Source organism: Pedobacter sp. (genome assembly GCF_041645105.1).
In the GTDB taxonomy this organism is placed as follows: domain Bacteria; phylum Bacteroidota; class Bacteroidia; order Sphingobacteriales; family Sphingobacteriaceae; genus Pedobacter.
Map to the genome: position 1 here is coordinate 1 of NZ_JBAZQQ010000011.1, position 115,343 is coordinate 115,343.

The 115,343-nt window shown below is 37.5% G+C and carries 100 protein-coding genes (1 of these 100 running past the window's edge); 59 read left to right on the forward strand and 41 right to left on the reverse strand.

Features of this window, described 5'->3' with window-relative positions:
- Nucleotides 1-713 precede the first annotated feature (713 nt).
- Together WC623_RS23240 and WC623_RS23245 are read right to left on the reverse strand one after the other, a co-directional pair.
- Nucleotides 714-1,073 carry a CoA-binding protein gene (locus WC623_RS23240; RefSeq protein WP_372855686.1) on the reverse strand — a complete coding sequence of 120 codons (360 nt, stop codon included), beginning with the start codon at nucleotides 1,071-1,073 and terminating at the stop codon, nucleotides 714-716.
- Nucleotides 1,074-1,177: 104 nt separating this feature from the next.
- A complete protein-coding gene (locus WC623_RS23245) occupies nucleotides 1,178-2,719 on the reverse strand; it encodes an NAD(P)/FAD-dependent oxidoreductase (protein ID WP_372855688.1) in 1,542 nt (513 codons plus the stop codon).
- Between the two features lie 591 nt (nucleotides 2,720-3,310).
- Here WC623_RS23245 and WC623_RS23250 point away from each other — a divergent pair.
- The 4 genes from WC623_RS23250 to WC623_RS23265 all read left to right on the forward strand — a co-directional run bounded on the left by WC623_RS23250 (nucleotide 3,311) and on the right by WC623_RS23265 (nucleotide 5,752).
- On the forward strand, nucleotides 3,311-3,892 hold the full coding sequence (locus WC623_RS23250; RefSeq protein ID WP_372855690.1) for a LemA family protein: 582 nt from the start codon (nucleotides 3,311-3,313) through the stop codon (nucleotides 3,890-3,892).
- A gap of 81 nt (nucleotides 3,893-3,973) precedes the next feature.
- Entirely contained in the window at nucleotides 3,974-4,417 is a 444-nt protein-coding gene (locus WC623_RS23255) for a TPM domain-containing protein (RefSeq protein ID WP_372855881.1), read from the forward strand.
- A gap of 3 nt (nucleotides 4,418-4,420) precedes the next feature.
- Nucleotides 4,421-5,191 carry a YgcG family protein gene (locus tag WC623_RS23260; RefSeq protein ID WP_372855692.1) on the forward strand — a complete coding sequence of 257 codons (771 nt, stop codon included), beginning with the start codon at nucleotides 4,421-4,423 and terminating at the stop codon, nucleotides 5,189-5,191.
- A gap of 12 nt (nucleotides 5,192-5,203) precedes the next feature.
- Nucleotides 5,204-5,752, forward strand: a complete 549-nt coding sequence (locus tag WC623_RS23265; protein WP_372855694.1) for an NUDIX hydrolase — start codon at nucleotides 5,204-5,206, stop codon at nucleotides 5,750-5,752.
- Between the two features lie 72 nt (nucleotides 5,753-5,824).
- Here the strand turns inward: WC623_RS23265 and dnaA are convergent, their stop codons facing one another.
- The 3 genes from dnaA to WC623_RS23280 form a co-directional block, all read right to left on the reverse strand.
- Entirely contained in the window at nucleotides 5,825-7,255 is a 1,431-nt protein-coding gene (gene dnaA, locus WC623_RS23270; protein WP_372855696.1) for a chromosomal replication initiator protein DnaA, read from the reverse strand.
- A gap of 194 nt (nucleotides 7,256-7,449) precedes the next feature.
- Entirely contained in the window at nucleotides 7,450-8,997 is a 1,548-nt protein-coding gene (locus WC623_RS23275) for a methylmalonyl-CoA mutase (protein WP_372855698.1), read from the reverse strand.
- A 2-nt stretch (nucleotides 8,998-8,999) separates the two neighbouring features.
- Nucleotides 9,000-9,530, reverse strand: coding sequence for a hypothetical protein (locus WC623_RS23280; RefSeq protein ID WP_372855700.1), 531 nt, complete (start codon nucleotides 9,528-9,530; stop codon nucleotides 9,000-9,002).
- Between the two features lie 107 nt (nucleotides 9,531-9,637).
- Here WC623_RS23280 and WC623_RS23285 point away from each other — a divergent pair, with 107 nt between their 5' ends.
- Together WC623_RS23285 and WC623_RS23290 are read left to right on the forward strand one after the other, a co-directional pair.
- Complete coding sequence (locus WC623_RS23285; protein ID WP_372855702.1) at nucleotides 9,638-9,991, forward strand: HesB/IscA family protein; 354 nt, start codon at nucleotides 9,638-9,640, stop codon at nucleotides 9,989-9,991.
- Between the two features lie 86 nt (nucleotides 9,992-10,077).
- Complete coding sequence (locus WC623_RS23290; protein ID WP_372855704.1) at nucleotides 10,078-11,310, forward strand: ABC transporter permease; 1,233 nt, start codon at nucleotides 10,078-10,080, stop codon at nucleotides 11,308-11,310.
- Nucleotides 11,311-11,366: 56 nt separating this feature from the next.
- Here the strand turns inward: WC623_RS23290 and rfbB are convergent, their stop codons facing one another.
- Genes rfbB through WC623_RS23315 form a run of 5 tightly spaced genes read right to left on the reverse strand, consistent with a single transcriptional unit; the run spans nucleotide 11,367 to nucleotide 16,342 of the window.
- The gene (rfbB, locus tag WC623_RS23295) at nucleotides 11,367-12,416 is read right to left on the reverse strand and encodes a dTDP-glucose 4,6-dehydratase (protein ID WP_372855706.1); all 1,050 of its coding nucleotides are present in this window, start codon (nucleotides 12,414-12,416) and stop codon (nucleotides 11,367-11,369) included.
- Nucleotides 12,417-12,445: 29 nt separating this feature from the next.
- On the reverse strand, nucleotides 12,446-12,982 hold the full coding sequence (locus WC623_RS23300) for a hypothetical protein (RefSeq protein ID WP_372855708.1): 537 nt from the start codon (nucleotides 12,980-12,982) through the stop codon (nucleotides 12,446-12,448).
- Nucleotides 12,983-13,012: 30 nt separating this feature from the next.
- The gene (gene galE / locus WC623_RS23305; protein ID WP_372855710.1) at nucleotides 13,013-14,035 is read right to left on the reverse strand and encodes a UDP-glucose 4-epimerase GalE; all 1,023 of its coding nucleotides are present in this window, start codon (nucleotides 14,033-14,035) and stop codon (nucleotides 13,013-13,015) included.
- A 7-nt stretch (nucleotides 14,036-14,042) separates the two neighbouring features.
- Nucleotides 14,043-15,032: a UDP-glucuronic acid decarboxylase family protein gene (locus WC623_RS23310; RefSeq protein WP_372855712.1), complete on the reverse strand. Its 990-nt coding sequence runs from the start codon at nucleotides 15,030-15,032 to the stop codon at nucleotides 14,043-14,045.
- Nucleotides 15,032-16,342 (reverse strand): UDP-glucose/GDP-mannose dehydrogenase family protein, encoded by a 1,311-nt coding sequence (locus tag WC623_RS23315; protein WP_372855714.1) that lies wholly within the window; start codon nucleotides 16,340-16,342, stop codon nucleotides 15,032-15,034. Before WC623_RS23315 ends, WC623_RS23310 begins: the two co-directional genes overlap by 1 nt.
- Before the next feature lie 63 nt (nucleotides 16,343-16,405).
- Between WC623_RS23315 and WC623_RS23320 the strand changes: the two genes are divergently transcribed.
- Entirely contained in the window at nucleotides 16,406-17,629 is a 1,224-nt protein-coding gene (locus WC623_RS23320) for a 3-deoxy-D-manno-octulosonic acid transferase (RefSeq protein WP_372855716.1), read from the forward strand.
- On the opposite strand, the gene hemH is transcribed toward WC623_RS23320, so the two are convergent.
- The 12 genes from hemH to WC623_RS23380 form a co-directional block, all read right to left on the reverse strand.
- Nucleotides 17,616-18,632: a ferrochelatase gene (hemH, locus tag WC623_RS23325; RefSeq protein ID WP_372855718.1), complete on the reverse strand. Its 1,017-nt coding sequence runs from the start codon at nucleotides 18,630-18,632 to the stop codon at nucleotides 17,616-17,618. The two genes, WC623_RS23320 and hemH, sit on opposite strands and share 14 nt — an antisense overlap.
- 91 nt (nucleotides 18,633-18,723) lie before the next feature.
- Entirely contained in the window at nucleotides 18,724-19,578 is an 855-nt protein-coding gene (locus WC623_RS23330) for a 4-hydroxy-3-methylbut-2-enyl diphosphate reductase (protein WP_372855720.1), read from the reverse strand.
- A 52-nt stretch (nucleotides 19,579-19,630) separates the two neighbouring features.
- Nucleotides 19,631-20,608, reverse strand: coding sequence for a glycosyltransferase family 2 protein (locus tag WC623_RS23335; RefSeq protein WP_372855722.1), 978 nt, complete (start codon nucleotides 20,606-20,608; stop codon nucleotides 19,631-19,633).
- A gap of 19 nt (nucleotides 20,609-20,627) precedes the next feature.
- On the reverse strand, nucleotides 20,628-21,137 hold the full coding sequence (locus tag WC623_RS23340; protein WP_349786403.1) for a phosphoribosyltransferase family protein: 510 nt from the start codon (nucleotides 21,135-21,137) through the stop codon (nucleotides 20,628-20,630).
- Nucleotides 21,138-21,302: 165 nt separating this feature from the next.
- Nucleotides 21,303-21,707 carry a hypothetical protein gene (locus WC623_RS23345; protein ID WP_372855724.1) on the reverse strand — a complete coding sequence of 135 codons (405 nt, stop codon included), beginning with the start codon at nucleotides 21,705-21,707 and terminating at the stop codon, nucleotides 21,303-21,305.
- A 14-nt stretch (nucleotides 21,708-21,721) separates the two neighbouring features.
- Nucleotides 21,722-23,170, reverse strand: a complete 1,449-nt coding sequence (gene rlmD, locus WC623_RS23350) for a 23S rRNA (uracil(1939)-C(5))-methyltransferase RlmD (protein ID WP_372855726.1) — start codon at nucleotides 23,168-23,170, stop codon at nucleotides 21,722-21,724.
- Nucleotides 23,171-23,262: 92 nt separating this feature from the next.
- Complete coding sequence (locus tag WC623_RS23355) at nucleotides 23,263-23,373, reverse strand: phenylalanyl-tRNA synthetase subunit alpha (protein ID WP_372855728.1); 111 nt, start codon at nucleotides 23,371-23,373, stop codon at nucleotides 23,263-23,265.
- Nucleotides 23,374-23,489: 116 nt separating this feature from the next.
- Nucleotides 23,490-24,065, reverse strand: coding sequence for a TetR/AcrR family transcriptional regulator (locus WC623_RS23360; protein ID WP_084289076.1), 576 nt, complete (start codon nucleotides 24,063-24,065; stop codon nucleotides 23,490-23,492).
- Nucleotides 24,065-24,478, reverse strand: coding sequence for a Rieske (2Fe-2S) protein (locus WC623_RS23365; protein WP_372855730.1), 414 nt, complete (start codon nucleotides 24,476-24,478; stop codon nucleotides 24,065-24,067). The genes WC623_RS23360 and WC623_RS23365 overlap by 1 nt, the downstream gene beginning before the upstream one ends.
- Complete coding sequence (gene pheS / locus WC623_RS23370; RefSeq protein WP_372855732.1) at nucleotides 24,478-25,515, reverse strand: phenylalanine--tRNA ligase subunit alpha; 1,038 nt, start codon at nucleotides 25,513-25,515, stop codon at nucleotides 24,478-24,480. Before pheS ends, WC623_RS23365 begins: the two co-directional genes overlap by 1 nt.
- A gap of 27 nt (nucleotides 25,516-25,542) precedes the next feature.
- Nucleotides 25,543-26,730, reverse strand: a complete 1,188-nt coding sequence (gene kbl, locus WC623_RS23375; RefSeq protein WP_372855734.1) for a glycine C-acetyltransferase — start codon at nucleotides 26,728-26,730, stop codon at nucleotides 25,543-25,545.
- A gap of 70 nt (nucleotides 26,731-26,800) precedes the next feature.
- Nucleotides 26,801-29,290 carry a DUF5686 family protein gene (locus WC623_RS23380; RefSeq protein WP_372855736.1) on the reverse strand — a complete coding sequence of 830 codons (2,490 nt, stop codon included), beginning with the start codon at nucleotides 29,288-29,290 and terminating at the stop codon, nucleotides 26,801-26,803.
- 357 nt (nucleotides 29,291-29,647) lie between these two features.
- On the opposite strand from WC623_RS23380, the gene WC623_RS23385 reads away from it, so the two are divergent.
- On the forward strand, nucleotides 29,648-32,092 hold the full coding sequence (locus WC623_RS23385; RefSeq protein ID WP_372855738.1) for a DUF5686 and carboxypeptidase regulatory-like domain-containing protein: 2,445 nt from the start codon (nucleotides 29,648-29,650) through the stop codon (nucleotides 32,090-32,092).
- Nucleotides 32,093-32,169: 77 nt separating this feature from the next.
- Here the strand turns inward: WC623_RS23385 and WC623_RS23390 are convergent, their stop codons facing one another.
- Nucleotides 32,170-33,357, reverse strand: a complete 1,188-nt coding sequence (locus WC623_RS23390; RefSeq protein WP_372855740.1) for an aminopeptidase C — start codon at nucleotides 33,355-33,357, stop codon at nucleotides 32,170-32,172.
- Nucleotides 33,358-33,712: 355 nt separating this feature from the next.
- Between WC623_RS23390 and WC623_RS23395 the strand changes: the two genes are divergently transcribed.
- From WC623_RS23395 to bglX, 6 genes are all read left to right on the forward strand, one after another.
- Nucleotides 33,713-34,651: a rhodanese-related sulfurtransferase gene (locus WC623_RS23395; protein WP_372855883.1), complete on the forward strand. Its 939-nt coding sequence runs from the start codon at nucleotides 33,713-33,715 to the stop codon at nucleotides 34,649-34,651.
- Between the two features lie 15 nt (nucleotides 34,652-34,666).
- The gene (locus WC623_RS23400) at nucleotides 34,667-37,558 is read left to right on the forward strand and encodes a triple tyrosine motif-containing protein (RefSeq protein WP_372855742.1); all 2,892 of its coding nucleotides are present in this window, start codon (nucleotides 34,667-34,669) and stop codon (nucleotides 37,556-37,558) included.
- Nucleotides 37,559-37,811: 253 nt separating this feature from the next.
- On the forward strand, nucleotides 37,812-40,880 hold the full coding sequence (locus WC623_RS23405; RefSeq protein WP_372855744.1) for a SusC/RagA family TonB-linked outer membrane protein: 3,069 nt from the start codon (nucleotides 37,812-37,814) through the stop codon (nucleotides 40,878-40,880).
- A 12-nt stretch (nucleotides 40,881-40,892) separates the two neighbouring features.
- A complete protein-coding gene (locus WC623_RS23410; RefSeq protein ID WP_372855746.1) occupies nucleotides 40,893-42,380 on the forward strand; it encodes a RagB/SusD family nutrient uptake outer membrane protein in 1,488 nt (495 codons plus the stop codon).
- 60 nt (nucleotides 42,381-42,440) lie between these two features.
- The gene (locus tag WC623_RS23415) at nucleotides 42,441-43,820 is read left to right on the forward strand and encodes a glucoamylase family protein (RefSeq protein ID WP_372855748.1); all 1,380 of its coding nucleotides are present in this window, start codon (nucleotides 42,441-42,443) and stop codon (nucleotides 43,818-43,820) included.
- 6 nt (nucleotides 43,821-43,826) lie between these two features.
- Entirely contained in the window at nucleotides 43,827-46,130 is a 2,304-nt protein-coding gene (gene bglX / locus WC623_RS23420; RefSeq protein WP_372855750.1) for a beta-glucosidase BglX, read from the forward strand.
- Between the two features lie 51 nt (nucleotides 46,131-46,181).
- Here the strand turns inward: bglX and WC623_RS23425 are convergent, their stop codons facing one another.
- A complete protein-coding gene (locus WC623_RS23425) occupies nucleotides 46,182-46,628 on the reverse strand; it encodes a helix-turn-helix domain-containing protein (protein ID WP_372855752.1) in 447 nt (148 codons plus the stop codon).
- A 307-nt stretch (nucleotides 46,629-46,935) separates the two neighbouring features.
- Here WC623_RS23425 and WC623_RS23430 point away from each other — a divergent pair, with 307 nt between their 5' ends.
- The 10 genes from WC623_RS23430 (at nucleotide 46,936) to mnhG (ending at nucleotide 54,766) form a co-directional block, all read left to right on the forward strand.
- The gene (locus tag WC623_RS23430) at nucleotides 46,936-47,700 is read left to right on the forward strand and encodes a hypothetical protein (RefSeq protein ID WP_372855754.1); all 765 of its coding nucleotides are present in this window, start codon (nucleotides 46,936-46,938) and stop codon (nucleotides 47,698-47,700) included.
- Complete coding sequence (locus WC623_RS23435) at nucleotides 47,697-48,071, forward strand: hypothetical protein (protein ID WP_372855756.1); 375 nt, start codon at nucleotides 47,697-47,699, stop codon at nucleotides 48,069-48,071. The genes WC623_RS23430 and WC623_RS23435 overlap by 4 nt, the downstream gene beginning before the upstream one ends.
- A gap of 53 nt (nucleotides 48,072-48,124) precedes the next feature.
- Nucleotides 48,125-48,910: a prolyl oligopeptidase family serine peptidase gene (locus tag WC623_RS23440; protein ID WP_372855758.1), complete on the forward strand. Its 786-nt coding sequence runs from the start codon at nucleotides 48,125-48,127 to the stop codon at nucleotides 48,908-48,910.
- A 155-nt stretch (nucleotides 48,911-49,065) separates the two neighbouring features.
- Nucleotides 49,066-51,381: a putative monovalent cation/H+ antiporter subunit A gene (locus WC623_RS23445; protein WP_372855760.1), complete on the forward strand. Its 2,316-nt coding sequence runs from the start codon at nucleotides 49,066-49,068 to the stop codon at nucleotides 51,379-51,381.
- A gap of 2 nt (nucleotides 51,382-51,383) precedes the next feature.
- The gene (locus tag WC623_RS23450) at nucleotides 51,384-51,797 is read left to right on the forward strand and encodes a Na+/H+ antiporter subunit B (RefSeq protein WP_372855762.1); all 414 of its coding nucleotides are present in this window, start codon (nucleotides 51,384-51,386) and stop codon (nucleotides 51,795-51,797) included.
- 1 nt (nucleotide 51,798) lies between these two features.
- Nucleotides 51,799-52,155, forward strand: a complete 357-nt coding sequence (locus WC623_RS23455) for a Na+/H+ antiporter subunit C (RefSeq protein WP_372855764.1) — start codon at nucleotides 51,799-51,801, stop codon at nucleotides 52,153-52,155.
- Nucleotides 52,152-53,654 carry a proton-conducting transporter membrane subunit gene (locus WC623_RS23460; RefSeq protein ID WP_372855766.1) on the forward strand — a complete coding sequence of 501 codons (1,503 nt, stop codon included), beginning with the start codon at nucleotides 52,152-52,154 and terminating at the stop codon, nucleotides 53,652-53,654. The genes WC623_RS23455 and WC623_RS23460 overlap by 4 nt, the downstream gene beginning before the upstream one ends.
- A 10-nt stretch (nucleotides 53,655-53,664) precedes the next feature.
- Complete coding sequence (locus WC623_RS23465) at nucleotides 53,665-54,141, forward strand: Na+/H+ antiporter subunit E (protein WP_372855768.1); 477 nt, start codon at nucleotides 53,665-53,667, stop codon at nucleotides 54,139-54,141.
- Nucleotides 54,138-54,404, forward strand: coding sequence for a monovalent cation/H+ antiporter complex subunit F (locus WC623_RS23470; protein ID WP_372855770.1), 267 nt, complete (start codon nucleotides 54,138-54,140; stop codon nucleotides 54,402-54,404). The genes WC623_RS23465 and WC623_RS23470 overlap by 4 nt, the downstream gene beginning before the upstream one ends.
- Before the next feature lie 2 nt (nucleotides 54,405-54,406).
- Nucleotides 54,407-54,766, forward strand: a complete 360-nt coding sequence (mnhG, locus tag WC623_RS23475) for a monovalent cation/H(+) antiporter subunit G (protein ID WP_372855772.1) — start codon at nucleotides 54,407-54,409, stop codon at nucleotides 54,764-54,766.
- 37 nt (nucleotides 54,767-54,803) lie between these two features.
- Here mnhG and WC623_RS23480 read toward each other — a convergent pair whose 3' ends face one another.
- Both WC623_RS23480 and WC623_RS23485 read right to left on the reverse strand, forming a co-directional pair.
- Nucleotides 54,804-55,532, reverse strand: a complete 729-nt coding sequence (locus WC623_RS23480; protein ID WP_372855774.1) for a YebC/PmpR family DNA-binding transcriptional regulator — start codon at nucleotides 55,530-55,532, stop codon at nucleotides 54,804-54,806.
- 55 nt (nucleotides 55,533-55,587) lie between these two features.
- Nucleotides 55,588-56,532, reverse strand: a complete 945-nt coding sequence (locus tag WC623_RS23485; protein WP_372855776.1) for an NAD-dependent epimerase/dehydratase family protein — start codon at nucleotides 56,530-56,532, stop codon at nucleotides 55,588-55,590.
- Nucleotides 56,533-56,803: 271 nt separating this feature from the next.
- Here WC623_RS23485 and WC623_RS23490 point away from each other — a divergent pair, with 271 nt between their 5' ends.
- From WC623_RS23490 to WC623_RS23560, 15 genes are all read left to right on the forward strand, one after another.
- Nucleotides 56,804-57,493: a gluconate 2-dehydrogenase subunit 3 family protein gene (locus WC623_RS23490; RefSeq protein ID WP_372855778.1), complete on the forward strand. Its 690-nt coding sequence runs from the start codon at nucleotides 56,804-56,806 to the stop codon at nucleotides 57,491-57,493.
- Between the two features lie 20 nt (nucleotides 57,494-57,513).
- On the forward strand, nucleotides 57,514-59,217 hold the full coding sequence (locus WC623_RS23495) for a GMC oxidoreductase (RefSeq protein WP_372855780.1): 1,704 nt from the start codon (nucleotides 57,514-57,516) through the stop codon (nucleotides 59,215-59,217).
- A complete protein-coding gene (locus tag WC623_RS23500; protein WP_372855782.1) occupies nucleotides 59,217-60,377 on the forward strand; it encodes a Gfo/Idh/MocA family protein in 1,161 nt (386 codons plus the stop codon). Before WC623_RS23495 ends, WC623_RS23500 begins: the two co-directional genes overlap by 1 nt.
- Before the next feature lie 6 nt (nucleotides 60,378-60,383).
- Nucleotides 60,384-61,442, forward strand: a complete 1,059-nt coding sequence (locus WC623_RS23505) for a sugar phosphate isomerase/epimerase family protein (RefSeq protein WP_372855784.1) — start codon at nucleotides 60,384-60,386, stop codon at nucleotides 61,440-61,442.
- Between the two features lie 6 nt (nucleotides 61,443-61,448).
- Complete coding sequence (locus WC623_RS23510) at nucleotides 61,449-61,856, forward strand: c-type cytochrome (protein WP_372855786.1); 408 nt, start codon at nucleotides 61,449-61,451, stop codon at nucleotides 61,854-61,856.
- Between the two features lie 16 nt (nucleotides 61,857-61,872).
- Entirely contained in the window at nucleotides 61,873-63,333 is a 1,461-nt protein-coding gene (locus WC623_RS23515) for a Gfo/Idh/MocA family protein (RefSeq protein ID WP_372855788.1), read from the forward strand.
- Between the two features lie 37 nt (nucleotides 63,334-63,370).
- Nucleotides 63,371-64,063 (forward strand): DUF1080 domain-containing protein, encoded by a 693-nt coding sequence (locus WC623_RS23520; RefSeq protein ID WP_372855790.1) that lies wholly within the window; start codon nucleotides 63,371-63,373, stop codon nucleotides 64,061-64,063.
- Between the two features lie 33 nt (nucleotides 64,064-64,096).
- A complete protein-coding gene (locus WC623_RS23525) occupies nucleotides 64,097-65,329 on the forward strand; it encodes a nucleoside permease (RefSeq protein WP_372855792.1) in 1,233 nt (410 codons plus the stop codon).
- A gap of 10 nt (nucleotides 65,330-65,339) precedes the next feature.
- Entirely contained in the window at nucleotides 65,340-66,221 is an 882-nt protein-coding gene (locus WC623_RS23530; RefSeq protein ID WP_372855794.1) for a hydroxypyruvate isomerase family protein, read from the forward strand.
- Nucleotides 66,222-66,232: 11 nt separating this feature from the next.
- Nucleotides 66,233-67,114 carry a sugar phosphate isomerase/epimerase family protein gene (locus WC623_RS23535; RefSeq protein ID WP_372855796.1) on the forward strand — a complete coding sequence of 294 codons (882 nt, stop codon included), beginning with the start codon at nucleotides 66,233-66,235 and terminating at the stop codon, nucleotides 67,112-67,114.
- A gap of 152 nt (nucleotides 67,115-67,266) precedes the next feature.
- Nucleotides 67,267-68,259 (forward strand): aspartate-semialdehyde dehydrogenase, encoded by a 993-nt coding sequence (locus WC623_RS23540; RefSeq protein WP_349786468.1) that lies wholly within the window; start codon nucleotides 67,267-67,269, stop codon nucleotides 68,257-68,259.
- An 80-nt stretch (nucleotides 68,260-68,339) separates the two neighbouring features.
- Nucleotides 68,340-69,752 (forward strand): D-alanyl-D-alanine carboxypeptidase/D-alanyl-D-alanine-endopeptidase, encoded by a 1,413-nt coding sequence (gene dacB / locus WC623_RS23545; RefSeq protein WP_372855798.1) that lies wholly within the window; start codon nucleotides 68,340-68,342, stop codon nucleotides 69,750-69,752.
- A 52-nt stretch (nucleotides 69,753-69,804) separates the two neighbouring features.
- The gene (locus WC623_RS23550; protein WP_372855800.1) at nucleotides 69,805-71,796 is read left to right on the forward strand and encodes a beta-N-acetylhexosaminidase; all 1,992 of its coding nucleotides are present in this window, start codon (nucleotides 69,805-69,807) and stop codon (nucleotides 71,794-71,796) included.
- 7 nt (nucleotides 71,797-71,803) lie between these two features.
- The gene (gene truA, locus WC623_RS23555) at nucleotides 71,804-72,613 is read left to right on the forward strand and encodes a tRNA pseudouridine(38-40) synthase TruA (RefSeq protein WP_372855802.1); all 810 of its coding nucleotides are present in this window, start codon (nucleotides 71,804-71,806) and stop codon (nucleotides 72,611-72,613) included.
- Between the two features lie 89 nt (nucleotides 72,614-72,702).
- Entirely contained in the window at nucleotides 72,703-73,158 is a 456-nt protein-coding gene (locus WC623_RS23560; protein WP_372855804.1) for a DoxX family protein, read from the forward strand.
- A 19-nt stretch (nucleotides 73,159-73,177) separates the two neighbouring features.
- On the opposite strand, the gene WC623_RS23565 is transcribed toward WC623_RS23560, so the two are convergent.
- Genes WC623_RS23565 through WC623_RS23580 form a run of 4 tightly spaced genes read right to left on the reverse strand, consistent with a single transcriptional unit; the run spans nucleotide 73,178 to nucleotide 76,439 of the window.
- Nucleotides 73,178-73,687: a shikimate kinase gene (locus WC623_RS23565; RefSeq protein ID WP_372855806.1), complete on the reverse strand. Its 510-nt coding sequence runs from the start codon at nucleotides 73,685-73,687 to the stop codon at nucleotides 73,178-73,180.
- Nucleotides 73,688-74,743 (reverse strand): ABC transporter permease, encoded by a 1,056-nt coding sequence (locus tag WC623_RS23570; protein WP_372855808.1) that lies wholly within the window; start codon nucleotides 74,741-74,743, stop codon nucleotides 73,688-73,690.
- A 2-nt stretch (nucleotides 74,744-74,745) separates the two neighbouring features.
- Nucleotides 74,746-75,897, reverse strand: coding sequence for a BT_3928 family protein (locus WC623_RS23575; protein WP_372855810.1), 1,152 nt, complete (start codon nucleotides 75,895-75,897; stop codon nucleotides 74,746-74,748).
- A complete protein-coding gene (locus WC623_RS23580) occupies nucleotides 75,897-76,439 on the reverse strand; it encodes a DUF1599 domain-containing protein (RefSeq protein WP_372855812.1) in 543 nt (180 codons plus the stop codon). The genes WC623_RS23575 and WC623_RS23580 overlap by 1 nt, the downstream gene beginning before the upstream one ends.
- A 70-nt stretch (nucleotides 76,440-76,509) precedes the next feature.
- Here WC623_RS23580 and folP point away from each other — a divergent pair, with 70 nt between their 5' ends.
- The 3 genes from folP (at nucleotide 76,510) to WC623_RS23595 (ending at nucleotide 80,693) form a co-directional block, all read left to right on the forward strand.
- Entirely contained in the window at nucleotides 76,510-77,367 is an 858-nt protein-coding gene (gene folP, locus WC623_RS23585) for a dihydropteroate synthase (RefSeq protein WP_372855814.1), read from the forward strand.
- A 70-nt stretch (nucleotides 77,368-77,437) separates the two neighbouring features.
- Nucleotides 77,438-78,229: a diadenylate cyclase CdaA gene (cdaA, locus tag WC623_RS23590; protein ID WP_349786478.1), complete on the forward strand. Its 792-nt coding sequence runs from the start codon at nucleotides 77,438-77,440 to the stop codon at nucleotides 78,227-78,229.
- 100 nt (nucleotides 78,230-78,329) lie between these two features.
- Nucleotides 78,330-80,693, forward strand: a complete 2,364-nt coding sequence (locus WC623_RS23595) for an ATP-binding protein (protein WP_372855816.1) — start codon at nucleotides 78,330-78,332, stop codon at nucleotides 80,691-80,693.
- A 53-nt stretch (nucleotides 80,694-80,746) separates the two neighbouring features.
- Here the strand turns inward: WC623_RS23595 and WC623_RS23600 are convergent, their stop codons facing one another.
- Nucleotides 80,747-81,157: a BrxA/BrxB family bacilliredoxin gene (locus WC623_RS23600; protein WP_372855885.1), complete on the reverse strand. Its 411-nt coding sequence runs from the start codon at nucleotides 81,155-81,157 to the stop codon at nucleotides 80,747-80,749.
- Nucleotides 81,158-81,349: 192 nt separating this feature from the next.
- Here WC623_RS23600 and ahcY point away from each other — a divergent pair, with 192 nt between their 5' ends.
- Nucleotides 81,350-82,666 carry an adenosylhomocysteinase gene (gene ahcY, locus WC623_RS23605; protein WP_349786481.1) on the forward strand — a complete coding sequence of 439 codons (1,317 nt, stop codon included), beginning with the start codon at nucleotides 81,350-81,352 and terminating at the stop codon, nucleotides 82,664-82,666.
- Nucleotides 82,667-82,750: 84 nt separating this feature from the next.
- Here ahcY and WC623_RS23610 read toward each other — a convergent pair whose 3' ends face one another.
- The 3 genes from WC623_RS23610 to WC623_RS23620 all read right to left on the reverse strand — a co-directional run bounded on the left by WC623_RS23610 (nucleotide 82,751) and on the right by WC623_RS23620 (nucleotide 89,756).
- Nucleotides 82,751-84,271, reverse strand: a complete 1,521-nt coding sequence (locus WC623_RS23610) for a RagB/SusD family nutrient uptake outer membrane protein (RefSeq protein ID WP_372855818.1) — start codon at nucleotides 84,269-84,271, stop codon at nucleotides 82,751-82,753.
- A 24-nt stretch (nucleotides 84,272-84,295) separates the two neighbouring features.
- Nucleotides 84,296-87,388, reverse strand: coding sequence for a SusC/RagA family TonB-linked outer membrane protein (locus WC623_RS23615; RefSeq protein ID WP_372855820.1), 3,093 nt, complete (start codon nucleotides 87,386-87,388; stop codon nucleotides 84,296-84,298).
- Nucleotides 87,389-87,731: 343 nt separating this feature from the next.
- Nucleotides 87,732-89,756 (reverse strand): hypothetical protein, encoded by a 2,025-nt coding sequence (locus WC623_RS23620; protein WP_372855822.1) that lies wholly within the window; start codon nucleotides 89,754-89,756, stop codon nucleotides 87,732-87,734.
- Between the two features lie 505 nt (nucleotides 89,757-90,261).
- On the opposite strand from WC623_RS23620, the gene WC623_RS23625 reads away from it, so the two are divergent.
- Nucleotides 90,262-90,693, forward strand: coding sequence for a hypothetical protein (locus WC623_RS23625; protein WP_372855824.1), 432 nt, complete (start codon nucleotides 90,262-90,264; stop codon nucleotides 90,691-90,693).
- Between the two features lie 593 nt (nucleotides 90,694-91,286).
- On the opposite strand, the gene WC623_RS23630 is transcribed toward WC623_RS23625, so the two are convergent.
- Nucleotides 91,287-92,855 carry a mechanosensitive ion channel family protein gene (locus tag WC623_RS23630; RefSeq protein ID WP_372855826.1) on the reverse strand — a complete coding sequence of 523 codons (1,569 nt, stop codon included), beginning with the start codon at nucleotides 92,853-92,855 and terminating at the stop codon, nucleotides 91,287-91,289.
- Between the two features lie 24 nt (nucleotides 92,856-92,879).
- Here WC623_RS23630 and WC623_RS23635 point away from each other — a divergent pair, with 24 nt between their 5' ends.
- The 5 genes from WC623_RS23635 to WC623_RS23655 all read left to right on the forward strand — a co-directional run bounded on the left by WC623_RS23635 (nucleotide 92,880) and on the right by WC623_RS23655 (nucleotide 98,418).
- Nucleotides 92,880-93,599 carry a pyridoxine 5'-phosphate synthase gene (locus tag WC623_RS23635; RefSeq protein ID WP_372855828.1) on the forward strand — a complete coding sequence of 240 codons (720 nt, stop codon included), beginning with the start codon at nucleotides 92,880-92,882 and terminating at the stop codon, nucleotides 93,597-93,599.
- A gap of 12 nt (nucleotides 93,600-93,611) precedes the next feature.
- A complete protein-coding gene (locus tag WC623_RS23640) occupies nucleotides 93,612-94,175 on the forward strand; it encodes a hypothetical protein (protein ID WP_372855830.1) in 564 nt (187 codons plus the stop codon).
- Between the two features lie 90 nt (nucleotides 94,176-94,265).
- Nucleotides 94,266-97,142, forward strand: a complete 2,877-nt coding sequence (gene gcvP / locus WC623_RS23645) for an aminomethyl-transferring glycine dehydrogenase (RefSeq protein WP_372855832.1) — start codon at nucleotides 94,266-94,268, stop codon at nucleotides 97,140-97,142.
- Nucleotides 97,143-97,266: 124 nt separating this feature from the next.
- Nucleotides 97,267-97,854 (forward strand): YceI family protein, encoded by a 588-nt coding sequence (locus tag WC623_RS23650; RefSeq protein WP_372855834.1) that lies wholly within the window; start codon nucleotides 97,267-97,269, stop codon nucleotides 97,852-97,854.
- A gap of 159 nt (nucleotides 97,855-98,013) precedes the next feature.
- On the forward strand, nucleotides 98,014-98,418 hold the full coding sequence (locus WC623_RS23655; protein ID WP_372855836.1) for a response regulator: 405 nt from the start codon (nucleotides 98,014-98,016) through the stop codon (nucleotides 98,416-98,418).
- Here WC623_RS23655 and WC623_RS23660 read toward each other — a convergent pair.
- A complete protein-coding gene (locus WC623_RS23660; RefSeq protein WP_372855838.1) occupies nucleotides 98,415-99,179 on the reverse strand; it encodes an MBL fold metallo-hydrolase in 765 nt (254 codons plus the stop codon). The genes WC623_RS23655 and WC623_RS23660 overlap by 4 nt on opposite strands.
- A 95-nt stretch (nucleotides 99,180-99,274) precedes the next feature.
- Between WC623_RS23660 and recJ the strand changes: the two genes are divergently transcribed.
- The 4 genes from recJ to WC623_RS23680 all read left to right on the forward strand — a co-directional run bounded on the left by recJ (nucleotide 99,275) and on the right by WC623_RS23680 (nucleotide 103,788).
- Nucleotides 99,275-100,978, forward strand: a complete 1,704-nt coding sequence (recJ, locus tag WC623_RS23665) for a single-stranded-DNA-specific exonuclease RecJ (protein ID WP_372855840.1) — start codon at nucleotides 99,275-99,277, stop codon at nucleotides 100,976-100,978.
- A 38-nt stretch (nucleotides 100,979-101,016) separates the two neighbouring features.
- Complete coding sequence (gene lptB / locus WC623_RS23670) at nucleotides 101,017-101,751, forward strand: LPS export ABC transporter ATP-binding protein (protein ID WP_372855842.1); 735 nt, start codon at nucleotides 101,017-101,019, stop codon at nucleotides 101,749-101,751.
- Between the two features lie 21 nt (nucleotides 101,752-101,772).
- Complete coding sequence (locus WC623_RS23675) at nucleotides 101,773-103,281, forward strand: GH3 auxin-responsive promoter family protein (protein ID WP_372855844.1); 1,509 nt, start codon at nucleotides 101,773-101,775, stop codon at nucleotides 103,279-103,281.
- Between the two features lie 78 nt (nucleotides 103,282-103,359).
- Entirely contained in the window at nucleotides 103,360-103,788 is a 429-nt protein-coding gene (locus WC623_RS23680) for a CBS domain-containing protein (protein ID WP_372855846.1), read from the forward strand.
- A 103-nt stretch (nucleotides 103,789-103,891) separates the two neighbouring features.
- Here the strand turns inward: WC623_RS23680 and WC623_RS23685 are convergent, their stop codons facing one another.
- The 3 genes from WC623_RS23685 to WC623_RS23695 form a co-directional block, all read right to left on the reverse strand.
- Nucleotides 103,892-105,934, reverse strand: coding sequence for a M13 family metallopeptidase (locus WC623_RS23685; protein ID WP_372855848.1), 2,043 nt, complete (start codon nucleotides 105,932-105,934; stop codon nucleotides 103,892-103,894).
- Nucleotides 105,935-105,971: 37 nt separating this feature from the next.
- Entirely contained in the window at nucleotides 105,972-106,433 is a 462-nt protein-coding gene (locus WC623_RS23690) for a GyrI-like domain-containing protein (RefSeq protein WP_372855850.1), read from the reverse strand.
- A gap of 81 nt (nucleotides 106,434-106,514) precedes the next feature.
- On the reverse strand, nucleotides 106,515-106,691 hold the full coding sequence (locus WC623_RS23695; protein WP_372855852.1) for a hypothetical protein: 177 nt from the start codon (nucleotides 106,689-106,691) through the stop codon (nucleotides 106,515-106,517).
- 202 nt (nucleotides 106,692-106,893) lie between these two features.
- On the opposite strand from WC623_RS23695, the gene WC623_RS23700 reads away from it, so the two are divergent.
- The 6 genes from WC623_RS23700 (at nucleotide 106,894) to WC623_RS23725 (ending at nucleotide 114,276) form a co-directional block, all read left to right on the forward strand.
- Nucleotides 106,894-108,006 (forward strand): metallophosphoesterase, encoded by a 1,113-nt coding sequence (locus tag WC623_RS23700; protein WP_372855854.1) that lies wholly within the window; start codon nucleotides 106,894-106,896, stop codon nucleotides 108,004-108,006.
- A gap of 69 nt (nucleotides 108,007-108,075) precedes the next feature.
- A complete protein-coding gene (locus WC623_RS23705) occupies nucleotides 108,076-108,684 on the forward strand; it encodes an RNA polymerase sigma factor (RefSeq protein ID WP_372855856.1) in 609 nt (202 codons plus the stop codon).
- Between the two features lie 68 nt (nucleotides 108,685-108,752).
- The gene (locus tag WC623_RS23710) at nucleotides 108,753-109,742 is read left to right on the forward strand and encodes a FecR family protein (RefSeq protein ID WP_372855858.1); all 990 of its coding nucleotides are present in this window, start codon (nucleotides 108,753-108,755) and stop codon (nucleotides 109,740-109,742) included.
- 184 nt (nucleotides 109,743-109,926) lie between these two features.
- Complete coding sequence (locus WC623_RS23715) at nucleotides 109,927-112,572, forward strand: carboxypeptidase-like regulatory domain-containing protein (protein ID WP_372855860.1); 2,646 nt, start codon at nucleotides 109,927-109,929, stop codon at nucleotides 112,570-112,572.
- Between the two features lie 4 nt (nucleotides 112,573-112,576).
- The gene (locus WC623_RS23720; RefSeq protein WP_372855862.1) at nucleotides 112,577-113,374 is read left to right on the forward strand and encodes a DUF4249 family protein; all 798 of its coding nucleotides are present in this window, start codon (nucleotides 112,577-112,579) and stop codon (nucleotides 113,372-113,374) included.
- Nucleotides 113,375-113,385: 11 nt separating this feature from the next.
- Nucleotides 113,386-114,276 (forward strand): sterol desaturase family protein, encoded by an 891-nt coding sequence (locus WC623_RS23725; RefSeq protein WP_372855864.1) that lies wholly within the window; start codon nucleotides 113,386-113,388, stop codon nucleotides 114,274-114,276.
- Nucleotide 114,277: 1 nt separating this feature from the next.
- On the opposite strand, the gene WC623_RS23730 is transcribed toward WC623_RS23725, so the two are convergent.
- Together WC623_RS23730 and WC623_RS23735 are read right to left on the reverse strand one after the other, a co-directional pair.
- On the reverse strand, nucleotides 114,278-114,559 hold the full coding sequence (locus tag WC623_RS23730; protein ID WP_372855866.1) for a GNAT family N-acetyltransferase: 282 nt from the start codon (nucleotides 114,557-114,559) through the stop codon (nucleotides 114,278-114,280).
- Nucleotides 114,560-114,565: 6 nt separating this feature from the next.
- On the reverse strand, nucleotides 114,566-115,343 hold the 3' portion of the coding sequence (locus WC623_RS23735; RefSeq protein WP_372855868.1) for a pirin family protein. 122 nt of this gene lie beyond the right edge of the window; the window shows 778 of its 900 coding nt (coding positions 123-900); its start codon lies off the right edge, out of view; it ends in the stop codon at nucleotides 114,566-114,568.

Below are 115,343 nucleotides of genomic sequence, written 5' to 3' on the forward strand. Positions count from 1 at the left end.
CAACGTTTCAATCTTGTTATTCTTATTATCAAACTCCGTTTGATAAACCCGTTCTGTTTGGGATTGCAAAGGTAGAAATCTTTTTGGTAGTTGCAAAGTTTTTTAAAACTTTTTTTCTTTTTATTTTCCGTCGGTTTTAAACGACTCAAAGAAATTACCAATCTCTACGCTCAACTACTCAAATCATCCTTCTCTATATCCTTTTCTCTGTTTCCCTTCCTCCGAAGCGGGATGCAAAAGTAGGAAAATATTATAAACCCACAAACATATATCCACTATTATTTGCATTTATTTCATAACTCGCTAATCCACAAGTAGAAAAATTAAACAGCCATTCAACCAGCTTTCTAAAAGGATCGAAAACAAACCAAATAAGACAATAAAGACTACTTAATTACAGGATAACAACAGGATGATTACAGGGTTGCGCTACCCTTGAGCTACCCTTAAACTACCCTTGCACTACCGTTGAAATACCCCTAAGGTAGCCTAACCCTATCGCAAGGGTAGCTCAAGGGTAGCGCAACCTAGTTTTCAGATAGTGATCAGACTGTAATCATACCGTAATTATAAGCATAGCTGATACCACTAAAGCTGGACAAAAACTGTGAAAAAGTGGAAAAACACCCCGTGATAGATCTTAGTCAGAGAGAAATGAAACTGACAACAGATAGAAGGATAAGCAATTGTTTGGAGGAAAGAATAACCAGGTTCTAATATTGTCCTGTAGACAATAGTACCAATGTGCAAGCCTCAATAGGCTCAATACCATTTGAGGTTAGTAAGTTTTCCAATTCTGCGTTTTCTGTTCCGGGATTAAATACTACCCGCTTAGGATTTGTTTCCAGTATATAATCATAATACTGCGACTGTAAATGAGGACCTATATATAGGGTTATTGTATCAATGTCTTTGTGTATTCTTCCAGGGCTTTCAATTTCGACACCTGCAACAGCTCCTTTCTTTATTCCTACATTGACAATATTATGTCCTTTTTCTGTAAGCATATGAGCTGCGCGATAAGCATAACGCTCAGGATTTGGGCTTGCCCCAATTATTAAAGTCTTTTTCAAATCTTATAATTTATATAAATAGCAGTTCCAAAAGAGCCTGTTATTATTATAAATAACAAAGGTTCTTTTCATGAATAACAATAATAATATCAATCTGGTTTTTCCTAAATAGCTTTTAGAACAGCGTTCGCACAGTTAATCCCATCTATGGCTGCTGATACAATCCCCCCCGCATAACCAGCGCCTTCAGCACATGGGAACAGACCCTTGACCTGCGGATGCTGAAATGTCTCACGATCTCTAGGTACCCGAACTGGAGAGGATGTCCTACTCTCTACCCCGACCAAAATAGCCTCATTGGTATAGTAACCTCGCATCTTTTTCCCAAATACAGGTAACGCATTTTTTAAGCTTGAAGCAACAAAATCAGGCAAGGTATCTTTTAGCATTATACTCTTCGTACCTGGCAAATACGAATTCTTTGGAAGATCTATAGAAAGTCTCCCTTCAACAAAATCAATCATACGTTGCGCAGGAGCCACTAAATTCCCTCCCCCTAATCGAAAAGCCCCTTGTTCAATCTGTGCTTGAAAATGCATCATCCTTAGTGGATCATCGCCCTTTACATCCTCCAGGTTAACCTGAACCACGGTGCCTGAATTTGCAAATGGATTATTTCTTTTAGATGGAGACCATCCGTTAACTACAATTTCATTTTCATAAGTAGCGCAAGGAGCAATAATTCCACCAGGACACATACAAAATGAAAACACTCCCCTATTACCAACCTGCTCAACTAAACTATAATAAGCAGGCGGCAAAAATTCACTTCGGGTGTCACAATGATATTGAGCTGCATCAATGATTGCCTGTGGATGTTCTATTCTAACGCCCAATGCAAAAGGCTTTGCTTCTACCAAAATTCCTTTATGATGAAGCAGTTCGTAAATATCACGAGCTGAATGCCCAGTAGCCAAAATGACAGCATCAGCAAACAACTTATGCTCATTATTAACCTCCACTCCTTTTACCTTTCCAAAATCGATTAGTATATCTGTTACTTTTTGATCAAAATGGACTTCACCACCGGCATTTAAAATAGTTTCTCTAATTGAAGTTATGATCTGTGGTAACTTATTAGTGCCAATATGTGGACGCGCGTCAACTAAAATATCTTCTGACGCTCCATGCTGTACAAATGCCTGTAACACTTTGTTAATATCACCGCGCTTGTTAGATCTCGTGTATAACTTTCCATCTGAATAAGTCCCAGCGCCACCCTCACCATAACAATAATTAGATTCAGTATTGACAACTCCCAGTTTATTAATAGCAGCAAGATCTCTTCTACGTTGTTTCACATCTTTTCCACGTTCTACAACAACAGGCTTTAATCCAGTTTCTATACATCGCAAGGCAGCAAATAATCCAGCAGGTCCTGCACCCACTATAATTACAGGTTTGGCATTACTGACATCCTGATAGTTAACATTGACAATTTCTGCCAAATTACTTTCATCAATAAATACTTTTACCTGTAGCCGGTAAATTACTTTTCTAGACCGGGCATCAATGGAGCGTTTCAGGATTTTATAATCCCTGATAAGTATTTCGTCTATTTTTAAGGCTGATGAAAGCTTTTCTTTGAGGATAGAGACAGACTCTATCTCTTCCGGAGCCATGGTAATTTCGATGTCCTTTTGCATAATTTAGGTCAGGTTTTTATCCTGAACAGCAACAAAGGTAGTGAATATTAGGAAAAACACCGATTTACAGGAAATTCTAAGCCACAAAAAAGCCAATCAAAATAGAGAGGCTTGATTGCGAATAACAGAGTATTCAACTCCTACTCCTAAAATTTCTTTGAGCGCCTCTTAACGCTAGATTAAGGTATTCCTTATGTTGCATTTGACAGGTCAGCACTAGCAATATTGTCAGTTCCTTTTCATCCTTAAATTAAAAGAAAACGTATCTAAAACGTTACTTTCCTAAATCGGAAAACAATCAACCTTTTCATGATTTTATAATTCCTGAGAGTTATTATACCTATTTTCAAGGCAGTTGAAAGTTTTTCTTTGAGGATAGACACATATACAATTCCTTAGGGGCTATAGTAATTCCGATGTCCTTTTGCATAAATCTTGTCAGATTTTTATCTGCAACTGTAACAAAGGTACGAATATTGAGTTCTAATGTGTAAATTAACATCTATTAAGCTGGAGATAAAACAGCTAATAAAAAACATGAGGCTCAATAAAGAAAGCTTCATTAGCAACGAAAATTAAAAAAAGATAAAAATGAAAAAAAGATTATTAACAATAGTAGGAGCTTTAGCTCTTGTAGTAAGTATGAGTGGATGTGGCTACAACTCTATGGTTAGTTTAGATGAAGGCGTTAAGGCGAAATGGAATCAGGTTGAAACCCAATACCAACGTCGTTCTGATTTGATTCCGAATTTAGTAAACACTGTTAAAGGTGCTGCAAAATTTGAGCAAAGCACTTTAACAGCCGTTACAGAAGCGAGAGCAAAAGCTACGCAAGTTACTGTTGATCCAGATAAATTAACTCCGGAAAATATTGAAAAATTCCAGGCTGCACAAGGCCAGGTTAGTCAGGCTTTAGGTCGTTTGATGATGATCACTGAAAACTACCCTCAATTAAAAGCGACTGAGCAATTTAGAGATGTTTCTGCTGAACTTGCAGGAACAGAAAACAGAATTGCTGTTGCACGTAAAGACTTTAATGAGGCTGTACAGACTTACAACACAAAGGTAAGGTCATTCCCTACAAACCTTACAGCTGGGTTATTTGGCTTTAAACAAAAAACTGGCTTCAAAGCAGAAGCTGGAGCTGAGAAAGCCCCGAAAGTAGAATTCTAATATCCCCTAACAACATTTAAGGGTAATGTGTGTTTTATCATAAAACATTCATTACCCTTATTCATATTGAGTAATCCTATCATGGGCATATTTACAGAACAAGACCAGGAGTTAATTGCAAACGCAATTTCGGATGCTGAAAAAGCAACCTCTGGCGAAATAAGAATAGCTGTTGAGAAACACTGCAAGGGTGACACATTCGATAGAGCAACAGCTTATTTTTCGAAATTAGGTATGGACAAGACTGCCAAACACAACGGAGTTTTAATTTACCTTGCTTATGAAGATCATAAGTTCGCGATTATTGGCGACAAAGGAATTAATAGAGTGGTGCCTGTAGATTTTTGGGAAACGACCCAAACTGCGATGAAAGCACATTTTTCTGGAGGAAATATAGTACAAGGAATAATAGCAGGCATTATGTTGGCTGGAGAAAAGCTTGCTCTGTACTTCCCTTTTGAAGGAGATGACATTAATGAGCTTCCTAATGATATCATTTTTATGGATCAAGACAAAAATAAATAGGCGATGAAGAGAATAATCATAGCCCTATTACTGATCGTTCTTTCCGCAACTGGTTATGCCCAGGACTTTCCTGCTAAACCAAATAAGCTCGTTAACGATTACACAGGAACACTTTCGGCTGCTGAAATTCAGCAATTAGAACAAAAACTCGTAGCATTTGATGACTCCACCTCTATACAGGTGGCCATAGCAGTATTAAAATCTGTTGGCGAGTATGACATCAATGATTATGCACTCCAACTCGGTAGAGCTTGGGGAGTGGGCACCAAAGGCAAAGACAATGGAGTAATGATTGTCGTAGCTCTTGGAGACAGGAAGATTTCGATACAAACGGGATACGGCGTTGAGGGTGTTTTACCAGATATGTATACCCGGAGAATTATTGAAAATGATATTAAGCCTTATTTTAAATCTGGGAATTACTATAAGGGTTTAGATGCAGGAACTGATGCCATTATTGCACTTAGCAAGGGAGAATATAAAAATGATCGCCCTAAGGCTGTAAAACGAGGTGGAGGTGCGGCAAGTGGACTTGTGGTTATTATTATTGTTATTGTCATCATCATCATCCTTAAAAAAGGTGGCGGCGGAGGCGGTGGCAGTCAAGTAATTGGAGGTCGTGGTGTTGCTGATGCTCTTTTCTGGAGCATGTTACTTGGCAGTGGCAGAGGTTCTGGCGGCGGAGGCTGGGGCGGCGGAAGCAGTGGCGGAGGCGGCTTCGGAGGCTTTGGCGGTGGAAGTTTTGGTGGTGGCGGAAGCAGTGGAAGTTGGTAACCTAATAAGCGCATGGAAATATTAAAATGGGAAAAGCTTTCGTCAAGATATCTTGTGAAAGAGAAATGGGCAACACTCAGAGTAGACACCTGTAAGCTGCAAAATGGCACCATCAAAGACGACTATTATGTTTTGGAATATCCTAACTGGGTTAATGCTATTGCTTTAACTACAGATAACAGGATAATTCTGGTCCGTCAGTACCGGCATGCAGCTGACATCGTTTCACTAGAAGTTCCAGGAGGTGTAATAGATGGGGACGAATCACCAGAATATGCAATCAGACGTGAACTTCTTGAAGAAACAGGCTACAGTTTTGAAAGTGCTGAACTTATTGCTACACTTTACCCAAATCCAGCAACAGCAATTAATGTAACTTACACTTACCTTTTAAAGGGAGGTACAAAAACTCATGAACAACACTTAGATGAACATGAAATTTTAAATGTGGAAGAATATAGCATTGATGAAGTTAAGCAATTACTTGCCGACAATAAAATAGACCAGGCATTGCATTGTTCTGCTCTGTTTTATGGATTAATGAAACTGGAAAAGCAATAATATCATCTTTAAGCAAGAAAGGCCGTTGAGTAACAGAACTCAACGGCCTTTCTTGCTTAAAATAAGCTTTTATCAACTCATTTTCAATTTCTTCTGGATATCATGTACATACCCTTTAAACTTCTTATCTGTGTCAATCAAATCCTCTACTGTTTGACAAGCATAAATTACAGTAGAATGATCTCTTCCACCAAAAAAGGCTCCAATAGTTTTTAATGATGATTTAGTATGGCTTTTTGAAAGATACATAGAGATTTGACGTGCCTGAACAATTTCCCTTTTCCGGGTCTGAGACTTCACCATATCTACAGGAACTTCAAAATACTCACATACCAGTTTCTGAATATACTCCATAGAAATTTCTTTCGATGTGTTCTTAATGAAGTTTTTTAGCATCTGCTTGGCCAATGCCAGGTCGATATCTTTTTTGTTTAGTGTTGATTGAGCCAGTAAAGAAACCATAGCTCCTTCAAGCTCTCTAACATTATTATCTATGTTATGCGCAACATATTCTACAACTTCTGAAGGCAACTCAATACCATCAGCATACATTTTCTTTCGAAGGATTGCAATCCTGGTTTCCAGATCAGGAACTTGCAGATCTGCAGACAGCCCCCACTTGAAACGACTCAGCAAACGCTCCTCTAAGCCTGCCAGATCCTTTGGAGCTTTATCTGATGACAAGATCACCTGTTTACCCGACTGATGTAAGTGATTAAAGATATGGAAGAAAATATCCTGAGTTTTCTCCTTACCCGCAAAATTATGTACATCATCCATAATGATTACATCCATTGCCTGATAAAAATTAACGAAGTCATTGATTGTGTTATTCTTCAATGAATCTACAAACTGCTGGCAAAACTTCTCACAAGAAACATAGATCACCAGTTTATCAGGCATATTTCTTTTAATCTCATTACCAATTGCCTGAGCAAGATGTGTTTTACCCAATCCTACGCCACCATATATCATCAAAGGATTAAATGATGTACCTCCGGGCTTTGCAGCCACTGCGTAGCCCGCAGACCGTGCCAGACGATTACAATCTCCCTCAATGTAATTCTCAAATGTGTAATTAGCATTTAATTGAGGATCTACATTCAGTTTTTTTAATCCAGGGATAATAAAAGGGTTTTTAATGTCTTTATTAATTGATACCGGAATCGGCATGGATTGTCTTTTTGCTTCTGCCCCATTTCCATTACTCGGCATATTGGTCGTATATGGCGATCCGCTATTCGATGATTTATCTACAACAATATTATACTCTAATCTTCCCTCATCTCCCAACTGCTTTTTAACGGTCTTTCTAAGCAGGCCTACATAATGCTCTTCCAGCCATTCATAAAAAAATAAACTCGGTACTTGTATCGTTAAAACTTTGCCATCCAACTTAAGTGCAGATATGGGCTCAAACCATGTTTTGAAACTTTGAGCCGGAATATTATCCTTAATAATCTGGAGACAGTTTTTCCATACTTCAGTACAAGTTTTTTCCATTGTCATAGCTATAATTTATTGGTTTACAGTAACGATGAGCGTATAAATATTACGGCCTTTCGAGAGATCGAATATTCAAAAAATTATCAACAAAAAAAACTTAATTTTCAATTATTTGGTAAGTGCTTATACTGCAATAGTATACCCCGATTAACCTCAATTTTTTATGTGGATAACTATTTATTAACGTAATTTTAATATTCTCCAAAAACGTTCCTCAACACATCGGCAATTTCTCCAAGTGTAGCGTATTCTTCTACAGCCGACAGAATGAACGGCATTAAGTTGTCAGTATTTTTAGCGGCTTCACTCAAATTTAAGAGTGCTTTCTTTACAGCTTCATTATTTCGTTCGGATTTTAATTTTTGCAGCTTATCACTTTGTATAGCTCTAATAGATTCATCAATGGTAAAGACATCGTTTATCCCCTCCTTTTCCTGGGTAAATTTGTTTACACCAACAATTATTCTTGTCGCCTCCTCAACTTCCACCTGGTAATCATAAGCCGACGCTGCAATTTCATTTTGTATATAACCATTTTCGATGGCATTAACAGAACCACCCATGGCATCAATTTTATCAATATATAATTGTGCAGCAGTTTCTATTTCATCTGTAAGGTTTTCAACAAAAAATGAACCAGCCAAAGGATCAACAGTGTCAGTCACTCCACTTTCAAATGCAATGACCTGTTGAGTACGTAAAGCAATTTTTGCAGCAGCTTCAGTAGGCAATGATAATGCCTCGTCGTACCCATTGGTATGTAACGATTGTGTACCTCCTAAAACTGCAGCCATTGCCTGATTAGTTACCCTAATCACATTATTTAAAGGCTGCTGAGCGGTAAGCGTTGAACCTCCTGTTTGAGTATGAAAACGCAACATTTGTGCCTTTACATCTGTAGCTCCCAGATCCTTGGTGATTTTAGCCCACATCCTCCTGGCAGCTCTAAACTTAGCAATCTCTTCAAAAAAATTATTGTGACAATTAAAAAAGAATGATAAACGCTTGGCAAACACATTAATATCCAGCCCTTTTTCAAGAGCAGCATTCAGATAAGCTTTTCCATTAGCTAATGTAAAAGCCAACTCCTGTACTGCGGTAGAACCAGCCTCCCTGATATGATATCCCGAAATTGAAATTGTATTCCATTTAGGCACCTCCTTACTACAGTATTCAAAAATATCTGTAATAATTCGCATCGAATGCTTAGGTGGATAAATATACGTACCCCTCGCTGCATACTCTTTTAAAATATCATTTTGAATCGTTCCGGAAATCTCTCTGATGTCTGCTCCTTGTTTTTTTGCCAAGGCAATATACATTGCTAATAAAATAGATGCAGTTGAATTAATTGTCATTGATGTGGTAATCTTTTGTAACTCAATCCCATCAAACAATATTTCCATATCTTTTAATGAATCGATGGCCACTCCAACTTTCCCAACCTCTCCTTCTGACATTTCGTGATCTGAATCATAACCTATCTGAGTAGGCAGATCAAAAGCTACAGAAAGCCCCATTGTACCTTGTTTTAACAAGTAATGATAGCGTTTATTTGATTCCTCAGCAGTAGAAAATCCAGCATACTGCCGCATAGTCCATAGCCGTCCCCGATACATATCTTTCTGAATACCTCTGGTATAAGGAAACTCACCTGGTTCTTCAACAGGCCTGTTTAACTTGGTGTAGACTTCTTTTATTTCAATACCTGATGTTGTGGTAAATTTCTTATTGCTCATATCTAAAACAACTGATGAATATCTTTTTTAATCAAATCCAATGTCAAATCGTACGGATTGGTTTCAATGCTTGCCATATGCTGCAAAACTTTCCTACTCAAATCTACTCCACTTGCATCAGCTGGCAAACTCTTCACTCCATTATTTATCATGGCAATAGTATCGTCTTTTAATTTCTTTACCACATTCCAGGTAGCCGCACTGATATACAACTGCTGCGTAATGTTATGCTGATATTCTGATCTGATTTCAATAAGTACTGTGGCCTGAAGTTCAGCCAATGAAATTCCCTGTTGATGAACCCTAATAAAAAGATTTAAAGGATTGATCCGGTCAATAAAAACGATTAAACGTTCATGAGCTTGTAGCCGTAATGACAACAAAGGACTTTCTTTATCCTTTTGCTGTTCTGAAAACTTCAACCTGAAATATGTTTTGATATCATCTTTTATAAGATAATATCCAGCAGCAACTGTTGTCACTCCCCCAACTACCAAAACACCTGCTTCAGTTAAAAATTTCTGTAAGTCCATTTCACTTTGTTTGAATACCGTAATAATTAATGGCAATGTCAACAAAAATGTACATTTTGATTTATATTTGCTCTATTAATAGATTTTTTAACGGCACACATAATAATATGAGTAATACTGTAGAGACTTCATTTGCCCCTGTAACTTTTACAGAAACAGCTGTAAAAGAACTTTTTAAATTGAAAGACCAACAAGAAATAGCTGAAGATTTTGGTTTACGTGTTGGTGTTGAAGGTGGAGGTTGCTCTGGAATGAACTATGTTCTGGGTTTCGACCAAAAGAAAGATGGTGATCAGGAATTCATCATTGATGGAATTAAAGTGTTCATGCACAAAGCTCATCAGATGTATTTGATGGGAATGCAGGTTGACTGGCAAGATGGACTCAATTCAAGAGGATTCACTTTCAGTAACCCTAATGCATCCAGCACTTGTGGCTGTGGCACCAGCTTTTCAGTATAAAATAGATTGTACATTGTAACATTATTATAAGTCCTGTTGTCTTAACAACGGGATTTTTATTTTAGCACCTGATTTAGCCGCCAAGAATGACTTATACTGAGAATATAAAGCTAGCCCTTCAGTCGATAACTGCTAATCGGTTGCGTACAATGCTTACAGCATTAATCATCGCCATAGGCCTATCAGCTCTTGTTGGCATTTTAACTACACTTGATGCAGTAAAGAAAAGTATGACTGAAGCATTCTCCAGTATGGGTGCGAATTCTTTTAATATCAGGAACCGTGGAACAGGTATTCGAATTGGTGGATCCGGTCATAGACCGAAGCCTTTCAAATCAATTCGTTATGAAGATGCCATAGCCTTTAAAGAAAGACTTAACACACCTGCAAAAGTAGCAGTAAGTGTTATGGCTACTGGTGGGGCAACGGCAAAATACGGAACTGAAAAAACAAACCCCAACATCAATATTCAAGGTATTGACGAAAATGGATTAAATTCACAAGGGCTTGAACTAGCTCTGGGACGGAACTTCAATCTTGCAGAAATCCAATCAGGAAATAACATCTGTATTATAGGCAATGAAATCAGTGAGAAATTGTTCAAAAAAGAATCCCCGATAGACAAAGTAATAAATGTTGGAAATAGTCGGTTAAAAGTTGTTGGCGTATTGGTTTCCAAAGGACAAAGCATGGGCTTTAGTGGCGACCGATCAGTATATGTTCCATTATTGAAAGCAAAATTGATCAACTCAAATGCCAATCCTTCTTATACCATTACTGTTATGGTTCCAGCTAACACTGTCATAGATAATATAATTGGTGAAGCCACTTCTGAATTTAGAAATATTCGTAAAATAAGAGTAACAGAACCCAATAATTTTGAAATCACTAAAAGTGATGCAATGGCACAGACATTGTTTGAACAATTAAATTATATAGTTTGGGGAGGAATTGCGATTGGTGTAATTACTCTAATGGGAGCTTCAATTGGCTTAATGAATATTATGCTGGTCTCTGTAACAGAGCGAACCCGGGAAATCGGTATTAGAAAGGCAATAGGCGCAAACCCTGCCGTGATACGCAAACAGTTTTTGTTAGAAGCAGTAATGATTTGCATGATTGGAGGCGCATTTGGTATATTTTTGGGAATAGCAATTGGCAACCTGATTTCGTTAAGTATGGGAGGCACTTTCATTATCCCATGGGAATGGATTTTCGGCGGCTTTGCACTGTGTGTGTTAGTAGGTATTGGCTCAGGATATTATCCGGCAAGAAAAGCTTCCAGATTAGATCCTGTAGAGGCTTTGAGGTATGAATAAAAAATAAGATCACATAAAAAAGCTCCTTAGTGCATCTAAGGAGCTTTTTTATGTGATTATCTTCCATGGTATTGTGTTTCGTAATATGCCTGATAATTTCCAGAGGTCACATTACTCAACCACTCTTCATTTTCAAGATACCAGTCTACAGTTTTTTCCAATCCTTCTTCAAATTGCAAACTTGGAACCCAGTTTAGTTTATTTTGCAGTTTAGAAGAATCGATAGCATAACGTAAATCATGCCCCGCTCTATCAGTAACAAAAGTAATGAGCTTCGCAGAGGTTCCTTTCTCACGACCAAGTTTTTCATCCATGATATTGCATAATAGATGAATCAAATCAATATTCTTCCATTCATTGTGCCCGCCTATATTATAAGTCTCCCCAGCTTTTGCTTCATGAAAAATCACATCAATAGCTCTCGCATGATCTTCTACCCAAAGCCAGTCGCGCACATTCTCTCCTTTTCCATATACAGGAACAGGTTGATTATTTTTAATATTATTTATAGCTAATGGAATCAACTTTTCAGGGAAATGATGAGAGCCATAATTATTTGAACAATTTGAAATCACTATATCAATACCATAAGTATCATGATAAGCTCTGACAAAATGATCGGAAGATGCTTTTGACGCAGAATAAGGGCTATGAGGATCATAAGATGTTTCTTCAGTAAACATACCTGTCTCACCTAAAGCACCATAAACTTCATCTGTAGATACATGATAAAACCTTTTGGAAGAATACTCTTCTTTCCAAAACTCCCTTGCTGCATTAAGCAGGTTTACAGTACCGATCACATTTGTCATTACAAAAGCACTTGGATCAGAAATTGACCTATCTACATGAGATTCAGCTGCCAAATGGATAACGGCATCAAATCTTTCACTCTGAAAGAGATCATTAATTTGTACGGCATCAGTAATATCTGCTTTAACAAACCTATAATTCGGCTTTTCTTCAATATCAGTTAAGTTCGCCAGGTTTCCAGCGTAAGTAAGTTTATCAAGATTTACGATCTCATATTGAGGATACTTATTTACAAATCTCCTAACAACGTGAGAACCGATAAAACCAGCACCACCTGTAATTAATATTTTCATTGGTATCTATTGTTTTTCTATTAGTAGTCTTATAATTGTTCTGGTAAACCCAGTGTTTTTGCTATCGTGGCAGTTTTATTCTTATAAACCTTCTCCAAAAGTTTATTCAGATCAGCTTGAAGATCAAATTGCAAATCTTCATGCATTTTATAGTACTTAGTTAAAACTGAAGCAATGGTTTTCACAAAATAAACGGTTAGTTTCTCATTAAACTTATAAAGAGATGAGTAGACGCTTTCATCAAAATCAATTGGAATCCTGTTAAGTAACTGAATTCTCAACTCCATTTCGCTATTCAAATCCTTAGTTACCTTTACATGATGGTTGATACTTCCATTCAGTTTTCGCATTTTAAGCAGTGAATCTTTAGAATTAGGCCTTTTTGCATTTAGTAACTCAGCAATACCCTCGACTATTAACTGCTGCAATTCCTCCTGTCTTCTCAACAGATCATGTTCATCCTCCATTAACTTAAAATGAAGATGTTCAGTTAAAACCTTGTCTTTTGCAATTAATCTGAGCAAGAGCTTATCCTTTTCCTTTTCAGGAAGGGACTTTATTTCCATTTTTAGCTCCTTGTGCTCACTTAATAACATTTAAAATGGATTATCCTGTAAATATTGTTCCCATTTCCATGCTGATGACATCATTTCTTTCAGATCAAGCTCTGCTTTCCAGCCCAGTTCATTTGAAGACTTTGTAACATCACCCCATACTTTCTCTATATCACCTTCTCTTCTAGCACCGATGGTATAGTTCAGTTTAACACCAGTTGACTGCTCAAAAGCATCAATAATCTGAAGTACAGAAGATCCTTTACCGGTACCAAGGTTAAACACTTCGTAATTGCTAATTGCTTTATCACTTTCCATGCGCTTAATTGCTGCCACATGTGCTTTAGCGAGATCAACTACATGTATATAATCTCTGATTGCACTGCCATCTGGAGTATCGTAATCATTCCCATAAACTGTGATTGGTCCACGTTTACCTATAGCAGATTGCGTAATAAATGGAACCAGATTTTGTGGAACTCCAATTGGCAATTCTCCAATTAAAGCAGTATGGTGCGCACCTACAGGATTAAAATAACGCAAAGAGGTTACTTTAAGCGAAGGCGTTACAGTACAAGTTTCTTGCAAAATCTCTTCGGCAATCTGTTTTGTGTTACCATAAGGTGATTCTGCTTTTTTAGTAGGTGCACTTTCAGTTACAGGTAACACATCAGGCTGACCATAAACTGTGCAAGAAGATGAAAACACCAAACTGATCTTACTATCAAAAGCATTGATCAGATTAATCAGCGAATAAAAATTATTTCTGTAATATTTTAACGGATGTTGTACCGATTCCCCTACAGCTTTAAATGCAGCAAAATGAATTACACCACTGATATCATTGTGTTTTAAAACAAAGTCTTTTACTTTTCCCTCATCACACAAATCAAGCTCAACAAATTCAGGTTTAACACCCGTAATTGTTTCCAGCTGCTGTAATATTTTTGGATTAGAATTTGAAAAATCATCAACAATAACAACTTCATATCCTGCATTATGCAATTCAACAACGGTATGAGAACCAATAAAACCAGTTCCTCCGGTTACTAATATTTTAGACATCTTTTTATTAACGGTTATATCCTGTAAAATCTTTATGTTCTTTATTGGTCAACGCATCCTCGGGTAGAGATTTAAAGTATTCATAAGTAATTTTCAATCCCTCTGCTCTACTTACTTTAGGTTCCCAACCTAAAATAGCTCGTGCTTTTGTAATATCTGGTCGTCTTTGCTTTGGATCATCAACAGGAAGATCTCTCAAAACCAATTTCTGACTTGTTCCCGTAAGCTTTATAATTTCTTCACCAAACTGTTTAATGGTAATCTCATCTGGGTTTCCAATATTTACAGGCAAAGCGTAATCACTATGCAATAATCTATATATACCTTCAATTAAATCATCAACGTAGCAGAAAGAACGGGTTTGAGAACCGTCACCAAATACAGTTAAATCTTCACCCCTTAAAGCTTGTCCGATAAAAGCCGGCAACACCCTTCCGTCGTTTAGTCGCATTCTTGGTCCATAAGTATTAAAAATTCTTACAATTCGAGTTTCCAAGCCATGAAAAGTATGATAAGCCATTGTCATTGCTTCCTGAAAACGTTTCGCCTCATCATAAACTCCTCTTGGACCTACGGGGTTTACATTACCCCAGTATTCTTCAGGCTGTGGGTTTACATTTGGGTCACCATAAACTTCTGAAGTAGAAGCAATCAGCATTCTTGCTTTCTTATTTTTAGCTAAACCTAGCAGGTTGTGAGTTCCCAAAGAACCTACTTTTAATGTCTGAATAGGAATTTTTAGATAGTCTATCGGACTTGCTGGTGAAGCGAAGTGCAGAATATAATCAAGCTCCCCTGCTACATAAACAAATTTTGAAACGTCATGATGAGAAAACTCAAAGTTTTCCAATCCGAATAAATGTTGAATATTCTGGAGATCACCTGTGATCAGGTTATCCATTCCGATTACATGATAATCTTCTTTAATAAACCTGTCGCATAAATGCGAACCTAGAAAACCGGCTGCTCCGGTAATTAATACTCTTTTACGTTTCATTAATTTATAAGCTTACGGCCAACACTGTTATAATAATATCCCAATTCAATCATCTTTTGAAGATCATATAAATTACGTCCGTCAAAAATGACCTTATTACTCATACTTTCTTCCATTCTTTCAAAATCAGGGTTCCTGAATACAGACCATTCTGTTGCAATCAATAAAGCATCTGCTTTCAGCAATGCATCATATTGATTTTCAGCATATGTGATTTTATCACCTACAATGTTTTTAACATTGTTCATTCCTTCAGGATCGTATGCAGTAACTGTAGCACCATGCTTAACCAATTCATCTATGATATACAATGCAGGAGCCTCCCGAACATCGTCAGTCTCTGGTTTAAATGCCAGTCCCCATAGTGCAAAATGCTTGCCTTTCAGGTCGCCTTTGTAATATTTCAACAGCTTGTCTACCAATACCGTTTTCTGCTTTTCATTTACCTGCATTACTGAGGTTAAGATCTGGAAATCATAATCATGCTCTTCAGCAGATTTCGCCAAAGCCTGAACATCCTTAGGGAAACAGCTTCCTCCATAACCGATACCTGGGAACAAAAAGCGTTTACCAATTCTGGCGTCTGATCCAATTCCTCTACGTACTGCATCAACATCTGCCCCAACTACCTCACAAAGGTTTGCGACTTCATTCATAAAGGTGATTTTGGTTGCCAGGAATGAATTAGCTGCATATTTTGTTAGTTCTGAAGAACGCTCATCCATAAACAAGATTGGATTCCCTTGTCTAACATAAGGACCATAAAGCTCATTCATTAGTTTTTGTGCTCTTTCACTTTTCGTGCCGATAACTACCCTGTCAGGTTTCATGAAATCCTCAACGGCAACACCTTCACGTAAAAATTCAGGATTGGATACTACGTCAATTTCTACGTTAGTATTTTCAGTAAAAACAGCTTGTACTTTATCTGCTGTACCCACTGGAACGGTAGATTTATTGACAATAACTTTATAGTCGGTAACCAATTTCGAAATATCCTTAGCCGCTCCTAAAATATATGATAAGTCCGCAGCACCATCTCCTCCAGGAGGCGTAGGAAGGGCCATAAATATAATTTGCGCATCCTTAATTGCGTGTGCAAGATCAGTTGTAAATGTTAACCTGCCTTGTGCTATATTTCTGTGAAACAACACATCTAGTCCAGGTTCATAAATAGGAACCTGCCCGGCCTGCATTTGCTTAACCTTGGCTTCATTTATATCTACACAGATGACATCATTTCCTGTTTCAGATAAACATGTACCAGTAACTAACCCTACGTACCCAGTTCCAATAACTGCTATTTTCATATATTAATCCTGTTTTAATTATATTAAAGTATCTTCGGCTAAGATAATAAATAAACACAAAAAATGCTTTGGCTTTACAACATTGCAATTCGGCTTTACGGCTTAATAATCAGGATATTTTCAATTTTTAATACTAAAGCGTCCTTATTTATAAAAGGAAGACATCATATTTTTGAGCAGATCGCAAAGAAAATAAACCCCAACACACCACACATCTGGTTTCATTTTGCTTCTTTAGGCGAATTTGAACAAGGGCGACCTGTTTTAGAGCTATTAAAAGAACAATACCCCCAAAAAAGAATAGTAATAACTTTTTTTTCTCCTTCAGGCTATGAAATCAGAAAAAACTACCCTTTGGCTGACGGGATTTTTTACCTTCCGTTGGATACACGAGCAAATGCTCAAAAGCTCATTAGTGCTTTCAAACCTGAATTAGCCATTTTCACCAAATATGAATACTGGCATCATTATTTCAAGGAATTACATAATAAAAAAATCCCTTTACTGATCATATCTGGCATTTTTAGACCCAACCAGATATTTTTTAAACCTTATGGAGCTTTTCACAGAAAAATCCTTAGTTATGTAAGCCATTTCTTTGTTCAAAATGAAGAGAGTATTGCACTTTTAAAAAGCATAAACATACAAAATGCTACTTTAAGTGGGGATACAAGGTTTGACCGTGTTGCAGAAAATGCAGCGAAACCCAGACAGCTAAGTACAATCGAAAAGTTTTGCGGTGATGCCCCTGTCTTTATTGCTGGAAGCACCTGGCCGTCAGACGAACAACTTATTGCTTCAATTTCAAAAACACATCCTGACTGGAAGTTTATAGTAGCACCACATGAAATTGGCATTAACCATATTAATGAAATAGAAAAGCTATTCCCACACGGCATAAAATATTCAACATATGCGACTGCAGATCAAAAAAGCGACTCCGCACAAGTACTTATTATTGATAACATTGGAATGCTATCCAGTCTTTACGCTTATGGTAAAATAGCCTATATTGGTGGTGGATTCGGAGTTGGTATTCATAATACTTTAGAAGCTGCAGCATTTGGCCTACCTGTTATATTTGGTCCAAAATACGATAAATTTCAAGAGGCAAAAGATCTGATTCAAATCGGAGCAGCCAAAAGCATAATTAACCAGGAGGAGCTGGAGAAGGCTTTTACAGCACTTACAAAAACTCCAGAATACGGTTTAATTGCGAGTAATTATGTAAATTCAAAAACCGGCTCTACAGAACAAATTGTAAGGTATTTATCTAAATACCTTTAGACATATCAACCAAAGCCCTTATGAATTTCGGATCATCGTTTAAACTCTCAACAAGCTGTACATGCTCGCCACCCAATGCTTTAAACTCCTCCTGGTATTCAACTGTGATTTCGTAAATTGTTTCCAGACAATCAGCTACAAATGCAGGGCTAAATACTAAAAGTCTCTTTTTACCCTCAGCAGCAAGTTTCTTTAAAACATCACTGGTATAAGGCTGTACCCATGGTTCTTTACCTAATCGCGATTGGAAACAAACAGTATAATCTTCTCTGGCGATATTCAGTTTTGCAGCAAGCAACCTGGCGGTATCATGACCTTGTGCAGAATAACAAAACTTATTCGTATCGTTCATTGTGTCACAGCAGTTATCCTTTTTAAGACAAAAGCTACCTGTATGATCGCATTTTAACAATTGACGTTCTGGCAAACCATGGAAGCTGAACAACACATGATCAAAAGTTTCGGGTTTGTATTTCCTTGCATTTTCAGCAAAGGTATCCAGCATCAACTCATTATCGTGGAAAGAACTCACAAAACTGATGAATGGTATAGTTGCCCATTTACTAACCAACTCCATAACTAATTGCATCACAGAGCCAGTACTTGCAGAAGCATATTGAGGAAACAATGGTATAACTCTGATACTTTCTACGAGGCCAGCCTTCATCTTTTCAAGCGCTGATTCTATGGATGGGGATTGATAACGCATGGCCAGTTCTACATGGTAATCATCACCAAGTTGTTCCTGTACCAATGCGGCTTGTATTTTACTAAAGTATAGTAAAGGTGAGCCGTTCTCATCCCAGATTTCTTTGTAGAGTTTTGATGTTTTGGGGCTACGGAATGGAACAATAATACCTTTAACCAACAAAGTGCGCTTAAAAGCATTAATGTCGATAACACGTTCATCCATTAGAAACTGATCCAGATATTTACGGACATCTTTAACTTCCGGACTATCCGGAGTTCCTAAATTCACTAACAATACACCCTTTTTTCCCATAATATTCGCCAAAAATAACCATTCAAACCATTATTCTGTTTTATCAGCCAATGGAATCGGAATAATTACTTTCTAATGATGATCTGTTTTTTTAATATGACAACAATTCTGCTTTTACTTGCTCCATTAACCACATTGGAGTGGATGTAGCTCCACAAATTCCGACTTTATCATTCGGAGAAAACCAATTCTTATCAATTTCTTCAATGTTTGAGATAAAGTAGGATTGGTCATTATATTTTTTACACACATCGTACAGCACTTTTCCATTAGAAGATTTCTTTCCGGAAACAAAAAGGATTTTATCATAATTTGCAACGAACTTTTCAAGATCACCATATCTGTTAGATACCTGTCTGCAAATTGTATCATTGGCATTCACTTCATACCCTCTTGCAATCAGCTCATTCTTAATTTCGTAAAATCGATCAGTACTTTTAGTGGTCTGACTATACAAAGTGAACTTTGCAGGGAGTTCTACATTATCTAACTCTGCGATATCTTGAAAAACGATGGCCTTACCATCTGTCTGCCCTTGTAGACCGATAACTTCTGCATGCCCATGTTTTCCAAAAATCAAAATCTGCTCATCATCATCATGGGAATTCTTTATCCTATTCTGCAACTTCAATACAACCGGACACGAAGCATCGATCAGCGTCAGTTCATTTTCAAGCGCAAGCTGGTAAGTTGATGGTGCTTCACCATGGGCACGGATAAGCACTTTTTCTTTATGCAGATTATGTAACTGTTCATGATCTATGATGCGAAGCCCTTTATCAGTTAAGCGTTTCACTTCCTCATCGTTGTGAACAATATCACCAAGACAATACAAATAGTCTTCATGATCTAATATATCCTCTGCCATATCAATTGCATAAACCACTCCGAAACAAAAACCAGAGGCTTTATCTATTGCTACAGCTAAATCATAATTTTCAGGCATATTCTCTTTTATTGAACAACTGCAAAATTACGCAAATTCTGTATGATATCTATTACTTAGGTTTAATTGATGTCAGGGTTCTCCTTAAGACAGCACGAAACATCAATACAAAAAGAAAAAGCATTTGTAAAGGGTGGTACAATAGACCGTATAAAGGATTTTGTGAGGTCATAAACGCGATCATTAACCGAGACATAAAAATGAGTCCAGCAGGAAGTGTCAGCAAAACTGGTTCAAAAATGATTAACACAGCCAGTGTTCCGGGAACAACAAGCAAAACATAGATTAATGCAGCGATGCTATTATTAGAAAAATGCATTAATAATCCTTTAGAAAAGTTCCTAAAGTCTACCTGAGTAATCTCATTTTGTATAAACTTATTTGCTAGTAAAACCTCCGCTTTGAACTGCTGTTGTTTAGCCTGTTTTACAATCTCTGTTGCAGCAGGCAATACATCACTTATCTTGTCATTCCAAATCATCTGCTTATAATATTCTGCATCAAAAAATAAGCAATCGTTACTGCCAGCAGCAAAAACAGGGCTGTTGCTTAAACGCACTAACCTTAAAGGAAAGAGATTCAGCATTAAGAAATCATTAATGGGATATATACATTGAGCTAAAAACCCAGATGCATTATAAGTAGGGATGAGACTTAAAACAGCCAGATTAAAAACTTTCGTTCTAAAAATCAGATTGTTTAGTAAACCCTGATGTATGGTTATTCCTGGCGTGATGAACAAATAGTATTCCCCTGTAGCCTGTTCGATGAGCTTCGCAATACTCTCGTCGCGTTGTACAATTACCTCAATATTTTTGTACTCCTGGCGATCAATTGAATTAAACAGCTCGCTTACATCAATTTGGGATTCAGAAGATAAAACAATTATAGATACTTTATCAGTAAAGTGTTTACCATAATACCCCAACTTAGGATTTGACAGAAAATTAAATAGGGTTACGCAAAATCTAAGCGTAAGAAATAGTAGTACGACAGACACAAACATCATCATAACATTCATATCTGCCATAGGTATTACATTTAAAGTTTTAACTTAAATAAACTCGATCTTCTTCACCATCCACATCCATAATAACATCCACATGCTCCTTTAATACCGTTGCCATTTTCAGGCCTACATAATCAGTGGCAATAGGGAATATCTTATGGCTTCTATCAACCAACACTACAGTTCTGATTTTCTTATGTGGTGTATTTAAAAACACTCCTAAACCATAAGCCAGTGTTTTGCCACTATTCAATACATCATCAACAATAATGATGACTTGATTTTTCCAATGTTCTTCCCCTAAATCTGTACTGGCAACAAGTTTACTGTTTTTTCTATCTAGCTCAACCTTTAGCATAGTAATTTTCAGATCAGAAATTTCCGACAGCACTGTTTTCAACCTCAGTGCCAACTTATAGCCCCTATCCCAGATTCCTGCAAGTACAATTTCTTTTTCAGTAAGGTTATCCTCTAATATCTGATAAGCAATCCTGTTTATTTTCTGCTGTATCTGCTGTTTATCAAGAATGAGTAATTGAGATGTTGCCATTATTTGCCTTGTTTTATGCTACAAAAAGAACCATTTTAAGAATCAAATTCAAATATTTAAAATATTTTATGAATCTTGAGACCTTTCTGTCTTAGCGATGTCTAATCATTAGTTTTTACTAATCCTTATTCGTTTTTGACCGGACAAGGATTCTTATCTGATTATTTACTTTTTAACTTTATAAGGATAGTAAATAAAATTGGCTCCTTCGGGCACAATTACAAATACACACATATAATCTTCTGGTTTTTTATAGCTTTTTAAAAATAAAGCTTTCTTTTCAGGAGTTATAATTCCTTTCTCAACAAATTCTTCAAAGGTTGAGGCTTGCATGGTCCATTCGGTATTCAGTTCTTTTCGATCCAGAATTACCTCACCTATACTTACCGTATGTTGGTGGGCAATGAAAATAGGATTCTCTGAAATACCTTCAACAATAATTTCCATTGCAATCTCCTTTACTGAGTCTGCATACAACTCCAAATCCTTTTCCAGGCTAACCAATGGACTTTTGCTTTGTTGCTCCTTGCCTCCTTCTGGTTGTTGCGGCATTAATTCTTCTATATCCATCAAAAATCCTATAATTAATTCCCTTTAAATTTCAAAAGCACTACGTTTTCCACATGTTGTGTATGTGGAAACATATCAACAGGTTTAATTCGTACTACTTCATATTTTTCTTTTAATAAAGCCAGGTCACGTGCCTGGGTGGCAGCATTACAACTTACGTAAACAATCTTTTCTGCTTCCATCTCCAATAAACGCTCTACAACATCAGCATGCATACCAGCTCTTGGCGGATCTGTGATCACCACGTCAGGTTTGCCATGTTCAGCAATAAATTCCCTGGTCAGAATATCTTTCATATCCCCGGCATAGAAGATTGCATTATTTATTCCATTGAGATCAGAATTAAATTTAGCGTCTTCAATTGCTGTAGGTACATACTCGATTCCTACTACTTGTTTTACACTACCAGCTACGAAATTGGCAATTGTACCCGCTCCAGTATATAAATCATATACCAACTCATTTCCAGAAAACCCTGCAAACTCTTTAGTAATCTTATATAATTCGTGAGCCTGATCTGAATTGGTTTGATAGAATGATTTTGCACCAATCTTAAATTTCAAACCCTCCATTTCTTCGAAGATATGATCTCTTCCGGCATAAGTAATTACTTCCTGATCAAAAATGGTGTCATTCTTTTTTTGATTTTCAATATATAACAATGCTGTAATTTCAGGAAAGCGATTTTTTAAGTGCTCCATCATAGCATCAATCTGCTCCTGCCCTATATAAGCAAAAACTACAACCACCATAATTTCACCAGTCGATGAAGTACGGATAATCAAATTACGTAGATTACCCTCATGATTACGCAGATCATAGAATGTTAAACCATGTTGCAAAGCATAATCTCTAACATCATTTCTGATACTGTTCGAAGGCTCCGCTTGTAAATAGCAATGCTGAATGTCTAATATCTTATCAAAACGTAATGGTACGTGAAAACCTAAGGCATTCATATCCATATTGGCATTAGAACTCTCACCTTCAGATCCTTCCACCTTTTCAGGCATATCTTCTTTATTCAGCCAACGTTTATTAGAAAAAGTATATTCCAGTTTATTCCTGTAATATTTATTTTCGACCGAACCTAAAATCGGTTCCATTGAACTGGTATCAATTTTAGCAAGGCGCTGTAAAGCTGCCTCTACATTCTTCTGCTTAAATTTTAACTGAGCATCATATTCCATCTGCTGCCATTTGCAGCCTCCGCAAGTACCGAAATGTTGACAAAAAGGATCAGTTCTTAATTCTGATTTTTTATGCAGGTTTTCAATTACTGCTTCCGCAAAGTTTTTTTTCTTTTTTATGATACGTACATCAGCAATATCCCCAGGCACAGTCTTTTCAACGAAAATCACCAGCTCATCTGCTTTACCAACACCTTTACCTTCTTCGGCAATATCTATAATACTTAAATCAGGAATGATGGTTACCACTCCAGCTTTTCTATTTCTACTCATTATGGGGGCGAATTTAAGTTTTTTTTCAGACATAAACCTTTCTTCCAGACATTTTGGGATGTCTGCTACTGAAGAAATTAATGTGTCAAATGCTACCTGCCAAAAATTCTAAGTATAAAACCCAAAACACCGTCAGCCGGTTCAAATATCACATCAAACTTCTCATCTACCAATATAGAAATTTCTAAAATCTCGTTACTCATCGTTATAAGAGTTGATACTACAACAAATATAACGCCTTTTATACCAAATACTGAAATGGTATAAGTTAACATTATGTAAAATAAAGCAATCTATTTCAGGATTTTAGCTAAGGAGTCTACAAAGCAGCTTTTACTAAAAATGGAAGTAGTTCTTTTTGGAAACTCACAAAATTCTTACGTACATCAGAATCACTAACTGATGTAAAGGCAAAAGAAAATACAATATTTTTACTGGCTTTAAGCAAAAATGCCAACCCTTCTCTACGTGATGGATGATTTTTAAAGTGATCAAGTTCCAGATAAGCAGAAAGCAGAAGTGATTCCAGCTGATCAGATAAATGCTTCAAAAATTCTTGTGAATTTGCATTCTCTCTAACGAAATCCCAGCCAATAAACTCATTACAAACAGTATATGTTAACCTACATGTCTTCATCACCAATGCTTTAAGGTGTTCCTCCTCATCTGCAAACTGAGCCTTATTTTTTAATATCTCATGCAAGTTCAAATCCAGGTAATCCATTAAAATGGCATCCAGAATCTGTTCTTTACTCTCAAAATACTTGTATATGGTAGCCTTAGCTATCCTGGCTTTCCTGGCTATCTCATTCACACTTGTTTTGTGATAACCATACTTCCTGAACAACTCTTTAGCGGCTCTGACTATACTTTCTTTTATTTTTTCTGGTTCCATTAATTGGTTACATAAATTGTATTTCCTGCTACAGTTACCTGATATTCTTTTAATGATAATACAGCTGGCACTTTTGCGGGGCTACCATCCTCAAGAGAATACTTTGCTCCTGAACATTTATCCGTTACCGTAAAAGTTGGATCATCCAACTCCACAGCACATTGTTTTTCCGGATTCACAGTGCTACACCTATCGTAAGCTTTATAACCGCTAAATTGTGTTCGATAAATGACAATGCCCGCAACACCGTAATTATCCAAAATCACCGCTCCTCCCGGACTACTTAACCTAATCAATCTTGGATCAGTCAGTTGCCCACTAAAATTAACCGGCACATTAGGAATATTCAATCGCTCTTTACCACATCCCACCAACAAGAAAACCAACACTAATGTGGCTAAGGCAAATTTCATTATATTAACGACGTCTTATACTGTTTTAAGAACTTGGCATCATTTTCTGAGAATAAGCGCAGATCCTTAATTTCAAATTTAAGATTCGCAATCCTTTCAATTCCCATTCCAAAGGCAAAACCACTATATTTTTTACTATCGATGTTACAATTTTCCAAAACATTTGGATCAACCATACCACAGCCTAATATCTCAACCCATCCACTTTGCTTACACATCTGGCAACCTGCACCTTTACAAATGGTACAGGAAATATCCATTTCTGCTGAAGGTTCTGTAAAAGGAAAATAAGATGGACGGAAACGCACTTTAGTACCTTCACCATACAATTCCTGTACAAAATAAAATAAGGTTTGTTTTAAATCAGCAAATGATACATTCTCATCAACATACAGTCCTTCAACCTGATGAAAAAAGCAATGCGCTCTGGCCGAGATTGCTTCGTTCCTATATACCCTTCCCGGCATGATTGCCCTGAAAGGGGGTTTACCTTCTTCCATCATTCTCACTTGAACAGAGGAAGTATGTGTACGCAATGCAATATCACCTTTCTCACCACCTTTTTTTATAAAGAAAGTATCCTGCATATCACGGGCAGGGTGTTCTTCAGGAAAGTTCAATGCCGAGAAATTATGCCAGTCATCTTCAATTTCCGGTCCTTCTGCAACGATAAATCCAAGCTTATTAAAAATCTCGATTATCTCTCTCCTAACCAAAGCCAAAGGATGACGTGATCCTACCTCAAATCCTTCCCCAGGTAAAGTAAGATCCAGATCAGCCCCTTTTGAAGTATCAGTTACTTCAGCCTGATCTTTCAACCCTTGATATTTAGCTTCTGCCAATTGTTTGAATTCGTTTAAAACCTTTCCAAGAACTCTTTTTTCCTCAGGTGATACGGCTTTAAATTCATCAAAAATATCTTTGATAATTCCTTTTGTTCCAAGGAATTTTATGCGAAACTGTTCTAACTCATCAGCACTGTCTGTCGAGAATGCATTTATTTCTGTGGTGTATTGTGTTATCTTATCTTGTAACATGGGGCAAATATACAGCTTTTCTATAATTTATATTACGCCTAAAGCTTTACCTACCTTAGTAAATGCAGCAATTGCCTTATCCAAATGATGTTGTTCATGTGCTGCAGAAAGCTGAACACGGATCCTGGCCTTTCCTTGCCCTACAACAGGATAATAAAAACCAATTACATATATCCCCTCTTCCAGCATTTTGGCGGCAAATTCCTGCGCCAGTTTCGCATCGTATAACATCACCGGTACAATTGGATGAATCCCTGGTTTAATATCAAAACCTGCTTCCGTCATTTTCTCGCGGAAGTATTGGGTATTCTGCTCTAATTTATCTCTTAAGCCTGTAGTCTCACTTAACATATCCAATACTGCAACAGAAGCACCTGCAATAGCTGGCGCTAATGTATTGGAGAATAAATATGGGCGTGAACGTTGACGAAGCATATCAATAATTTCTTTTCTCCCAGATGTAAAGCCCCCGGATGCACCACCTAATGCTTTCCCCAAAGTACCTGTAATGATATCTACGCGATCCATTACATTAAAATGCTCATGTGTTCCACGTCCCGTTTTTCCGACAAAACCTGTACAGTGCGATTCATCTATCATCACCAAGGCTTCATATTTATCAGCCAAATCACAAATCTGATCCAGAGGAGCTACTACTCCATCCATAGAGAAAGCTCCATCTGTAACAATAATACGATGTCTGGCATCTTTTGCTGCAATCAGTTGTCTTTCCAGATCAACCATATCAGCATTTTTATATCTGAAACGTTGCGCTTTACATAAGCGTACACCATCAATAATCGACGCATGGTTCAATTCATCAGAAATAATTGCATCCTGATCATTAAATAAAGGTTCAAAAACACCACCATTAGCATCAAAAGCAGCCGCATACAATATTGTATCTTCAGTACCTAAAAATTTGGAAAGCTTTTCCTCAAGCTCTTTGTGAACATCTTGTGTCCCACAAATAAAGCGTACAGATGACATTCCGTAACCATATTTATCAATTGCATTTTTTGCAGCTTCAATTACACGCGAATCTGAAGATAATCCAAGATAATTATTTGCACAGAAATTAATCACCTCCTGACCAGTACTTACTTTAATGTCTGCACCTTGTGGAGTGACAATAATACGCTCACGCTTAAATAATCCGTCTTTTTCTATCTGATCTAGCTCTTGAATCAGAACTGGCTGTAATGTTTTATACATACGAAATATAATTTGATACGTCAAAGTTATACAATTCTTATGTTGTGCTGGTAAGCTTAATCAGGAATGTTTAGAAATCTACATGGATTTTTGCACGTATTCCCGATTTTGATACATCAGGATGATTTAAGTAATTAAATCTCATTACATAATCGACACGTAGTAATTTAAATATATTGCCTATCCCTACACTCCCCTCCATATAGGGTACATTACCCAATGCAAATGAAGTCTGAACACCATCATTATTTGTAGCAAAACGATACAGATCAGGATCATTCTCAGGTCTGTTTTTTGAAGTAATATCTCCGTAAAGCAATTTCAAAGAAGCCATTTCTCTTAGTTGTAATCTCTTGATCAAGGGAATTTTATTTAAAATCAACCCATTTAACGAATGGTCTATATTAATACTTGCGTATCTGTCACTCATAAACTCCATAAAGTTCATTAAATTATAAGACTGATTCTGATAAGAATAAGTTTGGTTGGCACGATGAATAGCTAACAAAGGAAATGGGACTTTCCCCAGTACCATTCCACCTTCCATAGTGATATCTGAATATCCAAATGGTGGCACAAACAATCTTTTATAGATATGAAGTGAAACGTTTTGATAATTGTAATCCCCTTTCAAAAATCCCTTAACCCCTGCCGAAGCTCTAAGCGTAAAGATTGGGTAACCATTCTTTATCGGTCTGCGAAATCTTTTACCTTGATAGAACTGCTCTTTCGGGGCCCAGCGCAACTCTGTTGTAAACTCAGACAGGTTGAGTCGATCTACAGTTTCAGATGCAGAAACCGGATGAAAAACCAATCCACCAGTAGGGTCCAATTCTTGATTTCTATATCCAACACGAAAGGATATATGGTTTTCTAATTCTCTGAAATACTCTCCGCTCCATTTTCTATTATACAACCATTTATCGTTCACTCCTCTTTTAAAGGAAAGTAGAAAATTATCATCTTCAACAAAATTCAGATCCTGACCCGGGATCTGTGTTTCGTAGCTATGTTTTATGGTAAAACTATGTATTGGAAACTGAAGAGGCCCTTCCGGTTTGAAGGAATAAGCCGCACTCATAGCATACTTCCATTTCTTATCTTTCATACCACGCGCAATATGCCCCTCTAAAACAACCTTATCACTAAATTCGATATTAGTACGCGCACTTAATCTTATCCTTGTCCCTTCTATGCTATTGAAACTATAAAAAGAACCAATTGGACCAATATCCACAGGCCCCGCTTTTTGAAAACCTGTTAAAATCAGTGCGCTTATCGCAGCCATTCTTTTAAATCTCGGAGATTTCTTTAAGCTATCTATATTGTTATAAGCATTTTGCTCTAAGGATGTCAAACCCTCAGGACGATTAAATGTTTCTGACCCTTTATTCTTTGCTAAAACTGGTTTTTGTGTTGGGAAGATAAAACCTTTCTCTGCAAACCTATAATCGGTGGTAAGAAGTGTTCGACTTCCAAACAGGTTATATTTATCTTTAAAGAGCCCTAAGCCCATATCTGTTACACTTTTGGCGATATAGTATTTCCCTTCCGCATCCTTTTTATAAGTAATATTTACTTCAAAATCATTTACGAAATTGAGATTTACATCTTTATTAAGTGTCAGTGTAACGTCTGCTACAGCATAATCTCCGTTAAGAGGAATACGCATTTCGCCCATAAACAACTGATCTTGTTTATTTCGTGGGCTAAACATCAAACGGACTACATGAGGCTTTACATCTTTTAAGGTATCTGCTATGAAATATTTATACAATTCTGGCGCCAGTGAAGCGATAGGACTTAAAAAACGCTGACTGCCAATACCGATATCATTATCATAAATATCAACGTGCTGATAAATTTGTTTCAGATATTCATCTATCCCATCTTCATCAAAAAACTGATCAATCCGCGATTGCTTCTCCCCCAGAATCTGACTCCGATCGTTTTCTTTATTTTTTGTTTCCAAACATAAGCTTAACCTTTCTCGCATAAACAACGGTATTAATGCTTTCCCAGGTTGTCTAATGGAGTCTGCTGTTTTGAGCAGAAAGGGAAATTTGCGGACAATTGAGGAACCACGAAGTTGATTACGTTTCATACTCAACGAAAGATTAAGCTTTTCATATTGTTTAAAAACCACATCGTTATTTTTCTGCTTCCTGTTATTCTCTCTATTGGCTATAACATTACGAATTAGTTCTACTGCCGGATTATTTTTATTGCTATATCTCTTCGTTTTCTTTGCAGCAACAATACTTACATCATTCAGTGTATTAAAAGTCTCTTCCAATTCGATATTCAACTGATACTCGCCTTTTTTTTGCAAACGGTAGTTGAAAGATTTGTAACCTATTGCAGAAAAAGTAATGCTATTGACCTGTTTATTGGTAAAGATTTTAAAATTACCGTCTCCATTGGAAAGTGTTTTAGCTTTAACCTCAGCAAGTGTAATGGTAACAGAAGGAATAGGCTGTCGGGTTTGCTTATCAATAATTTTGCCTCTGACAGTAGTTTGTGCAATTGCCGAAAACGTTACGGAACACAACAGAATCAATGATAGCGTGATTAGATGGAGATAAAATCCTTCAACACAACGACTTCTAACACAAACAATATTGAGCAGCAAGAAACAAAGGATTGTAATTAGAAAAGACACAAACATAAATCTCTATAATAACGAAAAAACTCCATCCAACCCCCGCGTTATACAACTGAATACCAGCTATGTAATTTCGCGCAAATATAATCAGGTTTTTCCACTATATTTAAGTCTTCCTAACAAAAACACGATATATTACTTAAAATACCTACTTATGGGTATTTTTGGCTAAAGAATTGTTAATATCAAATAGCATTAATAGCTCTTAACTTCAAATCTTCGTTATTTTGGGCATTTGACTAACTCTTTTACATGAAGCACTTTTTACTTGGATTATTCTTATTACTCAATATATTCAGCAGTTATGCGCAGCAATCAACGCTTAGCGGTTCAATTAAAGATACTGGTGGCGATGCCATTCCTTTTGTTTCTGTTTACATAAAAAATACAACGATTGGTACCTCAGCTAATGTAGACGGTGTTTATTCATTTAAAATTCAAAATGGAACTTATACAATCGTTTATAAAACAATTGGATATAAGTCCTTAGAAAAAAATATCACAATTACCGAAGATGCTGCTATTGACATTATCCTGCAACCTGAAAGCTATACACTGGCAGCAGTAAATATTATTGGCAATGGTGAAGATCCGGCATACGAAATCATCAGACAGGCTATTAAAAAGAGAAAAGAACATTTAACTGAAGTCAATGCTTTTACCGCCGATGTATATGTTAAAGGAGTTCAAAAACTTGTCGGCGCTCCAAAAAAACTGTTTCGCAAGAATATACAGAGGATACTGGATGTAGACACTAATGGAAAAGGCATACTTTATTTATCTGAATCCACTTCCCGCTTCTCCTATCAGCGTCCAAATCTTATTCACGAAGAGATGGTCTCCTCCAAAGTTGCAGGACACAACAGTGCTTTTAGCTTTAACAAGGCCTCAGATTTAACTATCAATCTTTACGATAACATATTACTGGAAAACAAATTTAGCTCCCGTGGCTTTGTATCACCTATTTCAGATAACGCCTTACGGTATTACCGATACAAGTTATTAGGCACAAGCACAGACAACGGAGAAACCGTACATAAAATTCAAATCATTCCCCGCAGAGAAAATGACCCGGTATTTAGGGGCCTCATTTACATAAAAGAAGACACCTGGCATTTGGTTAATGCCAATGTATTTCTGACAAAGAACACAGGTATAAACTTACTGGACACATTGAATATTTCTCAACAATTTTTGAAAACCGGCAAGACTTACATGCCATCCAGTATTAATGTTCAGTTCAACGGAGACGTTATAGGTTTTAAGTTTGAAGGTTATTATGTAGGAGTTTATTCAAATTATAACCTTCAACCCAATTTCCCTAAAAGCTATTTCAATGGAGAGGTTTTAAAAATCAATAAAGCTGCTAACGAAAAAGATTCATTATTCTGGCTTAACAACAGACCTATTCCACTTACCAGTGAAGAACAAAAAGATTATACAAGAAAAGATAGCATAGAGGTAGTAAAAACATCTAAGCACTACCTTGATTCAGTAGAAAGAGAAAGCAATAAAGTTGGTGTTTTTGGTCTGATCACAGGTTTTACTATCAAAAAACATGAGACTGGTCGCCGTTATCAGTTCGAGCCATTATATAAATCAATACTGTATAATACTGTAGAGGGCTTTGCCATTAAACCAGCTATTACTTACACTAAAGACCTTGGAGAACGTCGTTTTTATGATATCAGAGCCGAAGTCAGGTATGGTTTCTCTAATAAGTTACTTACAGGAAACATCAGTTCCAATTATTATTATCGGCCAGATAAACGTGCAAACATTAGTTTTAGTGCGGGCTCTGGCATCTATGATTTAAATAACTATGGTTCAATGAGCCAATTTGGCAACTCTACCAACTCCTTATTTTTTGAAACAAACTTCTCTAAGTTTTACAAGAAGGAATTTATTAATCTAGGTACAACAAGGGAACTTAGCAATGGATTACAAGCAAGAATTAAAGGAAGTTATGCACGTAACACAAATCTTAAAAACACTTCTACATTTAAATTCAGAGATCTTGAGAATGAGCACTTCACTTCTAACAACCCATTCACTCCAGATTCAGAAACGCCGTTATTCCCAACATACGAGGCCCTAACCATCACAGCAGGATTGAATTACACTTTTGGTCAGACCTATATTACCAGACCTAATGGAAAATTTTACCAGCCTAGCAGGTATCCGGTAATTGATTTTACATATAGAAAAGGAATAAAAGGGATACTCAGTAGTGACACAGATTATGATTTAGTTTCATTAGAAGTATCGCAAAATAAAATTAGTGCGGGACTATGGGGTTACTTTTCTTTCATCGTAGGCGCAGGTAAGTTCCTGAATTCTTCTCAGATCTATTATCCTGATGCCAAACATTTCACAGGTAACAACTCCTTGTTCTCTCTTCCTGAACTTCCAAAATTCTTATTCCTCGACTTCTATTTGTTTAGTACAGATAAAGAATATGTTGAAGCGCATTTTGAGCATAACTTCTCTGGTTTCTTCACAAATAAAATACCATTGCTGCGTAAGTTAAAATTAGAAGAGATTGTAGGAGCAAGCTATTTGAGCCAGCCAATAAAAAGAAACTATACCGAATTCTATTTCGGTTTTCAAAGACTGATTTTTAGAGCCGCCTACGGTTTTGCTTATGATGGTAGCAAAAGGGTAAATCATGGTTTCAGACTATCCTATGGTTTTTAAACAAAACGCATAAAATAAGACATAAAAAAAATGGAGCCCTTTTGGAACTCCATCTTTTTATAGTTTTAAAATAGCTCTTATTTAATCGCCATTTTTTTACGTAAATCTGAAGGAATTCCGTTTTTGTGCAATAAGAATGCTGTTGTTTTATATTTAACAAAGTTCTTAGTCACATATAAATATCCTTTGTAATCGTTAGTTGCACCCCAAGAGTTTTTAACGATATAGTATTCCTTACCTGCCTGATCCTTAGCAATACCAGTAATTTGCATACCATGATCATCAGTAGTTTCGTAATTATCGAAAGCAGCCTGACGCATTTCTACAGTAATTTCTTTCTCTGCTTTCGGACCGTTGAACATTGTTTTTTTCTCATCAATGCTCATATTTTCGAAATCTTTTGCAGGAACATAAGCAACACCATTTTTCCAGCTAAATCCTTTTTCACTTACATCAGAAGCCCATGCAACAGTAAATCCCTTTTTTAGTGCATTATCAATAATGTTGGTGATATCATCCATTGGAACATTATAAACCTGATCAAATGACCAGTTATCAGGAACCATTAAAACAGCTTTTTCATAATAAGGACTGCTGGTGAATGATCCTAATTCTACATAATCAGCAGGGTTAATTCCAACTACCTCTTTAGCAAAAGTTTTTGGTGTATATTCTTTTCCTTCGTAAGTGAATTTCTCAGGAACAGCACCCATACAAGAATCAATTGTAGCAATGTATCTATCTTTCCATGTAGGATCAAATTTACCATCAATAGCTTTCTTCAAGATAGCTTCTGTTAGTTTGTTCATTCTATCAGAAGAACCTGGGCTACCATAATCATTACCATTATAAGCTTCTTGTGGCATGGCACCATATTTAGCAAACATATTAGTTACATCATGACATGCACCACCATCACCTAAAGTCAGGGCACCATGCATACGTACATAATTAATACCTTTTTCAATATAAGTGTTACGAGCAGTAAATAATTCAGCTAAATCAACAGGTTTCTTACCCATACGAATCATTTCAGACTCCAAGAAAGAGTTTGTACAGTAACTCCAGCAAGTCCCTGATGATTTCTGATTTTTCACTGATGTAGCTTCAGCATTTATTACAGGAGTGAAAGTAAAGCTTGTCGCGCTATTAGCGCTTTGGTTATTTTTAAGCGCATTCACAAGATTGTCTTGCGCAAATCCAGCAGTTGTACCTAACAATAAGCCAGCAGACAACCACAATGATTTCATTGAAATTTTAGTCATTTTATGTTTAATATAATTAGTTAGTATATTATTTCTTGATTGAGGGTACAAACTTAATAATTATCCAACACAAAATAAGGGGTCTGAAACAAACACCGAATTTGTTACAAAAAAGGCTAGAAGAATAAAACTAAACTCCACTTTGAAAAGCAACTGTAGAGTAAAGAGAAAAGTATGATAAACAATCCCTGCACCTTGCTACTCTGCATCATGCTTAAAACAAAAAATACCTTCTCCGACAAGGCATAGGAAAATTTTACGCTCCTTCAGCGTAAAAGATTCCAGACTTGGAGGAGAACGGTTTTTTTTGCACTTTTGTATCCGCATTAAACGCCATTTGCACCGGTATCAATGAATTATGACATATCAGACACTACTTTATTATTGCTATAGTCCTATAGCAGAGGCAGAACAATTTGCCGATGATCATCTTAAATTTTGCAAATCCATAGGCCTAGTAGGCCGTATTATCGTTGCCGATGAAGGCTTAAATGGTACTGTTTCCGGCACTAAAGAAGCATGTGAAAGCTATATGGCTGCTATAAAAGCTGACGAACGATTTGCTAAAACAGATTTTAAAATCGACGATGTAGAAGTTCCTTCTTTCATTAAGATGCATTGCCGTTATAAATCTGAAATTGTACACTCTGGCTTAAGAGATCCAAACATTATTGATCCAAATAAGCAAACCGGGAAACACCTGGAACCTGCAGAATTTCAAAAAATGATAGATCAGGATGATGTGGTTATTCTAGACGTCCGTTCTAATTACGAGCATAACCTTGGACGTTTCAAAAATGCAATAACACTTGACATAGAAAACTTCCGGGAGTTCCCTGAAAAGATCAATGAGCTGGCACAATATAAAGACAAAAAAGTACTGACCTATTGTACCGGTGGTATTAAGTGTGAAAAAGCATCAGCCTTGCTATTACACCACGGCTTTAATGATGTTTACCAATTACATGGTGGAATCATTAAATACGGAAAAGAAGCCGGTGGAGAAGATTTTGAAGGTAAATGCTATGTTTTTGATAACCGCATTGCAGTAGATGTTAATACTGTAAATCCGAAGGTTGTATCTACATGTTACAACTGTGGCAAAACGACACCAAAAATGATCAATTGTGCCAATCCGGAATGCAATGAGCATGTTACACAGTGTGATGAATGTGGCGATGAGCTACAAGGATGTTGTTCTGTTGCCTGTACAACCAATCCGCGTAAGCGTAAATACGATGGAACAGGATATTATGTAAAAGTACCTCAACCTGTAAACGTAGCTGGGAAATAACTATCTTAGTATTTCATGAACAGGGCGCTGCTAAAATACTTCTTATATTGTATCACTTTCTTATGCGCTTTTAGCGCATCAGCAGAAAATATTAAAAGTATAGGAGTTCCCTATATTCAAAATTACCCAAAATCCATCTATTTATCGGGCAACCAAAACTGGTCAATAGCCAAAGATAAGTCAGGGATAATGTATTTCGGCAATACCGAAGGGCTTCTTAGCTACGATGGAAAGTATTGGCAGCAATATAAAATGCCAAACAAACAGATAGTACGCTCAGTTACATCCGATGCTAATGGTATCATCTATACTGGTAGTTTTGGAGAATTCGGATACTGGAAAGTAACAGATAAAAAATTAAAATATCATTCTCTCGTTCAGCTTATTCCAAAACAGCACAAGGTTGCCGATGAAATATGGAAAATATATGTAGCCGGCAAAAAGATCATTTTCCAATCTTTCAGCTCCATCTATATCTATCAGGACAAAAAAATCAGCGTCATCAAGACTAAAGGATCTTTTCTGTTTTTACACCAAGTAAATCAGCGCTTTATTATCGAAGAACTGGGAAAAGGCCTATTTGAATTAAAGGGGAATCAGCTTGTACCATTAAGTAATGACGGACCACCCTTACCAGAAAGCGTCCTCTCTATTTTACCTTATAAATCAGGTAAATTATTAATTGGCACCAGCAAATCAGGATTATTCCTGTACGATGGGCATAGTTATACACCCTTCAATACCGCAGCTAATCCATTTCTAAAAACTTATCAGCTCAACAATGGCGTGCAAATTCTGAATAAATATTATGCTTATGGCACTATTTTAAATGGCTTAATCATTATCGATGAAGAAGGTCAGATTATTCAAAAAATTAACAAATCCAGCGGACTCCAGAACAATACAGTTTTAAGTATCTATACTGATAATGAGCAGAACTTATGGGCAGGTCTCGACAATGGCATAGATCGTATCGAGCTAAATTCTCCTTTATATTTTTACTTTGATAAAACGGGTCTTTTTGGAACTGTTTATTCCAGTCTTATTTATAAAGATAAAATATACCTGGGCACCAATCAGGGGCTATTTTCCAGTTCCTGGACAGCAGACAATGGTCAGCCTTTTAAAACTTTTAATTTTAAACTGATACCCAATTCACAAGGACAAGTCTGGGATCTCAGTTTAATAGACGGCCAATTACTTTGCGGACACAATGACTATACGTTTAGGGTAACCGACAATTCTATTGAAAGAATTTCTGGTACGGGCGGTGGCTGGACGATAAAGAAACTAAACAATGAATACCTTATTCAGGGCACCTACACAGGTCTTGTACTTTATAAACGGGATGTTGCCGGCTTATGGAAATTCTATCATAAGATAGAAAACTTTTCGGAACCCTCCAGATTTGTAGAACAAGATGCCAAAGGAGACCTCTGGGTAAGTCATGCTTATCGTGGGCTATACAAATTATCGCTTAGCTCCGATTTTAAAAAAGTAACTGCAGTTAAATATTATGATGAGCGTAATGGATTGCCCAGCAGCTACAACATCAACTTGTTTACGCTTGAAAATAAGCTGCTTTACTCATCAGACAAAGGCTTCTTAACATTTGACGAAATTAGCAACCGGTTTACTCCCTATGAGGTTCTGAATAAAGTGATCGGTTCGTACTCAAAATCCAACAAAATTATTAGCGCAGGTGATAAAAAATATTGGTTTATTAATGACGGCAAAATGGCATTGGCGAGCTTTGAACAAGAGGGGAAAATCAAAATTGACTCTACCCGCTTTAGTATCCTCGATGGCCGGATGGTTCAATATTACGAAAACATCAGTAAAATCAGCAACCAGATTTACCTCATCAGTGTTGATGATGGTTTTGTAATCTACAACGCTACAGATACACGGGACAAGAAAACAGCCTTACCCGCGGTCCTGATCCGTAAGATAGAAGACATTACCGATACCTATTCCATCATAAGCGAAGTTGGAAGCAGCGGAGAAGGCGCAATAGAAATACCTTTCAGTAGAAACAACATCCGAATCTCGTACGCACTTCCTTATTACCGGGAAGCAAAAATTAAATTCCAGTATTTTTTGGAGGGATATTCCAAACAATGGTCCGACTGGAGTACAGCTTCCCAGAAAGATTTCACCAACCTTTCTCAGGGAAAATATAAATTCCTGGTAAGAGCTAAAATAAACGATCAAACCCGCAGTCAGGTCACTGCCTTCAACTTTACAGTGCTACCTCCTTTCTATGCCAGCAACTGGGCTGTCCTGCTATACCTGTTCATGTTTATTATAATTCTACTGGTTGGTAAAAAACTTTATGAAAAAAAGTTACTTAAAGATCAGCAAGCTATTGCTGCAAAACTACAGGAGGAAAAGGATATTTACCTGAAGAAGGAAACTGAGGCAACCGAAAAACAGATCATTAAACTACAGACCGAAAAACTACAGGCAGAACTTGCAGGTAAAAGCAGAGAGCTTGCTAACTCAGCCATGAGCCTGGTGTACAAAAATGAACTACTTCAAAAAATAAGTCAGGAAATGCTCAAACTAAAAGATGGCAATGGGAAGCCTCTTGCGGAAGAACAACTTAGAAAAATTCAAAAAGTAATTGATGAAGGGATGAATGACGAGCGAGACTGGAATTTATTTGAAAGCAGCTTCAATGAAGCGCATGAAAGTTTCTTCAAAAAATTAAAGGCAAACCATCCCGATCTGGTACCGAATGATCTGAAACTTTGTGCATACCTACACATGAATATGAGCAGCAAAGAACTTGCATCCCTGCTTAACATATCACTTCGTGGAGTAGAGATCAGAAGGTATAGGTTAAGAAAAAAACTAGAGGTACCTCACGATAAAAACCTTGTAGAGTTCCTAATGGAGCTTTAAACACTACATCATTACCTCTCATACCAGAAAAAAAGTAGCCAGTCAGCTCTTATGATTGTCTTTCCTTATTTCAACAAATTATCTTTGTTTAATCCCTAAATTCTGTGTTTTAGCTAGAACAAACTCCCATCCGGACTGTTATCAGATAATCTATATCTAGTGAATGATGTAATAATGTTGAGGTTACCAGATTTGGTATACCTAATAATCTAACGGAATTTTAACAATCATTTAACCAAAAACTTAAACGAGTATGAAAAGATTTTTTACAAGATTTTCTGTTTTAAGTCTCTTTAGTTTGTTTGTAATCAACACCGCCTTTGCGCAGAATATAACTGTCAAAGGTGTAGTTACAGATGGACAGGATAAGACGACAATTCCAGCTGTTAGTGTAACGATTAAAGGCACTAATAGCGGGGCCCAAACAGATGCTACCGGAAAATATTCCATTAGCGCAGCACCAAATAGCACATTAGTATTTAGCTATGTAGGATACGTAACACAGGAAATCCCTGTTAACGGTCAGTCAACAATCAATGTTGTCCTCTCAGCTACTTCACAATCACTAGAACAGGTTGTTGTGGTAGGCTATGGAACACAAAGAAAGCTGGACGTCACAGGTTCAGTAGCCAGCTTAAAAGGCGCAGAGATCTCTAAACAAGCTTCTACCAGTCCTGTGGGTGCATTACAAGGTAAAATAGCCGGTGTTTCCATTACCAACAACGGAGCACCTGGTTCATCTCCACAAATCCGCATCCGTGGTTTGGGTACCATATTTGGCAACCAGGCCCCGTTATATGTGGTAGACGGCGTATGGTATAATGACATTAGCTTTTTAAGCCCGGGCGATATTGATAACATGAGCATTCTGAAAGATGCCTCTGCCCAGTCCATTTATGGTATACGTGCAGCAAATGGAGTGGTACTCATCACTACAAAAAAAGGGAAAGCCGGCATGCCAACTACTGTTAATTATGATGCATATGCCGGATTTCAAAAAACAACCAATAAAGTTAAAATGGCCAATGCACAAGAGTATGCTACCTTTACCAACGAACTGGCCGGACTAAACGGTGGCGCCCCTGTCTTTAGCGATCCTTCTACTCTTGGTCAGGGTACTGACTGGTACGATCAGATCCTTAGAAACGGGTTTGTTACCAATCATAATTTATCAGTTGCCGGTGGCGGTGAGAAATCGACTTACAACATATCACTAGGTTTCCTGGATCAGGACGGAAACGTTAAAACCAATAATTACAAAAGATATACAGCAAGGGTTTCTAACGACATACAGGTGTTTAAAGACCTGAAAGTAGGCTACAACGTTACAGGTCTGTCCAGTAAATCAAGGGACATACCTACAACCATTTATCACCAGTTGTATGGTGCAGCCCCAAGTGTACCTGTATTTAATGCAGACGGTTCTTATGGCGATCCAAAAACACAGAATCTTGGTGATGGAGCCAACTATAATCCACAGGCTTCAATTGATTTTTTTAACCAGCAAACCAAACAATACAGCGTAACTGGTAATGTATATGCGGAACTGAAATTTGCCAAACATTTTACATTCAGAACAAGTTTTGGAGGAGAATTCGGACAAATAGAAAACAGGAAATACGCACCCGTATATCGTGCAACAGAAGCACAAAAAGCTGATATCAGCACCCTCGATCTGAAACGCATAGAAACGCGCAACTGGATTGTAGAAAATACGCTTACTTACGATAATACTTTTGCCGTAGATCATAAGTTGACGCTGTTACTAGGGCAATCTGCACAAAGTAATAAAGCCTATACCGTAAATGCCTCCGCTCAAAATGTTCCTTTCAACACCGAAGCCGATCTTTACCTGAGTTTGGGTGATGCAGCATCAAGAAGTGTAGCCGATCAAGGTTCTCTGATTAAATTTGCATCTTATTTCGCAAGGGCAAATTATGCATTCAAAAATAAATACCTGATCAACGCTTCAATGCGTGCCGATGGTGCCTCGCAATTTTTTGGTAGTTCGGATGCCTGGGGTTATTTCCCCTCTGTAGGTGCCGGATGGGTAATTACCAATGAGGATTTTATGAAAGATCAGAAAGTTTTCAGCTCATTAAAACTAAGAGGTAGCTGGGGACTTATAGGAAACGCAAGTGTCCCTATCAATGCTTCACAGCAAACACTTGCCCAAAATGGCAATCTTGTGGCCATCTTTAACAACACCCCTTACACCGGAAAAAGTATAAACACCTTAATTCCGCCTTCTATTGTATGGGAAAAAGGTATTGGAAGCAATGTCGGACTAGAAGCGGCGTTTTTAAACAACAGGTTAACTGTTGAGACCGATTTCTACAATAGAAAAACATCTAAGGCTATATTTAAGATTCCTGTTCTCGGATCTTTGGGAACTGAAGACAATCAGATGCTGGGGAACCAGGCCGACATACAAAACCGAGGTGTAGAATTCTCTGCCACCTGGAGCGATCAGACTAGTGGTGGTTTAGCCTACTCTATAAGTGGTAACATTAGCTACAATGCAAATAAGGTGCTTAATGTAGCATCCGGACAAACACCCATCTTTAGCGGAAGTACGGGCGTTACCAATGGTGCCCTTGCCACAAGAACTATTGTAGGTGACCCTATTGGCGTATTTTATGGCTATAAGGTGGCTGGAATTTTCCAGAATGCAGCCGAAGTAGCCAGTTATTTCCCTCAATCTAACGCAGCTCCAGGAAACTTTAAATTTGAAGATTTAAACGGCGATGGCAGAATCACTTCACAGGATAGAACAGTAATCGGTAACCCGAACCCTAAATATACTTATGGGGTAAATACCAGTTTTGCTTATAAAAATTTCGATCTCGCTTTAGATTTCCAGGGTGTGGCAGGTGTAGACATCTACAATGCTAACCTTGCTTACCGTTTCGGTAATGAGAACATAACTAAAGACTTTTTCGACAACAGATGGCATGGGGAGGGTACTTCTAATACCTATCCTTCTGCAAGGATAGGTGCGTCTCCAAATGCATCTCCAAACACATTTTTTGTTTCAAGCGGTGCGTATTTTAGGGTAAGAAATGCGCAATTAGGTTATACCCTGCCAGGCAATATCCTTTCTAAATGGAAAATACAGAAGATAAGGTTCTACGCCAATGCTCAAAATGCGATTAACCTATTCGGCTATAAAGGATTTAGCCCTGAAGTAGGACCAGTTCCGGTTGACAATGCAGAGAAAATTAAAGCCACATTAACCAACACCGCCTTGAATGCCGGCATTGATGCAAATGTGTATCCGCTTTTTGCAACCTACAATTTCGGTATTAACCTTACTTTTTAAACTGCAACAATCATGAAAAAATATTTAAATCTATATAAAAATGCAGCATTGGGTATTGGTTTAGTCCTTGGCATATCCATACTTCCATCCTGCAAAAAAGGTTTCCTTGACGTTCCCGAAGAAGGAAAACAACAAAGTACAGTATTCTGGAAAACTGCTGATGATGCAGCAGCCGGTGTAAATGCCATATATGGCAGCCTTCGGTCATGGGAAAACACAGCGTTCCCTGCCATCGCCATTGAAAGCACAGGTTCTGATGACGCCGACAAAGGCAGTACTGCTTCAGATGCCAGCTTCTTCCTTGATTTTGACCTGTTTACCATAGACCCTGATCAGGGCAACATTGGTGGCTTCTGGAACGGACAATACCGCAATATCAACTATGCCAATCAGGTGCTGGATAATGTTCCTGCTATTACTATGGACGAGAACCTAAAAGCAAGGTATCTGGCAGAGGCTAAGTTTGCCAGAGCTTATTCTTATTTTAGACTCGTGCGTGCCTTTGGTGGTGTACCATTGCGCTTACACGTTCCTAAAGATGCACAAACGGATTATAACCTGCCAAGAGCTGCTGTTTCAGAAGTATATGCTCAGATAGAAAAAGACCTGACAGAGGCTGCTGCTGTATTGCCTCCATCTTACACCACCGCAGATATAGGTCGTATCACAAAAGGCGCAGCCTTAACCATGCATGCCAAAGTTGCTATGTATCAGAAAAAATGGGCAAATGTATTGTCCCTTACCAATACGGTTATGACTATGGGCTATTCCTTGCTACCTAACTATGAGAAAGTTTTCAGAGTAGAAAATGAGAACAGTGTAGAATCAATTTTTGAAATCCAGTGTGCTTTATTGCCGAATAACAAAGATGCATCCAATTCGCAATATTCGCAGGTACAAGGTGTACGTGGTGTAACTGGCGGAGGATGGGGATTTAATGTCCCTTCTGCAAACCTGGCGGCAGCGTACGAGACCGGCGATCCCAGAAGAGATGCCACCATCATATTTAGAGGTGAAACTACCCCTTCTGGTGATGTAATTGACCCAATAGGCGATAACCCTATGTACAACCAGAAATCTTATGTACCTTTTAACCTGTTTGTATCGGGCTTTAATGAAGGTGCGCAACAAAATGTACGTGTGCTCCGCTATTCGGATGTCCTGCTGATGAATGCCGAAGCAGCTAATGAATTAAATAACAGTACACAGGCAATTTCCTCTTTGGAAGAAGTACGAAAAAGAGCCCGTCAGGGAAACGCGGCTATCCTCCCAAAAGTTACGACGACCGATCAAGCAGCACTTAGAGCTGCTATATATAGAGAAAGACGTGTAGAATTCGCTATGGAGTTTGACCGTTTCTTTGATGTAATTCGTCAGGGTCGAGGAGCAGAGGTGTTCGGCCCGAAAGGATGGAAAGCCGGCCGAAACGAAGTTTGGCCGCTCCCACAAACAGAGATCGACCTGAGTGGAGGCGTACTTACGCAGAACCCAGGCTACTAATATAAATGAATAGAGAGGTTGCTGATTAAGGTCAGCAGCCTCTTTTTATCCGTATCAATTATGGGAAAAAGCAAACTCTTCACGCTAGTATGTTTGGTGCTGACCTCCTGTTCTACCGTAGTTCCGGAGCCAGTAGAAGCACAGCAAAAAAAGAGGCAGACCATTCCGGTCGACCTCAAAATACATAAAAATTTAAGCGACGATCAGCTCCTGGACCTGGTACAAAAACAAACCTTCCGTTATTTCTGGGACTTTGCCCATCCTATAAGTGGCCTGGCAAGAGAAAGAAGCAATACAGCTTTTAATTACGGTGGCGAAGTAACAACGACTGGTGGTACTGGATTTGGCATTATGGCCACCATTGCCGCTACTGAGAGAAAATGGGTAAGCCGGGACAGTGCCTCCCGATTTCTACTTAAAATGGTTACCTTTTTAACCAAGGCTGATTCGTACCATGGTGTATTTCCGCACTGGCTAAATGGAGCCACAGGAAAAACGATTCCTTTTAGTCGCAAAGATGATGGCGCAGATTTGGTCGAGTCCTCTTTTTTATTTCAGGGACTGTTAACGGCCAAACAATATTTTAACGCTAATAATGCCGTAGAGCAAGAACTGCGAAACAAAATTACCTGGCTATGGGACGAAGTAGAATGGGATTGGTTCACCAAGGGTGGTGAAGAAGTACTGTACTGGCACTGGAGCCCCAACAACGGCTGGGCCATGAATTTTCCTTTACGGGGATACAACGAGTGTCTGATTACCTATGTACTCGCTGCATCGGCAAACAGATATCCGGTCTCTGCGGCAGTTTACCACAGGGGCTGGGCGCAGAGCAACTTTTTTATCAATGGCAAAGAGTTTTACGGACACAAACTCCCCTTGGGATTTGACAATGGAGGCCCATTGTTTTTTTCTCACTATTCATTTCTAGGTTTAGATCCGAGAGGATTGAAAGACAAATATGCTGATTACTGGGAACAGAACAAAAACCACACTTTGGTAAACAGAGCTTATTGTCTGGCCAATCCCAAAAAATACAAAGGTTATGGACCCAATTCCTGGGGCCTTACTGCTAGTGATAGCTGGCAAGGCTATGCGGCACATTCGCCCAATAAAGATTTAGGAGTGATTACGCCTACTGCTGCATTATCAGCTTTCCCATACACCCCTGAATATTCTATGCAGGCACTACGGTATTTTTATGAAGAAATGGGCTCAAAAATATGGACTGAATATGGTTTTACGGATGCATTTAGCGAACACCATAACTGGTACGCAAAATCACACCTGGCTATAGACCAAGGGCCAATCATTGTTATGATTGAGAACTACCGCAGTGGTTTACTATGGAAACTATTTATGAGCAGTCCGGAAATACAAAATGGCTTGAATAAGCTGGGTTTTAGCAGCCCGGCAATCCTTTCCACATCCAATAAATAACACACAATGAAATTCTTTTCTTTGCTATCACTATCCCTCCTGTTAGGTATTTATACCAGTTCAGGACAATATAAAAAGGTCGTTCTCCAAAATAATCAGAAAATGAACGTCTTTATCCAGTCGCTGATGTCAAAAATGACTTTAGACGAAAAGATAGGACAATTGAATCTGCTTACCGGAGGTGAAGCAACCACGGGATCAGTAATCAGTACAGATGTTGAAACCAAGATTAAAAAAGGACAGGTGGGTGGCATTTTCAGCTTAACTACTCCTGCCCGGATTCGTAAGGCACAGGAAATTGCTGTTCAGCAAACCCGGCTTAAGATCCCCATCATATTTGGTCAGGATGTAATTCATGGCTACAAAACCACCTTCCCTATTCCATTAGCACTGTCTTGTACCTGGGATATGGCTATGATTGAAAAAACAGCACGTATTGCTGCTACTGAAGCTACAGCAGATGGATTAAACTGGACTTTCTCTCCTATGGTTGATATTTCCAGAGATGCCCGATGGGGTCGTATTTCTGAAGGTTCAGGAGAAGATACATTCCTGGGTTCAGAAATAGCCAAAGCGATGGTAAAGGGATATCAGGGTGATGATCTTGCCAAATATAACACAATGATGGCTTGTGTAAAGCATTTTGCATTATATGGTGCTTCAGAAGCTGGTAGAGATTATAACACTACAGACATGAGTCTTGATCGAATGTACAATGAATATCTGCCGCCTTACAAAGCTGCCTTAGATGCAGGTGCAGGTAGTATCATGACTTCATTTAATGACATTAATGGTGTTCCTGCAACAGCCAATAAATGGTTAATGACTGATTTATTACGTAAAGAATGGGGTTTTAAAGGCTTTGTTGTAACCGATTACACTGCAGTAAATGAACTGATAGACCACGGCCTGGGTGATTTACAAGCTGTCTCTGCCTTGTCTTTAAATGCAGGTGTTGATATGGATATGGTTGGTGAAGGTTTCTTAACGACACTTAAAAAATCTGTAAAAGAAGGAAAAGTAAAAGTTGAGAAGATTGATCAGGCCTGCCGCTTGATATTAGAGGCTAAATATAAACTGGGCTTGTTCGAAGATCCTTTCCGTTATTGCAACGAGGAAAGGGCTAAAACAGAAATCTTAAAACCAGAGCATTTGGATTATGCACGTAAGGTCGCCACAGAGTCTTTCGTTTTGTTAAAAAATGAAAACAACACGCTTCCGTTAAAGAAGAGTGGTACCATTGCATTAATTGGCCCATTGGCAAATACTGGAGCTAATATGCCGGGAACATGGAGTGTAAATAGTGATCTTGCGAATACAAAATCACTTCTACAGGGCATGCAGGCTGCTGCTGGCTCGGACATTAAGATTTTACATAGCCTCGGTTCAAACTTACTTGCTGATGCCAAATACCAGGAACGTGCTACGATGTTTGGTCGTGATATTCCACGTGATAACAGACCTGAGGAAGTCGTTATTGCTGAAGCAGTAAAATTAGCTAAACAATCAGATGTAGTAGTTGCTGCATTAGGTGAAAGCTCGGAAATGAGTGGCGAAGCATCGAGCAGAACAGATATAGAAATTCCTGCTATTCAAAAACGTTTATTACAAGCTTTACTTAAAACAGGTAAACCAGTTGTATTGGTGCTATTCACTGGCAGACCATTGGCATTGAAATGGGAAAGTGAAAACTTGCCAGCCATTTTAAATGTTTGGTTTGGAGGCACTGAAACAGCGAATGCTATTACTGATGTATTGTTTGGTCTGGTTAATCCGTCTGGTAAACTGACTACAACTTTCCCTCAGAATGTTGGTCAGCTTCCTTTATATTATGCGCATAAAAAGACTGGAAGACCGTTAGAAGAAGGCAAATGGTTTAGTAAATTCCGTTCTAATTACCTTGATGTAAGCAACGATCCCTTATATCCTTTTGGTTATGGCTTAAGCTATGCAACTTTTGCTTACAGCAACTTAAAAGTAAGTAAAAACAGCTTCAAATCTGGAGAGTCTATTACAGCTAGTATAGAGATTAAAAACACAGGCATTGTTGAAGGTAAGGAAGTAGCACAATTGTACATTCAAGATTTAATAGGTAGTTCTACACGCCCAGTTAAAGAACTAAAAGGTTTTGAAAAGATCAGCTTAAAACCTGGTGAAAGTAAAACCGTTAGTTTTAAAATTACTGAAGAGGACTTGAAATTCTATAATACCGCTTTGAAATTTGTTGCTGAGCCGGGCGATTTCAAAGTTTATATCGGAGGTAATTCAAGAGATGTTATGGAGGCAAAATTTTCATTAGCCAACAAATAAAACATGATTGAATATATAGAAAGCCTTTCAAGGTCCTGAAAGGTTTTCTATTTATAGTAAATGACTTATTGAGTTTTTAAGGATCTCTATTTTCTCCTGTTCACAGACAAGTAGTCGCTCGTATAGCATCTTATTTTCTTCTAAAACCTGTATTAGTTTATCTAATGGGTTAAAGTTACAGTCTTGATGAAGGTTACTATTAATTGTCTGAGGTTTCTGACTTATGCCTGAAGTATAGGAATTCAAATAATTAACTACGGTATCTTCGTCGAAGTTTTTAATAGCATCCTCAGAAACATTCAAGGCAATTGCAACTCTGACTAACACTTCCGGCTCAATTTCTTCCCTGGTTTCCAATATAGAGATTCGCTTCTGGTGCCAATCCTCCCCCAATTGTATAGCAAGTGCTTCTTGTTTCATCCCGAGCATTTCTCGAAAGCGTTTTACATTTCGCCCCTGATGTATATTATTGAGAAGTCTTGTTCTTTCCTCAGCCATATTTCATTGATTAAATTATCTGACAAACGTAATAAGACTAATAATTTATAGTGACTACTAATTAAAACTTTGAGGAAAACACCAAGGAATTTAAAAAAGCTTTTATAAAATATGGTTTGTTCTTACTCATATGCACACTTTCAAAACATTATTCTGCAGTGATTACATCATGACTGATCTAATAAGCTAAAGGCACTTTAAAGGGCTAAAATAGACCGTTCGTATTCTACGATAGATCTTTTCTGAATTGGTTAGAAATTTAAGGTTATTGAATTTTGATTCATTAATTATCTCCCAATTTACAATTATGAATAAACCAGAAGATGTTACCATTACCTACATTCCACATAATTTTAATGTCGCGTGTACCATATTCAATTTATCCATTCAGCGTTTTCTTCAGCAATTTATTGATCATGTTTCATTTTATGATATGATCTTTCCTACTGAAGTTGATGCTTATGAACTTGCGACCCGTACACTTTCTAAGTATTCATATGACAAGAAAGAAACTCCTGATGATCAGAAAAATTATGGTATGATTGCAACTACAGATCTGGAAGGTTCTGTTCAAGCAGTTAAGGGCATGCACATGATCTCTCTACAAACGGGGTTAAATAACAAACAAAGAAGAGAAAAAGCAGAAAAACTGGTTCAAAAACTTTTCTTTCATATTGGAAAAGATAAAGTTAAATCTAAAACCCTATATCTGGGAAAGGACCAGACACTGACCTTAAGTCCCGACTTCTGTTTGATTTGTGAAATCCAACAGATCGGTCCAGTTGAACATCTTACCAATTTAATGGAGAACATATCCCTTGCTGATATGGAGGCTCGTACCAGCTTAGGTATGTCACTTGAGAATCCTGCGATGGGCTTTTACATGAAAGGTCATAAAATATATAATGATCTCCGTAGTAATGAAGCAGTACATCCATTAACATTCAATTACATAGATGATCTGCAAGAATTGAGATTGCATTTATTCATTTATAGATCCTTAAAATTAAGAGTACAAAAACATCAGGAACTACTAGACAAATACTTTAACCTTATAACCAATAAATTATGAACCTAACAATTACCATTGACATCCCTGAAGACTTTAAACAATTATGCGATATTTTTGATTTTGATCCTGAAGATATCTTTCAGGCATTTGCAAATAAGATATCCTTTCCGGTTTTTTATAGTCAGCCAAATAGTCGGCATCGCTGGGCAAATTTCTTCTTTTTAGACTATTTAGTTGATACCTGTCGTAATGATACAACAAAATGGGAAATACATAAAGCCTTTATGGATAAAATGGTCCACTCCATTTCCAAGAGTGATGACAAGAGTGAAGAAGCAAATAGGACAGTGATGAAGGAATGGCATCAATTCATTTTGAATAAACGTACAGAAGATTTAATCAACAAGCTTATAGATGAACGTAAAAATTAATAATAAACCCACATAATTTTCATTTATACTTCATAAATCAATAATTTTGCTACATGAAAACGTTCAATCTCACCTTCTCGTTGTTATTGCTTTTTGCTTTATACAGTAATGCCCAGGATTTTAATAAATATGAAAAAGGGAGCTTTCTGAAAGGAAAAGATAATATCGACTATAGGGTATTGTTTCCAGAGAACTTTGATGCAACAAAAAAATATCCTATCCTCTTTTTCCTCCATGGCAGTGGTGAAAAGGGGAATGACAATCAATCACAATTGACCCACGGGGCAAAGCTGTTCTTAAGGGAAGATATAAGGAAGAATTTTCCTGCAATTGTAGTATTTCCGCAGTGTAGTCCAGATAGCTACTGGTCAAATGTAAATATTGTACCTGACGGCAAAGGTAAAAGAGAATTTATTTTTCAGGAAAAAGGCGAACCTAGCAAAGCCATGAATGCTTTGCTAGGTTTAGTAGATAGTTTTTTACAAAAAACTTATGTAGATACACAACGTGTTTATGTGGCAGGCTTATCGATGGGTGGAATGGGTACTTATGAATTGTTAAGACGCAAACCCAGGACATTTGCAGCAGCTTTTTCAATCTGTGGAGGTGATAATGTAGCCAACGTACAGAAGTATAAGAACACCCCCTTATGGATATTCCATGGTGAAAAAGATGACGTAGTTCCGGTTGTTTTTTCGACAAGGATTGCAGATCAATTAAAAGTACTTGGCAAACCTGTTAAATTAACATTATATCCAGAAGCCAACCACAACAGTTGGGACGCTACCTTTGCAGAACCGGAGTTATTACCTTGGTTATTTTCCAACAAAAAGAAATAAGTTATTGAAATAGTCCGAAACGGTCTATACAAATAGACATTTATTCAGCTAAGTATCATTTTTATTGTAAAACATGTTTTTTTTTCAATAAAATCTAGCATTTCGTATATTCTTACTTATTTTGGAAGCTTCGCCTACAAAACAAACAAGATTAAATGCTATTTATTGTACTGTCAGGAATAATCACTTCATGTCTTTTAGTCCCATTTGGAAAATTTTTCAAATCCAAATGGAGTGCTGCCTTTTCTATTTTGCCGATCCTATTATTCAGCTACTTCTGCAGTTTCATTCCTTCTGTAATGGAAAGCAAAGTATGGTTTGAATCCTATAAATGGGTACCCTCTTTAGATATCAATTTTGATTTCAGACTGGATGGGCTTTCGCTACTATTTAGTTTATTAATTACTGGTATAGGATCCTTTATTTTTATATATGCTAGCTCATATCTTAAAGGACATCAATACCTTGATCGCTTCTATGGCTACTTATGCTTGTTCATGTCGGCCATGCTGGGTGTAGTATTATCAGACAATATCCTTTTGTTATTTGTATTCTGGGAACTCACCAGTATTAGTTCTTTCTTTCTTATTGGCTTTAATAATGACAGCAACGAATCCAGAAAAAGTGCACTAACAGCACTTGGTGTAACTGGACTTGGAGGCTTTTTTCTCCTTGCTGGCTTAATTTTGCTGAGCCAGATAGCTGGAACTTACTCAATACAACAACTAATCTTACAAGCCGACCAAATCAGAGGACATAATTTATATCCTCTTGTATTGGGATTGATTTTTATTGCTGCTTTTACTAAATCGGCACAGTTCCCATTCCATTTTTGGTTACCTGGTGCGATGAAAGCTCCAACTCCTGTATCTGCTTACCTACATTCTGCAACAATGGTTAAAGCAGGAATTTTTCTGCTGGCCCGTTTTACACCAATTCTGGGAGGGACACCAGAATGGTCATATACCTTAATGATTGTTGGTGGTATTACTATGCTTTATGCTGCGATACATTCCTTGTTCAGAACAGATTTGAAAGGTGTACTTGCCTATTCCACTATATCAGCACTTGGAATACTCACTTTTTTAATTGGTCTTGGAACTGAAGCTGCTCTTATTGCCGCAGCGACTTTTATAATTGTCCATGCCTTATATAAAGCTGCTCTATTTTTAATCACTGGCATCATTGATCATGAAACAGGCACCAGAGACCTGACCAAGCTATCGGGGCTCCGGAGTGTATTATTTCCTGTTTTTATTGCAGGATTACTGGCTGCACTTTCCAGTGCAGGTCTCCCACTCTCATTTGGGTTTATCGGAAAAGATCTTATTTATGAAGCGACATTGCATGCTGATCAAAAAATCGCAATATTTCTCACTATTGCAGCAGTCCTTACCAATGTTTGCCTGGTTGCCGCAGGTTTTCTTGCGGGGATAAAGCCTTTCACTGGCAAATTGCCCCACCGTTTTGAAAAGATTCATTTGCCTTATAAGTCAATGTGGATTCCACCCCTGGCGCTTGCCATTCTTGGCTTTGTATTTGGCTGTTTCCCTGGAATAATAGGAGATTATATCATCTCCCCAACTGTACATGCTGTAGCCGGAACTGCAGTTGATTTTCATTTGAAAATATGGCATGGCTTTAACACCGTACTTATTTTAAGTCTGGTAACACTTGCAGCTGGGACAGGGCTCTATTACGTAAATACACCTGACCATAAAAAAATGGTATTTGTAAGGCGTTTTAACTGGATTTCACCTCATAACATTTTTAATAAATTGTCTGACGGTTTTGTTTCATTTTCCACGTGGTATTCGGCTACAATGCACAATGGCTTCCTAAGGTCTTATCTTCTTAAAATCATCATATTTGCTGAGGCTTTACTCTTGTATGAATTAATTATTGGAGGACCAATCTATATTGATTACAGTAAGCTATCAGAAATTAGTGTCTATGAAGCTGTAAATGTATTTATCCTGATGGCTGCTGTAGTGCTTACTCTTCGTACTTCGTCAAGACTCACAGCAGTTGTTGGCACTAGTGTAATCGGATATGCCATTTGTTTAATGTTTGTTTTTTACAGTGCACCTGACCTGGCCATAACACAATTTACAATAGATACATTAACGGTAGTCCTGTTTGTATTTGTCTTATTTAATTTACCGCCATTCCTTAATTTCTCAACCAACAATTCAAGAACAATCACCAGAGATGCATTTGTAGCCATTACTTTTGGAGCAATCTTATCAGTTATTGCTATCAAAGTGTTGCAGGTACCAACTGTTATAGAAACCAGCGAGTTTTACGGAAAATATGCCTATACACTTGCAAAGGGAAAGAATGTAGTTAATGTTATTCTTGTAGACTTCAGGGGATTTGATACCATGTTTGAAATTGTAGTGTTAAGTATCGCTGCTTTAGGTGTATATAGTTTACTAAAATTAAGGTTAAAATCTTCAGAAAGGGAATAATTATGAGAAGTACTATTTTACAAACCGCATCAAATTATCTGCTCCCCATCTTATTGTTGTTCTCTATTTTCTTGCTGCTACGCGGGCATTATTACCCTGGTGGCGGATTCGTAGGTGGCTTAGTTGCTTCTATTGCCTTTGTCCTTCATAGTTTAGCTTATGGAACAGATAGTACAATGAAAATTCTTCGATATAAGCCTTTATCACTGATTCCTGCAGGACTAATCATAGCTACATTAAGCATGTTTGCTCCAGTATTATTCGGATTGCCCGTAATGACAGGACTTTGGATAGAGCAGCCCATTCCTGTTATTGGAATGATTGGTTCCGCACTATTCTTCGACCTGGGTGTTTATCTGGTGGTAATCGGTGTAGTATTAACTATTTTATTCACCATTTCTCTGGAAACCAACTAATATGGAACTTATACTCGTCCTCCTTATTGGCGTTTTGTATGCCGCCGGTGTCTATCTGATTTTAAGAAGAAGTATGGTCCGCCTACTTTTGGGTATCATACTTTTGGGTAATGGCACCAACATTCTGATATTTCTATTGGGTAATATTACCAAGGGCAAAGCTCCCATCATCGATGCTGACCTAAAAACCTTTGCTGACATTTATGCGGACCCCATTCCTCAGGCATTGATTCTGACTGCAATTGTGATCAGCTTTGGTCTTACCTCCTTTGCTATTGTTTTATTAAAACGTGTATATGCCTTATTAGGCTCAGATGACCTGGATGACTTAAACACACCAGAAGAAGAAGATTTATGATTGATAACCAGATAATAGCAACAGTAATAATTCATTTATTTACCGCCTTATTGCAACTGGCATTCTGGCGGAAAACTGTAACACAACGTGTATTAAGTATTACCGGAAGTTTTATCGGGCTTTTATTCTCTATACATTTATTTTCTAAAGTACTTCATGGTGGCATCTTAACGATGAATGCCGCAAACTGGCAGGCTCCGTTCGGAATTGTATTTGTGGCCGACCTGTTTAGCATTACGATGGTATTACTTACCTCTATCGCCGCCCTGGCCATTTCTTTATTTTCTGCACAGGGTGTAGGCCGGGCCAGAATGCTATATGGCTATTTCCCTATTTTTCATTTTCTGATCATGGGTCTGAATGGGGCTTTCCTAACAGGAGATATCTTCAATTTGTATGTATGGTTTGAGGTAGTTATCATTTCTTCATTTGTTTTACTTACCCTTGGTGGGCGAAAGTCACAATTAGAAGGTGCTGTAAAATATATGGCCATGAATATTCTGGCCTCTATGTTCTTCTTAACTGGCATTGGTATATTATACGGTATAACCGGCACTTTAAATATGGCCGACCTGTCGCTAAAAATCCCATTGGTCGAAAACCAGACTATTGTAAACCTGACTTCAATGTTTTTCCTGATAGGATTTGGAATCAAATCGGCCGTATTCCCTCTTTATTTCTGGCTTCCTTCCTCTTATCATACGCCTCCCTCTGCTGTGGCAGCAGCCTTTGGCGGCTTATTAACCAAGGTGGGTATTTATGCTATGTTCAGAGTATTTACTTTGATTTTTATCCCGAATGATTTCATAAAAACCTTATTTATAATAATGGGTATTATGACTATTCTGACTGGGGCTTTTGGTGCAGTAATTAAGAACAATATCAGGCGTTTGTTCTCATATTTAATTGTGTGCCATATTGGATTTATTATTGGAGGACTTGGTTTATATACCAAACTGGCATTTACTGGTGCTATCTTTTACCTCATTCATGATATTATTGTTAAAACCAATCTATTTCTAATATCAGGACTAATCCAACAGTTACGTGGCACAATGAACATGTCCAGACTAGGTGGTTTATATGCAGAATACCCCAAATTATCTCTGTTGATCGCTATTGTCCTTTTCTCACTGGCAGGCATTCCACCCCTTTCAGGATTCTGGCCCAAAATTTACCTGATTGATGCGGCTTATGTTGGTGAAAACTACTTCCTTATTGCAGCCATCATTATCGGTAGTTTTGTAACACTAATGATGGTCGCTAAAATGTGGTCAGAAGTATTTTGGAAAGACGCTTCTACAGAAGCCCCAGTAACAGATGCTTTCAAACCTTTGAGCTCTTTAAAAAAAACAATGTTGGTACTTCCAATCGGGATACTAGCTATGACAACTCTTTTTATCGGCCTTAATGCCGAAATGGTTATCAGAGTTGCCGAACAGATAAGTAATGAAATGTTAGATACCAGTCCTTATATAAAGGCAGTACTGGGTAAATAAAATTTACGATATGATTAAGCACTTTTTAATGAACCTATTGCTCTCCTTTATTTGGGTGGCCTTAACAGGTTCCATGTATTATTCCAATTTTGTATTTGGTTTTGCACTGGGCTTTTGTATCCTCTGGATCATGAACCGGGATGAAACAGATCGACGCTATTTTTCACGTGTACCGAAGACCATTGGAGTTTTCTTTTACTTTCTATACGAAATGATTGTGGCGAATATTCAAGTCGCTTACGATGTAATTACTCCAAAATATTTTTTTAAACCTGGCATTGTCCGCTATCCACTGGAGGCTAATTCTGACTTGGAAATCAATTTATTGTCGACTATGATCTCACTCACTCCCGGAACTCTTATCCTCGATGTCAGTGAAGATAAAAAGTCACTGTTTATCCATGTGATGTATATGAAAGACAGGGAAACATTTATTGCGCAGATCAAAAACGGATTTGAGAAAAGATTATTAGAGATCATACGATGACATTAGCAACATATTTAGACTACGTAATTTTACCGATATTGACTATTTCAGTCATTTTGGTATTTATCAGATTATATAAGGGTCCTGAAGTGGTAGACCGTGTTGTAGCACTGGATTTGCTGATTACAATCGGTATTGCGCTGATTACCGTATACAGCATCCGTTCTCTGGAGCCCATTTTTCTGGATGTGGCTATGATTTTGGCCCTAATCGCTTTTTTGGGTACTATTTCATTTTCATTTTATTTAGATAAGAAAAAGTAATTATGACAGATATTTTAATTGGTGTAATAAGTACCATTGGCGCTCTGGCCATATTATTTGCTTCTATAGGGATCCTAAGAATGCCAGATTTTTATCTGCGTCTTTCAGTAACTGTAAAGGCCTCAACGATGGGCGTAGGTCTGTTTCTGACATGCGCAGCAATCATATTCCCTGATGTTTCTGTTACCACTAAAGCCATTGCAACTGTATTTTTCCTTGTATTGACTGCACCTGTAGGGGCACATATGATTGCAAGAACCGCGTATCACAAAAGAATTGCTATGTGGAAGGATACGGTAATGGACGAATACGAAAACAACATTGAAGAGAAAGACACTGAACAAAAAGAGCAGGAACATTAAATGCCCTGCTCTTTTAATTTTATCCTTTTCAGATCACCTATTCTGCCATATTGTGATAAACAGCCTGAACGTCGTCATCTTCTTCTAATTTATCAATCAGTTTCAAAACATCAGCTGCCTGCTCCTCTGTTACTTCATGGTGCGACAAAGCAATTCGCTCTAGTTTAGAGCTCTTCAATTCTATACCTTTTTCTTCCAGTGCTTTTTGTAGTGTACCAAAGTTTTCAAAAGGGCCTTGTGCAACCGCAATATCATTTCCTTCTTCATCCGCCTCTACGTATAATTCTTCTAGTCCGGCATCAATCAGTTCAAACTCTAATTCTTCCAGATCCATATCATCAGAAGGAACAAATCTGAATACCGATTTTCTGTTGAACACAAAATCAAGTGATCCCGTTTTACCTAAAGTGCCGTTTGTTTTATTGAAATAACTACGCACATTCGCAACAGTTCTGTTTGTGTTATCTGTAGCTGTCTCAATCAAAACCGCAACACCATGTGGCGCGTATCCCTCATAAACGATTTCTTCATAATTGGCCATGCTCTTATCAGAAGCTCTTTTAATAGCTGCTTCTACACGGTCTTTTGGCATATTTACCGCTTTAGCATTTTGCATTGCGGTACGCAAACGTGAATTGGTTTCGGGATGTGGCCCGGCATCTTTTACCGCCATCACGATATCTTTACCTATCCTGGTAAACTGCACAGCCATTTTGGCCCAACGTTTAAACTTTCTTTCTTTTCTAAATTCGAATGCTCTTCCCATTTTTTAATTTTATTACTAGTAGCCAGTATTCAAAGCCAGCCTCAAAACTAGATATTTATTTTTTTAAATTCTTCAACATATCTGAAGTTAGTTTAGACAAATCAAACTCGGGTTTCCATCCCCAGTCTTTAGCGGCATAACTATCATCTATAGAACGTGGCCAACCATCAGCAATCAACTGACGTGGATCATTTTCAGTGTAAGTTAACTTAAATTCAGGAATATGTTTTCTGATTTCTGCAGCAAGTATTTCCGGCGTAAAGCTTACACCTGTAAAATTATAACTAGAACGAATCGAAATTTTGGAAGCTTCCGCATCCATCAATTCTATTGTCCCACGTATTGCATCGTCCATATACATCATTGGTAATTCAGTTCTTTCGTTTAAGAACGAAGCATAACTCCCTTTCTTTAGTGCATCATGAAAAATATGAATGGCATAGTCTGTTGTACCACCACCTGGCGCAGCTTTCCAGCTGATTAATCCCGGGTAACGGATACTACGTACATCTAGTCCATACTTTTGAAAGTAATACTCGCACCAACGCTCACCTGCCAATTTACTAATACCATATACTGTATTAGGATCCATTACACTGAATTGCGGGGTAACATCCTTTGGTGAGTTAGGACCAAATACAGCAATAGAACTTGGCCAGTAAACTTTTGCTGTTTTATAAGTAATAGCCAAATCCAAAATATTCAAAAGACCATTCATATTCAGATCCCAGGCTAATTTAGGATTTTGTTCTCCCGTAGCTGACAATAAAGCGGCTAACAGATATACCTGCGTAGGCTTATATTTTCTAAAGATATCATTTAAGGTTTCCTTTTCAAGCACATTCACAAACTCGAAAGGGCCTGAATTCTTGATGTCATAATCGGGTCTGCGAATATCACAGGCTATGACATTATTTTCACTATAAGTTTTACGTAAAGCGGTTACCAGTTCTGTGCCGATCTGACCATTAGAACCTAATACCAATATTTTTTCACTCATAAATAAGTTAGGATTTGTACAAAAGTAAATAAATGAGCAAACCTATTCAAAAATGTTTATAACGACCAAAAGATAAAGACGATTATTTGTGCAACGTACAAGATTTATTTTTAGCTGAGTTACTAATGTTATATGTTAAAAAATTGATTTAGTAACAAAAACATTATATATTTACTTTATGGTGTATTTATAACACTATCTATTTTTATTTGCTTAATATTACAAAACAAAATATAGTTTAAACACATAATACCAACCTTAATAACCGAATATGAACAGAAGAGAAGCGGTGAAAAGTGTTGCCTTTTTAATGGGCGGGGCACTTTCAGCAACTACAATCGGCGTATTTCTGGAAAGTTGCAATTCAACATCCACTCCAACAAAGGGCAGTTTATTTACCGATAATCAGCAAAACCTGATTACCGAAGTTGCGGATATTATTATCCCTACTACAAAAACTCCTGGTGCAAAAGCCGCTGGTGTAGGACCATTCATTTCAATGATGGTAAAAGATTGTTATCCTGATGATGCCCAAAAAGCCTTTATAAAAGGGCTGGATGATTTGGAGAAACAATCGAAAGATGAATACAAAAAAGGTTTTCTGGAACTCAGTGTAAAAGAGCGTCAGGATTTACTTGGCAAGCTTAGGGATGAGACTGTCGCAGCAACTAAAACTGAAAAGGAAAACCTGGACAAGCAGGAACAAGCTGAAAAAGATAAGCAGCTAACAAATCCTGATGAAAAAGCAACATCACAGACAGAGAATACAGGTACAATATCCATTCTTCCTAAAGACAAACCTAAAATGGAACCTCGTTTCTTCTCTATTATCAGAGATTTAACCCTATTGGGATATTTCACTTCAGAAATTGGTGCAACACAGGCTTATGAATTCGTAGAAATACCTGGTCGTTATGACGGCTGTGCAGATATGAAGCCTGGGCAAAGAGTTTGGTCGTAAACCTTTTATATCATAAATAAATGAGCAATTTAAATGTTAAAGCAACAGCGCAGAATACTTATGATGCGATTGTTGTAGGATCCGGAATTAGTGGTGGATGGGCAGCAAAAGAATTAACGGAAAAAGGTCTGAAAGTTTTACTACTTGAAAGAGGCAGAAACGTTGAGCATATAAAAGACTATACCACGGCAATGAAAAAGCCATGGGAGTTTGAACATAGAGGTCGACTAACCGAAGAACAAAAGGAAAGTCACCCAGTACAAAAAAGAGATTATCCTTACCAGGAATTTAATGAAAGCTTTTGGGTAAATGACCACGATTGTCCATATACCGAGGTTAAACGTTTTGACTGGTACCGGGGTTTCCATGTTGGTGGTAAATCACTAATGTGGGGTAGACAGAGCTACCGTTTCAGTGATCTGAACTTTGAAGATAACCTTAAAGACGGGCATGGTGTTGATTGGCCAATCAGATATAAAGATCTTGCACCATGGTACGATTATGTAGAGAAATTTGCAGGTATCAGCGGACAAGCCGAAAACTGGCCGGCATGTCCAGATGGTCAGTTCCTTCCTCCTATGGAGATGAACTGTGTAGAGAAAGAAGTTAAAAAACGTATTGAAGCCAAATGGAGCAAGTCGCGAATTATGACCATTGGCCGTACTGCCAACTTAACTGTTGAACATGGTGGCCGTGGCAAATGTCAATACCGTAACCTTTGTAGCAGAGGTTGTCCTTTTGGTGCATATTTCAGTACGCAATCCTCTACATTACCTGCAGCTGTAGCAACTGGTAATTTAACCTTGCGTCCATTCTCACTTGTAAACTCTATCATTTACGATAAAGAAACTCAAAAAGCAAAAGGTGTTGTAGTTATAGATTCAGAAACAATGGAAACCACTGAATTTTTTGCAAAAATTGTATTCGTAAATGGTTCAACCCTTGGCAGTACTTTCGTTCTGTTAAACTCAGTATCAGACGAACATCCTAATGGTTTGGGCAATGGTAGTGGTCAATTGGGACATAACTTAATGGATCACCACTTCCGTGCCGGTGCAAATGGAAGATTTGAGGGCTTTGAGAATAAATATACTTACGGAAAGAGAGCCAATGGTATTTATATCCCAAGATATCAAAATATGGGTAACGACAAACGTGATTACCTGAGAGGATTTGGCTACCAAGGTGGTGGAAGTCGCGGTAACTGGCATGCTGATGTTGCTGAATTAGCTTTTGGGGGTGACTTCAAAGATCAAATGACTGTGCCAGGTTCATGGAATATGGGATTAGGCGGATTTGGTGAAGCATTACCATATTTTGAAAACAAAGTGTATATCGATAAAAGCAAGAAAGATAAATGGGGACAACCTGTTTTGGCTATTGACTGCGAATTTAAAGATAACGAGCGCAAAATGCGTGTTGACATGATGAATGATGCAGCAGAAATGCTGGAAGCATCAGGCGCTAAAGATATCAAAACATTTGACAATGGTTCTGCACCAGGTATGGCCATACATGAAATGGGAACAGCTCGTATGGGACATGATCCTAAAACGTCTGTTTTGAATAAATGGAACCAGATGCATGAAGTAAAAAATGTTTTTGTAACCGATGGTTCATGTATGGCTTCAGCCGCATGTCAGAACCCATCATTAACTTATATGGCACTAACTGCCAGAGCGTGTGACTTTGCTGTTAGTGAATTAAAAAAAGGAAACCTTTAATGGAGAATAGAAAAATTAGAATGGGCATGATTGGCGGCGGTAAAGATGCATTTATCGGCGCCATACATCGTATCGCGGCAAACATTGACGGACAAGTTGAGTTTTGCTGTGGAGCACTAAGTATTAATCCAGAAGTAGCCAAAGAATCTGGTAAAATATTGTTTCTTGATGAAGACAGGACTTACTTAAACTATGAAGAAATGATTACGCAGGAAAGTAAACTACCTGCTGACAAACGCATAGATTTCGTAACCATTGTAACTCCAAATTTTGCTCACTTTGCTCCTGCAATGATGGCATTAGATCATGGTTTTAACGTAGTAATAGAAAAACCTATCGCCTTATCACTTGATGAAGCAAAACAATTGCAACAAAAAGTTAAAGAAACAGGTTTAACATTATGCTTAACTCACACCTATTCAGGTTATCCAATGGTTAAGCAAGCCAGACAAATGGTTGCAGATGGCAACCTTGGTGCAATCAGAAAAATTATGGTTGAATATCCTCAAGGTTGGCTAAGCACACTTACTGAACGTGAAGGTAATGCTGGCGCTGCATGGCGCACAGACCCATCAAAAAGTGGAAAAAGTGGAGCGATGGGCGATATTGGCACACATGCTGCACAATTAGCTGAATATATTTCGGGCTTAAAAATCAGTAAACTTTGTGCTGATCTGAACATTGTTGTTCCAGGTAGAGGTTTGGATGATGACGGAAATGTGTTGCTTAAATTCGACAATGGTGCAAATGGTATTTTGGTAGCATCACAAATTGCTGCAGGCGAAGAAAATGCATTAAAAATTAAAGTATATGGTGAAAAAGGTGGATTAGAATGGCACCAAATGGAACCAAATACATTAGTCGTAAAATGGTTAGACCAGCCAGCACAGATTTACCGTGCAGGTCAGGCATATTTATCAGATATAGCTAAACACAATACCCGCACACCTGGTGGTCACCCAGAGGGATATCTTGAAGCTTTCGCTAACATCTATAAAAATTTCGTACTTACTTTAAGAACAAAATTAGCTGGAGGCACTCCAACAGCAGCAATGCTAGACTTCCCTACAGTTGAAGACGGCGTACGTGGAATGGCATTTATTGAAAACGCAGTGGCTTCAAGCCAATCAGATCAAAAATGGTTTGATTTTAAAATATAACGAATCATGACTACAATTAAAGGACCTGGAGTATTTCTAGCCCAGTTTATTGGAGACGAAGCGCCATTTAATTCTTTAGAAGCCATTTGTGAATGGGCAGCAGGACTTGGCTTTAAAGGGATACAAATGCCAACGCTTGATGCAAGGTTTATTGACTTGCAAAAAGCGGCAGAGAGTAAAACCTATGCAGATGAACTAAAAGGAAAAGTAGCTTCGTACGGACTGGAAATTACAGAGCTGTCAACTCACCTACAGGGGCAGTTGGTTGCCGTAAATCCGGCTTATGACCTTGCTTTTGATGCTTTTGCACCGGATGCTTATAAGAACAATCCAAAAGCAAGAACAGAATGGGCTGTACAACAATTGAAATATGCTGCAAAAGCTTCACAAAACTTAGGCTTAAATGCTCATGCTACTTTTAGCGGATCATTATTATGGCATATGTTCCATCCATGGCCTCAACGCCCGGAAGGTTTGGTTGATGCCGGCTTTACTGAACTTGCTAAAAGATGGACACCTATCTTGAATGAATTTGATACTTGTGGTGTTGATGTTTGTTATGAAATACATCCTGGTGAAGATTTATTTGATGGCATCACTTATGAAATGTTCCTGGAGAAAGTAAACAACCACCCACGTGCTTGTCTTTTATATGACCCATCACATTTTGTATTACAACAACTGGATTACATTCAATATATTGATTTTTATCATGAACGTATCAAAGCTTTCCATGTTAAAGATTCTGAATTTAATGCCACAGGAAAGCAGGGAACTTTTGGTGGTTACCAAAGCTGGGCAAACCGTGCCGGAAGATATCGTTCTCCTGGTGATGGACAAGTAGACTTTAAAACAATCTTCAGTAAACTTGCTCAATATGACTATACCGGTTGGGCTGTAATGGAATGGGAATGTTGCATTAAAGACGCTCAGGTTGGCGCCAAAGAAGGTGCAGAATTTATTACAAAAAATATTATTAAAGTAACAGACAGGGCTTTTGATGATTTTGCAGCTTCCGGTGGAAACGAAGATTTCAACAATAAAATCCTGGGTGTAAATCAATAAATTAAAATGAAACAGACACTATTTATCCTAGGCTGCTTTGTATTAGCAATAGCCTCATGTTCAAGTCCTGAAGAGCGTGCAGCATCTTCAAACACGACTACCACAACTGAAACCCCAGCAACAAGTACAGAAACAGCTGCACCTGCAACAGCAGTAAAGAGTGATGGTGAGAAATTAATTGCAAAATCAGACTGTATCGGATGCCACAACAAAGTGCAAAAGGTAATTGGCCCTGCATATGTAGATATTGCAGCAAAATATCCGTTAAACGATGAAAATGTTAACCATCTGGCAGATAAAATTATTAAAGGTGGCCAAGGTGTTTGGGGTGAAATACCAATGACTCCACATGCATCTTTAAGTCATGATGATGCCAAAACAATGGTGAAATACATCTTATCTCTTAAAAAATAACGAACCACACACACAAATGGGAGAAATCAACAAAAACCAGGATGCTACGTCGAGACGTAATTTCCTCAAAACCACAGCTATTGCAGCTTCTGCATTTATGATTGTTCCTCGCCATGTATTAGGCGGACCTGGATTTTTAGCACCTAGCGACAGACTGATTGTTGCTGGTATTGGTGCTGGAGGTAAAGGCTTCTCGGATATAAAAGCTTTTGCAGATAGTGGTAAAGCAGACATCGGTTTCCTTTGCGACGTTCATGATAGCAGAGCAGCAAACAGTGTAAAGGCATATCCTAAAGCAAAATATTACAGGGATTACCGTGAAATGTTCGATAAAGAAGCTAAAAACTTTGATGCTGTTTCTATTTCAACACCAGATCATAGTCACGCTATACAGGCCATTGCTGCCATGCAATTGGGTAAACATGTTTATGTTCAGAAACCATTAACACACGATATTTATGAGGCACGTGCATTAACTGCAGCTGCAGAAAAATATAAAGTGGTAACACAGATGGGAAATCAAGGCGCATCAAATGATGGCCCCAGGTTAATGAGGGAATGGTATGACGCTGGTTTAATTGGAGATGTTCATACTGTTTATGCGTGGACAGATAGACCGGTATGGCCACAAGGTATTCCATGGTCTGCTAATAAAGCTGCTGTACCTTCAGATCTTGACTGGGATCTTTGGTTAGGTACTGCTCCATACAAAGAGTATGTAGATAAACTAGTGCCTTTTAACTGGCGCGGATGGTGGGATTACGGGACTGGTGCATTGGGAGATATGGGCTGCCACCTTTTAGAAGCTCCTTTCAGTGTATTAGATTTAAAATATGCTACTGAAGTTCAGGCTAGTGTAGGTTCTGTATATGTTGATGAGTTTAAAAGAGGATACTTCCCTGATAGTTGTCCTCCATCAAGCCATGTTACTTTAAAATTCCCTAAAACCAAAAAAACCAAAGGAGATATCGTTGTACACTGGATGGACGGTGGTATACAACCTGAAAGACCAGAAGAGTTAGCCGCTAATGAATCATTTGGCGACGGTGGTAATGGTACTTTATTTATTGGAACAAAAGGTAAAATGATGGCTAATACTTATGGTTCAAACCCTCGTCTATTGCCTTTAAGCAGAAATGAAAATATAAAGGTAAAACAGAAATTTGAGCGTGTAGCTGGTGGTGAAAAAGGTCATTACGCACAATGGGTTGAGGCATGTATTGCAGGACATGGTAAAAAAGAGGTAAGCTCTCCATTCTCTATTGCTGGTCCACTTACTGAATCTCTATTAATGGCTAACCTTGCCATTAGAGGAACAGATATACAAGGTCCTAAAAATGATAAAGGAAAATTCACCTATCCTGGTAGAAACATCAAATTACTTTGGGACAATGCCAATATGAGAATTACCAATTTCGATGATGTAAACCAATTTGTAAAACGCGAATACCGTAAAGGCTGGACACTTGGAGTTTAGGAGCTATACATGCTCCTTTATCCTTAAAACCATAAATATGAAAAATTATATTTCAGCAATGATACTCACCGCAGTTATCTCTGGTGGTATTGCACAAGCTCAATCAAGTAAGAAGGGATTTACCAAAATATTTGATGGAAAAACTACTAAAGGTTGGCATACTTACGGTAAAACAACCGCAGGGTCAAAATGGACGGTTGAAGATGGAGCATTGCACTTTAATCCTGCTGGAGACAAAAGCGGTGGTGGCGATTTAGTGACAGACAATGAGTATAGTAATTTTCACTTGAAAATAGATTGGAAGGTTGCGCCAAAAGCCAATAGTGGGATTATTTTCTATGTGAAGGAAGATCCTGCTAAATATGCCAAGACTTACAGCACTGGTTTAGAAATGCAGGTTTTGGACAATGATGGCCATCCTGATGGAAAAATCACTAAACATCGTGCTGGTGATTTGTATGATCTGATTAAAAGCACATCAGAACCTGTAAAACCAGTTGGCGAATGGAATACTGCTGAGATCATTTGTAAAGATGGTAAATTAGAGCATTATCTTAATGGTGTAAAAGTTGTTTCTACTACATTGTGGGATGCTAACTGGACTTCACTTGTTGCTGGCAGTAAATTTGGCGGCTGGAAAGATTGGGGTACTTTTAAATCGGGTAAAATTGCGCTTCAAGATCATGGAGACAATGTTTGGTACCGCAACATCATGATTAAAAAGCTGTAAAAAATCAAAGAAATAAAAAATAAAAAACCAAACATGAATTTAAACAACCGCATCAAATTATCGGTCATGATGTTCCTGGAATTTTTCATCTGGGGCGCATGGTTTGTTACACTGGGGACTTTCCTTGGAAGTAATTTAAGTGCCACAGGTGCTGAAACAGGCTCTGTATTTTCAACACAATCCTGGGGTGCAATCATTGCTCCTTTTATCATTGGATTAATTGCCGACAGATATTTCAATGCTGAAAAAATCCTTGGGATCCTACACATTGTAGGTGCGATATTAATGTATCAAATGTATAATGCTACAGACATCTCGGTATTCTACCCTTATGTACTGGGTTATATGATTTTATTTATGCCTACACTGGCACTTGTAAATTCTGTTTCGTTTAATCAGATGAAAGACCCTGAAAAAGAGTTTTCTTCTATCAGGGTATTTGGAACAATCGGCTGGATCGTTGCGGGTCTTTTGATCAGCTTTGTATTTCATTGGGATTCTCCAGAAGGCATTACAGCAGGTTTATTGAAGAACACTTTTATGATGGCTGGAGTTAGTTCTCTTATTTTAGGACTGTTTAGCTTTGCACTTCCTGCGACTCCACCTAAAGTTGCAAAAGGTGAAAAAATCAGCATCAATGAGATATTAGGTTTAGATGCACTTAAACTATTGAAAGATAAAAACTTTGCCATATTCTTTATCTCTTCAATTTTGATTTGTATCCCTTTGGCATTCTATTACCAGAATGCGGGTGTTTTCCTTGCGGATATAAAAGTGACAAACCCTACAGGTAAAATGGCAATCGGACAGATCTCTGAAGCACTATTCCTGTTAGCTATTCCTGTATTCTTTGCCAAGTATGGTTTCAAAAAAACCATATTGGTTGGTATGTTGGCCTGGGCAGTACGTTATGTATTATTTGCATACGGAAATGCAAGTGATTTAAGTTTCATGCTAATTATAGGAATTGCATTACATGGTGTTTGCTATGACTTTTTCTTTGTATCAGGTCAGATTTACACCAACTCAAAAGCTGGAGAGAAATTCAAAAGCTCTGCACAAGGTATGATTACCTTAGCTACTTATGGCGTAGGTATGTTAATCGGGTTTAAAGTTGCCGGTCTGGTAACAGACATGTATAAATCTGATGGTATTACCGATTGGAAAATGATATGGATAATACCAGCTGTAATTGCTGTTGTAGTCTTCTTGCTATTCACTGTTCTTTTTAATGAGAAAAAGAAAATAGAACCAACCGTAGTATAACAATTTTGAGATGAGTAAAGATCTAAGCAGAAGAACTGTGTTAAAGAATATTGTTGCCGGAACCGCTGCATTAGGCGTTTCGGCAACAATACCTGCTTTTGCACTGCAACAATCAGAGTCCAATAAGCTAAAAGGAAACGTAAATCATTCAGTATGTCGCTGGTGTTTTGGAAAATTGAGTTTGGATGAACTGTGTATTGAGGCGAAAAAGATTGGCATCAAAGCGATTGACCTTGTGGGCCCTAAAGACTGGCCAACTTTAAAAAAGCATGGCCTTTATTCTTCTATGTGTAATGGAGCTGAGATTAATTTGGTGGACGGATGGAATGATCCTAAGTTTCATCCAACATTGATTAAAAACTATACGGAAATGATTCCTAAAGTTGCTGAAGCAGGCTATACTCAACTGATCTGCTTTAGTGGTAACAGACGTGGTAAAGATGATGAAACAGGGCTTAAAAACTGTGTTGATGGTTTGAAGCAAATAATGCCTCTAGCAGAAAAACATGGTGTTGTACTAGTGATGGAATTACTGAACAGCAAAGTAAACCATAAGGATTATCAATGCGACCATACAGCTTGGGGTGCTGAACTGGCAAAAAGACTTGGATCAGAAAATTTCAAGTTGCTGTTCGATATTTATCACATGCAGATTGATGAAGGCAATGTGATCAGTAATATTCAGACCTTTCATCCTTACATCTCACATTATCATACAGCTGGAGTGCCCGGAAGAAATGAAATTGATGATACTCAGGAATTATTTTATCCTGCTATTATAAGGGCAATTCTTGCTACGGGATTTAAAGGCTATGTAGCACAAGAATTTATTCCCAAATATTCAGATAAAATTAAATCACTTAGAGATGCCGTAAATATTTGCGACGTTTAAATTAAATCAATATGAACTCAAGAAGAACATTCATTAAACATGCTGGTCTTGCGGCAGCAGGAGCAATTTTTCTTCCATCCTTTGCATGTACTGCAGCTACAGCTAAAAGAAATGTAGGCTTACAGTTGTATTCACTTAGGGAGCAAATTCCTCATGATGTAAAAGGAGTAATTGAAAAAATTGCCAATGCAGGGTATAAAGAAGTAGAAACTTACAGCTATTCTAAAGAGGCTGGCTATTGGGGGCTTGATGCAAAGTCATTTAAAAATTTACTTAAAGCGAATGGCTTAACTTCACCTAGTGGTCACTTTGTTATTGATAATTTCATTACCAGTGGTGATAAAGAATTACTAAAACCTTTAATAGAAGGAGCTGCTGCAGTTGACAATCACTACTTTACTGTGGCATGGATGAGTGAACCGATAAGAAAAACTCTTGAAGATTATAAGAAAATTACAGCTCGCTTAAATGAAGCTGCAGAATTGGTAAAACAGGCGGGAATGAAATTAGCTTATCATAACCATGATTTTGAGTTACATAAGCATGAAGGAGGAACTACAGGTTACGAAATTATGCTGAATGGTACAGATAAAAACCTGATCAATTTTGAAATGGACCTTTACTGGATAGTACGTTCAGGAAATGATCCTGTTACATTTTTCAATAAGTATCCGGGACGTTTTGTAATGTGGCATGTTAAAGATATGGACAAAGCTAATCATGCACTAAATACTGAGGTGGGCACTGGTACTATCGACTTTAAGAGCATTTATGCACATGCAAAGCAATCTGGTCTTGAGCATCTGATTGTGGAGCAGGAGAATTTTAAGAAGGATCCGTTTGTAAGCATTAAGGAAAGCTTCGATTATGTAAACCGAGAACTGATAAAATAAGAAATAGCTTATTAAATTATAAGGGATTGGTTACTAAAAGCCAATCCCTTTTTTTATGAGTAAAAAAATGCCCATATTTGGGGACTTATTATTTCACCATAAAATACAATTGATAAATAATTAAAAACAAGTAAAACAACTAATTAGAAAAAATGAAGATTGCAGTAGTTGGAGCCACCGGCCTGGTAGGCACCGTAATGTTAAAAGTATTAGAAGAGCGTAACTTCCCGTTAACTGAATTGATCCCTGTAGCCTCTGAGAAGAGTGTTGGTAAGGAAATCACGTTCAAGGGTAAGAAGTATGCTGTTGTAAACATGGATACTGCGATTTCGATGAGACCTGATATTGCGTTGTTTTCTGCAGGTGGTAGTACATCATTAGCTGAAGCACCTCGCTTCGCTGAAGTTGGCACTACAGTAATCGACAATTCATCTGCATGGCGCATGGATCCGTCGAAAAAGCTGGTAGTCCCTGAAGTAAATGCACATGAGTTATCTGCCGATGATAAAATCATTGCAAACCCTAACTGTTCAACGATTCAAATGGTAGTGGCCTTAAAACCACTTCATGATAAATACAAAATTAAACGTGTAGTAGTTTCAACTTACCAATCTGTTACAGGCACAGGTGTAAAGGCTGTTGAACAGATGATGAATGAGCGTAAAGGTATTACTGATGGCCCTATGGCTTACGCTTACCCTATCGATTTAAATGTAATTCCTCAGATTGATGTATTCCAGGATAATGGATATACTAAAGAGGAAATGAAAATGATATTGGAAACTCAGAAAATCATGAGTGATAACAGTATTAAAGTTACAGCAACTACAGTACGTATTCCTGTAATGGGAGGTCACTCTGAATCAGTGAACATTGAGTTTGAAAATGATTTCGATGTAACTGAAGTAAAAGAATTACTGGCAGCTACACAAGGTATCATCGTAGTTGATGATCCGGCGAACCTTAAATATCCAATGCCAAAAGATGCACACGAGAAAGATGAGGTTTTTGTTGGAAGAATAAGACGTGATGAGTCATTACCAAATACATTGAATATGTGGATTGTAGCAGACAACCTGCGTAAAGGTGCTGCAACAAATGCAGTTCAGATTGCAGAATACCTGGTAAATAACAAACTGGTTTAATTCAATTAAAACCAATTCATATTAACGGCCATCATCCTGATAACAAATCAGCATGATGGCCGTTTTAATTTTAAAAGCTTATGTCTAAAAGATCTATTCCATCTCTTTTAATCCTGTTCTTCATCGGCAGTTTCGCTATCGCACAAACTCCAATACAGAAACTGGAAAAAGCTTACAACACCTTTCAATCAGACCCGCAGACAAAATATGCCATTTCATCACTTTGTGTTTTGGATGCCAATACTGGTACCCCCCTTTTTGTAAAGAATGAACAAATAGGTCTAGCTACTGCTTCAACCTTAAAAGTAATAACTGCTGCGACCGCTCTAAGTATTCTGGGAAAAGATTTTCAATATCAGACGACATTGGCCTACACTGGTAATATTACAAATGATGGTATTTTAAAAGGCAACCTGGTTATCATTGGAAGTGGTGATCCAACTTTAGGTTCCGATCGCTATCAGAATAAAGAAAATGTTGTTTTAACCGAATGGGTTAATGCAGTAAAAAAGACTGGGATTAAAAGAATAGAGGGAGCCGTTATTGGAGACGATCGAATTTTTGGAACCCAGACTACTCCTGAGGGCTGGACCTGGCAGGACATGGGCAATTACTACGGAGCAGGCACTTCAGGATTATCATGGCGTGAAAATCAATTTGACATCCATTTAAAAGCAGGTTCAAGACAGGGGGATGAAGCCACAATGATAAAAACAGTTCCAGAAATGCCCTATTTAAAACTGAGGAATGAGTTAAAAACAGGAGTTTCGGGTAGTGGTGATAATGCTTATTTATTTTTACCCCCTTACGGAAACACCGCTTATTTAAGAGGAACCTGGGGCATTGGAATCCGTAAAAGTAGCATTTCTGGTGCGATCCCAGATCCTGCTTATGATTGTGCCTATAGATTGCAGGATACTTTAAAGCTTTTAGGAATTGTAAGTACACAACCTGTTACAACAACAAGAATCATGGCTTTAAATGGACAGGACATAGCAAACATTACTCAGAAAATCAGTACCATTACCTCTCCTACCTTATCGGAAATTACTTATTGGTTTTTAAAAAAGAGTGTTAACCTATATGGGGAGACCATGTTGAAAACCCTTGCATTAAAATCAGGAAAAACGGCCAGTACAGCTGATGGCGTAGATACAGAACTGAAGTTCTGGGCTGCAAAAGGAATTGACAAAAATGCACTGAATATAATTGATGGAAGTGGTCTTTCACCAGCAAACCGGATAACAACCCTGGCTGTAGCAGACGTGTTATTTCAGGCTCAAAAAGAAAACTGGTTTGGCGATTATTACAAAGCTTTTCCAGAATATAATGGCATGAAAATTAAAAGTGGAACGATAAACAATGTTTCAGCATTTGCAGGATACTATACCAGCACAGCAGGAAATAAATACATTATTGTAATCAATGTCAATAATTATTCAGGTTCAGGAATAAATAAGAAACTATTTACCGTATTGGATGCACTAAAGTAATTGGTAAATTGCAGCCGTTTTAAGCATATAACATCCGAAAAACACATCATCAATGAAGAATATCCTTTCTGCCCTATTTTTTCTACTGTTTAGCTGTTCCGTTTTAGGACAAACATCAATTCCACAGATCACGAGTACTTCAGAGTTCAATAATCCGCTAAATAATATACCACCGGATATAGCTATTATTCCAGAACCTGTAGAAGTTTCTAAAAAGGAAGGATACTTCGTTTTACCAGCTAATGTGATTATTCAATGTACGGCTACCCCTGAAACACATCAGGTACTTACCTTTTTACAAGAAAAACTATCTGTTCCTACCGGCAGCTTTGTTACTTCTGTAAGTGGCAAATCCGAAAATGCACAGATACATTTATTAATAAATGACAAAATAAATCACACGCTTGGCAATGAGGGTTACCAATTGACGGTTACTCCAAATCACATCACTATTAAAGCCAATCAGGCAGCTGGTTTGTTTTATGGTGTACAAAGTCTGCTTCAATTGTTCCCAGCCGCGATTGAAAGCAAAGAACCATTCGAGGCAGAGCATACAAGAAGTACTGAACTAACAGAATGGAAAGTTCCTTGTGTTGAGATTACAGACTACCCACGCTTAGGCTGGAGGGGTTTAATGTTTGATGTTGCCCGTCACTTTTTTACTAAGGAGGAAGTAAAACAGTATTTAGATGCAATGGTACGTTACAAATACAACATCTTACATTTACATCTAACTGATGATGAGGGCTGGAGAATAGAAATCAAGGGTTTTCCTAAGCTAACTGAAATAGGCGCATGGAGTGTAAAAAAAGTAGGTGATTTTGGAACTTTCCCAGCTCCTGCGGCTGATGAGCCTCGTAATTACGGTGGTTTTTACACACAGGAAGACATTAAAGAGATCGTGCAATATGCCAAAGAACGTTTTGTTAATGTTCTTCCTGAAATAGATGTCCCAGGTCATAGTCTTGCCGCAATCAGCTCTTATCCTGAATTATCCTGCACGCCTGGTGCTGAAAATTATAAGGTACGCTCTGGAGAACGCATTATGGACTGGTCAAGAGGTGCACCACCAACTGCTTTGGTAGACAATACACTGTGCCCTGCTAATGAAAAAGTATATGCGTTCTTAGATTCTGTTATTACCCAGGTTGCAGCCCTTTTCCCATTCGAATACCTACACATGGGTGGAGATGAAGCTCCTTTCAATTTCTGGGAGAAAAATGAAGCCATAAAAGCACTGATGCTTAAGGAAGGTTTGAAGAATATGCATCAGGTACAAGGGTATTTTGAAAAGCGCGTTCAAAAGATTGTTGAATCAAAAGGGAAAAAATTTATAGGCTGGGATGAAATATTGAATGGCAATATGTCGCCCAATACAGCTGTTATGGCTTGGCGAGGAATGAAATATGGCATTGAAGCTGCAAGGAATAAGCATGAGGTGGTAATGAGCCCAACGGAATTTGCATACCTCGATTATATGCAAGCTGACGTAATCACTGAACCTCGTGTTTATGCTTCCCTTAGGTTAAGCAAAGCTTACCAGTTTGACCCTGTACCATCGTCTGTTGATCCTAAATATATTAAAGGAGGCCAGGCAAATTTATGGACAGAACAAGTGTATAACATCCGTCAGGCCGAATACATGACCTGGCCAAGAGGTATGGCTATTGCAGAATCGGTTTGGTCTCCTCCGGCTAAAAAAAACTGGCCAAACTTTTTCAGCAGAGTAGAACAACATTTTAAGCGTCTGGACGCAGCGGAAACGAAATATGCGCCAAGTGTGTATGACCCTATATTTAAAGTCAGCAGATCAGCAGATAAACAACTTCTGATTGATTTGAGTACAGAGGTTGCAGGATTGGATATTTACTACAGTTTCGACAACTCATTTCCTGATCGCTTTTATCCAAAATATACGGAAAAATTAACACCTCCAAAAGATGCGACCATGTTAAAAGTCATTACCTACAGAGGTAAAAAACAGATTGGTAGAATGATGAATATGCCAATTGAAGAATTGAACAAAAGGGCAGGAAGAAAATAGAAAGAAATTGAGATACTTTGTTCACATAGGTTACAACGGTTTAAATTATAGTGGATGGCAAAAACAGCCAGGAATAATGAATGTACAGGGTGTTTTGGAAAAAGCACTTACTGATATATTAAAGACTCCTATATTTATTAATGGTTGCGGCCGTACTGATGCACAGGTTCATGCCAGTCAATTCTTTTTCCATATGGATGTGGAACAGCCCTGGGATTTCGACCTGATGTTTAGGATTAATAAATCCTTACCGGGCAATATTGCGGTCTTCGATATCATTCCTATGGATGGACAACAGCATGCCCGATTTGATGCTGTACAACGATCGTATGATTATTTCCTGCATACCTATAAAAATCCATTTCTGAATGGATTGAGTTCATTTTACTTATTAGATAAGCTTGACTTTGATAAAATGAAACAAGCTGCTGCAATACTTCCTAATTACAAAGATTATAAAGCTTTTTGTACCAGCCCTGATAAATATGAACATACCCTCTGTTTTGTGAGATCTGCAAGTTTATCTGTAGATGAAAATGGAGATCACCTTCGTTTTCAGATATCCTCCAATCGTTTCTTAAGTAAAATGATCAGGATTATCATGGGACAATTGTTAAAGATTGGGAAAGGAGTTTTGAGCGTTGATGAATTTGAAAGTTATCTCATCGAAAATAGAACACCAGAACTAATCACCCCAGCTCATCCACAGGGACTTTATTTATCGAAAGTAACCTATCCTTATCTGGATTTGCCCCCAAGACAGCAATTTTCTTCTGTTTTGCAACAGCAGGCTGACTTAACCTGGAAAATACTTTAATTACTTAATTATTAAGAATTTACTCTTGTTTTTTTCATAGCTTTTCATTAACTTTAATAGAGGACTTCATTAAAAAGAAGGCATTCTATATGACAGTTATTCAAAAAATTGAGCACTGGGGTGACGTTCATCGTACCAAATGGCTTGATGTGATACGCATCGTATTAGGCATACTTATCTTTAGCAAAGGCATTGCCATCGTAAGCAATACAGCTGCATTACAAGACATGTTATTACAAAACAACACTTATGCTTTCTCGGGATTAATGTCTAGCCTTGGACTGCATATTGTTGGCTTTATACATCTTGTAGGAGGTATTTTAATCACTATTGGCCTACTTACGCGTTTTGCTGCTGTAATACAGATTCCAATATTGATCATTGCTGTATTTTTTGTAAACCTTTCAAGAGGGTTCTCAGTCCTTAACAATGAGTTATGGCTTTCAATCCTTGTTTTATTGCTACTCGTCTTGTTCTGGGTAGTGGGCTCTGGTCCGCTCTCCGTAGATCAGGCTATGAAGAAAAGACCAAATATCTATAGATAAATTAAGCTAGTCATAGACTTTATTGCCAGCTTAAAACTGCTGCCCTCATCGCATCAGCGGTGAGGTTTATGCCATTTATCTTAAGCAATGCACGTTGATAAAACACGTTGCGTTCATTGAGTTTGTTCTCAATAAACTCGATCATCTGTGCTTCAGTCAGATCTTTAAGCAATGGCCGTTTATCTTTTCCACTTTCCAGGCGCTTTGCTAAGGCTGCAGGAGACATTTCTATGTATAAGGATAAGCCATTTTCATTCATCCAGTCCATGTTATCGAAAAAGCAAGGAGCCCCACCACCTGTTGCTATTACAGCATTCGCCGGATAATCAAAAGTCTTTAACGTTTCACTTTCCAATTCCCTGAATGCATCCTCACCATGACTAGCAAAATATGCACCTATTGTGCTTCCAAGACTTTTTTCTATCTCATGATCAAGATCAACAAATGTATACCCCAACTTTTGAGCAAGCTTTTTGCCCATTGTACTTTTCCCGCAGCCCATAAAGCCTATCAGAAATATTCTCATCATTTATGCAAGTTTTACCCTTGGATCTGCAAAGGCATATAATATATCAACCAAAATATTAATTATCACAAATATAAAGGCTATAAAAAGAATAGAGCCCATAACAACAGGAAAATCAGACATTTCCAGTGCATTTACAGTAGTACGCCCAAGTCCGTTATAGCCAAAAATGTATTCTACAAAAAATGACCCTGCCAATAAAGAAGCAAACCAACCTGATATAGCTGTAATAACAGGATTCAAAGCATTTTTTAATGCATGTTTATAAATAATTACGTTACGGCTCAAGCCTTTCGCCTTGGCCGTTCGGATATAATCCTGAGCCAGCACATCTAACATAGCACTACGCGTTAACTGCACTATAATTGCTAGTGGCCTTAAGCCTAGTGTAACCATGGGAAGCCATAAGTTTTTCCAGGTCATAATTTCTCCTTTAAATGGATCATAACTATACAGACTACCTGACATATTAAGACCTGTATAATCACTTAAAACAAAACCAAAAAGCCAGGCTATGATAATTCCTGCAAAAAAAGAAGGTGCTGAAATTCCTAATATAGCAAAGGAGTTGGCCGCTTTATCAATCCAGGTATCCTTATTTACTGCTGATATTACGCCTAAAAAGACACCTATAACCGTTGCAAATACCATTGCAGTAAAAGCCAGGATAAAGGTATTGGGAACCGTCTCAGAAAGAATAGTTGTAACATCCCTTTTCGTTTGATAAGATCTCCTTAGGTAAGGCCATTTAAGGGCCAGTACATGATCGCCAACAGCAATCAGCTTTAAATAGTTGTATTTCTCCTTATCGGTTACAGTATCTTCATGATAACCAATCGGAGAAAGATCATTAAGATAAAGAAAGAACTGCGTAGGCTTAGACTTATCTAGTCCAAACTCCTTTCTTACTGCCTCAAGAGAAGAAACATCAGCCCGTTGTCCCATTGTCATCCTTGCCGGATCACCCGGCAGGATGTTAAACAAAATAAACACCACTACAATTACGCCAGCCATTACGGCAAATCCATACAAGATCTTTTTAATGGCGTATTGCAGCATATTTATTTACTAAAATATTGATCAGTCAATTTATCAAAAGTTGGCATCGTATTGAAATGCCATTTATTGATAACTACACCATTTTTAAGCAACAACACTCCAGGATTTGATCTAACCATGCTCTTTAATGGTACTGCATCAGCATAAAAAACCTCTGCAAACAACTTCATCCGTTTACTAAACTCATCAGCATCACTCGCTGAATTTGAAGTAAGTAAAACCGTTCTGATATTAAATTGTTCCGTTGCATTTAAAGCAATTGCATTAATCTTAGCAATAGCATTCTCATTTACATCCTTAAGATTATAGGCTACTATAACCAGGTTGTAATATGGATTTTCTATCAATTCCTTGGTATAATCTGTTCCCGATGCATCACTAATCATCAAGTCCATAATTTTAGGCGTATATCCTTTTTTTACAAGTACTTTCTCTGGTTCACCTACAATCTCCCATTTTTCATCTTTCCAGATTTCGGTTTTCAGGTAATCTTTATCGCTCATCACCTTTTTCTCATTAGTTGTTTTGTTGTGCATGTTATACATGATTGCATACTCATCCCCTTTTTCTCCTTCAGGAATTTTCATCAATTGAGGTAGATTTGCTCCAACTTTATAAGGTAAGAAGTCAATAACTGGAAGTGTACTATAGGTGTAGATACCAAATAATGTTGATGCCAGCGTCACAATAATTAATAATGCAGATTGTAACTTAGAATTTTCTGTAAGCGGCTTGATCAACTTATGTTGCATAAACAGATAAATGATCAGGACCAGTAAAACCAGATCTTTAGAAAACGACTGCCATGGAGTTAAAGGAATAGCATCCCCAAAACAACCACAAGAAGTCACCACTTTAAATGCAGCAGATACAAAAGTTAAAAAAGTAAAAAATATAATTACAAGCAATAATCCGCCTGTAACCTTTTTACTCCAAAAGCCAAATAGCAGTAAAGCGCCAAGTACAATCTCCAATACACAAAGTAATACAGCAATACCTGTAGCAAATTCGCCCAGGAACGACATGCGGAATACCTCAAAATACTCCTGCAATTTGTAACCGAAACCAAGTGGATCATTAGCTTTAATTAATCCCGAGAATATAAAAAGGATCCCAACAAATATCCTTGAAAAGTTTAACGCGATCTTCTTCATTACTGTACTTCCAATTTAATCAATGCAAACACTGAATAATTCAGCATATCCTGATAATTCGCTTTCACCCCTTCAGACGCAATTGTTTGTCCCATATTATCTTCAATCTGTTTCACTCTAAATACCTTCATCAGGATGAGGTCCGTTAATGAGCTAATCCTCATATCCCGCCATGCTTCTCCATAATCGTGGTTTTTATTGAACATAAGTTCCTTGTTTTCGTTTACCAGTTCCTCATATTTTGCTTCCACCGCTTTCAATTCCATTTCCAGCGGGTCACTTTCATTCAGTTCCAGTTGCATCATTGCTATTATACAATAATTTATAATGCCGATATATTCAGGAATAATTCCTTCCCCTACTTTAGAGATTTTCTTTTCTTCCAACGTACGAATGCGCTGAGCTTTGATAAAAATCTGGTCAGTAATAGACGCTGGTCTTAATATGCGCCATGCCGTACCATAATCTTTTGTTTTCTTTAAAAAAAGCGATTTACAAACCGCTATAACAGCGTCGAATTCCTGAGATGTATTTGTTGCCAAAACAATTAATATAATAAGTTAAAACCCGTTTTAATACCAGTCCTTTTTTATCTAAGTTTGCATTAAAACAATGGCTAAAGATACATTTTTAAACCGAAAGACCACACTAAACGTTAAAGGCCGAATCGTTGATTTGAGCAGTCCATCTGTGATGGGAATACTTAATCTTACCGATGATTCATTTTACAGCAATAGCCGTATCAGTTCATTAGAACTGGCTTTACAACGCGCTGAAACCATAATCAGTGAAGGCGGTAAATTCATAGATATTGGGGCATATTCTTCTAGACCAGGTGCAATTGATGTGACCGCACAACAAGAAATTGACAGGATTGTGCCCGTAATGGAGTCCATTGCAAAAAACTATCCAGATGTCTTGATTTCGATTGACACTTTTCGCGCTGAAGTAGCCCGTTATGCAATTGAAGCAGGGGCACATATTATAAATGATATTGCTGCTGGTAATATGGATGAAGCTATGTTTCAGACTGTAGCAGATTTAAAAGTTCCATATATTATGATGCATATGAGAGGGACACCACAAACCATGCAACAGCATACAGATTATGATCATTTGATGCTGAATATGATTAGTTATTTTTCGGTTAAAGTGGATGAATTAAAAAAATCAGGAGTGAACGATATTATTCTGGATCCAGGATTTGGTTTTGCAAAAACCCTTGAACAGAATTACGAAGTATTAAAGCACATGACTGACCTTGATATCCTTGAACTTCCTGTTCTTGCCGGATTATCAAGAAAATCAATGATTTATAAATTCCTTGGTGGTGGCCCGGAACAAGCATTAAATGGAACAACAACCCTAAACACCATCGCGCTATTAAAAGGGGCCAATATTTTAAGAGTCCATGATGTAAAAGCAGCAGTAGAATGCATTGCATTGGTTACAAAGATGCAACACCAATAATATGGCTAAATTTCCTAACTTGGCATTAAGAAAATAAAGCTGATTTTATAGACAGCATAATAAAACACAGGTGAAAACATTAGAATTTGATTTCTTAAAAATAACAGTTACAGATGCAGTAGATATCATTCTGGTTGCACTGATCATATATTACATTTACAACCTGATTAAAAACACGCTGGCTGTAAACCTATTATTGGGAATGGTTATTATCCTGGTAATATACTGGGTTGTTGCTGCCCTTAACATGAAGCTGCTTTCGAATATCCTAAATCAGTTCATGAATGTAGGGATTATTGCCTTGATTGTTATATTCCAACCGGAAATCAGGCGATTCCTCCTATTAATTGGAAAAAATACATTTTTACAACAAAACAAAGCCTGGTGGGGTTATTTATTTGGCAGCAAGAATATTGAACAAAATAACCTGATCAGAATTAAACCTATCATTGATGCTTGTAAAAGCATGAAAAAGACCAGAACAGGTGCTTTGATTGTATTTGTTAAGTTCTATGATGATCAGCTATTTGCGAATAGCTGCGAGCTAATCGATTCTAAAATATCAAAACGATTACTTGAAAGTATTTTTCAAAAGTACAGTCCACTTCATGATGGTGCTGTAGTTATTGCAGAAAATAAAATTAAAAGTGCCAGCTGCATTCTTCCTCTAACTGATAATGATAAACTACCTCCGCAATTTGGCCTCCGCCATCGTGCAGGTATAGGCATTTCAGAAACCGCTGATGCTGTAGCAGTTATAATTTCAGAAGAGACAGGAGAAATTGCCTATGCCAAACAAGGAAGAGTGCGAATGAATGTTTCATTCGGAGAATTAGAAAAATTATTAAATAAGGACTTCTAATTTTTTGCTATTAACTTGTTAATTAACATATATTAGCGCAAAAATTAAAATCATTAATCGATTAACCCTACACCGTTAATTAAGTATTTTAATATTCTTAATGGAGTTAAGTAAGTGTTTTTATAGCGTATGGCTAATGCTATGCTGCTTTACAAGTTGTGTATTTGCAAATTCTAATGTAGAAATCCCTGTCGCAAAAAATGGGGTAATAGATCTTCGCGAACAAAATTTAGAGAACAAAATCCCTCTTAAGGGCGAATGGTTATTTTACTGGAACCAACTGTTAGATCCTAAAAATATAGAAAATGGTAATGCTGAACTGGTAGACTTTCCTTACAGCTGGACAGATAAAAAAAATGGGAAAAGCTTACCTGCATTTGGTTATGGTACTTATTCTGTCAAAGTTATATTACCAAAATCACGACAGTCTTTAAAAATTGCTATGCCAGATGTTTATTCAGCATACAAACTATACGTGAATGGGCGTTTAGTGGGAAAAAATGGAAAAGTTAGTACTGTTGCCGATAACTTCATTCCATATTGGGAACATAAAACAATAGATGTGCCAGGTGGCGCAGATACATTAAACCTCGTATTGCAGGTTTCAAACTTTACCCATAGAAAGGCGGGGATTAAGAAAAACATCTGGATTGGCAATAAGGATAAGGTTATTTTAGACAGAAAACAAACCGAGGCCATTGATCTTTTATTGACAGGATGCCTGATTATGGGTGGTCTTTTCTTCTTAGGATTATACCTGATGGGTAACAGAGACAAGCCCATTTTATTGTTCGCTCTATTCTCTATAGTGTATAGTTATAGAGTAGCAGGAACAGACAATTATGTACTGCATACAATACTTCCAGATGTAAGTTGGGACCTAATGATCCGGCTTGAATATTTGAGTCTATTTTTAGGAATTAGTCTATTTACTTTATATACCAGATACCTATATCCAGGCGAAGTAAATAAAATAATTATATGGGCTATTGGATCATTGTGTTTCGGCTTCTCCGTTGCAAGTATGATAATATCGCCGTATTACTTTTCGCAGCTAACCAATCCATTCCTGATCGTAATGACTTCTTGCTTGATTTATATACCTTATGTATATATCATTGCCTACAAAAGAAAAAGACCAGGAGCAATTTACACGCTATTAAGTACGATTGCATTAATGCCTGTCTTTGCAATTACTTTACTTAATTATTGGTCATTCATTCCAACATTCCAACTATTGTGTTTTGTGTTATACATTAGTTTTTTCTTTCTTCAATCACTCATCTTATCTCACAGAGTATCTTTTGATCTCAAGAAGTCTAGAATTGAAGCAGAGGAAGGACTCAGGGCAAAAAGTGAGTTTTTAAGCACCATGAGCCATGAAATCAGAACTCCGCTAAATGCCGTGATTGGGATGAGCCATCTTTTGCTAAAAAACACCCCGAGAAACGATCAGAAAGAGCAGCTTGATGTGATGCTTTTTTCAGCAAACAACCTTCTCTCTATTGTTAATGACATTTTAGATCTGAATAAGATTGAAGCAGGGAAAGTTACCTTCGAAAGAATTGAAATGGATGTAGCCTCCATTGCAGGTAACATTGTTTCCGGAATGCAAAGTGCAGCCAATGATAAAGGAATTGGCCTGATGCTTCATGTAGATCAGAGATTGAACAATAAATTACTTGGTGACCCTACCCGATTATCACAAGTGATGACAAATCTTGTTCATAATGCTATAAAATTTACCAATCAAGGCTTTGTACAAGTGGCGGTAAATCTAACCACACAAACAGAAACATTTGTCACCTTAACTATTGAAGTAAAAGACACAGGGATAGGCATTTCTAAAGATAAACAGAAGATTATTTTCGAACGGTTTACTCAAGCTGACTCCTCCACCTCCAGAGGTTTTGGAGGTACAGGTTTAGGATTGTCTATCTGTAAAAGAATACTTGAATTACAGAACTCATCATTAAATGTAATTAGTACCGTAGGCAAAGGTTCTACGTTCTATTTTGTACAGACTTTTGAAAAAAGCCATAAGACCCTTGAACATAAAAAACAAGAACTTTTACCAACAGAAAGTGACAAACCTCTTTCAGGAATACATATCCTGCTTGTTGAAGACAATCTGATGAATGTATTAGTGGCTCAAAGATATCTGGAACGTTGGGGAGCAACAATCGAGGTTGCATTGAATGGGCAGGAAGCTTTAGATAAATTAGATGTAAACAGGCATAAATTGATATTGATGGATTTGCACATGCCTGTAATGGACGGCTATAAATCAAGCATGCAAATGCGACAGAATGGTGTTACCTTGCCTATTGTTGCACTAACTGCAAACCTGCCTGATGAAATAGAGGACAGGGTGTTTGCAGCGGGAATTGATGACATAGTGATCAAACCATTTTTACCGGATGAACTGTATAGAAAAGTACTATACCATATTTCCGAAAAGTAAACAAAAACAGAAGGGCTACCTTTTCAGATAGCCCCAGTCATTATTTTTTGTGATTAGCAGTATTGATCAAATGCTCCAATTAAGCTATCAGCGATCATTTGAGCGGGACGCCCTTCAATTTGATGACGTTCAATCATATGAACCAATTTACCATCTTTAAACAAAGCCATTGCTGGTGATGATGGTGGAAAAGGCATCATATACCCTCTTGCTCTATCAACTGCTTCTTTTTCCATCCCTGCAAATACTGTTACCAGCTTATCAGGATGTTTTTCGTTAGCTGCGGCCAGTCTCGCTGCCGGACGTGCATTAGCAGCAGCACAGCCACATACAGAGTTTACAACTACGAAGACAGTTCCCTTGCCAGTGATGGCATTGTCCACATCTTCTGCAGTTTTTAATTCTTCAAAACCTACTTTAGTAAGTTCTGCACGCATCGGTTCTACTAAATATTCTGGATACATATACTTTAGTTCTTTATTAATTTCTATTTCAATATACAAATGTACAGCACTTGTAGTTAGCATCAAAGGTTATCAGCTTTATGCTTTAGTTTTTACCGTTAAATTACTTTAGGATCAGATTATTCCATACTTTTGCATAACGAAATCCCGTTCTAGAACAACTTGGATTTCATAAACTTAAAAAATAATAATATGTCATCAGTAGAGACAACTTACGTTCCTTACAAAGTTAAGGACATTTCACTGGCAGAATGGGGCCGCAAAGAAATCGGATTGGCAGAGGCAGAAATGCCAGGATTGATGTCATTACGCGAAGAATTCGGACCATCAAAACCTTTAAAAGGTGCACGCATTGCAGGATGTTTACACATGACCATCCAAACTGCGGTTTTAATCGAAACATTGGTAGAACTAGGTGCTGAAGTAACCTGGTCTTCATGTAATATCTTCTCCACACAAGATCATGCCGCTGCTGCAATTGCTGCTGCAGGTATTCAGGTTTATGCCTGGAAGGGGTTAGACGAAGAGAGCTTCGACTGGTGTATTGAACAAACTTTACACTTCGGACCAGAGCGTCAGCCATTAAACATGATTCTTGATGATGGCGGCGATTTAACTAATATGGTGTTCGACAAATTCCCTGAGCTGATTCCAGCGATTAAAGGTTTATCTGAAGAAACGACTACAGGAGTACACCGTTTATATGAGCGCATGAAAAATGGCACATTGCACTTACCTGCAATTAATGTAAACGATTCTGTTACTAAATCTAAATTTGACAACAAATATGGTTGTCGTGAGTCATTAGTTGATGCGATCCGTCGTGCAACTGACGTAATGATGGCTGGTAAAGTTGCTGTTGTTGCAGGTTATGGTGATGTTGGTAAAGGTTCTGCAGAATCTTTAAGTTCACAAGGTGTACGTGTTATTGTTTCTGAAATTGACCCGATCTGTGCATTACAAGCTGCAATGGAAGGATATGAAGTAAAGAAATTTGCTACAGCTGTTAAAGAAGCTGATATCATTGTAACCACTACTGGTAACTGTGACATCGTTCGTGCTGAACACTTCAAAACCATGAAAGACAAAGCTATCGTTTGTAATATTGGTCACTTTGATAATGAGATTGATGTTGCCTGGTTAAATAAAAACTATGGTGATACTAAAGTAGAGATCAAACCTCAGGTTGATAAGTATACTATCGACGGCAAAGATATCATCTTATTGGCTGAAGGCCGTTTGGTAAACTTAGGCTGTGCAACTGGTCACCCAAGCTTTGTAATGTCTAACTCATTTACAAACCAAACATTAGCGCAATTGGAATTGTGGACAAACACTGATAAATATGAGAACAAAGTATATGTTCTTCCTAAATATTTAGATGAGAAAGTTGCACGTTTACACCTGGCTAAAATTGGTGTTGAACTGGATGTATTAGATCAGCATCAAGCAGACTATATTGGTGTTCCTGTTGAAGGTCCGTTTAAACCTGAAGCATACAGATACTAAGAAAGAATAAGCCTAAGTGAATCGGCTTAATGAACGGTCAAGTAGAACATGGTTTTACTTGACCGTTTTTATTAGCAATGGATTCTAGAAAGTATACCCAGGATTTTGTTCAAGGGCTCTATTTCTTTCCCATGCCTCCCGTGGAATTGGCAAACGTATAGGCTTAGTTTGAAGCCATGGTTTATTCGCCACATCTAAGGTTGAATAATTGGGTCTGTTGTCACGAATAAAGTCCAGGAAACGACCTCTGCGATTTAAATCAGAGAAAGCACCAGCAGATTCCCAGATAAATTCCATTCTTCTTTCATAAAATATAGCATCAAGAACATCGTCTTTACCCAAGGTAAGTGGTTTTGGATCTAATTTAGCACGCTTACGGATACGATTCACTTCAATCATGGCATCCTGACTGCGACCCACTTCATTTAAAGCTTCAGCGTAATTCAATACCACCTCGGCATAGCGCAATACAGGTGCATTTACGCCAGAATTTCCAATAGTTGCTTTTTGCCAATATTTAGTGAGAATATAACCCGATTTAGACCAACCGGCAGGAACATTAACAGGCATTACAAACGCTGCCATATCCTGATGAGGTTCTCCTGGACCAATGATAGCTCTCCAATAACGATCATCTTTGATTCTGCCAGTCTGATCCTTTTCAAATGCTTCTACCCAATGTGCCTGTGGAACAAAATTACTCCATGCTCCGGAACCTGTAAATTGAGATGGAGCTCCACGAGGTGCTGTTCTGTAAACAATGTTACTACCCTCGCCATCATTTCCTCCACGAAACTGAGTTGCGAAAAGCATTTCTTCATTTCCTTCATTAGTTTCCAAAAATACATCTCTGAAATTCGGTACAATATCATAGATTTTTAAATCATTGATATCCTCACTTGCCTTAACAGCGTCGGGCCATTTCTCCTGCCATAAATAAGCTTTCACTAAAAAACCTAAAGCCGCACCTTTGGTAGCACGCCCTAAGTCCTTTCCCTGCCAGGTTGGAGGTAAAACAGCAATTGCATCATTTAAGTCTTTCTCTACCTGCACCCAGATATCCTTAGCACTGGCTCTCGGAATTTCCATGTTTGAAGAAGCATCAAGCTCATCCAGCACTAAAGGAACACCACCGAAATAGTTCACCAGGCGATAATAATAGATAGCCCTTAAAAATTTTGCCTGAGCAACAATTTTTGCTTTCACGTCATCAGCTAAACCCTCCATTTTACTTACTCTGGAGATCGTTAAATTAGCACGACTTATTCCAATGTAGGTTTGACTGTACACATCTCTTATTTTTGTATTGCTGGCAGGCAAGTTCAGGGAATGGATTTCAATCCTCGCTGCAGATCCGTCCATTTCATACAAATCACCACTCATAGCCCACTCAATATCGGCAGCATCTATAGATACACCATAAGTTTCATTAGGCTGTAATTGTCCATAAACACCGGTAAGGGCTGATTGAGCATCTTTTTCAGTTTGAAAAAAATTAGCATCCGTTAACTGATCCTTAGGTGTTAAGGTTAGAAAGTCTTTGGTACATGAAGAAAAAATGCCTATGCTTATAAAAAGCATTATATATTTAAATCCTGTTTTCATTTTCGTTAAGATTATTTTTGAATATTATAGCGTAAGATTAATACCTGCGGTGAAAGTTCTTGGCATTGGGTAAACACCATCGTCAACTCCTGCCCTAATCGGGTTTGTACTACCGACTTCAGGGTCAAATCCGGAATATGAAGTGAAAGTGAACAGGTTTTGAGCACTTACATAAAACCTCAGGCTCTTAAAGGACTTTAATTTGTTAAAGACAGAGGAAGGTAAACTATAACCCAAAACAATATTCCTAACTCTCATATAATCGCCTTTTTCCACATAAAAAGAAGAAGCATTTGCATAATTCCCATTGGCGTCCACATATTTCAATGCTGGGATTTCATTTTTACCGCTTCCCGGTGTCCACCTTTCTAAAACATTTATAGAGCTGTTCACAACTCCTGTCCCACCAAAATACTTCATTGGATAGATAGAAAACTTATTAGAATGGAAGATCTCATTTCCGGCTACACCCTGTAGTAATATGTTTAAATCAAACCCTTTATAAGATAAATCCAGGTTCATTCCATACATGATTTCCGGCCATGGTGTCCCCAATTTCACTTTATCAAGGTCAGATAGAATATTATCGCCATTGATGTCTTTAAACTTAAAATCTCCCGCTACTGCATTAGGCTGCAAAGTTTTATTGACTTCTTGATTAGTCTGATAAATTCCATCTACCACATAACCTCTATAATATCCTATTGGCTGGCCAACTTCCGTATAAGAAGAGCTCATACTGGTAAAGTTAATTGTTGGTCCGTTGATTGGTCTGCCCACACCTAAACTAGTTACCACATTGGTTAACGTTGAAATATTTCCATTGACATCAATTTTCAATCCTCCTACTTCAGTTTTGTAACCAAGCAATAATTCAAAACCTTTGTTTTGTACCGCCCCTCCATTTACAGATGGAGCTGTAGTAAAACCAGCTTCATAAGAAACGGGAAGGTTAACTAACATATCCTTTGTGTTCTTAACATAATAATCGGCTGTCAGGTAAACCGAATTATTAAATAAAGAGGCATCTATACCAATATTTGTTTGTTCTGTAGTTTCCCATTTTAAATTAGGGTTCCCCGGTCTCGACATAGAGGCTCCTAAAATTAAATCCTGGTTTGGTCCGAACACATAGTTATCACTTGCAGTTCCACTTCTAATGGTGTTTAAATAACCGAAGGCACCTATGGCATCATTACCCAATTGTCCCCAGCTACCTCTAATTTTCAATGCATTAATAAAAGATACTTTTTTAAGGAAATTTTCTTCTGAAATGTTCCACCCTGCAGATACCGATGGGAAATTACCCCATTTATTATTTGGCCCAAAATTAGAGGAACCATCTCTTCTGATACTTACCGAAAATAAATAACGATCATTAAAACTATAATTTACACGTGCCAGATAAGAAGCCAGGGCATAATCGCCTCTTGTACCACTTGCTTCTCGCAAATCTGTTTTACTACCATTAATAACTTGTAATTGCTCATTAGAAAATTCCCTCCCCACAGCAGTAATCCAGTCAGTTTCACTTTTTTGTGCAGTTTGTCCAACAACAGCCGATATATTATGCTTGTCAATAATTTTGTTAAAGGAAAGTGTATTCTCAATTAACCAGGTTAAATCAACAGCTGCAGTTTCACTTAAATAAGCCTGAAGATTTCTATAATGTCCACGTTCTGCGGTAGGCTCCCAGGAAGTATTTCTATTGTTATCGTTGTCAATACCCAAACTTGTCCTGAATTTCAATCCAGGGATAATTTCATAAGCACCAAACACATTTCCGAAAACCCTTGAATTTTTTAAACGATTGTCCATTGACCTTGCCCGAAGCACTGGATTATCTCCCTGTGTGGTATAATAAGCGGAAGAACCATTGATGACTGCATCAGGACCAAGCGTAGGATAAAATTGCTGTGCCAGGTTAAAAATACCATAATTCATTACCTGGTTCTGCTGACCTTGCGATTGTGTGATGGTATAAGCAAGGGAACCACCAAATGACAATTGATCACTTGCTGCTAAATCTGCTGTAAATCTACCTGTATAGCGTTTATAGTTTGTTTCAATCATGGTTCCTTCCTGATCCAGAAAGCCCAGAGAAACGGCAGCTTTTAATTTCTTTGTACCTCCAGAAGCACTAAAATCATAATTTTGAACTGGAGCATTTCTAAAAACCTGATCAATCCAATTTGTACCTTCTCCAAAAGAAGCAGGATTTGCCCATTCAGGATTGGGCGTCATATTTGAATTGGTATAAAGTTCATTCGCTAAGGTTGCAAATTGTTCCGCATTTAAAAACTCAGGTTTTTTCCACAGCTGAGCCATACCAAGTGAAGAGTTAAAATTAACTTTTGCCTGCCCCTCTTTACCTCTTTTAGTGGTCACTAAAATAACTCCATTCGCCGCCCTTGAGCCATAAATCGCCGCTGATGCTGCATCCTTCAACACTTCGATAGATTCGATATCATTAGGATTAATAACAGATAAGCCATCAACTTTATCTGAACTCCGACCAGTTCCCATACTTCCACTACTTATTGGAAAACCATCAACCACATATAAAGGTTGGTTACCTCCAGTTGTACCAACGCCTCTGATCCGTACGGAAGAAGAGCCTCCTGGAGCGCCTGAAGTTTGTGAGACATATACACCAGGTATTTTACCCTGAATAGCAGATGTAAAACTTGGCGTAGCTACCTTTACCAAATCTTCTGACTTAATGGAAGATACCGCTCCTGTCATGTCTTTCCTACGTTGAGTTCCATAACCTACTACCACAACCTCATTTAAATTACTCGATTCGGGTTCTAGTTGAACTGTTAAATCGGTTTGGTTATTTACACCAACCTGTTTACTTTGATATCCGATAAAAGAAAAAACTAAGGTATCGGTTGATTTTGTAGCAATCTGAAAATTTCCGTTCACATCGCTGGACGTACCGCCACTGCTTCCTTTTATTTTTATACTTACACCTGGCAAAGTAATTTGATTAGTTCGATCTACAACTTTTCCACTCACATTTAGAGGCCCCTGGGCATAACCTACTCTTGGGATTAAAGCAAATAGAATCCCGAAAAGGAAACATGTTGCAGTAAAATTCTTTGTTTTCATCATTTTGTTTAGGGATTTAGATTTACACTGTATGGTTAATTATGCTTGTTTAATTAAATAATAGATTATTCGGTTACGTACCCGTCAATTGAGATCTGTTGTTTCTTTCATCCTTTATCCAGATGATTAATTCGCAGTACGTTAATTAAGATTGTTTTTAAGAGACAAAACGGTTACGTTACCGTAAATCTAAAATACCTTTTATTTTTCACATTTTAGTACCTTATGGAATAATGAATCGAAATTTTGGACGAATACAAAAAACAGGTCTTAAATCTGTTCGAAAATTAAAAAGGGATACAGTTAAAAAACTGCACCCCTTTTTGCTATAAAACATTTTTACCTTTTAAAAGCTAGCATTTAAAGCAATACCAACTGTTTTAGATAAAATAACATCATTTACATATCTTTTATCTAGAACCAGGTTTCTGGCAACAAGACTTATATTCAGATCTTTTAGTTTTTTATCGGAAATCTGATCTTTAAAGTTATAGCCAAATGATAAATAATTTAAATTGATAAAAGTAGCTTTTTCACTCCGCAATAGAACCATGTTTCCAGAATAATCAGGGCTGATTACAGGATGATTAAAATAAGCACTACCATTTAGATTCAAAGAAAAGTTATCATAAGAGAAATGCTGTTGCATACCTGCTTGAAGTACAAGTTTAAAATCAACATTAGAATTCAAGTCCACCTGATTACCTGAGACCATTTTAGTTTTATTCTTAAAGAAATTCAATCCAGTATTCCACCTAAATAAAGCATTTTTAAAAACATCTGCTGATCCCCAAACTCTCCACCCGCTATATGCTACTCTAGCTTGAACCACCATTGTCTCAAACCCATTACCAACCGAAGGTATACTTACGCTTATAAAGGCATTATTATCATTTTTATACCAATCAGCTGAGAGCTTTAATCTATCAAAAAATATAGTCTTCAGACCAAAGTTCCGCACTTTTACTTTATCTAAATCATCATTTAAATTCGCATTGATAAACATATTAGCGAATTCGTCAGTAATACCTATCATGTTAGATTCAGTAATTAAAGGGACAAATGAACGATATTCACCATAAGATCCAAACAAGCGAATTTCATTCACCTCATTTACATCTTTTAGTAAAACCTGTTTAAAATTCAAATCAGCATAGAAAAATGGTGCATAAATAGCTTTTGTCAATGATTTTTTATACTTGTCTGAACGAACACCACCTTTTAAGAACAAAACATCATAAAAGTTAACAGAAAGATCACCTACAAGTGTGTAATACTCAAGCCAACTTTTAGTTAAATTCTCAAATGAATTTGATTGTTGTCCATTAAAAAAACTCTTAGATACCACTTCGTAATCTGAATTGAATTTATGGTACTGAAAATTTGCTCCAGCTTTAAATCTGATCTTATCTTCATCTACGTTAAAACAATAACTTAAATCATCCTGAAAAGACAAATATTTATACTTGCCACTCCTCAATTCGTTTGAATGAGACTCCGCAGTATAACTGGTATCATAATAACGAGAGGTTTCAGTATTCAAGCCTTGATCAACGACTGTTTTCCCTTTTAAGACTTTAATTTCATTTATCAAACCCTTAACCGGTTTGACATTCATATAAAATGTACCATTCCAAACATCGTGTTTAATTTTAGCATGAGAATTCATTGTACTAGAATTAGCAAGCTGAATATTACCTATTTCCAGACTTCCTTTAACAGGGGCATAATTTGCATTCAATCCAAGATCTAACCATTTTAAGGGTGAAAACCGTAAATCTCCATTCAATTGAAATTGTCTGGTAAAATCATAACCTGTAATGTTTCTGGTCCCACTGTTAAATCCAGCAGATACACGCCATGAAAATTGATCTAGTCCTTCCGATAAAGCCACATGATAGCTTTGCAGCATGCGGTCTTCCTTATTAACCAACTCTTTCTTATAAAAGTTGTTTCCCAATACCGTATTTACATCTAACCTTAGCGGCTGCTTCAATTTAGCTGTCTTTGTAGTAATTAAAATTACTCCATTAGGTGTTTCGTTCTGAATACCAAGCTTAGCATTTAAACCTCCGCGGTAATAAGCAATCTGTTCTATGTTATTAATATTAATTGCATCAATGCTTTTCCATACAAAACCATCTACAATAAATACAACCTGAGATTCCAAATTCGTAGTATTGATATGGTCTATTCCCGGCAGTCTCCCAATTAGCATTTCACTTAATTGTCCACCAGGGAAATTCTTCAGTTCATCCCCTTTGATTATAAAGTCTGGATGTTCCATCCAAGTATTTTGACCTGATATATCTTGCGCACTCGCAACAAAAGTAAATATCATTGCGAAAAATGATAAGAGCGTTATTTTCATGTAAAATATTTTTTGAGCAAAAATAGGAATATTCACCACATATCATAAAGTTTTATGCTTATCCTTTATTTACAACCACAGTATTCTGTATGGCACTTCGAAGAATTATATTTTGCATATACTTATAGGTAATATCATCTTCCAAATTTTATGAAGGTTTGCTTAAGAAAAACTGCAGATTGCTCTGATTTTCTAAAATTGTAGATTACCGTTATATTTCATGATAGCTTTGTTGAAACCTTAACCAGCAAAAATGTCAGAACAACAAGATTTTACGACGGAATACCTTACCCGCAATGGATAACAGAATGCTATCTTACCGGGTAATGCTCCGGCGCAAATATCAACTTCCGGTAAAGCAATACGTGATCTTCTGGCAAGACCAAAATCAACCATGCCATATGTCATTAATGAAGAGCATTTACAGTTCCAATATCATTTAATTGCATTACAGCAATATAGCCATAAGCTATTTTTAAACTCCCCGATACCAGAACAGAAACTGATGGCAATATTTGGTAACTTTGAAGAAGAAGCACCTGTCGAAGTGATTAAAAAAATATTACAGGGAGTAGAAGAGCAAGGCAATGGAGCATTAAGTAAAAATCGATATAGAGAACAATTAAGAGGATTAATACAATTACGTAAACTGGGTAAAGAATTTAAAATAGCTATGGGAACGATCACAAAATTTAAAGTTGAAAAAGATCCTTTTTATCAGGATGGGATAAAAAAAGGAACTGAAAAAACTGAAGCACGGAAAAATCACGATTTTGTAGAGAACTTGATACTAGAACTGAATTTATCTGATGAAAAAATAGCGCGTATTGTAGAAGTATCAGATGAATACGTAAAAAAATTCGCAAAGAAATTGCTTCCAGAAAATAAAAGCATCATATTATTTTATCAAATCCGCTGGATCAATTCGTCATCATAAAGGATTTATCTTTCCTAAATACTCCCTGTTTGCTGCCTTTTATCATTTAAGGAAACCACATGTATGGGACCTAATATCCCACTTCTTTATTCTTGCCATGATTAATTGATTTAAAGTTTTTATTAGATTTTTTTGGGATTCGTCAGGAGACGAATAGTACCTTCTTAAACTATTTTTATACTGCTTCTGTAAGGAATTACTATGAGTTGGATTTTCCCGAACAAAGCAGAGCGAGAGAGCAAGGAGGTCCCTCTTAAATTCGACTTTGCTATTAAGCTGAATACCGCCATCCTATAAGCCTGACATTCATCCAAAAAAATGTTAAAAAAAGTTTTTCTTCTGTTATGTTTTTGATTCATAACCCAAAAGTAGGATGAAGAAAAAACGGCTTGTCGCAGGACGTCCCGATATGACGGTTTATGTCGTAATTGTCGTAATAATAACTTTGTTACACAATCACACCTCACAAAATATTAAATAACGTGAGTTCAGATAGAAATGTAAGACAGCGAACTTGTAGGAGCAATAATAGGGTTATAATAGTATTAACATCAAAACCAGCTGATGGAAATATAAGTGAAGGATAGGCTATATTAGTTTGTATTCTGCAAGGTACTTGCGTTTCCATCTCTGATAGCCTGGTAATGTGGCGACATAATCTCTATCCCTGCTGCATCAAAAGCCATGTGAATATTTTTATGAATTTCGGAATAAATAGCTGGCATCCGCTTAGGGTTGTTGATATAAGCATTCAACTGATAACACACGTACCAGTCTTCCAATCCGGTTTGCAATACAAAAGGCTGTTTCTCTTTAATCACTCCTTCAGAAGCCATTGCTGCACCAATTAACAATTCATGAATCTGATTCCATGGAAGGTCATAACCTAAGGTGACAGTGGTGTGGATAATCAAGTCATCCTGATTTGCCATACTACTATAATTCACAGTATTACCACTTAATATAGCACTATTAGGAATAGTAATCAGTTCATTTTTAAAGGTTAGCACCCTAGTTACCAACAATGACTTTTCCTGAACTGCTCCTGTTGTGTCACCAATCTTCACAATATCTCCTATTTTAAAAGGGCGCATATAAGTAATCACCATTCCTGCTACCCCATTACTTATAGCGGATGAAGAACCAAAGGAAATCAACAGTCCTAAAAACACAGAAACCCCCTTAAATATTCCAGAATCCGAACCTGGTATAAATGGCCATATAACTACTATCATAAAAGCATTTAATACTAGTTTAACTATATTATATGTTGGCCTTGCCCAGTCAGCATAGAAGCCATTGATATTAAGTCTTTCTGATTCTATTTCAGTTGCCAGAAATTTAATTGCCTTTTTAAGGTAATGAAATACCAGTACAACAACCCCTATGGTAATCAAATCAGGAATAAAAGCTATAATTGCGCTAAATATATTTTTCAAGGGGTTGAGTACAAAACCTATCAAACTATCACTCCACGGTTTGGTCCATGGGAAAAGTCTGAACACAATAGGCAAAGTCAGATAGACAAGAATAAATATTATGAATACTTTAATAAGATTAAGCAGCTTACGAATAATAAGCATTTCAGTTCTGCTATTAATCAGCTCATAATTTTTGATTTTAAAGCCTGAAATTTTTGCGTGTAACTTAACCCTTAACCAGGCATTAAAACGATTCGAGTATTTATTCAGGAAAAATATACACATCCCCAATATTGAAATTATTAGAAGACCAAGTGCCGCACGCTTTAACAGCTCCGTTACATCAGTCTCCTTTTTATATTTATCTATATTATTCAGGATAATTTCCTGGTAAGCTTTAGCCATCACCTCCCTATCCATCTTTACAGAATCTGCATCTGCCTGTGACAAACTCAATATCACATTACCCTTATAAGCGACTGCGATCAGACTTGAATCACGTTCAGTAATTAAAGAATCAGGTACAAAAAGCATATCTTCAGCTAATTCTTCAACTTTTGTGGACGTTCTCTCTGCTCTTTCTGCGGCAGACAAAGAGCCCAGTTTATTTTTAACAAAAAACAATGTATCCGAATGAGCCACAACAGGATATCCCTTAAAAATAGCTGTTTCGGTTTGGGCATAAGCTAAATTGTAAATGATAGTTAGAACTACAAAAACAAGCAGAGATCGTTTCGACATAGGTTATTTATTTTATATTTGTGCATGGCACATCTATCCGTAAATATCAATAAAATAGCTACGCTTCGCAATAGCCGTGGCGGTAATAATCCCGATCTTGTAAAAGTTGCTTTAGACTGTGAGCGCTTTGGTGCTGAAGGCATAACCGTACACCCCAGGCCTGATGAGAGACATATACGTTATCAAGATGTTTATGATTTAAAAGCTGTGATTGCTACAGAATTTAACATTGAGGGCAATTGCAGAGAGCAGAAATTTGTTGACTTAGTATTAGCAAACAAACCAGCACAGGTTACATTAGTACCAGATGCAGATGGACAAATCACATCCAATCATGGCTGGGATACCATAAAACATACCGATTATTTAAAGGAAATGGTATCCATCTTTAAATCTGCAGGTATTAGGGTTTCGATCTTTGTTGACCCTGTAGTAGAAATGATTGAAGGCGCAGCAATTACTGGTACAGACAGAATTGAATTGTATACTGAAGCATATGCTCAAAATTACTTCGGTAACAGAGAAAAAGCTATTTTACCTTATGTTGCAGCTGCCCATAAAGCGAATGAACTGGGTCTAGGAATCAATGCCGGCCATGATCTTGATTTACATAACCTTAAGTATTTTGCAGAAAGCATCCCTGGACTCCTGGAAGTAAGCATTGGTCATGCATTAATTAGTGACGCTTTATATTTTGGCCTTGAAAACACCATACAAATGTATCTGCAAAAGTTAAAACACTAAACAGAGTAAACTATGAAAGCACATATCCCTTTGTTCCTTTTATTACTGATTTTTATAAGCAGTTGTGGAAACAATGCAGTCCTGGAACAATCTGCTGCTTCTGACATTGTTGCTGCTTATCTAAAATCGAATCCTGTGTATGAATCGGAAAAGATAGATCTTGGAGAGATTAAATTCAAAAGTGGTTCAGACAAAAAAGAGCTGGCTAAGTTCAAAGAACTTAGTAACAATGGATATATAGAGATGCAGTTACAAAAACAAAAGAAAAAATTCCTGTCTAAAGACAGCTCCTATGTTTATATGATTACGCTGACAGACAAATCAAAACCTTACGTGTTAAAACAAGAGCAAAACAAAGCTATTGTAAAAGTAATGGAATATGTATTGGACAATGACAAGCCTGCAACCTTAGATAAGGTAGGAAATAAAACGGCCAAAGTAACGATCATGCTTAAAAAACAACAAAATTCTTTTACCGTTTTTTATAAAGACAAAAATACAGGCAGCAATTTCATCACTAAAACCTACAAATTAAAATATAATAAAAAGGAAGGCTGGGCAGTAGCCGGGGAATAGCCTATTAATTCTTACCTATTTATGAAGTGTTTTGACTGAAGCTAAGGGTATTTTTTATTACCTTTGCGCAACTTTTTATTCATACACTGCATGAGCTTAAATATTCATTACCAAGAGAACTTTAAAGACCGTCACATTGCACCTAACACACAGGACACCAATGCAATGTTAAACACCATAGGAGTTAAATCTATTGACGAACTAATTGAACAAACAGTTCCTCAATCTATCAGATTAAAACAGCCATTAAATTTACCAAAAGCTAAATCTGAGACTGATTACCTGGCTGCGTTGAAACAAACAGCATCTTTAAATAAAGTTTTCAAATCTTATATTGGTCAAGGTTATTATGATACGATAACCCCAGGAGTGATATTACGTAATGTAATGGAAAACCCAGGATGGTATACCCAATATACCCCTTACCAGGCAGAAATTGCACAAGGCCGTTTACAAGCCTTATTAAATTTCCAGACTACAGTAATTGACCTTACAGGTATGGAAATTGCAAATGCATCTTTATTAGACGAGGGTACTGCTGCTGCTGAAGCTATGTTCATGCAATACAGCTTGCGTAAAAACCAGGTGGCAAAGAAATTCTTTGTTTCTGAATTGTTATTCCCTCAAACGATTGATATTCTAAAAACCCGTGCCAATCCTTACGGTATTGAATTGGTTATTGGTGATCACCAGTCGTTTGAACTTACTGAAGAGTTTTTTGGTGCAATCATCCAATACCCTGCAGGTAATGGTGAAGTGTTTGACTACAGGACTTTTGCTCAAAATGCACACACTAAAAACGTAAAGGTTACAGTTGTAGCCGACTTAATGAGCCTTACCTTATTAACTCCTCCTGGAGAATGGGGTGCTGATGTTGTAGTAGGTACAACTCAGCGTTTTGGAATTCCAATGGGATTTGGTGGCCCACATGCTGCTTACTTTGCGACAAAAGACGAATACAAACGTTCTATTCCGGGCCGTATTATTGGGGTAACAATAGACAGCAATAACAATTACGCTTTGCGTATGGCATTACAAACGAGAGAGCAACATATCCGTCGTGATAAAGCTACTTCCAACATTTGTACTGCACAGGCATTGTTAGCGATTATGGCTGGTTTCTATGCAGTTTACCATGGTCCAAAAGGATTAAAATTAATAGCAGAACGCACACATGGTCTTGCCGTTACTCTTGCTACATCTCTAGAGAAAATAGGATACAAACAACTAAACAAATCTTATTTTGACACAATACAATTAGATTTAGGCAGCTTAGTTGACTCAATACACAGAGAATGTATAGACAACGAGCTTAATTTACATTACAACGGCAGCATTGTTACCATTGCAGTAGATGAGACTACTTCCTTTGAAGACATTAAATTACTGACTAAAATCTTTGCTAAAGTAAAAGCTGTTGCAGCTGATGCAGTAGAGATTGAAGATAAAAATATAAAGTCTGTAATCCCTACAGCTTTACAACGTACTTCTGATTACTTAACACATCCAGTATTCAATTCGCACCATTCTGAACATGAGATGTTGCGCTATATCAAATCACTGGAAACTAAAGACCTTTCACTTTGTCATTCAATGATTGCCTTGGGTTCATGTACAATGAAGCTAAATGCAACTACTGAAATGATTCCCGTAACCTGGCCAGAGTTTGGAAAAATGCATCCATTTGCACCTGCAGATCAAGTTTTAGGTTATTATAATGTATTTAATGAGTTGAACAAATGGTTAAGTGAAATTACTGGCTTTGCAGCTATGAGTTTCCAACCAAATGCTGGTGCTCAAGGCGAATATGCAGGTCTAATGGTTATCAGAGCTTATCACCAGGACCGTGGTGATCATCACCGTAATATTGCTTTAATTCCTTCATCTGCTCATGGAACCAACCCTGCTTCTGCAGCAATGGCTGGAATGAAGATCATTATTGTTAAATCTCTTGAAAATGGAAATATTGATGTTGATGATTTAAGAGAAAAAGCTGAAGCAAACAAAGAGAATCTTTCCTGTTTAATGGTTACTTACCCATCTACACATGGTGTATTTGAAGAAAGCATCATCGACATCTGTAACATCATCCACGAAAATGGAGGACAAGTTTATATGGATGGAGCAAACATGAATGCTCAAGTTGGATTAACTAGTCCTGGTCATATTGGTGCAGATGTTTGCCACTTAAACTTACATAAAACATTCTGTATTCCTCACGGAGGTGGTGGTCCGGGCATGGGTCCTATCGGAGTTGCAAAACACCTGGTTCCTTATTTACCAGGACATGCGGTAGTTGACATCAACAATGAGAAATCTATCCACGCAGTATCTTCTGCGCCATGGGGTTCAGCTTCAATATTAATTATCTCTCATGCTTATATCGCAATGATGGGTGCTGAAGGATTAACTAACGCGACAAGATATGCGATTACCAATGCCAATTATATGAAAGCGCGTTTGGAACAGCATTATCCAGTACTATACTCAGGAGCTAACGGCCGTTGTGCACATGAAATGATCCTGGACTGCAGAGGTTTTAAAAACTTTGGAATTGAAGTGGTTGACATTGCTAAACGTTTAATGGATTATGGCTTCCATGCACCTACAGTATCTTTCCCTGTAGCTGGTACATTAATGATTGAGCCTACTGAAAGTGAGCCTAAGCATGAACTGGACCGCTTCTGTGATGCCTTAATCGCAATTAGAAAAGAGGTTGCAGCAGTTGAAAGTGGGGAATTAGATAAGTTAGACAATCCATTAAAAAATGCACCACATACAGCAGCAGTTGTTACTGGTAATGATTGGAACCATAACTATAGCAGACAAACAGCTGCTTTCCCACTACCTTATGTAGCTGCCTATAAATTCTGGCCTTCCGTAGGTAGAGTAAATGATTCATATGGAGACAGATCATTAGTTTGTGCTTGTCCTCCAATTGAAAGTTATCAGGAAGATTTCGCTTAACAATTAGGTAACGAAAAAAATATCATAGATCAATTTAACCAGTCAAACCTTTTGATACATTTGCTGTCATATACAATGTATCAAAAGGCCATGACTGGTTTTTCATTTAAAAAAATCTAAAACAATGAAATTAAAACTTACATCCTTAGCACTACTCCTGGTAGTTATCGCAACTTCTGCTTTTAAAGCACCTGTAAAACCTATCACCTATAAAGTAGATGCTTCACAATCAACACTTACCTGGATTGGCAAAAAAGTAACTGGAAGCCATAATGGTACAATTGCTTTACAATCAGGAAGCCTTTTATTTAATGGTAAAAACTTATCTGGGGGAAACTTTGTAATTAACATGACTACAATTAAAGACGCTGATAAAAGTGAGAAACTGGAAGGCCATCTAAAAGCTGACGATTTCTTTGGTGCTGATAAATTTGCGACTTCTACTTTCGTTATTAAAAAAGTTGCCGCAGCGGGAAAACAAGTAAATGTAACAGGAGACCTGACTATAAAAGGCATAACCAATTCAATTACTTTTCCAGCTAGTGTAGTGTGGAATGCAGATGGTTCTGTAACAGCAATTGCAGAAAAGGTAATTGTTGACCGTACTAAATATGGCATTAAATACAGATCTAAGGGTATGTTCCCTGATGTTGGAGACAAAATGATCTATGATGATTTTGAACTGAGCATTAAGCTAGTAGCTAAAAAATAAGGAGCTATTTAGCTCAACTTTACTATAGGCTGCACCATTTATTATGATGCAGCCTTATTTATTTTAATAAAAAATAAAAGCTAACCATATAAACCTAATTTCCGACATATTTTATAACTTTATGTCCATACCCATTTTTGGATAGGGACCAAACAAATTATGATGGATAATATAATTAACCTTCTCGTTATTGATGACGATGATATTAACATCTTTATTATTAATAAAATCGTTGAAAAAACAGGCTATAATGTAAAAATGGTATCCAAAGCAAATGGCTTACTTGCTATTGACCATTTAAAAAACACAATAGATCAGAAAGACTTTCCAGATCTTATTTTAATAGATATTAATATGCCCATTTTAAATGGATGGGAATTTCTTGATGCTTATGAAGAGCTGCATATTTCAAAAAATATAGACATGTACATGCTTTCTTCATCTGTATATGAGAATGATATAGAAAAAGCAAAGACCTATTCAAAAGTTAAAGGCTTTATCTCTAAACCCTTATCTATAGAACGATTAATAGAACTCTTTAATGAACTTCAACTGGCAAATTAAGTGATTTGAAACTGACCGTCAGATAAACTCACATAACCTGTAGCTTTAGTTTTCGCATGATAAAATAAACAGTTCCAGTTCTCTGCTGCTGCTCTTTTACCAAATTCTTCCCTTAGCTCCATTGCTTTTCTTCCATCAAAATCATACTTAGCAATAAATTTGCGTAACAACTCCTCTGGTTCAGGCAAAACATCACCTCCAAAAAACACTTTATCTTTCCCGTCATCCAATAAATAAACCTGATGAAAAGGTGTATGTGCGCCGGTTAACTCATAACTAATTTCATCTGTTAACTGTCCAGAACCTTCAATAAATGTTAATTGTGCATTGCGTTGTAAAAACTCAAATATTTCAGTTTTGTAGGAAGATGAACTATTCGTAAAAGCACTCTCCCACTCTCCACGTTGAATTACATAATTGGCGTGAGGAAAGCTGAGTTCCATCTTTTCACCAACATGGTGAACCATACCGCCAGAATGATCAAAATGTAAATGTGACATCAGTACTAAATCTACGTCATCTGGTTCGAAACCTGCTTTTCTTATATTTTCATGTAAAATCAACTGTCCTTTATCATTACTATATCCCAATCCTGTATCAATCAGGACAAGTGAATTCTTCAACTTCAGCAGAAATGGTTGAATATGCACAAACAAAGATGCTGGACGGCTTTTAGGATCGTCCGTCTCCGGATTAAATGGGACAAACTTTTTGCTTATATCTACAGAATAAGAACCTTCGTATAAAGTGAAAACTTGCAATGTCGTAGTTATTAGTTAGAAGAAATTAAATGATATATTTACGAATCAATGCAAAGATATGGAACCTGCATGAAAAAATAGACAAACACATAACAATGAAGAAAAGATGGGTGCAGGCAAGTCGGGCAAATCCGGAAACAACAACTTTGCTTGCACAAAATTTAAATATAGACTACAGTTTAGCACAAATATTAGTTCAAAGAGGCGTTTCTACTTTTGACGAAGCTCGTGAATACTTCAGACCTCAAATGAGCAAACTACATGATCCTTTTCTTATGAAGGACATGCATAAGGCAATTGAACGTATTGATAAAGCTTTAAAAAGCAATGAAAAAATACTTATCTATGGCGATTATGATGTAGACGGAACGACCTCTGTAGCTTTAGCATTTAGCTTTTTCAGTCAATTTACCCAACAAATTGAATATTACATACCAGACCGACATAAAGAAGGATATGGAATTTCGACAACAGGAATTGATTATGCCAAAGCAAATGGTTTCAGCTTAATTATTGCATTGGATTGCGGTATAAAGTCTGTCGATAAAATTGCATATGCCAATGATCTGGCTATAGATTTTATCATTTGCGACCACCATTTACCCGGGGAGGAACTACCAGCAGCCGTGGCAGTGCTGGACCCAAAACGGGATGATTGTCCCTACCCCTTCAAAGAACTTGCGGGTTGTGGCATTGGATTTAAACTGGCCCAGGCCTATTGTCTATCCCATAATTTACCCGCAGAAAAATACGAAAGGTATATTGATCTTGTGATGGTAAGCATTGCCGCAGACATTGTTCCGGTAGAAGATGAAAACCGAATATTGGCATATCATGGACTAATAAAGCTGAATACTAATCCTTGTATGGGACTGAAAGCGCTTATAGAAGTCACTGGAAAAAGTAAAGATTATACCTTAACAGATGTAGTTTTTAACCTTGCACCACGCATTAATGCCGCAGGAAGAATGGATCATGCCAATCAGGCTGTCAAAATGTTATTATGCACCGAACGTGATCTGGCATTAGAGCAAAGTTTAATCATCAACATTCAGAATACAGACCGTAAAACCTCAGATCAGAGCATTACAGCTGAAGCACTTGCTCTAATTGGCGAATGCAATATTCTGATGAATAAAAAAACGACAGTGGTGTACCATGAAGATTGGAACAAAGGTGTAATTGGTATTGTTGCATCCAGACTTACAGAAACGTACTATCGGCCTACTATAGTCTTCACCAAATCAAACGGTCTATTAACTGGCTCAGCCCGTTCTGTTGCAGGTTTTGACCTTTACGAAGCCTTGCTAGCCTGCAATGACCTCCTTGTACAATTCGGAGGTCATAAGTTTGCTGCCGGTTTAACCATGAAACCCGAAAACATTAATCAGTTCACAGATCGATTTGAGGAACAAGTAAGAGCTACAATTACAGACGATCTGCTTACTCCTGAAATCAGGATTGACAATGAAATTAATCTTTCGCAAATAGACGGGAAATTTCAACGGATTATTGCCCAAATGGCACCTTTCGGCCCACATAACCCCGCTCCTGTTTTTGTTAGTAATGATGTAACTTTTGTAGGACAGCCTTTTGTTGTGGGGACAAAACATTTAAAATTATCTGTAAAGCAACAAAATTCCCCTATTTTTGACTGCATCGGATTTGGAATGGCAGAAGAGTATGCTCTACTGTTACAGCCAAACAAACCTTTTTCTATTTGTTATACCATTGAAGAAAATGTGTGGAAAGAACAAAAAAGGTTGCAGTTAAACATTAAAGGAATTAAACTAGATTGAGCAAATCAATAATCGTAATTCGTAAATCATAATTATAAATGATATTAAGAGCTGAACATCTGATAAAAAAATATAAACAACGTACTGTTGTTAATGACGTTTCGTTTAATGTCAGTCAGGGAGAAATTGTGGGTCTGCTGGGACCAAACGGAGCCGGAAAAACAACTTCCTTCTACATGATTGTGGGATTAATAAAACCCAATGAAGGCACTATCTTTTTAGATGAACAAGATATTACCAAGGATCCTATGTATAGAAGGGCACAAAAAGGAATCGGATATCTGGCACAAGAAGCATCCGTTTTCAGGAAACTTTCAGTTGAAGACAATATCATGGCCATATTGGAAATGACCAAAATGAGTAAGGAAGAACGCCATGAACAATTGGAAGAGCTAATCACCGAATTCAGTTTACATAAAGTACGTAAAAATCGTGGAGATTTGCTTTCTGGTGGAGAGAGAAGGAGAACCGAGATTGCAAGAGCACTTGCAGCAAGTCCTAATTTCATTTTACTTGACGAGCCATTTGCAGGAGTTGACCCAATTGCAGTCGAAGAAATCCAAACGATTGTGGCTAAGCTGAAACAAAAAAATATAGGTATATTGATTACCGATCATAATGTTCAGGAAACCCTATCTATTACAGACAGAGCTTATCTTCTTTTTGAAGGAAAGATACTCGAATCAGGCACACCTGAAGTACTTGCTGCAAACGAAATGGTTAGAAGATTATATCTCGGCTCAAACTTCGTACTTCGCAAGAAAAACTTATAATCCTTATTCAAAATATAACGCATGGCAATTGTAAATTCAATTTTCACCTGGTATATGAAAAAGCGAGTTCATCAGATCGAGCTTTTTATGAAATATCCTCATGATGTACAAGAAGAGTGGTTTCATAAACTTATATCCAGTGCTGAGGATACAGAATGGGGATTAAAATATGATTATCAATCTATCCTCAGTCCACAGCAATTTAAAGAAAGAGTACCAATACAAAACTACGATACACTAAAGCCTTATATTGAGCGCATGCTTAAAGGCGAACAAAATATCCTTTGGCCATCAGAAATCAAATGGTTTGCTAAATCATCAGGTACTACGAGCGACAGGAGCAAATTCATTCCGGTCTCTGCAGAATCATTACAGGAATGCCACTTTAAAGGTGGAAAGGATATGCTTTCTATCTTTTGTAACAATCGGCCAGACAACCAAATCCTAACCGGAAAAGGCCTGGTATTAGGAGGGAGTCACCAGATCAATCAGCTGAATGAAGATTCATTTTATGGTGATTTATCGGCTGTGCTGATTAAAAATCTTCCAATGTGGGCTGAGTACTACCGGACGCCCAATATCTCTATTGCCCTGATGGACAATTATGAAGATAAAATGGAAAAGATGGCTGAAGCAACCATCAAAGAAAATGTGACCAATATTGCAGGAGTTCCGACCTGGACTATCGTACTGGCAAAAAAAGTATTGGAAATGACTGGCAAAAAACATTTGCTGGAAGTCTGGCCAAACCTGGAACTTTATATCCATGGTGCAGTTAATTTTAAACCGTACAGAGAGCAGTTTAAAGAATTAATTCCATGTAAAGACATGTATTATCTCGAAACATACAATGCATCAGAAGGCTTTTTTGGTATACAAGACGAGGTAAACTCAGACGAAATGCTATTGATGCTGGATTATGGTATTTACTATGAATTTCTGCCTCTGGAAAATGTTGCGGATGAACATGCCCGCACCCTATCTCTTGATGAAGTAGAACTAAATAAGAACTATGCCATTATAATTTCTACCAATGGGGGTTTATGGCGATATATGATTGGAGATACAGTACAATTTACTAACCTTTCTCCTTATCGTATAAGAATCACCGGACGCACTAAGCATTTCATCAATGCTTTTGGTGAAGAAGTCATTATAGATAATGCAGAGCAGGCTATTTGCAAAGCATGTTTAGAAACCAATGCCGTTTTTAAAGACTATACCGCCTGTCCTATATATTTCAAGGGTGAAGAAGTAGGAGGCCATGAATGGATCATTGAATTTGACCAGAAGCCAAATGATTTTGAGAAATTCGTAGACGTTCTTGACACGACACTAAGAGAGGTCAATTCAGATTATGATGCGAAACGTTTTAAAGACCTTGCATTACGAAGACCAAAGGTCCACATTGCACCTTCAAACACATTTTACAACTGGTTAAAATCAAAAGGTAAACTGGGAGGACAACATAAAGTCCCTCGATTGGCGAATGACCGTACTTACGTAGAAGAGATTCTGGCTATAATTTAACAACTCGATTAATTTTTTTTACTTATTGTAAGTTTGCGTTTTTTTCATTAGCTTTAATAAGCTAAAAACGAATCTCTTATGAAGACTGTAAAACAATTACTCAGCACCAAATCTGTTCAACTTCATTCGGTAACACAGCAAACTTCTGTATTAGACGCATTGAAAGTTATGATGGAGAAAAACATTAGCGCTCTTCTAATCCTTGACGGACTTGAATTAAAAGGGATTTTTACGGAAAGAGATTATGCACGAAAGATTGTGTTACATGGGAAATCATCTGCTGATACGGCTATTCATGAGGTCATGACTTCCAATCCGATCACAGTATTACCCTCAGACAGCATTGATTATTGCATGGGAATTATGACTAATAAACACATCAGACATTTGCCTGTAATGGAAAACAATCAGTTGTTAGCCATGGTCTCTATCGGTGATATGGTTAAATTTATCATAGAAGATCAGCAGCAAACTATAACTCAATTGGAAACTTATATTAACAGCTAAATATAAATCGAGCAACTTTACACGAACATCCGTTTGAAAATACTGTCTATAAAAAATGCCCCAAAATTCAAATTCCGGGGCATTTTTTATGCGTTAAACAACCTTACCAAATCTTAACTCTTTTCTCAGGAGCAAGATATAAGGAGTCCGTTGCTTTTACATTAAATGCAGTATAAAACTCAGGAATATTCCTTACAACACCATTTACTCTAAATTGAGCAGGAGAATGAGGATCAGTTGCAACCTGGTTTCTTAAAGCTTCGTCAGTAGATTTACTTAGCCAAGCCTGTCCCCAACCAATAAACACTCTTTGCTCTCCTGTAAAGCCATCCATAACCGGAGCAGGCTTACCATTCAAACTTGCATTATAAGCCTTCAATGCGATCGTTAAGCCCCCAAGATCACCAATATTCTCACCTAAAGTAAAGTCGCCGTTCACATTCAGGTCTGGGAATACCTTAAAGCCACTGTATTGAGCAATAAGTGCACCCGTCCTTTTTTTGAACTCTTCATTGTCTTTTTTAGTCCACCAGTTACGCATTACACCATCACCATCAAAAGTACTACCCTGATCATCAAAACCATGCCCTACCTCATGACCAATTACCGCACCAATACCACCATAATTTACCGCATCATCGGCTTTCATGTCAAAAAATGGGGGCTGTAAAATAGCCGCAGGGAATACAATTTCATTCATGGTAGGATTATAGTAAGCATTAACCGTTTGAGGTGTCATGCCCCATTCCGATCTGTCTACAGGCTTACCTAATTTATTAATGGTTCTATTGTATTCAAATTCTGCAGACCGCACATTATTACCATAAAGGTCATTTTTTGCTACTTTTAATGCACTATAATCTCTCCATTTATCAGGGTAACCAATTTTAGGAGTAAACTTACTGATTTTAACCAGAGCCTCTTTTTTAGTCTCCGGACTCATCCAATCCAACTCTTTAATACTAGTTTCATAAGCTTTTAGTAAATTCCCTACAAGCTTTAACATACGCTCTTTTGCTTCAGGTGAAAAATGTTTGTCTACATACAATTTACCTACTATCTCGCCTAAATTACCATTCACTACATCAACAGCTCTGCGCCACTGTGGTTTTTGTTCTTTTATACCGTTTAAAACTTTACCATAGAACTCAAAATTCTCTTTATCCAATTCAGAATTTAAAGAAGATGCAGCATCAGTGATCACACTCCATTTCAAATAATTCTTCCAGGTATCAATTGGGGTATTTTTCAATATTGAACTCAGATCTTTTGTATAAGCTACCTGAGTAACCACCACACTATCCTGGTTTTTTATTCCTGCATCATGCAGCAAAGTATTCCAATCAAAACCAGATAACAATTTACTTAGATCTTTAACTGCATATTTGTTGTACAAACCTGCTATATTTCTTGTTTCCTCTTTTTTCATTTGTTTAGAGGCCAGCAAAGTTTCTAGCGCCATAATCTGTGCTGCTTTAACCTTTGCATCAGAAATTTTTGCCAGGTTCAGCATATTTTCAATATGTTTAACATACTTTTCGCGAATCTCTTTTGATTTCGCATCCGTTAACGAATAAAAATCTCTATCTGGCAAACCTAAACCACCTTGCCAGGTGTACAGCATATATTTTTTTGGATCTTTAAAATCTTCAATTACTCCCAAATTAAAAGGAATTTTACTGCCAATTTTATTGGCATAAGCAAAATAACTTGCTAAATCCTGATTTGAAGATAATGCGTCGATCTTTTTAAACTCAGCATCTAAAGGAGTTAAGCCTACAGCATCTCTGGTTTTCATATCCATATACGAAGCGTAGTAATCTCCAATCTTTTGTTCATCAGAACCATCCTTAGCTTCAGCTTTAGCCGCATTTTCTATCAACGCTTTTACATCTTCCTGAGCCTGATCATTGATCATATCCATGACACCGTAACGCGCTTTATCTGAAGGGACCTTAGTATTTTTCATCCAGGTACCATTAACAAACTCTGTGAAGTTATTGCCTGGGACAACAGTAGTATCCATGTTTTTAAGGATAATCCCCGACTGAAGATCCTGTTTGACTTCAGAATTGCTACATGCTGTCAGAAATAATGCTGTTCCGGCAAACATTAACAAACTAGTTGATTTACTCAATTTTACCATAAGTTTAAAAGTTAGTATTTTCAAACTTAGTAAAAAGTTATGGTCTTACAGCTAAAAAAATGTCGACTTCCGCAGCATTTTGGTCGCCTGCACGCTCACCATAAACCTCAAAATCAGCAGTGTATGCACGAGATATTTTAGAATTCCAGATTTCTGTCCATGCATCAAAAACAACCCCATCCGACAGTTTGCCCTTTGCAGTACATTTCAAATATGGTCCCTCTTGTATCATTATTCCTGTAAAACCTTCAGGTATATAATCAAGATTATCAACTTTATAACCTATTAATGTAGTATATGGCTGAGTGTAATCTCCTTCGTATTCAGTATAAATGCTATAAATATCATTACTTACGCGTTCTGGTAATTTTGCAGCAACATCTGTTGCCCAAAACCTTTCCCAAAGCGCAGGAATGTCTACCGAAGCTTTTCCTTCAGCATTGCTGGTTCTAACTTTAATCCCTATAACAGGGAAAGATCTAAATGTTTGATTTTCCATCTTTATGAATATATAATTTGCCCCTTCATCAGGTTTTCTGAATAATAAGACAAAATTAAAAGCTGTACTGACAACCCTATGTCAGTGCGTAATGGTAGAATCCTTTTTTAAAGAATTATTTGTAGCAGAGTCCGACTTTAAAGTTACATCAGTAGCTGCAGCATTGCTTGCTGTCTCAGGAGCCCTCAACCGCACTTTAGTGTTATCACAAGCAGCCAAGTTTAATACCAGAGCTGCCATAAAGATGATGCGTTTCATAAAAAATATCAAAATTTGATTTCAAAATTAAATAATTAAATCAGTTAAATGTCACTATGTCAATCCTGTATATAACTTATTATCTTTAAATTACAAAAAAATTACAGTTGACTCTAAAACCGAAATAGTTAGCAATTATCAATTTCTTAACAATACCTTAATAACCAAGCTTTAACTTTATAGTAATCAGAAGCAAATGGTTATGATCAGTACAAAAGTTTTATACAGCGCTGTTTTAAAAACAGAAAAAATCGATGATGCTCATAAATTCCAGTCCATACCACAACCGTCTGGCAGTTATCCATATCGGCTAAACGTTGACCATATTCGAAATAATGAAAAACTTGTTTTCCATATGGTAGGAGACACAGGTGGAGTGCATAAGCCTGATTTACAACAGACTGTTGTAAATCAAATGACAACTCAACATCTAAATTCAACACCTGATGAACAGCCATCTTTTTTATACCACCTTGGTGATATCGTATATCATTATGGAGAAGCAGAACAATACGACAAACAATTTTTAACTCCTTTTGAACAATATCCAGGTCCTATCTATGCGATTGCCGGAAACCATGACAGTGACGTAAACCCACAGAGTGAAGAAGCTTATGAAAGCTTAGATGCTTTTTATACCACCTTTTGCAATATATGTCCAAAAACAATACATTTTGGCAACAACAAACAACGTAAAAGTCAAATTCAACCTCATGTTTACTGGACTATGGAAGCCCCATTAGCAACTATAATAGGCCTTTACACCAATGTACCTAAGTATGGTTGTATAAAAAAAGAGCAAAGAAGCTGGTTTATAAAAGAACTTCAGCATGCGGCTAAACTAAGTTCAGAAAAAGCGCTGATTGTTTGTTTACACCATGCGCCGTACTCGGCAGACTTTAATCATGGATCGAGCCTTAACATGATTGAGTTTCTGGAATCTGCTTTTGAAGAAGCTGGCGTAAAACCTGATATTGTTTTTAGTGGACATGTACACAATTACCAAAGATTTAATAAACAATACCCAGATGGAAAAACTGTCCCTTTTATAGTTGCAGGAGCTGGTGGTTTTGAAGAGCTACATACATTGGCAGACCCTACAGATCCAGAATATTATACAGAAAGCCCCCTACTTGATCAGGTAAATCTGGAAAACTATTGCGACAACAGGCATGGTTTTCTAAAAATCGCCATCGAAAAAAATCCCTTTAGTTTTATTATAAAAGGAGAATACTACACCGTTTCTAACAAAAATCCCGAAAACAAAAATCCCACTTTGTTTGACACCTTTAGTATAGATCTTACCGGTAGATAATCGGAAACATATTGTGCCTTATTTTTTTGTGTAAAAAAAAATATCTAACATTGGGTGCAATAGACTTCCATGCATACCGACCGATCAGATATTACTGAGGACAATGAACTGCTGACCAAACTCAGGATCGGCGATCAACTGGCATTTGCACAAATTTATAATCAGTACAGAAGTAAAATGTACGCTTACGCTTACAATCTTTGCAAATCGGCAGAGACTGCAGAAGAGATCGTTCAGGAAGTATTCATCAGGCTATGGCAAAAAAGAGAACAGATCAACACCGATTTAAACTTTAATGCATATATCAAAAAAATAACACTGAACCATGTACTGAACCACTTAAAAAAAGTGGCAAGAGAAAAAAGTCTGCAGGAAGAGGTTTTAGGCTATATCGAGGAGATCCGCAATACAACAGAAGACAATTTATTAGAAAAAGAACTGTTGAAAACCTACGACGAAGCTATCTCTCTCTTACCTCCTCAAAAGAAAATCATCTATCAGCTTAGCAGAAATGAAGAAATGACGCATGATCAAATTGCCGAGAAATTGAATATTTCAAAAAATACGGTAAAGAACCACATGGTAGAAGCCACAAAATTCATCCGTAGTTACGTAAATAAGCATGGTAGCATAGTATGCTTCATCATTGCGTCTTCAAATTATTTTCGTCCTCACTAGTCCCCTCTCCTTTTTCAGTTGTATTGTAATAAACGGGCAACGTTGCGCGTGATGCAAATTACAAAACAGTGCAAGAAAAAGAACTATTTAAATACCTGTATAACCAGTACCTGCATAATCGCTGCAATGCAGATGAACTTAAACAATTCTTTAATCTGCTAAACAAGCATCAGAATAAAGAAGAGATTATGGCCTTATTGTCCGAAACCTGGGATCAGACAGACGCGACTCCAGAAGAGGGATTAATACCACCATTTCTGCAGCCGGAGCCAAAACAAGTAAAACTAGATGCAGGCCATATTAAATACTATGGTTTAAAAAAATGGATTGGAGTAGCAGCTTTACTAATCGCACTTACAGGCCTGTATTTTTATCATGCAAATATCTCCAATCTGTTCAATCCTGTTACTAAATATGAACTTTCACATACATCTACAGAAAGGAAACAACTGGAACTTGCTGACGGCACACAAGTTTGGCTTAGTCCAAATAGTAAACTCAGCTATCCTGCAAAATTTGACGGCAATGAACGCCAGGTAACTCTTGATGGGGAAGCTTTTTTTGAAGTAGCACATGATGCGAAACATCCATTTATCATTAAGAGTGGCGATTTAAATACGACTGTTCTCGGCACTAGTTTTAATGTTACCGCATACACCAACCAACACACTATAAATGTAACCTTGGTTACTGGTAAAGTAGCCGTTGCCTTAAATGGCAAAAACGACACCAAACGTGATACAATTACTGCGAATCAGCGTCTGATCATTGACAAGAAAGCTTTGAGTATCTCCAAGGTAAACTATCCGGATGCCGCAGCTTTCCTTAATAAACGGTTAGGTTTATATGATTACAAGGGAACTGCGCTTCAGGAAGTAATTAAAGATCTGGAAAACCAATACAATATTCAAATCGATCTTGATACTGATTTGAATACAAAAACCTTTTATGGAAGCTTGGACATGACTAATTTACTAAATGACACTTTAAATAAACTATGTACTGTAATGGAAACTAAATGGGAGAAAGATGGAGGAAAGTATGTTATCATAAAATAAATGCCTGGCAATGTAAGAACACAACCAGGCAAATATCCAATTAATTAAATGCCCAAGCCTTGAGAACTATAGGGCAATTCAATCAATATCCAATTATAAAGTTATGAATCCTGTACAAATTTCCTGCTTTAAGACAGGAATTATTTAATACAGGCCTGGTAGCCTTAACACACAAAACAATTATATGAAACTTAATGGATCGGTCAGATTCCTGACCTTTATTGCCATCATACTACTGTTACTTATTATCGTGCAAACCCAAACACATGCACAGGAGCAACTCGACAAAAAAATTACCATAAGCCTGAATAATGAAGTACTAAAAACTGCCTTAGATAAAATCAGCAACACCAGTGGTATTAAATTCACATACAACGAACAAATAGCTGTGAGTAAAATAAAAATTAGTGTTAATGCGAATGACAAGCCTATTTCTACTATTTTGAGTACAGCATTTGCTGGACATCCACTTCAGTTCAGTGCCTTAGGAAAAGAAATATTTATACGCTTTAATTCCCCAAAAGAAAAAAAGCAGGAAGCCGGTCCGGCGGCCAATCCGGAAAAAAGCCAAGAAAAACATACTTTAAGTGGTACTATTAAATCGGCCAGCACTGGCGAAACATTAATAGCTGCAACTATTCGTGCTCTGGACACTAAGTATGCTACACAAAGTAACGAATATGGTTTTTACTCGCTCACGCTTCCTCAAGGAAAGTACACTATTACTGTAAATGCGATAGGTTCTAAAAGTTATATCACAACTATTAACCTGCAAAAAAACACCAGCTTAAATGTGGCTATAGAAGATGATTTAAACGAATTGGAAACTGTAACGATTACTACAAATGCAGCAAAAAGGAATATAGACAACCCTCAGATGGGAATGGAACGTCTGAGCATCAAGGAGACTAAAAATGTACCTGTATTGCTTGGTGAACGTGATGTAATAAAAACCTTACAGCTTTTACCAGGAGTAAAAACTTCCGGAGAAGGAAGCGGAGGATTCTTTGTGCGTGGAGGTAGTGCTGATCAAAACATCATTCTCCTGGATGAAGCGCCTGTTTACAATGCATCGCATCTACTTGGCTTTTTCTCTACCTTTAACTCAGATGCCATCAAAAATGTAACCCTTTATAAAAGTGGTATGCCTGCACAATATGGGGGCGGACTATCTTCTGTTCTTGATGTAAAGATGAACGATGGCAATAATCAAAAATATGGAGTTAGTGGTGGCGTAGGTTTAATCGCTGCCAGAATCAACGTAGAAGGACCAATTCAAAAAGAGAAATCATCCTTTCTGATTTCGGCCAGAAGAACCTATGCAGATATGTTTCTAAAGCTATCCAGTGACTCTGCATCCAGAGACGCCAAACTTTATTTCTATGATGTCAATTTAAAAGCCAATTACATCCTGGGTGATAAAGACCGGTTATTCGTATCTGGTTACTTTGGTAAGGATGTTTTAGGTTCCGACAATCTGATAGGAATCAATTGGGGCAATGCCGCTACGACATTAAGATGGAATCACGTGTTCAACAATAAATTATTCTCCAACACTTCACTTATTTTCAGCAACTATAACTATAAAATTCAATCCACAAATGATGAGAGCTCGTTGACCTTATTCTCGCAGATCAGAGATTGGAATTTTAAGGAGGATTTACAATGGTATGCGAATGAAAAGAATACCCTGAGCTTCGGGTTAAATTCTATTTACCATACCATAAAACCTGGTGAAGTACAGGCCACTGGCAACTCAGGATTAATTTCTCAAAATCTTCAGAATCGATATTCATTAGAAAATGCCATTTATGCCAGCAATACCTGGAAAGCCAGTAACGCACTTAGCTTTACTTATGGGTTGAGACTTTCAGCATTCAACATCCTTGGAAAAGGCGATTACTATACTTTAGATGACGCGGGTAATGTAACAGCAACTACCAGTTACAAAAAAGGAGAGCTTGTAAAAACTTATGTGAATTTAGAACCAAGGATAGCAGCTGCATTACAATTAAATGAATCGACGGCAATCAAGGCTTCATACGTTAGAAATGCGCAAAACCTGCACCTGATATCCAACTCTAACGCTTCCTCGCCCACAGACAGATGGGTCGCGAGCACCAATATCATCAAACCTGAATTAAGTGATCAGGTGTCGTTGGGTTACTACAAAAACCTGGGGAATGACAATTATGAACTAACAGTTGAGACTTATTACAAAACGCTTCAAAATCAAATCGATTATAGAAATGGAGCAGATATTTATACCAATAAGCCTATAGAAACTCAATTGCTATACGGAAAAGGAAGAGCATATGGAGCTGAATTCTTATTGAAAAAGAAGAATGGCAAGCTAACTGGCTGGATTGCTTACACCATCTCCAAATCAGAAAGACAGATTGATGGTATCAATGACAATAACTGGTATAATGCGAGGCAAGACAGAACTCATGATGTGTCTGTGGTGAGCATGTATCAACTTAACAAAAAATGGTCCTTATCTGCAAACTGGGTTTTTGCTACCGGAAATGCGGTCACCTTTCCTATTGGAAAGTACAAGCTACTGGGACATAGCTACTTTAATTTTTCAGATCGTAATGCTGACAGGATGCCTAGCTATCATCGCCTTGATCTGGGAGCTACAAAACTACTGAAACAGACAAAAAAATTCTCTTCAGAACTTAATTTCAGTTTATACAATGCCTATGGAAGAGAGAATGCATATCGCATAACCTTTAGAGATAAAGAAACAGACCCTAACAGAACGGAAACCATAAGAACAACCTTGTTCAGATTTGTTCCGTCAATTTCATATAATTTTAAATTCTAGTCCTATGAAAATAATACTTCGTTTTATACTTTTACTCATCATATCAATTCAATGGTCATGCGAAAAGGCTATAGACCTTAAGCTCAAAAACAACGTACTTAAATACGTAATAGAGGGCACCATAACCAATGAAGCGGGTTCTTGTAAGATATACATTAGTGAAACCAAAGATTTCGGAGATGACAATCAATTTAACGGGATTAGTGGTGCTATTGTAAAAATTGAAAACAAAGGGAATACTATTGTGTTAACAGAAACAGAGAAAGGCATCTATGAATCAGCAGCAGTAATCGGCATACCCGGTGAAACGTACAACTTAACAGTGAACATTAAAGACCTTGTGTTTAAAGCGAGCAGCACCATGCCTCAACTCGTCCCTTTTTTAGATTTCACACTTAAGCCTACTGATTTTGACACAAAAGAAGTAAAACCAATGATCAAGTTTAAAGACCCGGGAGAAACCAGAAACTTCTATTGGTTCCAACAGTATGTTAACGATAAACTACAGAAAAAATACCGCGTAATTAATGATGATTTCTTTACGGGACAAGAAGTTAACGACTTCCTGGAATTTTCAAACGAGACGGACAACAAGGCTTTGAACTTTAAAAGAGGTGATAAACTCACCGCGGAAATGCATTGTGTAGATGCGGGTGTATACACCTACCTGTTCAGCTTATTTAATGCCAATGGATCTGATACTGGTGCTGCTCCAAGCAACCCGGTGAGTAACATCAGCGGAGACGTTCTTGGCTTCTTTAGTGCACATACCGTACAACGAAAAACAGTAACTATACCTTAATAAAAAATAAGATGATTGAATTTGATAAAAGTATAACCGTCGTTACTTTATTCGGCTTTGTCATTTTACTCAGTCTGGTTGAGATGTATTTCAGTTACGCCCACGATAGTAAACACTATCAGGGGCGTGACACTTTAACCAACATGTATCTTATGACGGCAGCCTTTATGGTTAATGTAACAACCAAAGCTGGTACTTTTATGTTGCTCGAATACGTTTACAGGTACCACAGACTATTTCAAATCACCAACATTTACCTCTACTGGCTTGTATTGATTCTGATGCAGGACTTTTTATATTGGGTGTTGCACTACACCGGACACTATGTACGGTTCTTTTGGGCCATGCATGTTACACACCATTCCTCAGCATATTTTAACCTTAGCACTGGCTTCCGATCTACCGTTTTCGAGCCTCTTTACAGAGTGTTCTTTTATCTTCCACTTGCCTTAATGGGCTTTAGCGCCTTTGATATTCTGTTTGCTTATCTCATTACTCAAATTTACGGCAACCTCGTACATACGCAAACGATTGGCAAACTTCATCCAATATTTGAATACATCTTTGTAACCCCGTCCCACCACCGTGTTCATCACGCAAGCAACTTACGATATCTAGACAAGAATATGGGCATGGTACTTATCCTATGGGACCGTATGTTTGGCACCTTCCAAAAAGAAATTGATGAAGAGAAAATTATTTACGGACTAACCAAACAGCCAGAAGACACCGGGGCTGTAAATATTATCTTTCATGAATTTAAAGCTTTATTAGCTGATGTTAAAAGAGCCCCAAAACTAACTGACAAGATTAAGTATTTCCTTTATCCCCCGGGCTGGAGTCATGATGGCAGTACCCAAACTGCCCGTGTCATGCAACGTCAGCTATTAAAGTCAGAATAAGTTAAAACACTACATCCTGTAGCTCTGGGTTTTTATCAAATACACTTTTGGCATATGGGCAAAGCGGCATAATTTTTATTTTATTTTCCCGGGCGTATTTCACAGCCTCTAGTACCAGCTGTTTGCCAATGCCTTTTCCTGAATAGGCTTCGTTAACCTCTGTATGATCAATGATGATCTTTCCCGGGCCTGCCCAGACATAAGTCATCACTCCTGCTTCGTCGTAACCTTCAATAGCTTTAAAAAAGCCATTCTTTTCAGTATTATGCTGTTCAATCTCCATATCTGCTTAAGGCTTATGCGGGTTTGTATATTTACTTTGCGTGGGTAAGGGAACAAAGTCTGTCTCGCCCGGTACGGGTTTAAACGTTTGTTCAAGCCACATTGTTTTGGCTTCTTCAATTCTTTCCGTTGTGGATGCAACAAAATTCCAGTAAATTATACGTCCTTCCTCAAACGGTTCTCCTCCAAAAATATAAATGGTAGAATTTTCCTGCATATCAAATTCACAAAGTTTACTGTCTTTGGCCACTAACAACTGCTTGGGACCAAATGTATTGCCTTCACTCTCTACTGCACCTTCCAGAATGTACAAAGCACTTTCACCAAACAGATCTTTACCAATTTTAATTGTTTGCCGGGAAGTTGTCTTAAGCTCAAGAAAATAAAGCGGACTGTAAACCGGCACTTCAGATTTCCTGCCAAAAGCCTCTCCTGCAATCAATTTAAAATTCACCCCTTGTTCTGTCCACTCCGGCAACCCCTTCCCTTCCACATGAAAGAACTCTGGTTCCATCTCTTCCAGATGTTTAGGTAAAGCCACCCATATCTGCAGGCCATGCATCAGTTTATCCGAATTACGAAGATATCCAGGAGTTCGTTCAGAATGTACGATTCCCTTTCCGGCTGTCATCCAATTTACCTGGCCTGGTTTTATCTCTATTTCTGTACCCAGACTATCCCGGTGCATGATGCTCCCTTCAAACAGATAGGTAAGTGTAGATAAGCCAATATGTGGATGTGGGGGTACATCCATATTTTCAGTATCACTCATACATACCGGTCCC

Coding starts and splice junctions, on each gene's coding strand:
- WC623_RS23465 (WP_372855768.1), top strand. CDS start 53,665: ATGATTAAGCACTTTTTAATGAACCTATTGCTCTCCTTTATTTGGGTG.
- WC623_RS23310 (WP_372855712.1), bottom strand. CDS start 15,032: ATGAAACGTAAAAGAGTATTAATTACCGGAGCAGCCGGTTTTCTAGGT.
- WC623_RS23340 (WP_349786403.1), bottom strand. CDS start 21,137: ATGGCAACATCTCAATTACTCATTCTTGATAAACAGCAGATACAGCAG.
- rfbB (WP_372855706.1), bottom strand. CDS start 12,416: ATGAAAATATTAATTACAGGTGGTGCTGGTTTTATCGGTTCTCACGTT.
- WC623_RS23540 (WP_349786468.1), top strand. CDS start 67,267: ATGAAGATTGCAGTAGTTGGAGCCACCGGCCTGGTAGGCACCGTAATG.
- WC623_RS23435 (WP_372855756.1), top strand. CDS start 47,697: ATGAACCTAACAATTACCATTGACATCCCTGAAGACTTTAAACAATTA.
- WC623_RS23655 (WP_372855836.1), top strand. CDS start 98,014: ATGATGGATAATATAATTAACCTTCTCGTTATTGATGACGATGATATT.
- WC623_RS23715 (WP_372855860.1), top strand. CDS start 109,927: ATGAAACTTAATGGATCGGTCAGATTCCTGACCTTTATTGCCATCATA.
- WC623_RS23560 (WP_372855804.1), top strand. CDS start 72,703: ATGACAGTTATTCAAAAAATTGAGCACTGGGGTGACGTTCATCGTACC.
- WC623_RS23595 (WP_372855816.1), top strand. CDS start 78,330: ATGGAGTTAAGTAAGTGTTTTTATAGCGTATGGCTAATGCTATGCTGC.
- hemH (WP_372855718.1), bottom strand. CDS start 18,632: ATGGGAAAAAAGGGTGTATTGTTAGTGAATTTAGGAACTCCGGATAGT.
- WC623_RS23675 (WP_372855844.1), top strand. CDS start 101,773: ATGGCAATTGTAAATTCAATTTTCACCTGGTATATGAAAAAGCGAGTT.
- lptB (WP_372855842.1), top strand. CDS start 101,017: ATGATATTAAGAGCTGAACATCTGATAAAAAAATATAAACAACGTACT.
- WC623_RS23730 (WP_372855866.1), bottom strand. CDS start 114,559: ATGGAGATTGAACAGCATAATACTGAAAAGAATGGCTTTTTTAAAGCT.
- WC623_RS23255 (WP_372855881.1), top strand. CDS start 3,974: ATGGGCATATTTACAGAACAAGACCAGGAGTTAATTGCAAACGCAATT.
- WC623_RS23330 (WP_372855720.1), bottom strand. CDS start 19,578: ATGCCTGAAAATTATGATTTAGCTGTAGCAATAGATAAAGCCTCTGGT.
- WC623_RS23570 (WP_372855808.1), bottom strand. CDS start 74,743: ATGCTGCAATACGCCATTAAAAAGATCTTGTATGGATTTGCCGTAATG.
- gcvP (WP_372855832.1), top strand. CDS start 94,266: ATGAGCTTAAATATTCATTACCAAGAGAACTTTAAAGACCGTCACATT.
- WC623_RS23470 (WP_372855770.1), top strand. CDS start 54,138: ATGACATTAGCAACATATTTAGACTACGTAATTTTACCGATATTGACT.
- mnhG (WP_372855772.1), top strand. CDS start 54,407: ATGACAGATATTTTAATTGGTGTAATAAGTACCATTGGCGCTCTGGCC.
- WC623_RS23695 (WP_372855852.1), bottom strand. CDS start 106,691: ATGAAACGCATCATCTTTATGGCAGCTCTGGTATTAAACTTGGCTGCT.
- WC623_RS23700 (WP_372855854.1), top strand. CDS start 106,894: ATGATCAGTACAAAAGTTTTATACAGCGCTGTTTTAAAAACAGAAAAA.
- WC623_RS23365 (WP_372855730.1), bottom strand. CDS start 24,478: ATGAAATTTGCCTTAGCCACATTAGTGTTGGTTTTCTTGTTGGTGGGA.
- WC623_RS23315 (WP_372855714.1), bottom strand. CDS start 16,342: ATGAAAATAGCAGTTATTGGAACTGGGTACGTAGGGTTAGTTACTGGT.
- folP (WP_372855814.1), top strand. CDS start 76,510: ATGGCTAAAGATACATTTTTAAACCGAAAGACCACACTAAACGTTAAA.
- WC623_RS23565 (WP_372855806.1), bottom strand. CDS start 73,687: ATGATGAGAATATTTCTGATAGGCTTTATGGGCTGCGGGAAAAGTACA.
- WC623_RS23480 (WP_372855774.1), bottom strand. CDS start 55,532: ATGGGAAGAGCATTCGAATTTAGAAAAGAAAGAAAGTTTAAACGTTGG.
- WC623_RS23705 (WP_372855856.1), top strand. CDS start 108,076: ATGCATACCGACCGATCAGATATTACTGAGGACAATGAACTGCTGACC.
- WC623_RS23725 (WP_372855864.1), top strand. CDS start 113,386: ATGATTGAATTTGATAAAAGTATAACCGTCGTTACTTTATTCGGCTTT.
- WC623_RS23300 (WP_372855708.1), bottom strand. CDS start 12,982: ATGGAAATAAAGTCCCTTCCTGAAAAGGAAAAGGATAAGCTCTTGCTC.
- WC623_RS23610 (WP_372855818.1), bottom strand. CDS start 84,271: ATGAAAACAGGATTTAAATATATAATGCTTTTTATAAGCATAGGCATT.
- WC623_RS23335 (WP_372855722.1), bottom strand. CDS start 20,608: ATGGCAGATATGAATGTTATGATGATGTTTGTGTCTGTCGTACTACTA.
- dacB (WP_372855798.1), top strand. CDS start 68,340: ATGTCTAAAAGATCTATTCCATCTCTTTTAATCCTGTTCTTCATCGGC.
- WC623_RS23410 (WP_372855746.1), top strand. CDS start 40,893: ATGAAAAAATATTTAAATCTATATAAAAATGCAGCATTGGGTATTGGT.
- galE (WP_372855710.1), bottom strand. CDS start 14,035: ATGTCTAAAATATTAGTAACCGGAGGAACTGGTTTTATTGGTTCTCAT.
- WC623_RS23415 (WP_372855748.1), top strand. CDS start 42,441: ATGGGAAAAAGCAAACTCTTCACGCTAGTATGTTTGGTGCTGACCTCC.
- WC623_RS23275 (WP_372855698.1), bottom strand. CDS start 8,997: ATGAGCAATAAGAAATTTACCACAACATCAGGTATTGAAATAAAAGAA.
- WC623_RS23250 (WP_372855690.1), top strand. CDS start 3,311: ATGAAAAAAAGATTATTAACAATAGTAGGAGCTTTAGCTCTTGTAGTA.
- WC623_RS23575 (WP_372855810.1), bottom strand. CDS start 75,897: ATGAAGAAGATCGCGTTAAACTTTTCAAGGATATTTGTTGGGATCCTT.
- WC623_RS23535 (WP_372855796.1), top strand. CDS start 66,233: ATGAACTCAAGAAGAACATTCATTAAACATGCTGGTCTTGCGGCAGCA.
- WC623_RS23515 (WP_372855788.1), top strand. CDS start 61,873: ATGGGAGAAATCAACAAAAACCAGGATGCTACGTCGAGACGTAATTTC.
- WC623_RS23445 (WP_372855760.1), top strand. CDS start 49,066: ATGCTATTTATTGTACTGTCAGGAATAATCACTTCATGTCTTTTAGTC.
- WC623_RS23320 (WP_372855716.1), top strand. CDS start 16,406: ATGCTTTGGCTTTACAACATTGCAATTCGGCTTTACGGCTTAATAATC.
- rlmD (WP_372855726.1), bottom strand. CDS start 23,170: ATGAGTAGAAATAGAAAAGCTGGAGTGGTAACCATCATTCCTGATTTA.
- WC623_RS23635 (WP_372855828.1), top strand. CDS start 92,880: ATGGCACATCTATCCGTAAATATCAATAAAATAGCTACGCTTCGCAAT.
- WC623_RS23245 (WP_372855688.1), bottom strand. CDS start 2,719: ATGCAAAAGGACATCGAAATTACCATGGCTCCGGAAGAGATAGAGTCT.
- WC623_RS23260 (WP_372855692.1), top strand. CDS start 4,421: ATGAAGAGAATAATCATAGCCCTATTACTGATCGTTCTTTCCGCAACT.
- WC623_RS23505 (WP_372855784.1), top strand. CDS start 60,384: ATGACTACAATTAAAGGACCTGGAGTATTTCTAGCCCAGTTTATTGGA.
- WC623_RS23520 (WP_372855790.1), top strand. CDS start 63,371: ATGAAAAATTATATTTCAGCAATGATACTCACCGCAGTTATCTCTGGT.
- WC623_RS23640 (WP_372855830.1), top strand. CDS start 93,612: ATGAAAGCACATATCCCTTTGTTCCTTTTATTACTGATTTTTATAAGC.
- WC623_RS23265 (WP_372855694.1), top strand. CDS start 5,204: ATGGAAATATTAAAATGGGAAAAGCTTTCGTCAAGATATCTTGTGAAA.
- WC623_RS23680 (WP_372855846.1), top strand. CDS start 103,360: ATGAAGACTGTAAAACAATTACTCAGCACCAAATCTGTTCAACTTCAT.
- WC623_RS23625 (WP_372855824.1), top strand. CDS start 90,262: ATGGCAATATTTGGTAACTTTGAAGAAGAAGCACCTGTCGAAGTGATT.
- WC623_RS23285 (WP_372855702.1), top strand. CDS start 9,638: ATGAGTAATACTGTAGAGACTTCATTTGCCCCTGTAACTTTTACAGAA.
- WC623_RS23685 (WP_372855848.1), bottom strand. CDS start 105,934: ATGGTAAAATTGAGTAAATCAACTAGTTTGTTAATGTTTGCCGGAACA.
- bglX (WP_372855750.1), top strand. CDS start 43,827: ATGAAATTCTTTTCTTTGCTATCACTATCCCTCCTGTTAGGTATTTAT.
- recJ (WP_372855840.1), top strand. CDS start 99,275: ATGAAGAAAAGATGGGTGCAGGCAAGTCGGGCAAATCCGGAAACAACA.
- WC623_RS23615 (WP_372855820.1), bottom strand. CDS start 87,388: ATGATGAAAACAAAGAATTTTACTGCAACATGTTTCCTTTTCGGGATT.
- WC623_RS23485 (WP_372855776.1), bottom strand. CDS start 56,532: ATGAGTGAAAAAATATTGGTATTAGGTTCTAATGGTCAGATCGGCACA.
- WC623_RS23630 (WP_372855826.1), bottom strand. CDS start 92,855: ATGTCGAAACGATCTCTGCTTGTTTTTGTAGTTCTAACTATCATTTAC.
- WC623_RS23690 (WP_372855850.1), bottom strand. CDS start 106,433: ATGGAAAATCAAACATTTAGATCTTTCCCTGTTATAGGGATTAAAGTT.
- WC623_RS23510 (WP_372855786.1), top strand. CDS start 61,449: ATGAAACAGACACTATTTATCCTAGGCTGCTTTGTATTAGCAATAGCC.
- WC623_RS23450 (WP_372855762.1), top strand. CDS start 51,384: ATGAGAAGTACTATTTTACAAACCGCATCAAATTATCTGCTCCCCATC.
- kbl (WP_372855734.1), bottom strand. CDS start 26,730: ATGTATAAAACATTACAGCCAGTTCTGATTCAAGAGCTAGATCAGATA.
- WC623_RS23360 (WP_084289076.1), bottom strand. CDS start 24,065: ATGGAACCAGAAAAAATAAAAGAAAGTATAGTCAGAGCCGCTAAAGAG.
- WC623_RS23525 (WP_372855792.1), top strand. CDS start 64,097: ATGAATTTAAACAACCGCATCAAATTATCGGTCATGATGTTCCTGGAA.
- WC623_RS23550 (WP_372855800.1), top strand. CDS start 69,805: ATGAAGAATATCCTTTCTGCCCTATTTTTTCTACTGTTTAGCTGTTCC.
- WC623_RS23280 (WP_372855700.1), bottom strand. CDS start 9,530: ATGGACTTACAGAAATTTTTAACTGAAGCAGGTGTTTTGGTAGTTGGG.
- WC623_RS23650 (WP_372855834.1), top strand. CDS start 97,267: ATGAAATTAAAACTTACATCCTTAGCACTACTCCTGGTAGTTATCGCA.
- WC623_RS23720 (WP_372855862.1), top strand. CDS start 112,577: ATGAAAATAATACTTCGTTTTATACTTTTACTCATCATATCAATTCAA.
- ahcY (WP_349786481.1), top strand. CDS start 81,350: ATGTCATCAGTAGAGACAACTTACGTTCCTTACAAAGTTAAGGACATT.
- WC623_RS23425 (WP_372855752.1), bottom strand. CDS start 46,628: ATGGCTGAGGAAAGAACAAGACTTCTCAATAATATACATCAGGGGCGA.
- pheS (WP_372855732.1), bottom strand. CDS start 25,515: ATGTTACAAGATAAGATAACACAATACACCACAGAAATAAATGCATTC.
- WC623_RS23455 (WP_372855764.1), top strand. CDS start 51,799: ATGGAACTTATACTCGTCCTCCTTATTGGCGTTTTGTATGCCGCCGGT.
- WC623_RS23500 (WP_372855782.1), top strand. CDS start 59,217: ATGGAGAATAGAAAAATTAGAATGGGCATGATTGGCGGCGGTAAAGAT.
- WC623_RS23400 (WP_372855742.1), top strand. CDS start 34,667: ATGAACAGGGCGCTGCTAAAATACTTCTTATATTGTATCACTTTCTTA.
- WC623_RS23385 (WP_372855738.1), top strand. CDS start 29,648: ATGAAGCACTTTTTACTTGGATTATTCTTATTACTCAATATATTCAGC.
- WC623_RS23600 (WP_372855885.1), bottom strand. CDS start 81,157: ATGTATCCAGAATATTTAGTAGAACCGATGCGTGCAGAACTTACTAAA.
- WC623_RS23430 (WP_372855754.1), top strand. CDS start 46,936: ATGAATAAACCAGAAGATGTTACCATTACCTACATTCCACATAATTTT.
- WC623_RS23345 (WP_372855724.1), bottom strand. CDS start 21,707: ATGGATATAGAAGAATTAATGCCGCAACAACCAGAAGGAGGCAAGGAG.
- WC623_RS23405 (WP_372855744.1), top strand. CDS start 37,812: ATGAAAAGATTTTTTACAAGATTTTCTGTTTTAAGTCTCTTTAGTTTG.
- WC623_RS23530 (WP_372855794.1), top strand. CDS start 65,340: ATGAGTAAAGATCTAAGCAGAAGAACTGTGTTAAAGAATATTGTTGCC.
- WC623_RS23620 (WP_372855822.1), bottom strand. CDS start 89,756: ATGAAAATAACGCTCTTATCATTTTTCGCAATGATATTTACTTTTGTT.
- WC623_RS23290 (WP_372855704.1), top strand. CDS start 10,078: ATGACTTATACTGAGAATATAAAGCTAGCCCTTCAGTCGATAACTGCT.
- WC623_RS23440 (WP_372855758.1), top strand. CDS start 48,125: ATGAAAACGTTCAATCTCACCTTCTCGTTGTTATTGCTTTTTGCTTTA.
- WC623_RS23495 (WP_372855780.1), top strand. CDS start 57,514: ATGAGCAATTTAAATGTTAAAGCAACAGCGCAGAATACTTATGATGCG.
- WC623_RS23355 (WP_372855728.1), bottom strand. CDS start 23,373: ATGAGTAACGAGATTTTAGAAATTTCTATATTGGTAGATGAGAAGTTT.
- WC623_RS23460 (WP_372855766.1), top strand. CDS start 52,152: ATGATTGATAACCAGATAATAGCAACAGTAATAATTCATTTATTTACC.
- dnaA (WP_372855696.1), bottom strand. CDS start 7,255: ATGGAAAAAACTTGTACTGAAGTATGGAAAAACTGTCTCCAGATTATT.
- WC623_RS23390 (WP_372855740.1), bottom strand. CDS start 33,357: ATGACTAAAATTTCAATGAAATCATTGTGGTTGTCTGCTGGCTTATTG.
- WC623_RS23490 (WP_372855778.1), top strand. CDS start 56,804: ATGAACAGAAGAGAAGCGGTGAAAAGTGTTGCCTTTTTAATGGGCGGG.